The organism is Halomicrobium katesii DSM 19301, assembly GCF_000379085.1.
GTDB classification, from domain to species: Archaea; Halobacteriota; Halobacteria; order Halobacteriales; family Haloarculaceae; genus Halomicrobium; species Halomicrobium katesii.
Window position 1 is genome coordinate 173,015 of record NZ_KB905378.1, and the last position, 113,083, is coordinate 286,097.

Annotated in this window: 111 protein-coding genes and 1 tRNA gene (2 of these 112 cut by a window edge); 49 read left to right on the top strand and 63 right to left on the bottom strand. The window is 68.3% G+C overall.

Translation table 11 applies throughout. The annotated features are described in order from the left end of the window. Positions 1-1,169: the final stretch of an AAA family ATPase gene (locus tag HALKA_RS18890; RefSeq protein ID WP_049919908.1), read on the top strand. The gene continues 1,432 nt to the left of window position 1, outside the view; 1,169 of the gene's 2,601 nt are visible here — the last part of the coding sequence; the start codon falls outside the window, past its left edge; the stop codon is at positions 1,167-1,169. Positions 1,170-1,289: 120 nt separating this feature from the next. Beyond that, a complete protein-coding gene (locus tag HALKA_RS0100860) occupies positions 1,290-2,213 on the top strand; it encodes a sulfide-dependent adenosine diphosphate thiazole synthase (protein WP_018256218.1) in 924 nt (307 codons plus the stop codon). 158 nt (positions 2,214-2,371) lie between these two features. Here HALKA_RS0100860 and HALKA_RS0100865 read toward each other — a convergent pair whose 3' ends face one another. Further along, positions 2,372-2,839 (bottom strand): bifunctional nuclease family protein, encoded by a 468-nt coding sequence (locus HALKA_RS0100865; RefSeq protein ID WP_018256219.1) that lies wholly within the window; start codon positions 2,837-2,839, stop codon positions 2,372-2,374. Positions 2,840-2,927: 88 nt separating this feature from the next. Between HALKA_RS0100865 and HALKA_RS0100870 the strand changes: the two genes are divergently transcribed. The 3 genes from HALKA_RS0100870 (at position 2,928) to HALKA_RS0100880 (ending at position 4,103) form a co-directional block, all read left to right on the top strand. Further along, complete coding sequence (locus HALKA_RS0100870) at positions 2,928-3,221, top strand: DUF8081 domain-containing protein (protein WP_018256220.1); 294 nt, start codon at positions 2,928-2,930, stop codon at positions 3,219-3,221. Positions 3,222-3,339: 118 nt separating this feature from the next. Continuing rightward, positions 3,340-3,774 carry a hypothetical protein gene (locus HALKA_RS0100875; protein WP_018256221.1) on the top strand — a complete coding sequence of 145 codons (435 nt, stop codon included), beginning with the start codon at positions 3,340-3,342 and terminating at the stop codon, positions 3,772-3,774. Positions 3,775-3,845: 71 nt separating this feature from the next. Then, a complete protein-coding gene (locus HALKA_RS0100880) occupies positions 3,846-4,103 on the top strand; it encodes a DUF8142 family protein (protein WP_018256222.1) in 258 nt (85 codons plus the stop codon). A 4-nt stretch (positions 4,104-4,107) separates the two neighbouring features. Here HALKA_RS0100880 and HALKA_RS0100885 read toward each other — a convergent pair whose 3' ends face one another. From HALKA_RS0100885 to HALKA_RS0100920, 8 genes are all read right to left on the bottom strand, one after another. Next, the gene (locus HALKA_RS0100885; protein WP_012807551.1) at positions 4,108-4,371 is read right to left on the bottom strand and encodes a hypothetical protein; all 264 of its coding nucleotides are present in this window, start codon (positions 4,369-4,371) and stop codon (positions 4,108-4,110) included. Next, complete coding sequence (locus tag HALKA_RS0100890) at positions 4,372-4,764, bottom strand: prefoldin subunit beta (protein WP_018256223.1); 393 nt, start codon at positions 4,762-4,764, stop codon at positions 4,372-4,374. It abuts the gene before it with no gap. A 73-nt stretch (positions 4,765-4,837) separates the two neighbouring features. Then, entirely contained in the window at positions 4,838-5,602 is a 765-nt protein-coding gene (locus HALKA_RS0100895; RefSeq protein WP_018256224.1) for an aldo/keto reductase, read from the bottom strand. A 39-nt stretch (positions 5,603-5,641) separates the two neighbouring features. After that, the gene (locus HALKA_RS0100900; RefSeq protein ID WP_018256225.1) at positions 5,642-6,034 is read right to left on the bottom strand and encodes a DUF7344 domain-containing protein; all 393 of its coding nucleotides are present in this window, start codon (positions 6,032-6,034) and stop codon (positions 5,642-5,644) included. 106 nt (positions 6,035-6,140) lie between these two features. Then, positions 6,141-8,489: a bacterio-opsin activator domain-containing protein gene (locus HALKA_RS0100905; RefSeq protein WP_018256226.1), complete on the bottom strand. Its 2,349-nt coding sequence runs from the start codon at positions 8,487-8,489 to the stop codon at positions 6,141-6,143. Positions 8,490-8,610: 121 nt separating this feature from the next. After that, positions 8,611-8,856: a KEOPS complex subunit Pcc1 gene (locus tag HALKA_RS0100910; protein WP_018256227.1), complete on the bottom strand. Its 246-nt coding sequence runs from the start codon at positions 8,854-8,856 to the stop codon at positions 8,611-8,613. A gap of 1 nt (position 8,857) precedes the next feature. Beyond that, on the bottom strand, positions 8,858-8,992 hold the full coding sequence (locus HALKA_RS0100915; protein WP_012807557.1) for a DNA-directed RNA polymerase subunit P: 135 nt from the start codon (positions 8,990-8,992) through the stop codon (positions 8,858-8,860). Then, entirely contained in the window at positions 8,992-9,273 is a 282-nt protein-coding gene (locus HALKA_RS0100920) for a 50S ribosomal protein L37ae (protein ID WP_026190103.1), read from the bottom strand. The genes HALKA_RS0100915 and HALKA_RS0100920 overlap by 1 nt, the downstream gene beginning before the upstream one ends. Before the next feature lie 212 nt (positions 9,274-9,485). On the opposite strand from HALKA_RS0100920, the gene HALKA_RS0100925 reads away from it, so the two are divergent. Continuing rightward, positions 9,486-10,232 (top strand): TMEM165/GDT1 family protein, encoded by a 747-nt coding sequence (locus HALKA_RS0100925; RefSeq protein ID WP_018256229.1) that lies wholly within the window; start codon positions 9,486-9,488, stop codon positions 10,230-10,232. On the opposite strand, the gene HALKA_RS0100930 is transcribed toward HALKA_RS0100925, so the two are convergent. The 5 genes from HALKA_RS0100930 to pth2 form a co-directional block, all read right to left on the bottom strand. Further along, on the bottom strand, positions 10,229-10,951 hold the full coding sequence (locus HALKA_RS0100930; protein WP_018256230.1) for a DUF2103 domain-containing protein: 723 nt from the start codon (positions 10,949-10,951) through the stop codon (positions 10,229-10,231). The genes HALKA_RS0100925 and HALKA_RS0100930 overlap by 4 nt on opposite strands. 72 nt (positions 10,952-11,023) lie before the next feature. Beyond that, on the bottom strand, positions 11,024-12,373 hold the full coding sequence (gene truD, locus HALKA_RS0100935) for a tRNA pseudouridine(13) synthase TruD (RefSeq protein WP_018256231.1): 1,350 nt from the start codon (positions 12,371-12,373) through the stop codon (positions 11,024-11,026). A 115-nt stretch (positions 12,374-12,488) separates the two neighbouring features. After that, positions 12,489-13,208: an archaeal proteasome endopeptidase complex subunit beta gene (gene psmB, locus HALKA_RS0100940; protein ID WP_018256232.1), complete on the bottom strand. Its 720-nt coding sequence runs from the start codon at positions 13,206-13,208 to the stop codon at positions 12,489-12,491. After that, positions 13,201-13,944, bottom strand: a complete 744-nt coding sequence (gene psmA, locus HALKA_RS0100945; RefSeq protein WP_018256233.1) for an archaeal proteasome endopeptidase complex subunit alpha — start codon at positions 13,942-13,944, stop codon at positions 13,201-13,203. Before psmA ends, psmB begins: the two co-directional genes overlap by 8 nt. Positions 13,945-14,033: 89 nt before the next feature. Continuing rightward, positions 14,034-14,372 (bottom strand): peptidyl-tRNA hydrolase Pth2, encoded by a 339-nt coding sequence (gene pth2, locus HALKA_RS0100950; RefSeq protein ID WP_012807564.1) that lies wholly within the window; start codon positions 14,370-14,372, stop codon positions 14,034-14,036. Between the two features lie 147 nt (positions 14,373-14,519). Here pth2 and dcd point away from each other — a divergent pair, with 147 nt between their 5' ends. From dcd to HALKA_RS0100965, 3 genes are read left to right on the top strand one after another with little or no spacing between them, the layout of a single operon-like run. Beyond that, positions 14,520-15,110: a dCTP deaminase gene (dcd, locus tag HALKA_RS0100955; RefSeq protein ID WP_012807565.1), complete on the top strand. Its 591-nt coding sequence runs from the start codon at positions 14,520-14,522 to the stop codon at positions 15,108-15,110. Positions 15,111-15,147: 37 nt separating this feature from the next. Then, positions 15,148-16,044, top strand: a complete 897-nt coding sequence (locus HALKA_RS0100960) for a thiamine-phosphate synthase family protein (protein ID WP_018256234.1) — start codon at positions 15,148-15,150, stop codon at positions 16,042-16,044. After that, on the top strand, positions 16,044-16,676 hold the full coding sequence (locus HALKA_RS0100965) for a class I SAM-dependent methyltransferase (RefSeq protein ID WP_018256235.1): 633 nt from the start codon (positions 16,044-16,046) through the stop codon (positions 16,674-16,676). The genes HALKA_RS0100960 and HALKA_RS0100965 overlap by 1 nt, the downstream gene beginning before the upstream one ends. 34 nt (positions 16,677-16,710) lie before the next feature. On the opposite strand, the gene HALKA_RS0100970 is transcribed toward HALKA_RS0100965, so the two are convergent. From HALKA_RS0100970 to HALKA_RS0100980, 3 genes are all read right to left on the bottom strand, one after another. After that, the gene (locus HALKA_RS0100970) at positions 16,711-17,475 is read right to left on the bottom strand and encodes a DUF7001 family protein (RefSeq protein ID WP_018256236.1); all 765 of its coding nucleotides are present in this window, start codon (positions 17,473-17,475) and stop codon (positions 16,711-16,713) included. Between the two features lie 385 nt (positions 17,476-17,860). Continuing rightward, a complete protein-coding gene (locus HALKA_RS0100975) occupies positions 17,861-19,408 on the bottom strand; it encodes a (R)-citramalate synthase (protein ID WP_080505782.1) in 1,548 nt (515 codons plus the stop codon). Between the two features lie 153 nt (positions 19,409-19,561). Beyond that, on the bottom strand, positions 19,562-19,942 hold the full coding sequence (locus HALKA_RS0100980; RefSeq protein ID WP_018256238.1) for a DUF192 domain-containing protein: 381 nt from the start codon (positions 19,940-19,942) through the stop codon (positions 19,562-19,564). A 78-nt stretch (positions 19,943-20,020) separates the two neighbouring features. Between HALKA_RS0100980 and HALKA_RS0100985 the strand changes: the two genes are divergently transcribed. From HALKA_RS0100985 to HALKA_RS0101000, 4 genes are all read left to right on the top strand, one after another. After that, on the top strand, positions 20,021-20,593 hold the full coding sequence (locus tag HALKA_RS0100985; RefSeq protein ID WP_018256239.1) for a DUF7097 family protein: 573 nt from the start codon (positions 20,021-20,023) through the stop codon (positions 20,591-20,593). A gap of 76 nt (positions 20,594-20,669) precedes the next feature. Then, complete coding sequence (locus HALKA_RS18895) at positions 20,670-21,758, top strand: sensor histidine kinase (RefSeq protein WP_018256240.1); 1,089 nt, start codon at positions 20,670-20,672, stop codon at positions 21,756-21,758. A gap of 145 nt (positions 21,759-21,903) precedes the next feature. Further along, entirely contained in the window at positions 21,904-22,455 is a 552-nt protein-coding gene (locus tag HALKA_RS0100995) for a GMP synthase subunit A (RefSeq protein WP_018256241.1), read from the top strand. 83 nt (positions 22,456-22,538) lie between these two features. Next, positions 22,539-24,398, top strand: coding sequence for a DUF2070 family protein (locus HALKA_RS0101000; RefSeq protein ID WP_026190105.1), 1,860 nt, complete (start codon positions 22,539-22,541; stop codon positions 24,396-24,398). A 166-nt stretch (positions 24,399-24,564) separates the two neighbouring features. Here HALKA_RS0101000 and HALKA_RS21740 read toward each other — a convergent pair whose 3' ends face one another. Then, positions 24,565-25,470: a hypothetical protein gene (locus tag HALKA_RS21740; protein WP_245545304.1), complete on the bottom strand. Its 906-nt coding sequence runs from the start codon at positions 25,468-25,470 to the stop codon at positions 24,565-24,567. Between HALKA_RS21740 and HALKA_RS0101010 the strand changes: the two genes are divergently transcribed. After that, on the top strand, positions 25,373-26,263 hold the full coding sequence (locus HALKA_RS0101010; protein WP_245545412.1) for a M3 family metallopeptidase: 891 nt from the start codon (positions 25,373-25,375) through the stop codon (positions 26,261-26,263). The genes HALKA_RS21740 and HALKA_RS0101010 overlap by 98 nt on opposite strands. Positions 26,264-26,312: 49 nt before the next feature. Here HALKA_RS0101010 and HALKA_RS0101015 read toward each other — a convergent pair. After that, positions 26,313-26,398: transfer RNA gene (locus HALKA_RS0101015), tRNA-Ser, on the bottom strand. Positions 26,399-26,521: 123 nt separating this feature from the next. Between HALKA_RS0101015 and HALKA_RS0101020 the strand changes: the two genes are divergently transcribed. Next, positions 26,522-27,478, top strand: coding sequence for an AAA family ATPase (locus HALKA_RS0101020; protein WP_018256243.1), 957 nt, complete (start codon positions 26,522-26,524; stop codon positions 27,476-27,478). Between the two features lie 2 nt (positions 27,479-27,480). Here the strand turns inward: HALKA_RS0101020 and HALKA_RS0101025 are convergent, their stop codons facing one another. The 6 genes from HALKA_RS0101025 to HALKA_RS0101050 all read right to left on the bottom strand — a co-directional run bounded on the left by HALKA_RS0101025 (position 27,481) and on the right by HALKA_RS0101050 (position 34,529). After that, a complete protein-coding gene (locus HALKA_RS0101025; protein ID WP_018256244.1) occupies positions 27,481-28,002 on the bottom strand; it encodes a DUF7519 family protein in 522 nt (173 codons plus the stop codon). After that, a complete protein-coding gene (locus HALKA_RS0101030; protein WP_018256245.1) occupies positions 27,999-29,354 on the bottom strand; it encodes a DUF58 domain-containing protein in 1,356 nt (451 codons plus the stop codon). The genes HALKA_RS0101025 and HALKA_RS0101030 overlap by 4 nt, the downstream gene beginning before the upstream one ends. Beyond that, entirely contained in the window at positions 29,354-29,929 is a 576-nt protein-coding gene (locus tag HALKA_RS0101035) for a DUF7269 family protein (RefSeq protein WP_018256246.1), read from the bottom strand. Before HALKA_RS0101035 ends, HALKA_RS0101030 begins: the two co-directional genes overlap by 1 nt. Further along, on the bottom strand, positions 29,926-30,867 hold the full coding sequence (locus HALKA_RS0101040; RefSeq protein ID WP_018256247.1) for a DUF4129 domain-containing protein: 942 nt from the start codon (positions 30,865-30,867) through the stop codon (positions 29,926-29,928). The genes HALKA_RS0101035 and HALKA_RS0101040 overlap by 4 nt, the downstream gene beginning before the upstream one ends. A 93-nt stretch (positions 30,868-30,960) precedes the next feature. Beyond that, the gene (locus HALKA_RS0101045; protein ID WP_018256248.1) at positions 30,961-32,547 is read right to left on the bottom strand and encodes a hydantoinase B/oxoprolinase family protein; all 1,587 of its coding nucleotides are present in this window, start codon (positions 32,545-32,547) and stop codon (positions 30,961-30,963) included. Next, on the bottom strand, positions 32,544-34,529 hold the full coding sequence (locus HALKA_RS0101050; RefSeq protein ID WP_018256249.1) for a hydantoinase/oxoprolinase family protein: 1,986 nt from the start codon (positions 34,527-34,529) through the stop codon (positions 32,544-32,546). The genes HALKA_RS0101045 and HALKA_RS0101050 overlap by 4 nt, the downstream gene beginning before the upstream one ends. 114 nt (positions 34,530-34,643) lie before the next feature. Here HALKA_RS0101050 and HALKA_RS19880 point away from each other — a divergent pair, with 114 nt between their 5' ends. Beyond that, the gene (locus HALKA_RS19880; RefSeq protein ID WP_018256250.1) at positions 34,644-35,657 is read left to right on the top strand and encodes a BGTF surface domain-containing protein; all 1,014 of its coding nucleotides are present in this window, start codon (positions 34,644-34,646) and stop codon (positions 35,655-35,657) included. Positions 35,658-35,747: 90 nt separating this feature from the next. On the opposite strand, the gene HALKA_RS0101060 is transcribed toward HALKA_RS19880, so the two are convergent. Both HALKA_RS0101060 and HALKA_RS0101065 read right to left on the bottom strand, forming a co-directional pair. Continuing rightward, the gene (locus tag HALKA_RS0101060; protein ID WP_018256251.1) at positions 35,748-36,374 is read right to left on the bottom strand and encodes an ArsR/SmtB family transcription factor; all 627 of its coding nucleotides are present in this window, start codon (positions 36,372-36,374) and stop codon (positions 35,748-35,750) included. Positions 36,375-36,458: 84 nt separating this feature from the next. Continuing rightward, entirely contained in the window at positions 36,459-37,760 is a 1,302-nt protein-coding gene (locus HALKA_RS0101065) for a S8 family serine peptidase (RefSeq protein WP_018256252.1), read from the bottom strand. A gap of 307 nt (positions 37,761-38,067) precedes the next feature. On the opposite strand from HALKA_RS0101065, the gene HALKA_RS0101070 reads away from it, so the two are divergent. Further along, positions 38,068-39,069, top strand: coding sequence for a BGTF surface domain-containing protein (locus tag HALKA_RS0101070; protein WP_155119344.1), 1,002 nt, complete (start codon positions 38,068-38,070; stop codon positions 39,067-39,069). Between the two features lie 194 nt (positions 39,070-39,263). Beyond that, positions 39,264-39,842, top strand: coding sequence for a BGTF surface domain-containing protein (locus HALKA_RS0101075; protein ID WP_018256254.1), 579 nt, complete (start codon positions 39,264-39,266; stop codon positions 39,840-39,842). A 24-nt stretch (positions 39,843-39,866) separates the two neighbouring features. On the opposite strand, the gene HALKA_RS0101080 is transcribed toward HALKA_RS0101075, so the two are convergent. The 9 genes from HALKA_RS0101080 to HALKA_RS0101120 all read right to left on the bottom strand — a co-directional run bounded on the left by HALKA_RS0101080 (position 39,867) and on the right by HALKA_RS0101120 (position 49,903). After that, positions 39,867-41,225, bottom strand: a complete 1,359-nt coding sequence (locus HALKA_RS0101080) for an isochorismate synthase (protein WP_018256255.1) — start codon at positions 41,223-41,225, stop codon at positions 39,867-39,869. 202 nt (positions 41,226-41,427) lie between these two features. Then, entirely contained in the window at positions 41,428-42,495 is a 1,068-nt protein-coding gene (locus HALKA_RS0101085; protein ID WP_018256256.1) for a TrmB family transcriptional regulator, read from the bottom strand. Between the two features lie 141 nt (positions 42,496-42,636). Continuing rightward, positions 42,637-43,089, bottom strand: a complete 453-nt coding sequence (locus HALKA_RS0101090; RefSeq protein ID WP_018256257.1) for a universal stress protein — start codon at positions 43,087-43,089, stop codon at positions 42,637-42,639. A 278-nt stretch (positions 43,090-43,367) separates the two neighbouring features. Then, on the bottom strand, positions 43,368-43,568 hold the full coding sequence (locus tag HALKA_RS0101095) for a hypothetical protein (RefSeq protein ID WP_012807589.1): 201 nt from the start codon (positions 43,566-43,568) through the stop codon (positions 43,368-43,370). 82 nt (positions 43,569-43,650) lie between these two features. Then, positions 43,651-44,793 (bottom strand): ABC transporter ATP-binding protein, encoded by a 1,143-nt coding sequence (locus tag HALKA_RS0101100; protein ID WP_018256258.1) that lies wholly within the window; start codon positions 44,791-44,793, stop codon positions 43,651-43,653. Continuing rightward, positions 44,790-45,845, bottom strand: a complete 1,056-nt coding sequence (locus HALKA_RS0101105) for an ABC transporter ATP-binding protein (RefSeq protein WP_018256259.1) — start codon at positions 45,843-45,845, stop codon at positions 44,790-44,792. The genes HALKA_RS0101100 and HALKA_RS0101105 overlap by 4 nt, the downstream gene beginning before the upstream one ends. Next, entirely contained in the window at positions 45,846-47,012 is a 1,167-nt protein-coding gene (locus tag HALKA_RS0101110; RefSeq protein ID WP_018256260.1) for an ABC transporter permease, read from the bottom strand. It abuts the gene before it with no gap. After that, complete coding sequence (locus HALKA_RS0101115; RefSeq protein ID WP_018256261.1) at positions 46,999-48,009, bottom strand: ABC transporter permease; 1,011 nt, start codon at positions 48,007-48,009, stop codon at positions 46,999-47,001. The genes HALKA_RS0101110 and HALKA_RS0101115 overlap by 14 nt, the downstream gene beginning before the upstream one ends. A 7-nt stretch (positions 48,010-48,016) precedes the next feature. Continuing rightward, positions 48,017-49,903 (bottom strand): ABC transporter substrate-binding protein, encoded by a 1,887-nt coding sequence (locus tag HALKA_RS0101120; protein ID WP_018256262.1) that lies wholly within the window; start codon positions 49,901-49,903, stop codon positions 48,017-48,019. A gap of 381 nt (positions 49,904-50,284) precedes the next feature. Between HALKA_RS0101120 and HALKA_RS0101125 the strand changes: the two genes are divergently transcribed. The 3 genes from HALKA_RS0101125 (at position 50,285) to HALKA_RS0101135 (ending at position 54,909) form a co-directional block, all read left to right on the top strand. Continuing rightward, positions 50,285-52,057 carry a glycoside hydrolase family 13 protein gene (locus tag HALKA_RS0101125; RefSeq protein WP_018256263.1) on the top strand — a complete coding sequence of 591 codons (1,773 nt, stop codon included), beginning with the start codon at positions 50,285-50,287 and terminating at the stop codon, positions 52,055-52,057. Further along, a complete protein-coding gene (locus HALKA_RS0101130) occupies positions 52,054-53,787 on the top strand; it encodes a glycoside hydrolase family 13 protein (RefSeq protein ID WP_018256264.1) in 1,734 nt (577 codons plus the stop codon). The genes HALKA_RS0101125 and HALKA_RS0101130 overlap by 4 nt, the downstream gene beginning before the upstream one ends. A 348-nt stretch (positions 53,788-54,135) precedes the next feature. Beyond that, entirely contained in the window at positions 54,136-54,909 is a 774-nt protein-coding gene (locus HALKA_RS0101135) for a winged helix-turn-helix transcriptional regulator (RefSeq protein ID WP_018256265.1), read from the top strand. A 142-nt stretch (positions 54,910-55,051) separates the two neighbouring features. On the opposite strand, the gene HALKA_RS0101140 is transcribed toward HALKA_RS0101135, so the two are convergent. Together HALKA_RS0101140 and HALKA_RS20670 are read right to left on the bottom strand one after the other, a co-directional pair. Then, the gene (locus HALKA_RS0101140) at positions 55,052-56,071 is read right to left on the bottom strand and encodes a hypothetical protein (RefSeq protein ID WP_018256266.1); all 1,020 of its coding nucleotides are present in this window, start codon (positions 56,069-56,071) and stop codon (positions 55,052-55,054) included. Between the two features lie 118 nt (positions 56,072-56,189). Next, on the bottom strand, positions 56,190-57,092 hold the full coding sequence (locus HALKA_RS20670) for a choice-of-anchor D domain-containing protein (RefSeq protein WP_018256267.1): 903 nt from the start codon (positions 57,090-57,092) through the stop codon (positions 56,190-56,192). Between HALKA_RS20670 and HALKA_RS18910 the strand changes: the two genes are divergently transcribed. Genes HALKA_RS18910 through HALKA_RS0101160 form a run of 3 tightly spaced genes read left to right on the top strand, consistent with a single transcriptional unit; the run spans position 57,030 to position 59,420 of the window. Continuing rightward, positions 57,030-58,007, top strand: a complete 978-nt coding sequence (locus HALKA_RS18910) for a DUF58 domain-containing protein (protein WP_018256268.1) — start codon at positions 57,030-57,032, stop codon at positions 58,005-58,007. The two genes, HALKA_RS20670 and HALKA_RS18910, sit on opposite strands and share 63 nt — an antisense overlap. Beyond that, a complete protein-coding gene (locus tag HALKA_RS0101155) occupies positions 58,004-58,501 on the top strand; it encodes a DUF8163 family membrane protein (RefSeq protein WP_018256269.1) in 498 nt (165 codons plus the stop codon). The genes HALKA_RS18910 and HALKA_RS0101155 overlap by 4 nt, the downstream gene beginning before the upstream one ends. Next, positions 58,491-59,420 (top strand): DUF7982 domain-containing protein, encoded by a 930-nt coding sequence (locus HALKA_RS0101160; protein WP_018256270.1) that lies wholly within the window; start codon positions 58,491-58,493, stop codon positions 59,418-59,420. Before HALKA_RS0101155 ends, HALKA_RS0101160 begins: the two co-directional genes overlap by 11 nt. A 6-nt stretch (positions 59,421-59,426) precedes the next feature. Here HALKA_RS0101160 and HALKA_RS0101165 read toward each other — a convergent pair whose 3' ends face one another. Beyond that, a complete protein-coding gene (locus HALKA_RS0101165; protein ID WP_018256271.1) occupies positions 59,427-60,389 on the bottom strand; it encodes an AAA family ATPase in 963 nt (320 codons plus the stop codon). Positions 60,390-60,404: 15 nt separating this feature from the next. Between HALKA_RS0101165 and HALKA_RS18915 the strand changes: the two genes are divergently transcribed. The 4 genes from HALKA_RS18915 (at position 60,405) to HALKA_RS0101185 (ending at position 64,247) form a co-directional block, all read left to right on the top strand. Next, positions 60,405-60,668: a hypothetical protein gene (locus HALKA_RS18915; RefSeq protein ID WP_018256272.1), complete on the top strand. Its 264-nt coding sequence runs from the start codon at positions 60,405-60,407 to the stop codon at positions 60,666-60,668. A gap of 343 nt (positions 60,669-61,011) precedes the next feature. Continuing rightward, positions 61,012-62,232 carry an aminotransferase class V-fold PLP-dependent enzyme gene (locus HALKA_RS0101175; RefSeq protein WP_018256273.1) on the top strand — a complete coding sequence of 407 codons (1,221 nt, stop codon included), beginning with the start codon at positions 61,012-61,014 and terminating at the stop codon, positions 62,230-62,232. 78 nt (positions 62,233-62,310) lie between these two features. Next, positions 62,311-63,459 (top strand): galactonate dehydratase, encoded by a 1,149-nt coding sequence (gene dgoD / locus HALKA_RS0101180; protein ID WP_018256274.1) that lies wholly within the window; start codon positions 62,311-62,313, stop codon positions 63,457-63,459. Positions 63,460-63,497: 38 nt separating this feature from the next. Beyond that, the gene (locus HALKA_RS0101185) at positions 63,498-64,247 is read left to right on the top strand and encodes an IclR family transcriptional regulator (protein WP_018256275.1); all 750 of its coding nucleotides are present in this window, start codon (positions 63,498-63,500) and stop codon (positions 64,245-64,247) included. An 839-nt stretch (positions 64,248-65,086) separates the two neighbouring features. On the opposite strand, the gene HALKA_RS0101190 is transcribed toward HALKA_RS0101185, so the two are convergent. From HALKA_RS0101190 to HALKA_RS0101205, 4 genes are all read right to left on the bottom strand, one after another. Continuing rightward, positions 65,087-66,151 (bottom strand): aldose 1-epimerase, encoded by a 1,065-nt coding sequence (locus HALKA_RS0101190; RefSeq protein ID WP_018256276.1) that lies wholly within the window; start codon positions 66,149-66,151, stop codon positions 65,087-65,089. A gap of 455 nt (positions 66,152-66,606) precedes the next feature. Then, positions 66,607-67,332: a class I SAM-dependent methyltransferase gene (locus HALKA_RS0101195; protein WP_018256277.1), complete on the bottom strand. Its 726-nt coding sequence runs from the start codon at positions 67,330-67,332 to the stop codon at positions 66,607-66,609. Then, positions 67,333-68,217, bottom strand: a complete 885-nt coding sequence (locus HALKA_RS0101200) for an aldo/keto reductase (RefSeq protein WP_018256278.1) — start codon at positions 68,215-68,217, stop codon at positions 67,333-67,335. A gap of 41 nt (positions 68,218-68,258) precedes the next feature. Further along, the gene (locus tag HALKA_RS0101205; RefSeq protein WP_018256279.1) at positions 68,259-69,203 is read right to left on the bottom strand and encodes an ABC transporter permease; all 945 of its coding nucleotides are present in this window, start codon (positions 69,201-69,203) and stop codon (positions 68,259-68,261) included. A gap of 194 nt (positions 69,204-69,397) precedes the next feature. Between HALKA_RS0101205 and HALKA_RS0101210 the strand changes: the two genes are divergently transcribed. Genes HALKA_RS0101210 through HALKA_RS0101220 form a run of 3 tightly spaced genes read left to right on the top strand, consistent with a single transcriptional unit; the run spans position 69,398 to position 72,900 of the window. Continuing rightward, positions 69,398-70,582, top strand: a complete 1,185-nt coding sequence (locus HALKA_RS0101210; protein ID WP_018256280.1) for an ABC transporter permease — start codon at positions 69,398-69,400, stop codon at positions 70,580-70,582. A gap of 1 nt (position 70,583) precedes the next feature. Then, positions 70,584-71,642, top strand: a complete 1,059-nt coding sequence (locus tag HALKA_RS18920; RefSeq protein WP_018256281.1) for an ABC transporter ATP-binding protein — start codon at positions 70,584-70,586, stop codon at positions 71,640-71,642. Continuing rightward, positions 71,635-72,900: an oligopeptide/dipeptide ABC transporter ATP-binding protein gene (locus tag HALKA_RS0101220; RefSeq protein ID WP_018256282.1), complete on the top strand. Its 1,266-nt coding sequence runs from the start codon at positions 71,635-71,637 to the stop codon at positions 72,898-72,900. Before HALKA_RS18920 ends, HALKA_RS0101220 begins: the two co-directional genes overlap by 8 nt. 11 nt (positions 72,901-72,911) lie before the next feature. Here HALKA_RS0101220 and HALKA_RS0101225 read toward each other — a convergent pair whose 3' ends face one another. The 3 genes from HALKA_RS0101225 to HALKA_RS0101235 are packed head-to-tail and all read right to left on the bottom strand — an operon-like array spanning position 72,912 to position 76,218. Continuing rightward, the gene (locus tag HALKA_RS0101225; RefSeq protein ID WP_018256283.1) at positions 72,912-73,418 is read right to left on the bottom strand and encodes a DUF7519 family protein; all 507 of its coding nucleotides are present in this window, start codon (positions 73,416-73,418) and stop codon (positions 72,912-72,914) included. Further along, a complete protein-coding gene (locus HALKA_RS0101230) occupies positions 73,415-75,340 on the bottom strand; it encodes a DUF58 domain-containing protein (RefSeq protein WP_018256284.1) in 1,926 nt (641 codons plus the stop codon). Before HALKA_RS0101230 ends, HALKA_RS0101225 begins: the two co-directional genes overlap by 4 nt. After that, positions 75,337-76,218 (bottom strand): DUF4129 domain-containing protein, encoded by an 882-nt coding sequence (locus HALKA_RS0101235; protein WP_018256285.1) that lies wholly within the window; start codon positions 76,216-76,218, stop codon positions 75,337-75,339. Before HALKA_RS0101235 ends, HALKA_RS0101230 begins: the two co-directional genes overlap by 4 nt. A 194-nt stretch (positions 76,219-76,412) precedes the next feature. Here HALKA_RS0101235 and HALKA_RS0101240 point away from each other — a divergent pair, with 194 nt between their 5' ends. Further along, a complete protein-coding gene (locus tag HALKA_RS0101240) occupies positions 76,413-77,831 on the top strand; it encodes a sodium-dependent transporter (protein ID WP_018256286.1) in 1,419 nt (472 codons plus the stop codon). Between the two features lie 15 nt (positions 77,832-77,846). On the opposite strand, the gene HALKA_RS0101245 is transcribed toward HALKA_RS0101240, so the two are convergent. The 6 genes from HALKA_RS0101245 to HALKA_RS0101270 all read right to left on the bottom strand — a co-directional run bounded on the left by HALKA_RS0101245 (position 77,847) and on the right by HALKA_RS0101270 (position 85,629). Beyond that, complete coding sequence (locus tag HALKA_RS0101245) at positions 77,847-78,635, bottom strand: inositol monophosphatase family protein (protein WP_018256287.1); 789 nt, start codon at positions 78,633-78,635, stop codon at positions 77,847-77,849. Continuing rightward, entirely contained in the window at positions 78,632-80,146 is a 1,515-nt protein-coding gene (locus HALKA_RS0101250; RefSeq protein WP_018256288.1) for an ABC transporter ATP-binding protein, read from the bottom strand. The genes HALKA_RS0101245 and HALKA_RS0101250 overlap by 4 nt, the downstream gene beginning before the upstream one ends. After that, positions 80,143-81,129 (bottom strand): ABC transporter ATP-binding protein, encoded by a 987-nt coding sequence (locus HALKA_RS0101255; protein WP_018256289.1) that lies wholly within the window; start codon positions 81,127-81,129, stop codon positions 80,143-80,145. The genes HALKA_RS0101250 and HALKA_RS0101255 overlap by 4 nt, the downstream gene beginning before the upstream one ends. After that, positions 81,126-82,607, bottom strand: a complete 1,482-nt coding sequence (locus HALKA_RS0101260; RefSeq protein WP_018256290.1) for an ABC transporter permease — start codon at positions 82,605-82,607, stop codon at positions 81,126-81,128. Before HALKA_RS0101260 ends, HALKA_RS0101255 begins: the two co-directional genes overlap by 4 nt. Before the next feature lies 1 nt (position 82,608). After that, positions 82,609-83,628, bottom strand: a complete 1,020-nt coding sequence (locus tag HALKA_RS0101265) for an ABC transporter permease (protein ID WP_012807646.1) — start codon at positions 83,626-83,628, stop codon at positions 82,609-82,611. A 78-nt stretch (positions 83,629-83,706) separates the two neighbouring features. Next, entirely contained in the window at positions 83,707-85,629 is a 1,923-nt protein-coding gene (locus tag HALKA_RS0101270; protein ID WP_044956585.1) for an ABC transporter substrate-binding protein, read from the bottom strand. Between the two features lie 151 nt (positions 85,630-85,780). On the opposite strand from HALKA_RS0101270, the gene HALKA_RS0101275 reads away from it, so the two are divergent. Further along, positions 85,781-86,245 carry a DUF7529 family protein gene (locus HALKA_RS0101275; protein WP_044956586.1) on the top strand — a complete coding sequence of 155 codons (465 nt, stop codon included), beginning with the start codon at positions 85,781-85,783 and terminating at the stop codon, positions 86,243-86,245. Then, positions 86,242-87,180, top strand: a complete 939-nt coding sequence (locus tag HALKA_RS0101280) for a metallophosphoesterase family protein (protein WP_018256293.1) — start codon at positions 86,242-86,244, stop codon at positions 87,178-87,180. Before HALKA_RS0101275 ends, HALKA_RS0101280 begins: the two co-directional genes overlap by 4 nt. An 89-nt stretch (positions 87,181-87,269) precedes the next feature. Here the strand turns inward: HALKA_RS0101280 and rdfA are convergent, their stop codons facing one another. Beyond that, entirely contained in the window at positions 87,270-87,875 is a 606-nt protein-coding gene (gene rdfA / locus HALKA_RS0101285; RefSeq protein ID WP_012807650.1) for a rod-determining factor RdfA, read from the bottom strand. Between the two features lie 135 nt (positions 87,876-88,010). Here rdfA and dgoD (HALKA_RS0101290) point away from each other — a divergent pair, with 135 nt between their 5' ends. From dgoD (HALKA_RS0101290) to HALKA_RS0101345, 12 genes are all read left to right on the top strand, one after another. Next, entirely contained in the window at positions 88,011-89,144 is a 1,134-nt protein-coding gene (gene dgoD / locus HALKA_RS0101290) for a galactonate dehydratase (RefSeq protein WP_018256294.1), read from the top strand. 59 nt (positions 89,145-89,203) lie between these two features. Then, the gene (locus tag HALKA_RS0101295) at positions 89,204-89,899 is read left to right on the top strand and encodes an IclR family transcriptional regulator (RefSeq protein WP_018256295.1); all 696 of its coding nucleotides are present in this window, start codon (positions 89,204-89,206) and stop codon (positions 89,897-89,899) included. 724 nt (positions 89,900-90,623) lie between these two features. Beyond that, positions 90,624-91,778, top strand: coding sequence for a galactonate dehydratase (dgoD, locus tag HALKA_RS0101300; protein WP_026190111.1), 1,155 nt, complete (start codon positions 90,624-90,626; stop codon positions 91,776-91,778). A 160-nt stretch (positions 91,779-91,938) separates the two neighbouring features. Continuing rightward, complete coding sequence (locus HALKA_RS0101305; RefSeq protein WP_018256297.1) at positions 91,939-92,745, top strand: SDR family NAD(P)-dependent oxidoreductase; 807 nt, start codon at positions 91,939-91,941, stop codon at positions 92,743-92,745. 308 nt (positions 92,746-93,053) lie between these two features. Next, complete coding sequence (locus tag HALKA_RS0101310) at positions 93,054-94,028, top strand: DHH family phosphoesterase (RefSeq protein WP_018256298.1); 975 nt, start codon at positions 93,054-93,056, stop codon at positions 94,026-94,028. A 134-nt stretch (positions 94,029-94,162) separates the two neighbouring features. Beyond that, the gene (locus HALKA_RS0101315) at positions 94,163-95,818 is read left to right on the top strand and encodes a long-chain fatty acid--CoA ligase (RefSeq protein ID WP_018256299.1); all 1,656 of its coding nucleotides are present in this window, start codon (positions 94,163-94,165) and stop codon (positions 95,816-95,818) included. Positions 95,819-95,902: 84 nt separating this feature from the next. Next, positions 95,903-98,116 carry a type II/IV secretion system ATPase subunit gene (locus tag HALKA_RS0101320; RefSeq protein ID WP_018256300.1) on the top strand — a complete coding sequence of 738 codons (2,214 nt, stop codon included), beginning with the start codon at positions 95,903-95,905 and terminating at the stop codon, positions 98,114-98,116. Continuing rightward, entirely contained in the window at positions 98,106-99,998 is a 1,893-nt protein-coding gene (locus HALKA_RS0101325) for a type II secretion system F family protein (RefSeq protein WP_018256301.1), read from the top strand. Before HALKA_RS0101320 ends, HALKA_RS0101325 begins: the two co-directional genes overlap by 11 nt. Beyond that, entirely contained in the window at positions 99,995-100,702 is a 708-nt protein-coding gene (locus HALKA_RS0101330) for a DUF7289 family protein (protein WP_018256302.1), read from the top strand. Before HALKA_RS0101325 ends, HALKA_RS0101330 begins: the two co-directional genes overlap by 4 nt. Then, positions 100,699-101,148, top strand: a complete 450-nt coding sequence (locus HALKA_RS0101335; protein WP_018256303.1) for a DUF7266 family protein — start codon at positions 100,699-100,701, stop codon at positions 101,146-101,148. The genes HALKA_RS0101330 and HALKA_RS0101335 overlap by 4 nt, the downstream gene beginning before the upstream one ends. Then, positions 101,145-101,843 (top strand): DUF7263 family protein, encoded by a 699-nt coding sequence (locus HALKA_RS0101340; protein ID WP_018256304.1) that lies wholly within the window; start codon positions 101,145-101,147, stop codon positions 101,841-101,843. Before HALKA_RS0101335 ends, HALKA_RS0101340 begins: the two co-directional genes overlap by 4 nt. Beyond that, complete coding sequence (locus tag HALKA_RS0101345) at positions 101,836-102,240, top strand: DUF7262 family protein (protein WP_018256305.1); 405 nt, start codon at positions 101,836-101,838, stop codon at positions 102,238-102,240. Before HALKA_RS0101340 ends, HALKA_RS0101345 begins: the two co-directional genes overlap by 8 nt. A gap of 53 nt (positions 102,241-102,293) precedes the next feature. Here HALKA_RS0101345 and HALKA_RS0101350 read toward each other — a convergent pair whose 3' ends face one another. Then, positions 102,294-102,800, bottom strand: a complete 507-nt coding sequence (locus HALKA_RS0101350) for a DUF3592 domain-containing protein (RefSeq protein WP_018256306.1) — start codon at positions 102,798-102,800, stop codon at positions 102,294-102,296. A 159-nt stretch (positions 102,801-102,959) separates the two neighbouring features. Between HALKA_RS0101350 and HALKA_RS0101355 the strand changes: the two genes are divergently transcribed. The 3 genes from HALKA_RS0101355 (at position 102,960) to HALKA_RS0101365 (ending at position 104,842) form a co-directional block, all read left to right on the top strand. After that, the gene (locus tag HALKA_RS0101355; protein ID WP_018256307.1) at positions 102,960-103,508 is read left to right on the top strand and encodes a DUF7261 family protein; all 549 of its coding nucleotides are present in this window, start codon (positions 102,960-102,962) and stop codon (positions 103,506-103,508) included. Positions 103,509-103,572: 64 nt separating this feature from the next. Next, the gene (locus tag HALKA_RS0101360; protein ID WP_018256308.1) at positions 103,573-104,382 is read left to right on the top strand and encodes a helix-turn-helix transcriptional regulator; all 810 of its coding nucleotides are present in this window, start codon (positions 103,573-103,575) and stop codon (positions 104,380-104,382) included. A gap of 226 nt (positions 104,383-104,608) precedes the next feature. Further along, a complete protein-coding gene (locus HALKA_RS0101365) occupies positions 104,609-104,842 on the top strand; it encodes an HTH domain-containing protein (RefSeq protein WP_018256309.1) in 234 nt (77 codons plus the stop codon). Here the strand turns inward: HALKA_RS0101365 and HALKA_RS0101370 are convergent. The 9 genes from HALKA_RS0101370 to cbiB form a co-directional block, all read right to left on the bottom strand. After that, the gene (locus tag HALKA_RS0101370; protein ID WP_018256310.1) at positions 104,839-105,390 is read right to left on the bottom strand and encodes a DUF8054 family protein; all 552 of its coding nucleotides are present in this window, start codon (positions 105,388-105,390) and stop codon (positions 104,839-104,841) included. The two genes, HALKA_RS0101365 and HALKA_RS0101370, sit on opposite strands and share 4 nt — an antisense overlap. Beyond that, positions 105,387-106,154: a nucleotide-binding protein gene (locus tag HALKA_RS0101375; RefSeq protein ID WP_018256311.1), complete on the bottom strand. Its 768-nt coding sequence runs from the start codon at positions 106,152-106,154 to the stop codon at positions 105,387-105,389. Before HALKA_RS0101375 ends, HALKA_RS0101370 begins: the two co-directional genes overlap by 4 nt. 61 nt (positions 106,155-106,215) lie before the next feature. After that, complete coding sequence (locus tag HALKA_RS19890) at positions 106,216-108,573, bottom strand: integrin alpha (protein WP_049919911.1); 2,358 nt, start codon at positions 108,571-108,573, stop codon at positions 106,216-106,218. Between the two features lie 270 nt (positions 108,574-108,843). Beyond that, positions 108,844-109,497, bottom strand: a complete 654-nt coding sequence (locus tag HALKA_RS0101385) for a cob(I)yrinic acid a,c-diamide adenosyltransferase (protein WP_018256312.1) — start codon at positions 109,495-109,497, stop codon at positions 108,844-108,846. After that, entirely contained in the window at positions 109,490-110,215 is a 726-nt protein-coding gene (locus tag HALKA_RS0101390) for an adenosylcobinamide amidohydrolase (protein ID WP_018256313.1), read from the bottom strand. The genes HALKA_RS0101385 and HALKA_RS0101390 overlap by 8 nt, the downstream gene beginning before the upstream one ends. Further along, entirely contained in the window at positions 110,208-111,257 is a 1,050-nt protein-coding gene (locus HALKA_RS0101395) for a threonine-phosphate decarboxylase (RefSeq protein ID WP_018256314.1), read from the bottom strand. The genes HALKA_RS0101390 and HALKA_RS0101395 overlap by 8 nt, the downstream gene beginning before the upstream one ends. Positions 111,258-111,304: 47 nt before the next feature. Next, on the bottom strand, positions 111,305-111,850 hold the full coding sequence (locus HALKA_RS0101400; RefSeq protein ID WP_026190112.1) for an NTP transferase domain-containing protein: 546 nt from the start codon (positions 111,848-111,850) through the stop codon (positions 111,305-111,307). After that, complete coding sequence (cobS, locus tag HALKA_RS0101405) at positions 111,850-112,611, bottom strand: adenosylcobinamide-GDP ribazoletransferase (protein ID WP_018256316.1); 762 nt, start codon at positions 112,609-112,611, stop codon at positions 111,850-111,852. Before cobS ends, HALKA_RS0101400 begins: the two co-directional genes overlap by 1 nt. Continuing rightward, positions 112,608-113,083 carry the 3' portion of an adenosylcobinamide-phosphate synthase CbiB gene (gene cbiB / locus HALKA_RS0101410; RefSeq protein WP_044956468.1) on the bottom strand. The gene runs 466 nt beyond the window's last position, so only the last 476 of its 942 coding nucleotides appear in the window; the start codon falls outside the window, past its right edge; it ends in the stop codon at positions 112,608-112,610. The genes cobS and cbiB overlap by 4 nt, the downstream gene beginning before the upstream one ends.

Below are 113,083 nucleotides of genomic sequence, written 5' to 3' on the forward strand. Positions count from 1 at the left end.
TCGACGAGCGCATCGAGCTGCCGCCGCCCGACGCCGACGCCCGCCGGGAGATGCTCCGGGTCCACCTCGCCGGACGGCCCACGACCGACGACCTCGATCTGTCCGCGACCGTCTCCGCGACGGCGGGCTACGCCGCCAGCGACCTCGAACGCGTCGTCGACGAAGCGGCCCGCGCGGCGCTGGCAGCCGACAGTCCGGTCGGGACCGACCACCTCCGGGCGGCCGCCGAGCGGACCGAGACGAGCATCGACGAGTGGATCGGCCGCTACGAGTTCGTCGCCGAGGAAACCGACGGGACGGAGACGGTCGTCCAGCCGTCGAGTGTCGACCACCTTCAGGCCGACGCGATCGTCAGCGGCGACGTGACTCGGTCGTTCGAGGACGTGGGCGGGATGGGAGACCTCCAGACGACGCTCGAAGAGAAGGTACTGGAGCCACTGCGCCAGCCCGATCGGTTCGAACAGTACGGTCTCGAACCGACCAGCGGCGTCCTCCTGTACGGCCCGCCGGGCTGTGGGAAGACCTACATCACCGAGGCACTGGCGGGCGAACTCGACCACTTCTTCGTCGAGATCTCGCCGGCAGAGCTGGTCAGCAAGTGGATGGGCGAGCCAGCCCAGCGCGTCGCAGACCTGTTCGAGATCGCGCGAGCGAACCAGCCCTGCCTGGTCTTTCTCGACGAGATCGACGCGGTCGCGGGGAGTCGCGGCTCCAGCACGAACCAGAGCGGCCAACAGCTGGTCAATCAGCTGTTGACCGAGCTGGAGGCCATCTCCGACGAGAACGTGATCGTCGTCGGCGCGACCAACCTGATCGAGGACGTCGACGGTGCGATCCGGCGCTCTGGACGCTTCGACGAGCGCATCGAGGTGCCGCCGCCCGACGCCGACGCCCGCCGCGAGATCCTGCGGGTCCACCTCGCGGATCGCCCCGTCGCCGACGGCGTCGACTGGGATCGACTGGCGACCGCCACGGACGGGTACGCCGCCAGCGACCTCGAACTCGTCGCCGACGAGGCCGCCCACCGCGCGCTGCGGGCCGGCGACAGCGTCGACACGACGCACCTCCTGGACGCCGTCGAACGCACAGAGTCGAGCCTGCGCCAGTGGGACGACGGACAGCGCTACCAGCAGAGCGAGGACACGTCGGACCTCCGGTACTTCGGCTAGCGCGACGACGATTTTCGCTCGGGAGTGTCGCGGTACAGCCACGGCGTCGATAGCTGTCGAATCGCGTCGGCGAGTCCAGACCGGAACCACTATTGCAACGTAGTGGTACCACTAGGTTGTATGAGCGAATTCGAGCAGTTCAGCGACGTCGGTGAGGCGGAAGTCACACGCGCGATCGGGCAGGAGTGGACCGAGGAGTTCATGGACTTCTCGGACTCCGACGTGATCATCGTCGGCGGCGGCCCCTCCGGGCTGACCGCGGCCAAGGAACTGGCCGAGCGCGGCGTCCAGGTCATGGTCGTCGAGAAGAACAACTACCTCGGCGGGGGCTTCTGGCTCGGCGGCTTCCTGATGAACAAGGTCACCGTTCGGGATCCGGCCCAGAACGTGCTGGACGAACTCGACGTGGACTACAAGCAGTCCCAGGACAGCGACGGACTCTACGTCGCCAACGGTCCCGAGGCCTGTTCCGGCCTGATCAAGGCCGCCTGTGACGCCGGTGCGAAGATGCAGAACATGACGGAGTTCACGGACATCGTCATCCGCGAGGACCACCGCGTCGGCGGGATCGTCATGAACTGGACGCCGGTCCACGCGCTGCCCCGCGAGATCACCTGCGTCGATCCGATCGCCGTCGAGGCCGACCTCGTCATCGACGCGACGGGCCACGACGCGATGGCCGTCAAAAAGCTCGACGAGCGAGGCGTCCTCAACGCGCCCGGTCTCGAAGCGGAAGCCAGCGGCATGGATTCCACCGGCGACGACACCTACGGCGCACCGGGCCACGACTCGCCCGGCCACGACTCGATGTGGGTCGGCAAGAGCGAGGACGCCGTCGTCGAGCACACCGGCCTCGCCCACGACGGCCTCATCGTCACCGGGATGGCCACCGCGACCACCTACGGGCTGCCCCGCATGGGTCCGACCTTCGGTGCCATGCTGCTCTCGGGCAAGCGCGCCGCACAGGCCGCGCTGGACGAACTCGAAGTCGACGCCGAACCGGTCGACGTGACGGCGACGAACGCGACCCCCGCGGACGATTAGCGAGAGGGGCGCTGTGAGCGTAGCGAACAGCGGTCCTCGTCAGTGCGAGCGGGAGTGAGCGAAGCGACCGACACGCGAGCAGGGAGAGCCTGAGCGAAGCGACGGGTCTCCGACGCGACCGCGGAGCAAAGCGATGCGGGAGCAGCGAGAGGGGGTCGTTACAGCTCGAACTCGCTGTCGTCGTCCTCTTCGGGAGCCTCCTCGAAGGCCGCTGGCGGCTGGCCGGCCTCGTCGACGACCTCGTCGGAGACGATCAGCGGGCAGTCGACGCGCAGCGCGATCGCGATGCCGTCGGAGGGGCGAGCGTCGAACACCATCTCTTTTCGTCGGTCGTCGAGGTACTGCTCGGTGTCGATCTTGGCGTAGAAGGTGCCGTCGGCCAGATCGTCGATCCGGACGCGATCGATCGCCGCACCGAACTCCGCGACCATCTCGACCATGAGGTCGTGGGTCAACGGCCGCTCGAACGGTTCGCCGTCGAGTGCCAGCTGCATCGACTGGGCCTGGTCGGAGCTGACGAAGATGGGGATGACCTCTTCGCGCGCACGCAAGAGAACGACCGGCGCGCCGGGACCTTCCTCACCGACGCCGATGCCGACGCCTTCCACCGTGGCCTCGTGTTCCATGTCCGACGGTTCGGTACGGAGGTATGAAAAGCTGTGCAGTGGGCCACACCAGCGAGTGGTTTAGGGGCGTGGCGACGAAAGCCGAGTCGTGACCGACGAGTACCGAGTCGCGATCAAGCCCTCCGCCTGGCAGCGCTCGCGGGCGGTCGGCGAGTGGGTGAACCGCGACGGCGCTCGGCGGGGTTTCGCGTCGAAGGCGCTGGCCCGGGAGTGGGCCAGGGCGTGCTCGGGCCACGGCGTACACCTGTGGGTGCAGGACGCGCCGGACCGCGAGGATCGGCCGATCGACGGCTACCTCGTCGGCGGCGCGCGCGGGACCGACCGCGCTGCCGACGGGGGGAGACAGCAGTCACTCGCCGAGCGGACCGACAATCCCGGTTAATGCGGGTTGATTGGGAACGTAAAACCGGTTGAAGCGGCTTAATCCGGCGGGATTCGACAGTAACGCGTCCCCCCTTCAAGTCCCATCGGCGGCGTAGGTGAGCCCGGAGACAACGACGATGCAACTCAAGACAATCGCCACGCTGGTGCTGGCCGTCGCCCTCGTTACGGGCTCGGCGGCAGCACTGCCCGGCAACGCACCTGCACAGGCCGACGACCACGCCGATACCGACGCGGCGGACGCGAACGCCGATCGCGACGCGGACTCCGCCGAGAGTGACGACGCCGACGGTGCGGCGAACGAATCTGCCGACGCCGACCGCGGCCCGCCCGCCGACGTGCCCGGTGACGACCGACGCGGTCCGCCAGCGGACACGCCCGCACAGGTCCCCGACTTCGTCGGTGAGATCCACTCGCAGATCGGCCAGCACGTCGATGGGACGCTGGACGGCTCGCTGGGCGAGCGGCTCAGCGACGTGACGCCGGACGACGAGAGCGACGACGCGGACATCGACGACGCAGACAGCGACGAGCAGACCGACGCGGACGCCTAAGCCGACCGTCCCCGCTGATACGGACGCCGACCGAGCGCGACGTTTTTTACCACAGCGACCCACGGTCCAGTATGGCAGAGTCCTCCGACCGCATCGACACGAGCGATCTGCGTGACGGCCTCGAACTGAACCGCTGGCAAGCGATGAAGGCCGTCACTCCGTTCCTGTTGCTCGGACTGGCGGATCTCGTCCTGTTGCTCCAGTGGGGGCTCGACCCTCTCTGGGGGTTCATGATCCTGCCGCCGATCCTCTTTATCAGCGTGCTGGCCTGGATCGCCTTCCGGACGGGCTTCACCAAAGAACGGACACAGACGGCGGCAAAAGAGTAGCCCGCTACGACGAGAACAGGTCGTCGACGGCCGCCTGCGCTGCCAGTGCCGCGTCGTCGGCGACGCGTGACTCGTCGTGTCGACCGTCGGGTGCGTTCAGATACACGTCCACGTCGAGGACGCCGTCCTCGAACGAGACGGTCACGTCGAGATCCTCGACAGCGCCGGTGTCGTAGCGCGAGAAGACGACGTCTTCGGCAGCCGTCGCGGCGGTCTCGACGACCGCCTCGTCGGTGGGGTCGTCACTGTGCGACTGATCGGTCGACATTTACGCGCCGCCAGCGCCGCCCGGACCGGGTGCGCCGCCGGGACCGCCACCGCCCCCCAGCATCTGCTGGAGCTCGCTCTGGAGGTCCTCGAACTGCTCGCGGACGCGCTCTTCCTGCTTTTCGAGGGTCTCGGTTCGGATCTCCAGTTCGTCGACCTTCTCTTCGAGGTCCTCGACGGCCTCGGCGTAGTCGGTCTTGACGAGCAGTTCGCCGACCTCGCGGTACATCGTCGAGTCCTCGTCGATGTCGTCGAGTTCGTCGAGCGCCGTCTGGGACTCCTGAAGCTGTGTCTCGGCCTGCTGCTTCTGGGCTGCGACCTGCTGTGCGCTCTCCTGAAGGTCCTGTAGCTCTTCGAGTTTCTCCTGTGCTTCCGGCGGCAGATTACCCTGCATACCCACCACCTCGGGTGCCGCACTGAAAAACCATTGCTTTCGGTGCAGGCGTGTCGAATCCCGGGCCGGCTCGTTACTCGGGATACAGTTCGACGCGCTCGTCGATGCCCTCGATGCGGGCCACGTCGGCCTCGTCGAGCGTGAGGTCGGTCGCGGCGAGGTTCGCTCGCAGGTGGGCCGGCGAGGAGGCCTTGGGGATCGTCACGACGTTGTCGTGAGAACACAGCCACGCGATCGCGACGGTGGCTGGCGAGGAGTTGTACTTGTCCGCGATGTCTTCGAGGACCGGGTCGTCGAAGACCTTCCCGCCGGCCAGGGGCGAGTACGCGACGAGCGGGTAGTCGTGTTCCTGAGCGTCGGCCAGGAGCTCGTCCTGCCGGAAGTAGGGGTGGAACTCGACCTGGTGGGCCGCGATCGGTGCGTCGAGGTGCGTGCGTGCCGTCCGCAGCTGGTCGGGCTCGAAGTTCGAGAGCGCGACGGCCCGCATCAGGCCCGCGTCGGCGACCGCGTCGAGCGCCGACAGCGTGCTCGCCGGCTCGTAGTCGCCGCGCGGGCGGTGGACGTAGAGGAGATCGACGGCGTCCAGACCGAGCCGATCGAGACTCGCCTCGGTACCGGGACGGACGTCGTCGGCGGCGAGACGGTCGATCCACAGCTTCGTCGCGACCGTCAGCTCGTCCCGAGCGACCGGGCTGGCCGCGATGGCGTCCCCGACAGTGGCCTCGTTCTCGTAGATCTGTGCCGTATCGAGGTGGCGGTACCCCAGTTCGATGGCGCGGGCGATCGGCTCGGTCTCGTCGATACCCATCGTCCCGAGGCCGACGGCTGGCAGGTCCATACGGCCACTACCGAAGGGGACAACTAGTGTCTGGCGGTGCTATCGGAGCACTTCGTCGACGTGTTCGGCCCACTTCTCGACGGTCGGTTGGCCCCAGTAGCGGACCGATTCGCTCCGGCGGTCGAAGTCGAGCACGCCCTTCTCGTCGAGTCGCGGGAGGTGGACCTCCACCAGGTCCGTCCGGACGGCAGACATCGAGCCGACGTCGAGACAGTCACGACCCATGCCGCGCTGTGTGACCGCCGTGGCGAGGGCCTCGACCGTCGCCGACGACGCCTCGGTGTCGGCGAAGTGCAGGACGACCGCGCGTCGACGCCAGTCTGCGAGCAGTTCGAACACGTCGTCGATCATCGGCACGGTGAGACCGCGATCGCGGGGCGTCATCCCACGCCACTCGTCGCCGTCGGGTTCGCCAGTGGGCTGGTTGGTCATGGGTCAAGCACTCAGTTGTAACACTCTCGGGTGCCAATAACTAGCCGCCTAGGTGGCTAGGCTATCGGTCGGCCAACAGGAGCGCGCGTCGTCCGGTGGCGCGATATTACCGGTCGAGCACGCCAGCGAGGAGGTTCCGCTCTGCCCGGCGGAGGTGCTGGTGGAGTGTCGGCGAGGCGATGCCCAGCGAGTCCGCGAGCTCCTCGGCGGTCGTCTCGCGAGGCCAGTCGTAGTAACCCGAGAGGTACGCCGCCCGGAGGACCTCTCGCTGGCGGTCGGTCAGCGGCGACAGCGGCGACCGTTCACCGTCGCTCTCGGGCTGGGTCCGCTTGCGCTTGGAGACGAGCGTCACGTCCGGGAACCACCGTTCGACGACGGCCTGGACCGATCGGAGGTCGGCGTCGCCGGTCGTCTCGACGACGAGGCGAGCCCCGCCGGGATCGATCTCGGTCTCGACGAGACGGGCACCCACCTCTGCGAGCTCCGTCCCCGGCGACGACGGTCCGTGGAGTTCGACGAGGGAGTCCCCGTCGGTCCGGGTCACCGCCGCGTCGTCGACGATCTCGGACTCGCGGACCGCGTCGACCACCGTACTGGGGGCGGCCCCGTCGACCCGGATGTACTGCACCACGCCGTCGCTGGTCTCGACGACGCCGGCCGTTTCGAGCGTACAGTCACAGCCCCGCGCGATCCGGACGAGACAGGCGTCGTCGCTGTCGGAGCGAAACGCCAGCCTGAGCGGGGCCTCGTGCTGGAGCAGCCGCTTGTTCTGGATCGCCGTGAGAGCGAGCCCGATCGTCTCTCCGAGGACGGCGAAGCTGCATGCGATGCGCTCGCTGAACGCGTCCGGTTCGGTCGCGTACACGGCGAGGATGCCGTGGGTCGTCTCGCCGTGACGGAGCGGGGCGACGATCACCGCCTCGAAGCCGGCAGCCGGCGATCGCTCTCGCCGGGGCGAGAACGCCGCCAGCGATCGCGTGTCCGAGACGACCTGTACCTCGCCGGTGCGGTAGGCACGAGCGACCGGAGCGGCATCCGCCCCACCGTCGTCAGCCCGGAGCTCGACATCATCGAGGTGCTCGGTCCACGCACCGGCGCTGGTCAGCGGGACGACCACGTCGTCGCCACCGCGGCGCTCGCCAATCCAGGCCAGTCCGTAGCGACCCGACTCGACCAGCCGATCACAGACGGTCTGCCGGAGTTCGATAGTGCTGGCAGCGGTGCCCAGCGAGCCGATGATGTCCTGTACCAGTGCGTTCGTCCGGCTCAGCGTCGAGAGCTCGTCTCGCTGGGACTCGATCCGGCGGGTCCGCTCGCGGCGTTCGGTCACGTCGCGCGCGACCCCCATCAGACCGCCGTAGGTGTCCCCGCCGGTCGACAGGAGCGTGTAGTGGATCGACAGCTCGCGGTCCTCGCCGTCGCGGGTCCGGAAGGTCATGTCGACCTCCGCGCCGTCGGTGTCGGGGTCGTCGAGCAGCGCCTGGACGGTGCGCTGGCCGACCTCCAGTTCGCCGGGAGCGAGCATCTCGGACGCGTGCATCCCGATCAGCGCTCCGCGTTCGTAGCCCAGCATCGCCGCGAACGACTCGTTGCAGAAGTCGACGACGCCGTTGTGATCGAGCGTGTACAGGCCGTCGCGCGCCTGTTCGACCAGCAACGCGAGCAGTCGCCGCCGCGTCTCGCGACGGACGCGGTCCGTGATGTCCTCGAACTGCTCGATCGTGATTCCGTCTCCCACACTCTCGAGGCGATGTCGCTGGTGGACGTAGTAGCGGGTGCCGGTGGGAGTGGGAACGACCACCGAGTGGTTCTCGACCGCCCCATCCCGAGGGCCGATGTCACGGCGGCCACCGTCGTCGTGCTCCGCGGAGACGATCGCGTCCAGTCGCGCGTAGAAGTCCTCCGTCTCCGGGATCGAGCGCTCGATCCGATCGACGGGAAAGAGCCCTTCGAAGCTGTGGTTCGACCAGCGCACGCGGCCGTCGTCGCCGACGGCGAACAGCGCGTTGGCTTCGGTCACCTCCCGACAGATCGTCGAGAGAGCCCTCCCACGCGCGTCTTCGAAGGCGTCGGGGAACTGTCCGACGAGCGTCTCGATCTTCTCTGCGAGGAGAGACGGCGCGTCCGCGGTCTCGCGTTCGACGATCGTCTCGACCCGTCGTGTCGTCTCCGCTGGGATCGTCGCCGGGTCCGCGCTCGCGTACAGCACCGACGGACAGTCGACGGCATCGAGGAGCGCGCTGCGTCGGTCCGCCTCGATGCCGTCGGTCACGACGAGTCCGTCCCACGATTCGGACTCGGCGGCCGTGACCGCCTCGACGCCGGTCTCGTGGTGTAGGCGACAGGCAGCGAGACGAGCGGCGAGCCGGTCGGCGACGCTGTCGGTCGGCGTGTCGACGTAGAGCACCCGCTCTCTGTCGCTCGTCTCCGATCCAGACCCGGTTTCGCCGGTCATAGTTCCTACCCCGCTGTGATTATCTCAGTGAACACCTCCTTCTGAGGACACATAACTATTTCCACAAACGATCGACTGGCGAAGGCAACGGGCGGAGCGACACTCGCGGAGTCTGGCGGCGCTACGGGACGGTGCCGGCGGTTTGTTCGGCGACGGCGACGAGGGTCGCCCAGGTGTTACAGCCGGCACGGAGCGCCACGAGGTCGGCGGCGGTGATCCCGACGACGACCGTGGCCGCGTCCTGTCGGAGCGTGGCGGTCGTCCGCTGGCCGCCGATCTCGCCGATCTCCGGGCGGACGCTGCGTGCGACTCGGCGTGCCTGCTGGTCGTCGTCGTACTCGAAAGAGAGAACGGCTTCGTGATCCACGCTACTTGACGTCGACTTCCTTGACGTCGCGCGACCGCTCTTTCAGCAGCACCCGGTGACCGCAGTACGGACAGCGAACGCCGCCGTACTCGTCGAGCGTCACGTCACGCTTACAGCGGGAACACTTGTAGCTCATTACTCGTCCTCGTCTTCGGCGAGCGCGGCGCGGATCGAACGGGTGACGGTCTTCCCACCGGGGGTCTCCGGACGGTACGTGCCGCCAGTGTACTTGTATCCACAGTAGCTACACTGCCAGATACCGGTCCCCTTGCGGTCGACGCGGTCTTTGCCACATTCGGGACAGGCGTGGTCGTCTCGCATGTCGTCCTCGATCTCGGCGACGCGACGGCGGGCGACCCGGCCGTACCGTGCGCCGAAGCGACCGGCACTTCCGGTTCGTCCCTTGTCTTTGGCCATAGTATCGTACTGTCGGCCCAGGACTTTCATAAACCTGTTGAGTTTGGATCGGCCGCGGGGCCCGGACTCCCCACTGGCGACCGTCCCGATCGAGTCGTCGGCCGACGCCGCGTTCGACACGCCACGCTTATTTATTAGACTCGTCTAATACTACACGACTGACTCATGTTCGTCCACGCGGAGCTACCGAACGTCCACCGCGAGGTGAGACCGTGACCGGATTCGTCGAGATCGTCGCGGTCGCGATGATCGCGCAGTTGAGCGTGTTGCCCGGTGAGAAAGTCCAGTTCATCATCGCCGGCCTCTCGACGAAGTACAACCCACTGGTCGTCGTCGCGGCGGCCGGGAGCGCCTTCGCCGGCTGGACGGCCCTGGAGATCGTCTTCGGAGCGGCCATCCAGGCAGCACTGCCGGGCGTCTACCTCGATGCCTTCACCGCCGGAATGTTCCTCCTGTTTGCCGTCCTGCTCTACCGATCCGCTCCGGCGACGGGAGCCCAGCCGGAGCCGGCGACGATCGCCGACGGTGACGGGGCTGGGGCCGACCACCGTACCGACGGCGGGACCGCGACCGTCGACCTGCCCGACGTGGTCACGCTCGCGGGCCGTGAGTTCACCGTCCCCGACCGCTTCGGGAGTTTCCTCCCCATCTTCCTCCTGATGGCGGCCGGCGAGTTCGGCGACAAGACCCAGCTGATCACGATCACGCTCGCGGCCGAGTACGGTGCGACGGCGGCGATCTGGACCGGCGAGATGCTGGCGATCGTCCCGGTGAGCCTGCTGAACGCCTACTTCTTCTACACCTTCTCGCATCGGTTCGACCTGCGGAAGGCCCACCTCTTCGGAGCGATCCTGTTCGGCTTCTTCGGGCTAGATACGGTGCTTTCGATCCTGACCGGATTCTCGATCTGGGAGACGATCGTCGACGCGCTCACGACGGCGCTGCTGACCGTCGTCTAGTCCTGGAGGTCCGCCTCGGCCAGCGCGTCGTTGAGGTCTGCCCGGACGCGTTCGCCGAGTTCTCGGTCGCCGGCCGTCGTCACGATACGGTTCTCCTGCACGCTGGAGCCGTCCCGGATCAACAGTCTGACGTTGCCGTGTTCGTCCGCTCGGGTCGCCTTGGCGCGCACGCCGGTCCGCGATCCCGACCCACCGGCGTCGATCGGCCCCGGAATCACCTTCTTGACGTGAGGGTGGGCGGCGACCGTCTGGATGGCTCGCTTGCCGGCCCGGCCGCCCACGAGCGTCGAGTGTGAGCCGCCGAGTTTCTCCTCCGGGGCGGCGTCGACGACCTCCAGTGCCGGCTCGCCGCGTCGCTCCAAGACGTGATCGACCGGGTCGTCGCCGTCGACGCGATAGAACGGGTAGCGGAGCTGACTGCGGACGGCCCCCACCACGTCGCGGTCGCCGGTGACGTACACCTCTTCGGGCCGCTTACGGCGTACGTCGTCGGCGACGAGTCCCGCGAAGTTGCGCAGTTCGACGACGCCGGTCTCGCCGCCCGCTTCCGGCGTCGTCGTGATCGTCCGTGCGGCCACGACCGCCTCGTCGGCGAGTGCGGTGACCGTCGCCCGCTCGCGGTCGAGTTCGAGGACGACCACGTCCGTGTTCGCCGACCGACAGACCAGGCAGTAATCGCCCGGCCGGTCGAGTTCGGAGCCACAGTGCCGACACGACATACAGGCGTCTCGGGGATGCGAACGCAAAAGCGAGGCGGTTCGACCGGGCGACCCGAGCGGCGGGGAGTCCCGTTACAACTGGGCCGGATCGCGCTTCAGGTACTCACGGAGCAGGACCGTCGCGTAGCTGCCTTTCGGCAGCGAGAACGCGAACTCGACCGCGTCCCCGTCGCGTCGCCGGACGTCGATCTGGCTCCGGACCTGAACGGCGCGCCGGGTTCCCGACGAGTCGAACTCACCGGGGAGCGCGAAGTCGCTCGGTTCGAGGCCGGCGTCGTCGAGTACCGCGCGTTCGATCTCGCCGGGTTCGCCCTCTGCGAGTGCCGTCTCGGTCCCGAAGAGGGGCGCAGTGACGAACGCCCGGCCTCGCTCGCAGTGTCGCTCGACGGTGTCGACGCGCCCCTCGGTCACCCGTTGCGTGCGATCGGTGTCGGGGAGCGCGAGGCCGTCTGGCGCGTCGCTGTCGGCGAAACAGACCACGTCGCCAGCGACGGGGCGGTCGAAGGGAAGCCCGCGGTCGAGGCGTTCCGAGAGGACGCGGTTGAACAGGTACGACTGGGCGGCGTTGACGAACAGCGTCTGGAGGTTCGTCGGCAGCGTCTCCAGCGCGCTCCGGAACGCCGCTGGGGAGGCGTCGTCGGCGTCGGTCAGACTGTGACAGAGCGCCCGCTCGTACCCCAGCGCCCGCGGGAACCGCTCCAGTGCTCCCTCCCAGTCGTGGGTCTCTTCGACGTAGGCCCGTGCCGCCTGTGTCGCCTCGGGCTCGCGCTCGTTGGGGTTCCCGAGGTAGGCCATCACCGCGCCCTCCCAGTCGTTCCGGACGATCGCCAGCCCGACCTCGTGGGTGATCGGGCGCTTGCTGCCGAAGCGTTGCTGACCGAAGTAGTTCGGCACCGCGACCGTCGGCTCGTCGGCGGCGTCGGCGCTGCCGGCGAACTCGCGCAGTTGCTCGGTGACCCCGTCGACGCCGTCGGGGCGGTCCACGTCGCGGACGGTGATCTCGAAGGCGTTGCCGGCGAGGTCACCGAACAGCACCGGTCGTCCCGCCCGCCCGACGACGTCGATCTCCGCGCCGTCGATCTCGGGCACGTCGGCCGCGTCCGCGTCTGTGATCGAGAACAGCTGGGTCGTCACGGCGCGCTTGTCTTTCGTCCCCGCCCACGAGACGCGCTCCCGAGAGATGCCGAGCCGATCCGACAGCGCCGACGCGAAGTCGTTCGTGTCCCAGTTGTGCAGCGTCGCGCGCACGACGAGGTGAGCGTACGCGCCGCTGTCGGCGTCGGCGGGTTCGGCCTCGAACGCCTCCAGTTCCCGGACCGCGAAGTCCTCGGGCGAGGCACGGAGTCGGCCACCGATGCCGTCGCCGTCGCTGACGTAGTAGCGCATTCCGACGGCCTGCTCGATCGGCTGGGCTGGGCGCATGGTCTGCTGGGCTCTCGCCGCGGCGCGCACATAGGGCTAGCGGTGCGACTCCGGAGAGAGCCAGACGCGGATCTCACAGTGCAACGGGCGACGAAACAAAAGGGAGACGAACCGTCTACCGCGCGCCTTCGAAGTCGTCGTAGCCGGTGATGTCGACGCCGTCGCCGGTGACGGTGGCGACGTAGACGCCGTTGCCCGAGCCGGTGTCGCGCTCGGTCGCCGCGTACACGGCCTCGACGGCCAGTTCCTCTGCCTCCTCCATCGAGAGGTCGTCGTGGTAGCGGTCTTCGAGCTTCCCGTGGGCGACCTGCATCCCGCTGCCGGTGACGGTGTAGTCGTCTTCCATGACCCCGCCCGCCGGGTCGATGCTGTAGACGTGGCTGCCCTCCTCGTCGACGCCCCCGAGGATGGGGTTGATCGCGAAGAAGGGACCACCGCGGGCGAAGTTGCCCGCCAGCGTCGCCAGCGCGGAGATACTCATCGGCTCGCCGCGCCGTACCTCGTAGAGGTCGGACTCAGAGCGCAGCGTCCGAATGAACGACTGCGCGCCGCCGACGCTGCCCACGAGGGTGAGCGCGGCCGACGGGTGGATCTGCTCGACCTTCTGGACGGACTTGTTCGAGACGAAGCGACCGCCAAGCGAGGCTCGCATGTCCGTCGCGATGACGACGCCGTCGTCGGTCGTGATGCCGATTGTCGTCGTGCCGGTCTTCGCGACGGCGTCGCCGTCGCCGGCGTCGGCGTCGGCGTCCATGTCGTCGAACGATGCGAGTTCCGGTTCGTAGGGGTTCGCGTCGAGGTTCTTTATACCAGGGAGGTCGGGGAACTTACTCATCGTCGTCACCTTCGAGTTCCAGCTCGGTAACTCGTTCGGCGATCTCGTCCTCCGAGAGCGCCGTGAACTGCTCGGACTCGACGTCGATCGTGGCTACGTCGACGCCCGTCGCGTCGAGGCCGTCGTCGCTGACCGATCCCAGCGCTCGCAGCGCCAGCGAGAGCCCGGCTTCGAGGCCCATCTCCTCCTCGTACTCCTCTTCGAGGAACGTCTGGATCTCGTCGCGGTCGCCGCCGATCGCGACGGCCTGCCACTCGTAGGGGGTTCCCGACGGGTCGGTCTCGAAGAGGCGCGGTTCGCCGTCCTCGATACCGCCGACCAGCAGCGCGACGCCGAACGGGCGTGCGCCGCCGGTCTGGGTGTACTGCTGGATGTAGTCGGTGACTTCCTTGGTGAGCGATTCGACGCCGATCTCCTCGTCGTAGCGCAGGTGGTTGACCTGTGCCTGTCGGCGGGCGAGATCGATCAGCTGGCGGGCGTCGGCCACGTGGCCCGCGCTGGCGATGCCGACGTGGTCGTCGGCCTTGTGGATCTTCTCGATGCTGTCGCGTTCCAGCAGCGGGGAACGGGCGTGTCGGTCGGCGGCCAGCACGACGCCGTCCGCCGTGCGGACCCCGACACTCGCCGTGCCGCGCTTGACTGCTTCGCGTGCGTACTCGACCTGGTAGAGGCGTCCGTCCGGGGAGAAGATAGTGATCCCTCGGTCGTACGCCTGCTGTTGATTTTGTCCTTGCATTGGCTTCGTTCACCTTGGGTAAGGGGCTGCCAGCTATAACCCTTGTGTCACAGACGGCTATTGCCGACAGCAGTGTCGCTCGCTTGGAGTCAGTACAGGGAGAGGTCACCCGTGACCGCGTCGATCCGGTCGTCGGCCGCCGGCCCGACGGCCAGCGCCGTGACGGTGCCCGGATCGAGTTGCGTGTGACCGGCGTCCCTGACGATCGCATTCGGCAGGCCCTTCCGCTCGGCGTCGTCGGCCAGGCGGAACAGCGCATCCTCGCCCGCGGCCGCGAGGACGACCTTCTTCTGACCCTGCCCTTTCCACTCGGACGTGGCCTGTCGATCGGCGTCCTCGTAGGCCATGAGCGAGGCGTGGGCGACCTGGGCCGCCAGCTTGCCTTCACCCATCCCGACGTCGGTCCGGGCGACGATGGCCTGCTTCATGCCAGTGGGGTGGACCCGGGCAGGTATATGTCTGGTCCCCGCTACGCTTTTCGCCGCCATCTCCACCTGAAACTACCCCACGCGAGCCGAGAGAGCCCCGCGAGCACGGAACGGAACGTTTTCACCACCGCGCTCGCGAGTACGCGTATGATCCTCTCGGATACGGACATCCTGCGACGGCTCGAAGCCGGCGATCTGGTGATCGAGCCACTCGACGACATCGACCTGCAGGTCCAGCCGGCCAGCGTCGACCTCCGGCTGGGCCGGGAGTTCCTGGAGTTCCAGCACGCCAACATCCCCTGCATCCACCCCGACAGCGAGCAGGAGACCGAGGAGTACACCGAGCGCGTCACCGTCGACGGGGACGACGAGTACATCCTCCACCCCGGCGACTTCGTGCTCGGGACGACCCGCGAGCGCGTCGAGATCCCGGCCGACCTGCTCGCCCACGTCGAGGGCCGGTCGTCGCTGGGTCGGCTGGCGATCGTGGTGCACGCGACCGCCGGCCTGTGCGACCCGGGGTACCAGGGCCAGATCACTCTCGAACTGTCGAATCTGGGGACCGCGCCCGTCGCGCTGTCGCCTGGTATGCGGATCTCCCAGCTGACCTTCACCGAGCTAAAGACCGAGGCCGAACGCCCCTACGGCGAGGAACGCGGCTCGAAGTATCAGGGACAGGAAGGACCGCAGGCGTCGAAGATCGAGAGCGACCACGAATTCGGAGGCGACCAGAAGTGAACCGGACACCCGCACGGAGCAGGGGAGGGCGATCGGCGTGAGGTTCGTCGAGGAGATCGTCGTCGACGAGTTCCTGCCGACCTTCAGGTCGCTGCTCGCGGAGGCGTTGCGCGAGCGTGGCCTCACCCAGTCGGAGGTGGCCGAGCTGCTGGGGATCAGCCAGAGCGCCGTCTCGAAGTACGCCCACGGAGAGGTCGAGCGCAACGAGCGCCTGCTGGAGAACGACCGGCTGGCGGCGCTGACCGAGGAGCTGTCCGACGGGCTGGCAAGCGGCGAGATGACGCCCGTCCAGGCGTTGATCGAGACGGAAGTGGTCGTCCGCGAACTCGAACAAGGGGGCACACTCGCGGCGCTGCACGAGGACGCCGTTCCGGAACTCGCCGAGTACGGCGGCGACTTCGCGGTCCACGACCCCGACAGCAACCTCCGGGAGGCAGAACAGACCTTCTCGTCGGTACGGCGCGGGCTGCGGCTACTGGAGAACACCAGTGGCTTCGCCACGCTCATTCCGGCGGTCGGCTCCAACCTCGTCGAGGCCCTCAGCGACGCGACAGGCATCGAAGACGTAGCCGGCGTCCCCGGTCGGATCCTCGACGTGAAGGGGCGGGCGACGATCCCGGCCGAGCCGGAGTTCGGCGTCAGCGAACACGTCGCGGGCGTGTTGCTCGCGGCGCAGGCCGGCGGCGCGGACGCGAACGCGATGGTGAACGTCCGCTACGACGACGGCGTCGTCGACGACCTCGAAGCCGCGGGGTACACGACGGTCGCGTTCGACGCCGAGGCCGACACCGAGACCGCGATCGCGGCCGCACTCGACGAGTGCCCGGACGCCGACGTGCTCTATCAGACCGGCGGCATGGGAATCGAACCGATCAGCTACGTGGTCGGGCCTGACGCCAGCGCCGTCGCGGAGATCGTCCGCGAGATCGCGTGATGGGCGACGTGCGCTCGTTCTACGGCCGGTGGGCGCGCCTCTACGACCTGCTGGCGACGCTGCCCGGCGTCCGGTCGTGGCGGCGCGCGGCAGCGTCCGACCTCGATCTTGCAGCCGGCCAGACCGTCGTCGAGATGGGGTGTGGCACCGGTGCGAACCTCCCGCACCTGCGGTCGGCGGTCGGCTCCGAGGGGCGTGTCCTCGGGCTCGACGTGACACGGGCGATGCTCGACCGCGCGCGCGGTCGCGGCGACGCCGACCTGCTGCGAGGGGACGCGACCCAGCTGCCCCTGCAGAGTGGCGTCGACGGCTTGCTCGGGACGTTCGTCGTCGGCATGTTCGCCGATCCCCGCTCGGTCGTCGACGAGTGGTGTACCCTCGTCGGACCCGGCCACCGGGTCGCACTGTTGCACTTTACGAGGAGCCGGCGTGCGTGGGCGCGACCGATCGACGCCTGCTACCGGGCGTTCGTCTGGGCGTCCTCGACCGACAAGCGCCAGCGCGGCGTGGCCGACAGCCACGACAGGCGCGTCGAGGAGGCCTATCGACGGCTGGCCGAGCGCACGGCGGACTACCGCGAGCGACGGCTGGCCGGTGGCTACCTCCGGCTGGCGAGTGGCCGCGTCGAGTGACGGGACGGTCGGCGGCGGTGGTCCGGACGACGAATCAGGGGCGGTACCGCTCGGCGTGGACCGAACAGAACGCGGTTCCCTGAAGCTGTGCGGCGACGACGCCGGGCTGGCGGTGGGGGTTCGCCAGTCGGCAGCCAGACTCTTCGCAGAATCCCTCGCCCGTCTCCAGATAGTGGTACGCCTGCAGGACGTAGCCCTTGAGCGCCTCGGTCGTGCGCGGGTCGTCTTCGACGAGAAACTCTCCCTCGACCTCGCTCTCTAGGACCTCTCGTGGCGGGGAGTCGCCCGACACCATCGCGTGCTTCTGTTGTTCCTTGTAGTACTGTTCTGGCTTGGCGGGGGCCTCGTAGAGCCCCGGGACCGACACGAGCGCCGGCTGACCGAGGACGTTGACGCGCTTGTGCCAGCGGCCGTCGTGGTCGCCCCAGGTGCCGAGGACGCGATCGAGCACCGGGACGTGGAGGTGATCGAGCCCGCGCTCGTCGGCGGGCAGTCGTTCCCCGAGGCTCCGCTGGACCTGCAGGCCGTCGTAGATGACGCCGCCGGCCCGCTCGGGGTGGTCAAGCGCCCGCTGCTCGTAGCGAACGATCCCCAGCATCGCGTTGCCCGTCTCGCGCTCGTACGGCGAGAGCACCCGCGCGGCGGCGAACGCTTCGGCCAGCTCGTCGTCGGCGTACAGATCGAGGAAGCGATCCCGAACGTCGACGCCGGCCTCGATCCGCTCGGCCAGCCAGTCGGCGATGGCGTCCACGTCGGCGACCGTCGTCGGTGCCCGGTACAGTGTGACCCGTTCGACCATGTATGAGTGGGTGGTACCAGCCAGTGAAACAGTTACGGTCCGGGCCAACGGTAGAGAACAGATCGAGCATTCGCGCGAACGAGCGGTTCGAAGAACCCGGAAGTTCGCGCGATTCGCCGTCAGAGCAAGCTCTGACGAGCAGTGCGTTCGCGGTGCTCACGCACAACACCGCGAGCGCGCTGGTGGCGAGATTCCGAAGGAATCTCGAAAGACGAACGGCGAAGCCGTGAGTCAGGCGCGACTCGCGGCTTTTTCACCACCGGAAGACTCATTTCACTCGTCTTCCGAGCCTTTCCTCGCTTCGCTCGGCAAGACCACGTCTTTGCGAGGGGGTACCCACAGCGCCGCGAAGCGGCGCGAGGAAACCCCCGCAGTAAAAAGATGGTCAGTCGTCGGCGACGACCGGCTCGCCCTCGTCGGCGAGGAGTCGGTCGATGGCGTCGACCATCGCGTGGACGGAGGCCCGGGTGATGTCCGAGTCGCTGTTGGACACCGTCACCGTCCGGTCGCCCCGAGACATCTCGACCTCGACGGTGACGACGGCGTCGGTGTTGCCGGTGATGGCGTCGACGTGGTAGGAGTCGAGGTTCCAGTTGACAGAGCTACCGAGCGCTTCCTCGATGGCGGTCATCGCGGCGTCGACCGGGCCAGAGCCGGTGGCACTGGCGGGCTCGCGTTCCTCGCCGTCGACGGCGAGGCGGACGCTGGCCGTCGGAGTACCGCCACCGGCGATGGTCGTCAGATCGAGCAGTTCGACGCGGCGCTCGCGGTCGGTGCCTTTGACCTCCTCAGTGATGGTCAGCAGGTCGGCGTCGGTGACCCGTCGGCCGCGGTCGCCGATCTCCTTGACCCGCCCGACGATCGTCGCGAGCTCGTCGTCGCTCACGTCGATGTCGTGCTCGTCGAGCGCGGCGGCGACCCCCGCGCGCCCGGCGTGTTTGCCCAGCGCGAGGCGGCGCTCGCGACCCACCTTCTCGGGCCGGTAGGGCTCGTACATCGCGTCGTCTTTCAGCGTCCCGTCGGTGTGGATGCCCGACTCGTGGGTGAAGGCGTTCTGGCCGACGACGGCCTTGTTCGGGGCCAGCTGGATCCCCGTCGTGTTGGCGATCAGCTGTGCGAGGTCGTACACCTCGGTCAGGTCCATCGTCTCGACGCCGTAGCCGTGATCGAGCGCGATGGCGACCTCCTCTAAGGCGACGTTGCCGGCCCGCTCGCCGATGCCGTTGATGGTCCCGTGGACCATGTCGGCACCGGCGGCGACGGCCACCAGCGCGTTCATCACCGCGAGCCCGAGGTCGTCGTGGGTGTGGGCGCTGACCGGCCCCAGTTTCGAGAGCCGGGAGACGGCTTCGAGCGCGCCGTCCGGCGTCGCGTGACCGACGGTGTCGGCCCAGCAGATCCGGTCCGCACCGGCGTCGATGGCGGCACCGAGCAGTTCTTCGAGGTAGTCCAGGTCCGCCCGGGAGCCGTCCTCGCCGATGACCTCGACCCACAACCCCTGCGCTTTGGCGTACTCGACCAGCTCGACGGTCGAGGCGACGTTGTCCGCCCGAGAGGTCCCGACCTTGTCCTCGACGTGGCGGTCGCTGGCGGGGACGACGAGGTTGATCCCGTCGACGCCACACTCCAGCGCGAGGTCGATGTCGTCGCGAATGCCACGGCAGAAGCTCGTCACCGTCGCGTCGAGGTCGAGATCGGCCACGCGGGAGATAGTCTTTCGCTCGCCCGGCCCGGTACAGGCGCTGCCCGCCTCGATCACGTCGATCTCGGCCGCGTCGAGCTGGCGGGCGATGCGTGCCTTCTCGTCGGGCGAGAGCGAGATTCCGGGGGCCTGCTCCCCGTCTCGAAGCGTGGTGTCAAGGAACTGTACGCCGTCAGCATCAGAGAGGTCCCGCGTCAGCGGGTGACCCCCGAACAATGTCGTCTCTGTCACGGTTGTGTCCTGCGAGTTATCGTCGCTGGCGAATTTCGCGCCCAGCCGCCGTGAGGCGACTTCCTCTATCCTCGTTGTCGGAATCCGACATAGTACTCGATGGTCAAGCGGCCGCCGCTGATTAATCTGTTGGGATCGTTTCGCACGGTCGGGTCACGACTCGATCACCACGCGGTCGCCGGGCTCGACGCCGTCGGCCGCGCCCGCCGGTAGCTCGACGACGGTATCGGCGCGGGCCATCCCCAGCCCGGTCCAGGGCGACAGCGTCTTCACCTGTGCGACCGCCTCGTCCCGGAGCCAGACCACGTCGATGGGGAACCGAACGAACAGCATGTGAATCGACTGGTAGCCGTAGTCGCCGAGCAGTGCCGAGAGCGGCCAGGGTGGCCCGTGGAGTCGAAAGACCAGCGCGTAGTCGTCCGGGATCGACCCGCGAAACATCAGCCCCTTCGCCTGTTCGACGGTCGACGCGGCCACCTCGACGGTGTCGGCGAGCGTCCGCCGTTCGTCTCCATCCTCGTGGACGACGCGCATGGCCGTTGGTGGAGGCCGCGGGGCAAAACCCTTGCTGGCCCGAGACAGATTCAAGCGTCTCGATTCGTCAGTGGGCGTATGGAGAAGGCACCCGGCGGGACGAGCGTCGGCGTCGACGACCCCTACGCGCACGTCGACCGCTGTGATTGGATCACGGACGACGGAAAGTGCCGGTGGGCCGTCGAACACGGCCACCACGATCCAGAGTTCGCCGACGCACGCAGCGCCGAGGACTTTCAGTGTCCCGTCGTCGCCGGGGGAGACGACCACGACCCCAGCGTCTCCTCGACGGACGAGCAGGCGGGCCGGTGGGACTGGGGAGACTGCCCGCACTTCCGGCGACGCGAACGCGACCGGGCGTGTACTCGCTGCGGGCTCGAAGAGCGACGGATGGCCCACACCGACGAGCGGCCGCTGCTGGAAGAACACCACCTGTCCTATCGCGAGGGGAGCGGCGACGACCTGAACCACGAGATCACGATCTACCTCTGTCGGTGGTGTCACGCGAAAGTCCACCAGTCGTGGGCGCGGATCGACGACGACGCGAACCCGGACCCGGAGGCCGTCGCCGAGCGCGAGGGGCGACGCACGCGCGAGCGGTCCGAGCTCGGGTTCGAATCGGCGGCCGAGCGCTACCGCGACGACGAGTGAGTGTTCTGGGTATCATATATGATACTCACAAGATGCCGTTAAACCCCCCATGTGAAAACTGAACACAAGCACTGCCATGAATCTCACCAAGCAGTCGCTGGGGCAGTCGTACGTCGTCGCGGCGGGCGTCGTCTTGAGTCTGGCGCTGCTGGGCCACGCCGTCGTCGCGTCCGAGCACGGCTGGCTAACTGCCGTCCTGATCGTCGGTGGACTGGTGCCGGCGCTGACGCTCGCTTGCGCGCAGTACTGGCTCCCGGCCAGTGGTATCGAGGGCGAGCAGGTGTGGCGCGTCGCCGAGTGGAGCAGTCTCGGAATCGGTATATTGACACTAGTCAACGTCTCGGTCCTCGCGTTCGGCCGTCCACTGAGCGATCTCGGACCGGTGGTGCTGGCGACGAGCGTCGCCATCGGCGGCATAGCCGGTGTCCTCGTGGGGACGATGCTCGAACTGCGAAACACCAACGCACGGCTCCAGCGGAGTAACGACGTTCTCAACCGGGTGCTCCGGCACAACCTCCGCAACGACCTGACCGTCGTCCTCGGCCATCTGAGCGAACTCGAAGCCAACGTCTCGGGCCAGCAGGCCGACCGCGTCCGGCGAGTCGAGAGGAAGGTCGACGAGATCGTCGCGACGACGGAGAAAGCTCGCGAGATCGACGTGGCACTCACCGCCGAACACCGAACGCAGCACCCTCTCGACGTGGTGTCCCACGTCAGGGAACGCGCCGAAGCGGTCGAGACAGCCTACCCGGACGCGACGGTCGAGACCGACCTGCCAGAGTCGGCATGGGTGTACGGGGACTGGCTCGTCGGGACCGTCCTCGACAACGTCGTCGAGAACGTGATCGTCCACGCCGAGGGCGACCCGTATCTCCGGATCGACTGCGAACGAGACGGCAGCGGTGTCACGGTTCGGATCGCCGACGACTGTCCGCGGATTCCCGACCACGAGCGCCCGATGTTCGATCACGGTGTCGAGACGCCGCTGAACCACTCGACCGGGGTCGGCCTCTGGCTCGTCCAGTCGGTCATGGAGAGCTACGGCGGCGACGTGACGCTGGCAGCCAGCGAGGCGGGCGGGAACCGGGTCGACCTGACGTTTCCGGCGGCACCGAGCGGGGACGAGGAACGGCTCTCCGATCGTCTGCGCCGATCAGAGCACTGATACGGACGGTTGTAGGCGTTTACCCAGTCGACCGCACGACGGCGTGCGGTCGATCTGGTAAAGACCTACAACTTTCCGTATGACCCGTCAGGTGCGTTCGGTCGTTTCAAGAGATATATACGGCCCGATAGCGTCCCCTGTAGTAATGACCGAAATCGCCGTCATCGACAATCACGGCCAGTTCACGCACCTCGAACAGCGTGCGCTGCGCGACATCGGCGTCGACGTGGAACTCGTCGACAACGACACGCCGCCCGGCGAGATCGAGGCCGACGGCCTCGTCCTCTCGGGCGGACCAGACATGGACCGCATCGGCAACTGCCCGGCGTACCTCGACATGGACGTGCCGATTCTGGGCATCTGTCTGGGGATGCAGCTGATGGCCGACCGGCTCGGTGGCCGCGTCGGTGCCGGCGAGTACGGCGGCTACGCCGACGTGACCGTCCAGATCGACGACGACGAGGACCCGCTGGTCGGATCGCTGGCCCCGGAGACGCGCGTCTGGGCCAGCCACGCCGACGAGGTCAAGGAAGTGCCCGACGGGTTCGAGCGCACCGCACAGTCCGACGTGTGCAACGTCGAGGCCATGAGCAACGGGACCGATCGCTTCGGCGTCCAGTGGCACCCGGAAGTCGCCCACACCGAAGAGGGCAAAGCGGTGTTCGAGAACTTCCTCGCCGTCTGTAACGGAGAGTGAGCCGTCGATACCGCAGGTAACCGACCCACCGCGGGAGGGCGCAGACGGGTACATTTAACCGGATCGATGGGGTGGCCTACAGTATGACAGCGACGCAAGGGAACCTCGCGGGGCTCTCGCGCTTTATTTTTCGGGCCCCGCGCTGGTACGCGAGCGTGACGTTTGCGCTGGTGCTGGCGGCTGTCACGGGTATCGCCGCCTTCGACTCGCGGTTCATCTTGGACGACGCCTGGCAGGGCGTGTTCTTCGTGGGGATTCCGACCGTCCTCGCGAGTGTCGCCACGGCCTACGTCGACAACGCCCTGGGCGGGCAGCTGACGCCCAACCGCGCGTCGCTACTGGCGCTGTTTTGCGAGCTGATCGTCATCGCCTTCGTCGTCGGTGCCGGCGTCGTCTCGGTGCTGACGGCCTTCGACCAGGAGTTCGTCCTCGATTCGCTGCTGGTGAGTCTCGCCGCGATCTTCGCGTTCCGTCTGCTGGTCGTGATCGCCGTCTCACGGAGTTCGCTCCCGGTCGCAGCGATCGCTGCGAGCATCCAGCCGGCCGCGGCGGCCGCGCTGCTCGCGGTGTACACGGGTGCGACTTCGGCGCTGCTGGACGATCCGACGCTCCGGCGATTCCTCTCGCGGGCGGATCAGGCCCCGCCAGAGCTACAGTTCCTCCAGCCGGTCGATTTCGGGCTGCTCGCGGTCATGTGCGTGCTGTACGCCAGTGCGGTGTGGCTCTTTTTGGTGTTGCTGGATCGCCCGTGGCGCTCCAGTCTCGGCGTCTCGGTGCTGGATTTCATCCAGGGCTTCATCGGGCACATCGCCGAGGGGAGCCGCGAACTGGAGGACTTCTTCGAAGAGCTCGGCGAGGAGGCGCTCGTCCCGGTGACGGTGCTGTCGGTTCGCCGCCCGGACGGCGAGGAGAAGGCCCGCTTCGTCCTCCCGATGATCCACCCGGGTCCGATGGGCGAGATCGGTGGCGGAAACCTCCCCAAACGAGTCGCTACCGAGGCCGACGGGCTCGCCTTCCCGCCCCACGCCACGGCTGGCCACGACTTCAACCTCGTCACCGAACGCGAGGTCGACTCGATCCTCTCGGCGGCGCGGTCGGCCTATCGGGAGCTCGAATTCACCGACCGGGCGACGGCGAGCAGCCGGGTGGAGGAGGGTGACGCGTCGCTGCTGGGCCAGGCCGTCGGCGACGACGCCGTGATCGTCTCGACGTTCGCGCCGGGGTTCGCCGACGACGTGGAGTACGCCGTCGGCCTCTCGGCGGCCGCCGAAGCCCGTGCGGGCTCGCTGGACGAGATCCTGCTGGTCGACGCCCACAACAGCAACGACGGTCTGGAAGGCGAGGACCTGGGCCACGTCGTCCCCGGCAGCGAGCGCTCCTTCGACATGATCGACGGGGCCGGGAAGCTCGGCGCGGAACTGGCCGCCGCCGACCGTGGCCGGCTCCACTGTGGAGTCGCCTGGGACGAGACGCCCTGGGAACCCCAGGAGGGGATCGGCCCGCTGGGGATCCGCGTCGCCGTGTTCGAGGTCGAGGGAACCAGAACCGCCTACGTCCTGATCGACGGCAACAACATGGAACCGGGGCTGCGAGGCGACATTCTCGCCGCGCTCGACGGCGTCGACGACGCCGAGGTGATGACGACCGACACCCACATCGTCAACACCGTCGAGGCGGAGAACCAGGTCGGCAGCTCGATCCCCGACGACGAGCTGATCGCGCTGATCGCCGAGCTGACCGAGCGGGCGATCGACGACATCGAACCCGTCGAGGCGGGGATGGCCAGCGAGAAAGCGACCGTCACCGTCTTCGGGAACGACCGGACCGAGACGCTCGCCTCGACGGCCAACGCCGTCGTCTCGCTGGGCGGCGCGCTCGCGGTGACGTTCATCCTCACCGTCTTGACGGTCAGTATCGGGATCTTCCTCGTGACCGGCGGGTAGGAACTATTATAACTGCGTCGCGTGTTAGGTGATAGATACGGTCGAAGGATGACCCGGTAACGCTCTTCTCGGGCCGGCGTGCCCGCCACGGTCAGCGTCTCGATACGTCGCCAGCCCCGGCTACGGCGACAGCGACACCGCGATACACGACCAGCCATCGATGTCACTACCCGACCACGCAGACAGAGACGAACAGTACACCTGGGAGACCGGTCAGATCTTCGCGACGCCCGCAGAATGGGATCGGTACCGAGCGGAGCTGCAGGCCGACCTCGACGCGGCCGATCCACCCGCCGCCCCGATCGAATCGACGGCCGCGGCGCGCGAGCTCGTCGACACGGTCGCCGACTGGTACCAACGCATCCAGCGACTCGAACTGTACGCGACGCTCCGAGACTGCATCACGGACAACCCGGCGGCGAGCGATCGAGCCGGGACCGCACGCAGCCTCTCGACGCGAGTCGAGGCGGCCGTCGGCGAGCACCTCGACCGGCTGCACAGCACAGACGCCGAGACGCTCGATCGGATCGAAGAGGCACTCGGAGAGCGACGGCGCTACTTCGCGTCGCTCCGTGCGCGGGCCGCCCGCCGTCGATCGCCGGCGGTCGAGGCCGTCGTCGAGCAGTTCGCCGAACAGTGTTCCAGCGCCGACCGGATCGTCCGGGCCGTCAAGAACGACGACTTCGACGCCCCGACAGTCGAGACGCCCGACGGCGACGAGCGAAGCGTCACGCTGGGCCGGTACGCGACCGAACTCGCCGCTCCCGACCGCGACTATCGGCGGCGAGTGTACGAGTCCTCGCTGGATGCGCTCGCCACGTTCGAGGGGACGCTGGCGACGGCCTACGACGAGAAGCTCACGGCCGCCAGCATGTCCGCCGACGCCGTCGGCGTCGACTCGATCCGGGAGCGACAGTTGACGAATCGCTCGTACCCGGAGGGCGGTATCGAGTTCCAGTTCCCGACGGCTGGGGATCGACGCCGTTCGACCGTGGGACACCCAGGTCTCGGTCGCCGACGCCCCCGAACCCGAGATCGAGTACGAGGCCGCCGTCGGACACGTCGTCGACACCGTCGCACCCCTCGGCGAGGCGTACCAGGAGCGCGCCCGCCGGTTCTTCGCGCAACGGCGCGTCGACGTGTACGAGTGTGCGGACAAACGCAGCGACATCCCCGCGTTCTGCCCCTCCTCGGCCGAAGACGGTGCCTTCGTGCTCCTGAACTTCCAGCGGGACGTGCGAGCGACGTTTCACCTCTGTCACGAACTCGGCCACGCGCTCCACGTCGAGCACCACCGTGAGGGGCCCGCGATGTACGCCACCGGCCCGTGCCCGATCTCGGAGGTGCCGAGCGTCCTCCACGAGGTGTTGCTGACCGAGCACCTCGCCCAGCAGAACGGGCCGCTGGCCGCCCACGCCCGCGAGCGACTGCTGCAGTCACTCGAAATGCTGCTGTACGAGCAGGCCGCGAACGCGGCGTTCAAGCGTCGCCTCGCCGCGACCGTCGACGGCGGGGAGCGCCTCACCGCCGACCGGATCGCCGACGCCTACCGCGAGACGCTGGCGCGGTTCGACCCCGCGCTCGAACCGTGTGACCGGACACGGTTCGAGTGGCTCACCGGGGCGCTGTTCCGCGACGCCTTCCACCACTACCAGTACGTTCTGGGTGCCGTCGGCGCGCTCCGCGTCCGCGAGTCGCTCCGAGACGGACGCCTCGATCCCGCGACCTACCGGGAGTTCCTCCGCTCGACGGGACGAGACGACCCCGTGTCGCTGTTCGAACGACTGGGCGTGGATCTGACGACGAGTGCGCCCTACGAGCGGGCGGCGCGGGCGTTCGAGGGATATCTGGATCGCTGGACGTAGGCCGACGACTCCCACAGCGCTCGCTGGAAGAGCTCTGTTCGCAGAGAAACGCCGAGGGAGAGATTTGAACTCTCGTGTCCTGAACGGACAGTTGCTCTCGAAGCAACCGCCTTGGCCGGGCTAGGCTACCTCGGCTCACTTCATCGTAGCGCGATGTGCTCTTTATCGGTTTCGGTTCGGGCCGGGAGTGACAACCGTTGGACAGCGCCATCCCGATGCCTCCGACAGTGATATTGCGTGTGGCTGACAGGGGAGGGCATGGACGTACCAGAAGCCAGCGACGTGTGTTCACGGGTGCTTGAGGAGGTCGAATCGGCGGTGATCGGCGAGCGAGCGTTCTTCGAGACCGTCCTGCTGGGGGTCGTCGGCCGCGGTCACGTCCTGCTGGAGGACGTGCCCGGAACCGGCAAGACGCTGACGGCACAGACGATGGCCCAGACGCTTGGCCTCTCCTTCTCGCGGATCCAGTTCACGCCCGACCTGCTGCCGGCAGACATCACCGGGACCCATGTCTTCGACGAGCGCGAGCGGAGCTTCGAGTTCAACGAGGGGCCGGTCTTCGCCAACGTCGTCCTGGCCGACGAGATCAACCGCGCGCCGCCAAAGACCCAGTCGGCGCTGCTGGAGGCCATGGAGGAGGGGCAGGTCACCGTCGACGGCGACACCTACGAGCTGCCACGGCCCTTCTTCGTCATCGCGACCCAGAACCCGGTCGAGATGGAGGGCACCTTCGAGCTGCCCGAGGCGCAGGTCGATCGCTTCCTGGCGAAGACCTCGATCGGCTATCCCGACGGGGACGGCGAGTTCGAGTTGCTCCAGCGTCGGGCCGGCCGCGTCGAGCAGAGCCCCTCCGTCGAGACGGTGCTGTCGCCCGAGGAGGTCGACGAACTGCGAGCGCTGCCCGAGTCGATCACCGTCGAGGACGACGTGTTGCGCTACGTCTCGAACGTCGCACGGGCGACGCGAGAGCATCGCCACGTGGACGTGGGCGTCTCGCCCCGTGGCACCCAGCGACTCTTCGAGGCGGTCCGCGCCCGAGCGCTGATCCGCGGTCGGGAGTTCGTGACGCCCGACGACGTGAAGGCCGTCGCACAGCCGGTGCTGGCCCATCGAGTCGTGCTGACGCCGGAGGCCCGCGTCGAGAACGTCGCCGAGGCGGCCGTCGTCGAGAGCGTGCTGGACGACGTGCCCGTCCCGACCGTGGCTCGCCAGTAGCGTCACCGGTCGAGCGCGTAGGTAAACAGCAGTGCCGCGCCGAGCAACAGGGCGATCGCGGTCGTGGGCTGTCCGGTGCTCGCGGCGTCGTAGACGACGTAGCCCACGACCGCGACCACGGAGGCGACCGCGACCGTCACACCCACGTGTGCGAGCTGGGCCCGCGTCGAGACCGCCGCGTGTCCGAGTTGCCGACCGAGGCCGATACCGTGCTCACCCGCGTCCCACGCGACGACCGCCGCCCCCGCAGCGACCAGCATCGGGACGGCCGAACGCCCCGCGACGCCGGCCAGCAGGACGGCCCCGAACAGCCCCGCGGAGCCGATCCGGTGGAGCAGTCGCGAGCCCCGACGCACGCCGATCGGGACGACGACGAGGCCGCACAGCCCGACGGCACCGGCGAGGGGCGTCGTCGCGCTGACCAGCACGGTCACGAGCGCGGCGGCGACCGCGACCGCGACCGAGGCCGTACCGGGTCGCGCGTCGATGGACTCCGCGTCGGCGTCGGTGGTGCGCGTGCTCATCGCGACCCCCCGTCCCAGCGGGCGAGCACGTGCGGGAACGGTTCCGTCCCGTCCCAGTCGACGACCGGGATGTCGCGCTGCCGGAGGTCGGCGATGCGCAGCGACCGCCTGACTCCGGCCAGTCGGTGACCGACGGAGTCGTCGGCCGTCGGGTCCGGCGAGATCACCGTCGTCCGGTGGCCGTTGGCGTCGAGTCGGATCGCAGAGCCGGCCACGCGATCGTCGGTCAGCGGCGAGAACACGACGATCTGGGCGTCCGTCGGCGCGCGACGCCTGATCCGCTGGACCGCGGCGTAGAGGTTGGTCTCCGCGCCGGGCCCGGACGGAGAGAGCGCCGGCTCCGTCGAGAGGAACTCGCGTGCTCGAACGCGGTGTTCGTCCCCGTTGCCCGGCGAGAGCCAACACTCCGTCGGCGACAGCGCTGTCAGCCCCACGTCGTGGCCCGCGTCGGTCAGCGAGACGTAGGCGTGACCCGCCGCGTCGACGGCCGCGTCGAGCGCCGTCCGGGCCTGTGGCGCTGGGGCGGCGTACGCTGGCTGTCGGGCGTCGACCACCAGCACGACCGAGACGCTGCGTTCGACCCGGTACTGGACGGTGGTGAGGTCACCGGTTCGGGCGGTGCGGTTCCAGTCGACCCGGTTCAGCGGGTCGCCCGGCCGGTACTCGCGGGTCGCGTAGAACTCCACGCCGGGCCCGCCGGTGTCTGCCGGGAACCGTCCCGTGTGACGGGTGGTCTGTGACCGCAGCGGAAAGGCGACGCTCTGGCTCGGCAGCGACGCCTCGCAGTCGACGGTGTCTGGCGCGTCGACCGTGCCGCGTCGCTCCGTGGCTCCGGACGCGTCCCGAGTGAGGATCGTCGTCGGCTCGAACTCGTGGCGACCCCGCCGAGCCCGCAGCGAGTAGGCGAACGTCGTCTCCTCGCCCGGTCGGAGCGCGGTCGCCAGGCAGGGCGACCCCTCGGCGACGGTCATCTTCGGCGGGACGCCGTCGACGAGCCGCAGGTCCGGCATCGTCCGGTCGCTCTCGTTGCGCACCGCCACGGTCACCGCGACGGTGTCGTCGGTGTCGGGAGCGTCGTCGCTGATCGAGCGCTCGACGCTCACCTCGACCGGCGGCGGCGAGGTGACCTGCCCGTAGCCCGCGAAGGCGATCCCGAAGGCACTGGTCAGCAGGAGGCCTGACTCGCGGGTCAGGACCCCCGCTCCGAGCGCCAGGAGCGCGAAGACGGTGACGGCGTACCACCGCCTCGTCCGGCGGTCGACGACCGTGCCCGGCTCGATCTCGAACTCGGCCGCTTCGTCGGTCACGTCGGCAGAGCGCGTGGCCGCCGCCGGAATCGAGCTGAACGACATCAGGCCTCACCACCGTCCTCGACGATGCGGTCGAGCTCCGCGGCCACGCGACCGGCGCGTCGCGGGAACGGCCCCGACCCCCAGAACGTGCCGGTGACGGACTCGCGCAGCGACGAACCGGCACCGCTGGCGGACGCGAAGAACTCCGCGGCCAGCTCGTCGTCGGTCCAGGTGCCCGCTTCGAGGCGGCGGCGCGCTTCCGTCTCGGAGAGCCCACGGTACTGTGTCAGCACCGACAGCGCCGCGTCTTCGAGGTCGCTCCGGACCGCGAGCGCCCGCTGGTCTCCACCGGAGACGCCGAACGAGGGGGCCTGCGAGAGCACGGCGTCGAACTCGTCGCCCGGCACGGCGGCCGGCCGGCCACGCTCCGGCTCGGGGAGCGAGCCGGCATCTGGGTCCCGCCCGAACCACTGGGAGGCGCGGTACAGGCCCGCGAGGACCGCGAGGCCAGCGAGCACCGTCGGGAGCAACGGCGGCAGCGAAACGACGGCGACGGCGTCGGGAGCGAACGCGAGCACGAGGCCGACGACGGCGGCACCCGCCGCACCTGCCAACAGGAGCCTGCGGCGGTTCATCGGTCGCCCTCCGAGCGCAGCCGATCCAGCGCGGACCGCGCGCTCGTCTCGCGCTCGCTGGTCGGCGGGCGCTGGCCGTACCGGACCTCGCGGAAGCGGTCGGTCAGCGTCGCCACGGCGTCTCGGTCGAAGCCCGCCGCCCGCGCACGAGCGGCGATCTCCGCGGGCGTCTGGGTCCGGCGGTCGGCGTCCTCGACCTCGCTCGCAAGCTCCCGCCAGGCCCGATAGACCGCGTTGGTCGCCTCGGCGTCGGCGTCTTCGAACCGGCCGCTCGCGCGTAAGTCCGCCACGGTGTCCGGCTCGCGGGACGACCCGGGAGCGTCGGCGACAGTTCCCGTCGACGCGTCGCCGTCTGGCGTCAGCCGCGACGCGAGCACGACGAGACCGGCCACGAGGACGACCGCGCCGATCACGAGCGCGACCAGCGGGAGCGCGTCGGACACCGCGTCTGTGGCGACGGCGCTGGCGGAGCCGCCACCTTCGAGGTGCTCTGGCGATCCCGAGGTCGAGCGCTCGGTGTCGGGCTCGCCCCAGGAGAGCGTGAACAGCTGGGAGCCAAACAGCACGAACCAGGCGACACCGGCGGGGACGACGGTGGTGACGGCGTGTTTGAGCAGTTCGGGCACCGCGCTGGCACCCTCTCGCCACAGTCGATACCCGACCCACGCCAGGTACGCGGCGGTGCCACCGACGAGCAGGAGTTGCAACGCGGGGCCGACCCAGTTGCCGAACGGAGACGAGGCGTTCGGGGCGGCCGTATCGGCCATCGGCTCGGCGGTGTAGCCGGTACCGTCCGACGAACCCGCTCCCGCGCCCTCACTCTCGCCAGTCCCGACCGCCGTGGCGGTCTCTGGGCTGTCGAGCCCCGCCGCGGCGGCGGAGATCGCGAGGACCCCCAACACGACGACGAGCGCCGGTCCGATGCGGTCGATAGTCATCGACGGCACGTTCGAGACACGCACACGTAAAATTACAGTATCAAAGCGCCGATGGATAGCCGGAGCGCGTCGGTCGAAGGCGGTCCGCGGCGATCACGCGCCGTCGGGATCGCCGTAGCCGCCACCGCCCGGCGTCTCGACTCTGACAGTGGTGCCGGCCTCGACCGCGCGGGTGAGCTTCGAGGCCACGGCCTCGCCGTCGACGAAGTTCTCGCCGACGGTCCCGTCTGTGCCGCCGGCTCGTCCCGCTGGCGGCGTCTGGCGGCGATCGGTCAGGAGCGAGACGGTGGCGTCGGTCTCGACGACGAGCTCGCGGACGAGTCCGTCACCGCCGCGATGGCGGCCGGAGCCTCCCGTGTCGGAGCGCAGCGAGTACTCGGCGACCCGCAGCGGGTACGCCGCCTCCAGCGCCTCGACCGGCGTGTTTCGCGTGTTCGTCATCCCCACCTGGACGCCGGAGGCACCGTCCCGGTTCGGCGTCGCGCCCGCGCCGCCGCCGATGGTCTCGTAGTAGGTGAAGTCCGGTCCCCCGACGACGAGATTGTTCATCGTCCCCTGGCTCTCGGCCGGGACGCGGTCGGGTGCGGCCGCCGCGAGCGCGTCGAAGACGACCTCGGTCACCCGCTGACTCGTCTCGACGTTGCCGCCGACGACCGCTGCGGGCGGCGTCGGATTCAGCAGCGATCCCTCGGGAGCCTCGACCGTGACGGGATCGTAACAGCCCTGGTTCGGTGGGATCTCCGGATCTGTAATACATCGTATGACGTAGTAGACGGCGCTCTCGGCGACGGCGAGCGGCGCGTTCACGTTGCCCGCGACCTGCGGGGCGGTCCCCTCGAAGTCGACCGTCACCGCGCCGTCCGCGACGGTCACGGTCGCCTCGATCGGTACCGCCGTGTCGGTCACGCCGTCGCCCTCGATCGTCCCGGCGGCCTCGTAGGTGCCCGGTTCGAGGGCCGACAGCTCTCGCTTCATCCGCGCTCGCGAGTAGTCGACGACGGCGTCGAAGGCCGCGAGCAGCCTCTCGCCGTGGTCGTCGAGCAGCTCTCCGATCCGGCGGGCACCGCGCTCGTTGGCGGCCAGTTGGGCCTGCACGTCGGCCCGGCGCTGGGCCGGGTTACGGACGTTCGCCAGCACCAGCTCCAACACGTCGTCGACCACCGTCCCGTCGGCGACGATCCGGACCGGCGGCACGCGCAGCCCCTCCTGCTGGATCTCGCGTGCCCCGGCGGGCATGCTGCCGGGAGCCATCCCGCCCACGTCGGCGTGATGTGCCCGCGAGACGGCGTACGCCACGATCTCGTCGTCTCCGGTGGGTCGGTCGCCGGACCGGGACCGACCACCAGCTCCCGCCCCGATCGGCGAGACGAAGGTCACGTCCGGGAGGTGGGTGCCGCCGGCGAAGGGGTCGTTCAGCGCGAACACGTCGCCGGGTCGTGGCTCCCGGTCTCGGATCGCGTCGACGGCACGGGGCATCGCCCCGAGGTGGACCGGGATGTGTTCGGCCTGTGCGACCAGCCGCCCGTCGGCGTCGAACAGCGCGGTCGAGCAGTCCCGACGCTCGGTGATGTTGGGCGAGTAGGCACCCCGGATCAGCACCTCGCCCATCTCCTCTGCGACGCTCTCCAGTTGGTTCCGGAGGATCTCCAGTTCGACCGCGTCGACGGCGTCGTCGGTCACGCCGATCCCTCCAGGCGGATCGTCCCCTCGTCGTCGGCGACGAGCGTCCACCTCGGCGGGCAGACGACGGTGCTCTCGCCGCCCTCGACGATCGCGGGGCCGTCGATCGACCGTTCCGGTACCAGCGCCGGCCAGTCGTAGATCGGCGTCTCACGACGCCCGTCTCCGAAGACCGCCTCGCGGGTCCCGATCCGCGGCTCGCCGTCCCCTTCGAAGGATCGCTCCGGAGCCGTCCCCTCGATCGTCGCCGTGACGCGGCAGTTGACCAGCTCGACGGGTTCGTCGTCGAGCCGGTAGTCCCGCGCGCGCTCGTGTGCCGCGTGGAACCGCTCTCGCAGGTCGGCGGGACGGAACGGCTCGCTCACGTCGACGGTGAGCTCGTGGCTCTGGCCGACGTAGCGGAGGTCCGCCTGCCGGCGATACGTCGCCGCGTCGGGGTCGCTCACGTCCGCACGGACGCGGCCGCGGAGGTCCTCGTATACGTCCTCGATCGTCGCCCGCGTGGCGTCGCCCAGCGTCGTCCGGTGGGTTCTGACCGCGTCGTGGTGCTCGGCCGCCGCCAGCAGCCCGAACGCCGAGAGGACGCCGCTGGCTCGCGGGACCACCACCCGATCGACGCCGAGTCGATCGGCCAGCGGGGCGGCGTGCATCGGCCCGGCCCCGCCGAAGGCGGCCAGCGCGAACCGCCGAGGATCGTGTCCGCGCTCGGTCGTCACGCCGCGGATCGCTCGCGTCATCGTCGCGTTGGCGACCCGGAAGACCCCCCGCGCCGCGTCGACCGGGCCGTCGAGGTCCGCCGCCGTCGCGAGATCGTCCAGCGCGGCCACGGCAGCGTCGGCGTCGAGACCGAGGTCGGCACCGAGCGTCGTGTCGGGGCCGAGATACCCCAGCACGAGCGCGGCGTCGGTCACCGTCGGTTCGGTCCCGCCCCGGCCGTAACAGGCCGGACCGGGGGCGGCACCGGCCGACGCCGGGCCGACGCAGAGCGCACCCCCGGCGTCGACGCCGGCGATCGATCCCCCGCCCGCGCCGACGGTCTCGACGTCGACCATCGGGATCCGGATCGGGTGGCCGCCGACGGCCGCCTCGGTCGTCCGCTCGACCGAGCCGTCCCGGACCAGCGACACGTCGCTTGAGGTCCCGCCCATGTCGAACGTGATCACGCCGTCGGCGTCGTCGGGCTCGAAGGCGGCGGCACCGACGACGCCCGCAGCGGGTCCGGACATGACGGTCGTCACCGCTCGCTCGCGGACCGTGGCCGGATCGGCGATGCCGCCGTTCGCCTGCATGACCCGTGGTGCCGGGAGCCCGCGGTCGGCCGCCCGCTCCGCGAGCCGATCGAGGTAGTCGTCGACGACCGGCGTGAGGACGGCGTCGGCGACGGTCGTGGCCGTGCGTTCGTACTCGCGGAACTCGGACAGCACCTCGTGGCTGGCCGAGACGGGCACGTCGAGTTCGGACCGGAGGATCGCCGCCACACGCCGCTCGTTGTCCGGGTGAGCGTACGCGTGGAGGAAGGCGACCGCGACCGCGTCGGCGTCGATCTCCGCGGCCAGCGCCCGCACCTCGTCGGGATCGACCGGCCGCTCGACGCCGTCGGTCGTCGCACGTTCGTCGAGTTCGTAGCGCCGCGCTGCGGGGACGAGCGGCGTCGGTCCTCGCGCGTCCAGATCGTAGAGACTGGGACGGTCCTGTCGGCCGATCGCGAGCACGTCGGCGAAGCCCTCGGTCGTGACCAGTGCCGTCGTCGCTCCCGACCGTTCGAGCATGGCGTTGACCGCGACGGTCGTGGCGTGGCGAAAGCGGTCGACAGCGGTCATCTCGACGCCGGCCCGGTCGCAGGCGCGTTCGACGCCGTCGAGTACGCCCTCGCTCTGATCTGCCGTCGTGGGTACTTTCGCCGTCGTCAGCCGTCCGTCGGCGACGACAACCACGTCCGTGAAGGTGCCGCCCACGTCGACCCCCAGCAGCGTCTCGTCCATACCGGTCGCTGGGTCGGCTGGAGATAAACTGTTGTGACTCGGCCACAGGGGCGCGGTTCAAATCAGGTTTAAGCTACCGGGATCGCTTAGGGACACGCACGATCACGACGACCCATGAGACAGCAAACGGTCCCCGCGATCGTCGCGCTCCTCCTTCTCGTCCCGTGTGCCGCGATCGTCGCGCTCCTCCTTCTCGTCCCGTGTGCCGCGATCGGAGCACAGACGACGCCGACCGCGACGATCGACTCCGAGGGCGAGGAACTGACGGTCGAAGCCGCTCCGGGCGAGCAGCTCAGCGGCGAGACGACGCTCCCACCCGGAACGCGTCTGACCGTCCGGATCGAGTCGACGACCAGCGCCGCCCCGTTCCTCAAGCGTCTGGAGGCGACGGTCGCCGACGACGGTACGTTCACGGCGACCGGCGACCTCAGCGATCTTCCCCCGGACACCGCGTTCGAGGCGACCGTGGTGTACAACGCGACGGTGATCGGCAGGCAGAGCGGGCAGATCGTCCCCTGTACGAGCGACTGTACGGCCACGCCGAGACACAGCGACACGGCGACGGCGTTTCCCACCGACGAACCGGCTCTGCCACGGCCCGTCGTGCAGGTCCGAGAGGGCGGGACGGTCGAAATTCCGATCGCCGTCGGCGACCGCGAGCACGTGCGGCTGTCGATCGGCAGCGACCGGACCAACTACCGGCTCAACGCGACGGTGACAGACGGCGACGGTGACGGTCGTGCGGTCGTCTCGTTCGACACGGCCAGTGCGGGTCGCGACGCGCCGACGCTGTCACCGGTCGACGACGACCGAGTGACCACGGACAGCGAAACGGCGCTGTCGGACGGGCTCGACCCCACGGAGTACGACCTCACGCTGCTCGGTGCCAGCGGAAACGGGACGAAACTCTCGATCGGAACCCTGGTCGTCTTCGATCAGAGCGAGACCAGAGACGCGCCAGAGCCACCCGAGGCGACCACGTCGACGCCGCCGCTGAACGAGACGACGCCCGCGACCGATCGCGGCGTCGATCTGGGCGGGATCGGCGCGCTCACCGTCGGGGGACTGCTGGGAATCGTCGGGATCGCACTCCTGCTCGGAGTCGCCAGAGGCGGGCGTGGAGAGTGACTTCCGTCTCATACGGTTTATTGTAGTTGCTTACCGGTGATCGTCTACTCCGTGGCGACGATCACCGGTAAATCGCTACAATAATCCGTATCAGTCGGCCGGTGAGCGGCGAACGGCCAGGAGCGCGACCGTCGCGACGAGCAGCGCCCCGAAGAAAAAGAGGACGCCGGGTTCGACGACCTCGAAGACGACCCAGGCGATCGAACCGTCCGGCGGTGCGACGGTCGTGTCCGGGCTCGCGGGCCCGACGGCACTCGGGGGGCGGACGCTCCGTCGCATCAGTCGCTCGGCACCCCACTGGACGAACAGCGACGCCGCGGCGAGCACCCCGATCCCGCCGACCACGTCGGCCACCGACTGCCTGACTGCCGGCGTTCGGGCGTCGTCACCGACGAACACCAGCGGGTCGCTGGCCGGGCCGTACACCGTCATCTCGTTGCCCTTCTCCGAATAGATCGTGTCGACCGGTTCGACCAGCTCTGCGTCTTCGAGATTCGAGAGGTGGTAGTGGACGTTCTGGACCGACGTGTCGACTCGGTCGGCGATCTCCGAGGGCGTCCGGGGTTCCTCGAACAGTGCCTGAAACGTCGCTCGCCCGGTATCGGACGCCAGCGCGTCGAGTACCTCGTCGGCGTCGCCCTCGGTCATTTCGAGGACGCGAGCCCGCTGGCTGGTCGTCGTCGCCCGGTCCTGAATGCGGTCGATGAGTCCCGACATGGCCGTCGTACTCGACGATAGAGACGCGACCTACTAAGCAGTACGCGAAGGTTAAAACGAGATTGAACGCGCGGACCACCGGCGTCACCCGGTGTCGTTGGCCACGGCCCGCACCGTCGGGGCCGGGCGGACCAGTCCGTGGCCGGTCCGAGTGTCGACGCCGTCACGACCCGCGTCGCGTGCGTGTCGTTCGAGGGAGCGTTCGACGGCTGTCGGCGATCGGTCCGGGTCCACGTCGAGAAGCAGGGCAGCCAGTCCGCCGACGTACGGAGCGCCGGCAGAAGAGCCGACGAAGCCGTCGGGCCGCTGTGCAGCCCGCAGGCGGTCGGGCGCGACCACGTCGACGCCGGTCCGACCGTCCGCGGTGGGACCCCGAGAGGAGAACGGCTCGGGTCGGTCCCGACGCAGGTCGTACGCGCCGACCGCGAGCACGTCGTCGGCGGTCGCCGGTGCCGTGATGCTCCCCGCGGGCTCGTCGTACTGGAACCGATGGGTCGGCGAGACGAGTTCGAGGTGTGCACCGGTCGCGTCGGACGGTCCGCGGACGACGACGAAGTAGTCGCCGCCTTCGAGCCGGACGGAGAGGCGCTGGTTGGGGACGCCGTCACGGTCGTAGGGCCGAGAGCGGGCGATCAGCTGCGTCCGGTTCCCGTCGGTCCAGTACAGCGACGCCCGGTACGTCTCCTCGGCGTGAGCCCGGTCCCACGAGAGCCACAGCGTCAGCTCCGTGGCTCCGTCGCTTCGCAGGTAGTTGCGGGTACCGCCGCTGAAGCGGAGCTTCCCGTCGCTGGGGTCGCCGTACTCGCCGTCCCAGTGGCCACGCGCGAGATTGCCGGTCGGCGCGACGAACGTCGCGTTCTCGGCCCGAGCGCGTTCGGCGACCCGTGCGACCCGTGCGGAGCCGTCGCCGGGCGTCCCGTAGAACGAGACCGGTGCGACGATCACGTCCGCGTCCCGGTCGAGCAGCCACCGGACGGCGCGGTGATACCCTCGCGGAGTGTCGAACGTCGCGAGCGCCAGCTCCGCGTCCGGTGCCACGCGGGCGACCAGCGACGCCGCCGCAGTCCCGTGGTCGTGGCGACCGGCGTTGCGGACCGACTGGTCGCGGCCGAACGAGCGAGTGGCGACGACCCGATCCGCGATCGACTCGTGGCCCGGATCGAACCCGGTGACGTCGACGACGCCGACGCGAACGCCGTCCCCGGTGATCCCGGAGTCGTGGATCGCGTCGAGGTCCTCGCCCGAGACGACCGGCGTCGTCGATCCCGTGCCCGCTGTGGCCGTCTCGACGGTCGGCGCAGTCACGGCGAGGACGGCGATCAGCGCCGTCACGGCGAGCACACCGATACCGACCCCCGCCAGTACGGACCGCGGTCGTCTGCCCATCACCCGGCACGTCGACCCACCGGAGTAAAACGCTACTGGACCGTTCGAACGGCGTCGACGCTATAGTAGCCATTGAAAGTTAATGCACACTCGATCGCACGATAATAGTGCGATTGGTGTGTAAATTATTTCAATCGTTACTATAGACGGCGAGCTCTCGAAATCGCCCGCAGATGGCGTAAAATCTCGTCGAAGCATTCGGCGGGGATACTTGTGTGCCGGGGGTAGCCGTCACCGGCATGTACGAACGATGCCGCCCAGAAACGACAGTCCCGCCAGCAAAGCAGCCCGAACGGGAGGTGAGAGGATGAGACGCCTCACAGCCCTCCTCGCAGCCCTCCTCGTGGGAAGTGCGATCGCGGCGACGCCGGTCGCGGCGGCCGCCGAAACCGCGACCGCAACGGACGGTACGACCGCCCCCTTCGACTACGAGGGCGACAATCTGACGCTGTCGGCCGGATACGCACAGCAGGTCACCGGCCAGCTCGATCGACCGGCCGGAACGGAGGTCTCCGTCGCGCTCCGGTCCGAAGAGAGCGACCAGCCGTTCCTCCGAAAGGACTGGGCGACCGTCCAGGAGGACGGCAGCTTCGCCGTGCAGTTCGACCTGGCCGCCATCGAACCCGACAGCGACGCCGTCGCGATCCTCTACGCCGACGGCGAGCGCATCGCCAACCGGTCGGTCCACATCGAGAGCTGTGGCGACGCCTGCTCGGAACAGAGCCGGGCCGCGAGCGACGAGTCGGCGTCGTCGGCCGGCGTGAGCGGCGACGGAGTCCGGCTCGCCGAGACCCACGTGTCGGTTCGAAACGGCGAGACGGCCGCGTTCGACGTCCAGTTCGGTGACGCAGACACCGCGACGCTCTCGCTCTCGACCGAGGGTACCGACGGCGAACCGACCTGGGAGGTCGTCGCCACGGTGCGCGACACCGACGGCGACGGCACCGCGACCGTCCAGTTCGACACCGCCGCGGCGGGCAGCGACGCGCCGACGCTGACCGCAGACGACGGGCTGACCGTCACCCGCGAGAGCACCCTCTCGGACGACGCACTCGATCCCGCCAGCTATGCCCTGGCTGTCGACGACGGCACCGAGATCGACGACCCCGAGAGCATCGGGACGGTCGCCGTCACGGCCGACAGGCAAGACGGCGACGCGTCGGAGCGCGACGAGACGAGCAGCGACGAAGGGGCACCCGCCGAGCCACAGGACAACGTGAAAAACGCGAGTATCGTCGGCGGCGGTGTCCTCGCCCTGCTCGCGGTGCTCGGGGTCGGGTTGCGCCTTCGCGACGATAGTAACAATTGAAACGGTTTACACACCGATCGCACTGCTGTCGTGCGATCGGGTGGGCATCGACGTTCAACGGCTACTATAGACGACCGCCCCGCCAGTCGGCGTCGAGGCCGAGACAGATAGACGACGCCAGCACGGGCGTAGCAATCGAACGACAATTTTTATCACCGCCATAGCTGCAGTTAGTTTTGGAATAAGAGACAACGATGTCACGCTATCGCCCACCAACACCCGTCCTCGTCGCCGTCCTCGTCAGCGCGGCACTGACCGGCGGCGTCGCCGCACAGACAGACACCGCCGAGACACCGACCGCGTCGTTCACCCACGAGGAAACTCTGACCGTCGAATCCGGACCGAACCAACAGCTCCACGGCACGACGTCACTGGAAGCGGGCGCGGAAGTGACGGTCAGGATCCGGTCGGCGAACGCCAGCGATCCGTTCATGGCGCGGCCGACCGCGACCGTCGACGAGAACGGCGCGTTCACCGTCACGGCGAACCTGAGCGACATGTCGCCGGGGACGACGTTTACCGCGGTGATCCGCATCAACGGGCACGCTCACGCGGAAACGACCGGGCAGGTCGTCGAGTGCGCGACGGAGTGTGGTTCGACGACCGGAACAGCACGGGCGACAGAGACCGCCGCGTCCGACACGGCGTCACCGACGGCCGACACGGTCACAGAGACGACGCCGACAGCGAGCGACGGCCCCGGCTTCGGCGTCCTCGGCGCGCTCGCCGGGCTGGCGATCACACTCCGAGGTCTCGTGTCGATTCGCGACTGACGGCCGGACACGCAGAGGGCCAGCCTACGGCAACTCGACTTCGAGCGCGTCCAGAATCGGCTCGAACCGCGACCGTACCTCGCCGTACTCCGTCGCCGGGTCGCTGCCGGTGACGATGCCCGCGCCGCCGTACAGCGCGAGCCGTTCGTCCCACGTCAGCCCCGCACGGATCCCGACGACGAAGGTGCCGTCGCCGTCGCCGTCGACCCAGCCGACCGGCGAGGCGTACCAGCCCCGGTCGAACGGCTCGACGTCGCGGATCACGTCGCTGGCCGCGCGTCGGGGCGACCCGCCGACTGCCGGCGTCGGGTGGAGACGCTCGGCCAGCGAGAGCACGCTCGTCTCGCTCGGGACCGTGGCCGTGATCGGGCGGTGGAGGTGCTGGAGATTCGTGATGCGCTTGATCGACGGTTCGGCGACGGTCACGTCGTCGGCGACCGGGCGTAACGCGTCGGCGATCGTGTCGGCGACGATGCGGTTCTCGACCTGGTACTTCTCGTCGCCCAGCATCGCGTCGGCCAGATCGGTGTCCTCGGCGGCGGTCTCGCCCCGGTCGGTCGTCCCCGCCAGCGCCTCCGTCTGGACCCGGCCGTCAGCCAGCGCGACCAGCGTCTCGGGGGTCGCACCGAAGAACGTCCGTCCCGGCGTCGGGGAGAAACAGAACGTCGTACAGTTCGGGTACGTCTCGCGCAGGCGCGAGAGCACCGGGGCGACCGGAACGGGAGCGTCGAGGTCGACCGTGAGCTCCTGTGCGAGGACGACCTTGTCGAGTCCGTCGCTCTCGATGCGGCCGATCACGTCGTCGACGGTCCGTTCCCACTCCTCGCGGGACAGCGACCAGTGGAACGCCGTCGCCTCGGGCTCGGTACCGTCGTGGGTGCCAGCGTCGGACAGTCGATCGGCCCACGCGTCGAGCTCGCTCGACAGTTCGGAGCGTTCCTCTTCCGGAAGCGTGACCGTCAGCCAGGTGGCGTCGTCTCCGGCGACGATCTGTGCCCGCGGCAGGACGAACGTACCGTCGTCGAAGTCGCGCCAGTGGCTCTGTGTGTCGGCGGGCACGGTGTTGCCGTCGAAGAAGGCGAACCCACCGACCGCGCGAGGGGCGGCGATCTCGGGGGCGTCCGGTCCGTCGACGGCTCCGAAAAGCTCCGTCAGGCGGTCGTCTGCGGTCTCGAATCGATCGGGGCTGTCGACGGTCACGGCGGCTGTCGCGCCGACGGCGAGCAGGTCCGGCTCCTCGGGATGGAGCCAGCAGAATCGCCGCCGGTCGGGGACGGCACCGGCGGCAGCGAGCGGGGACACGTCGATTCGTCGGGACGCGGAGACGTACGTTTCGGCACCGACCGACGCCGGCTCGGTCTCGGCCGCATCCTGTCTACTCATCAACCAAGATTAGGAGTGGGAACTTATATTTCGCTCGTTCCACTGAAAATCGGCGGAGACGAAAGTCGAGTCGGAGCCTGCAATATGAGCCTCGATTCGCGCTCTGAGTTCGTCGCTGAGTTCGATCGTGTGGCTCATCCCCGGAGCACCGCCACCACACACGTCGGGGCCGACGATCAAATAACCCACAGTCGGTCCGGACCTACTCGGCGGCGTCCAGCCGGCGGAGCCTGACGGAGCGCGACTGGTAGTCTTCGATGAACGACCCCTTGCCGCCGACGCTGACGATCCCGTCGCCGGTGTCGATGAAGAAGCTGTTTTCGAGCGTGAAGTCGTTGGTCGTCGGTTCGATGAACGCCTGCCTGATCTCCGTGACCGGCCCGGACACCGTCGTCCCAGACTCCGTCTCGACCTCGGCGTGGAGATCGACGCCGGCCTGCTCGTGTACGGTCGCGTGCAGCGTCGCCTGCCGGAACCAGTCGTAGCTCCTGGGCAGCGGGTCCGGATCGGTGACGTACAGCTCCGTCGCGGCGGGCCAGTAGGCGCTGAAGTACATCCCGAGAATCGAGCCGGACAGCTGGGGTTCCGAGACCGTCACGGCGACGTCGTCCGTGTGTGTGCCCGAGACGATCGTGGAGTCGCCGATCATCGCCGACGCGTCGTCGACCGTGTAGACCAGCGGGAGGCTCTCCTCCCAGTACCGGACCACGTCTGCGATCCCGGCGAACTCGCTGCCGTCGCCGTCGACCTCGTCCATCCCGCCGATGAGGAGGAAGACGACCACGTCGCTGTCGACGGCGGTGCGCAGCTCCGATTCGATCTCCGGGAAGACGTGTTCCGGAACCGCCAACAGCAGCTCCTGTCTCGCCGCCGAGATCGCGCTCTCGATGCGTTTGAGCGCCGTCTCGCGGGACTTGATCATCTGTATCTCCGGGGTCTCCGGCGTCGTCTCGTTGAAGCGCGCTTCGAGCGACGGCCTGATCGAGTCGAGGCGGTCCGAGAGGTTCTCGATCGCCTCTGCGGGCGGAAGCGCCCGAATCGTCGTCGGAGAGGCGTGGTCGTTGACCCGCACGAGCCCCCTGCCTTCGAGTCGCTCGGCGATGTTGTACACCGCTCGCTGGGTCACGTCCGTCGTCTCGGAGACCGTACTCGTCGAGGCCTCCCCACATGCGAGCAACGCGAGATACGTATCGATTTCCGTATCGGAGAGTCCGAAGACGCGCAGCTCCTCTCGGAGCTGTTCGTCGTCGTGTTCGTCTGAAGTCCCCATTACCAGTGCAGTAGAACGGCTCCGGCAATGTACGTGTTCATCTCGGAACCACCGCGGGCTCCGGTGAGTCCGCCGGCCCCGGGTCCGGACGGCGGCCGCGAACCTCTCGGGGCTCTCGGGGAGCAGGGACGATCGGCAGCGTTAGTCCATCGCGACGGTGACGTAGCCCCCGAAGTCGAGGATGACCCGCTGCGTTCGGTCACCGAAGACGGCCTTGCCGGTCGGCGAGCGACGCTGCCCCGGCAGGAAGATGTGATCGCAGTCCGCATCGTCTGCGAGCGTGATGATCCGGTCTGCCTGGTTCTCGTCGGCGACCTCGACGCGAACGTCGTAGGAGATGTTCTCGCCCAGAACGTCCGCAGCGAGGTCCGAAACGTCGCTCGCGAGCCCGTCGAGGATCGTGCCCTCGTCGTAGGTGGTGTGTTCGACCTGCCCGATGGCGTCGAGCGTCTCGGCGACTTCCTCGTACTCGTCGGTCGTCACGAGCGAGAGGACGACGAGGTCGCTGTCCGAGCCGGCGGCGAACGAACGCGCGCGATCGAGCAGTTGGCGATCACGATCGATGTCTTCGACGACGACGAGCGCATCTGACATTGTACTGGCTGTCACGTCAGCGTAGAACATTAAAACAGTGTCGCAGTGAGAGCGATGCGGCGTCGCACAGAACCGCCACGACGCCGCCCAGAACCACCGATCGTTTACTATGACGAATTACTGCTGGCGAACACCACACCGTGACGAGCGATCGCCACCGCGTGACGAGATGCGTCCGAGAGGAGCGGGCGACAGTTACTGCCGGCTGTAACTGTTTCAAGATATTCGCGACCACGGGGTCACAAAATTCTGTACAGACGTACAGCCGGCAGTAAGTATCAGCCGAGCAGTTCCTCGAAGGGGTCCCAGTCGGCGTAGATACACGCCGCCGACCCGAGGAAGACGGCCCCGAGCATCGCGCCGCTGAGCACCGAGATCACGAACGTCCCCGTTCCGGGTTCGATCGTCGGCGTCGCCAGTCCGAGCAAGGCGAGCAACACCGCACTCGACACGAAAAAGCCGCGCAGGACGATCGTCATCGGTGGGGACGCTCCGAGAGGGCCGCGTCGGTAATCGGACTTTCGCTCGTCGCGTCGGTGTCGCGTGTGGTCGCACCCATGCTCAGTCGTTCAGTGTCGGCGACTCGGCGGCTTCGACGCCGTCGAGGGGTTCGCTCTCCCAGTACTCGTGGTCGGGATCGGTGCGGTGGCAGGCGGCACAGCGTTCGCTCGCCGTCGCCGCCTCCTCGCCAAGTTCCGGAGCCGTGGTGGTACAGGCCTCCCGAGCCTCCGGACAGCGGGTGTGGAACCGACAGCCCGACGGCGGATTCACCGGGTCCGGGATGTCGATCGAGCGGACCGGCGGATCGGTCATCTCCTGGGCGGTCGGATCCAGATCGGCGGTCGCCCAGCGCAGCACCTTCGTGTAGGGGTGCTGGGGGTCGTTCAGGACCTCGTCTGGCGGGCCGATCTCGACGATCTCCCCGAGGTACATGATGCCGATGCGTCCGCCCGCCTCCTGTGCCAGATAGCGGGCGTTCGAGAGGTTGTGACTGATGAACACGAACGAGGTGTTGAACTGCTCTTGCAGCTCCAGGAGGAGGTTCATCGTCTCGACGCGCAGCGACACGTCCAGCGCCGAGACGGCCTCGTCGGCGAGGATCACGTCCGGATTCATCAGCAGGGCCCGGACCAGCGCGATCCGCTGCTGTTCGCCCCCAGAGAGCTGGTGGGGGAACCGGTGCGCGTAGTCTTCGGGCGGCTCCATGCCCACCCGGTCCAGCAGCGCGAAGATGCGGGCCCGACGGTCCTCGGTGGACATCTCGGGGTCCCACTTCTTCAGGGGCGCTTCCAGCGTCGTCAGGACCTTCCGGTTGGGGTTGAGCGCCGCGCCGGGGTCCTGGTGGATCATCTGGAGGGAGCGCCGGATGTCGTCGAAGGGGACGGTCACGTCGCCGCGGCCGTCCTTGGCGTCCCACACGTCCTGTCCCCGGTAGGCGACGGTCCCCTCGGTGGGGCGCTGGACGCCGATGATCGTCTTGCCGAGCGTCGTCTTCCCGCAGCCAGACTCCCCGACGAGTGCGAGCACGTCGTTCTCGGGGATGTCGATCGACACGTCGCTGACCGCCTGGACGGTCTCTGGCTCGTCGAACAGCGACTCGACGACGCCCTGTTCTTTCTCGAAGTCGACCGAGACGTTCTCCAGCGACATCACGATATCGTCGTCGTCCCGGGTGGTGCCCGTCGTCGTGGCGCGGTCGCTCACGCGTCGGACACCTCCGAGAGGTCGAACGGAACGGCGTCCTCGGCCTCGTCGGAGTGGAAGCAGGCCGAGCGGTGGTCGTCCTCGACGTCGACCCACGGCGGCGTCTCCTCGTGACACTCCCTGGTCGCGAGCGGACACCGCGGCGCGTAGTGACAGCCGTCGGGGACGTGGGCCGGGTTCGGCGCGGTCCCCTCGATCGGTCGCATCGAGTCGGTCGGCGCGTCGAGGTTCGGCACGGCCTGCAACAGCGCCCGCGTGTAGGGGTGTTTCGAGTCGTGGGCGATCTGCGTCGCGGTGCCGACCTCCGCGAGCTCGAAGGCATAGAGGATCGCCAGTCGGTCGGCCAGCCCCGCGACCAGCGGGAGGTCGTGGGTGATAAAGAGGATCGTCAGGTCGTACTTGGCCTTGATGTCGGCCAGCAAGGAGAGGATCGAGCGCTGCATCAGCAGGTCCAGCGCGGCCGTCGGCTCGTCCATCAAGAGGACCTGCGGTTCGAGGACCAGACTGAGTGCGATCAGCGCCCGCTGGCTCATCCCGCCAGAGAGTTCGTGGGCGTACGAGTCCAGAACGCGGTCGGGATCGAGATAGAGGTCGCCGAGGAGCTGTCTGGCCCGTTCCATCCCCGCCTCCACGTCGTAGTCGTGGGCCGCCAGCGTCTCCTCGAAGTGCCCGCGGATCGACATGGTGGGGTTGAACGACGACAGCGCGCCCTGGAACACCATCGACACTTCCTCCCAGCGGAACTCCTTGAGCTCCTCGGTCGGGAGGTCGAGAACGTCGACCGGTTCGCCGCCGTCTTCGGGGTAGTAGGTCACCTCACCGGTCGTGATACCGGGTTCCTCGACGGCGTCCATCATGGCGTTTGCCAGCATCGACTTGCCGCTGCCGGACTCGCCGACGACACCGAGAATCTCGCCCCGGCGGAGGTCGATCGACACGTCGTCCAGTACCATCGCGTCTCGGTGCTCCAAGTCGTAGGTGACACAGACGTTGCGGGCCTCGATGATCGGGTCCGCGCTGTCGGGGCCACCCTGCGTGCGGTGTTCTTGCATTCAGATCTCCCCCGTGGTGGCGTCGTCGTCCCCGTCGCTCGCGACGGTCTCGGCGTGGCGGGCACGGACCCGCGGATTGAAGATCCGGTCGGCCCCCTGGGCCAGCAGCGTCAGGCCCAGCGCGAGGATGATGATCGTCACCATCGGCACCAGCAGCCAGTGGAAGGCCGCGGGTGAGGACGTGGCACCGGCGCGGTTGACGGCGGCGTTCATCATCACGCCCCAGTTGACGCTGGTGTAGGGCAGGACGCCGAGGAAGTACAGGCCGACGGAACCGAAGATGACGGCGCGGGCCTGCTGGACGAAGTTCATCGTGATGTAGGGCATCAGGTTCGGAATGATGTCCCCGGAGATGATCGTCGAGGTCTCCATCCCCATGATGCGCGACGCTTCGACGTACTCGGCGTCGCGCAGGGTCAGCACCTGCGATCGGATGGCGCGTGCCAGCCCCGCCCAGGCGTTGATCGTGATCAGGATCCCGATGATCACCGGGTTCCCGTCGATCTGGAGCGCCGAGGCCAGCACGATCGTCAGGGGCAGCCCCGGAATGGTCATCATGATGTCCGTGACGATCATCAGCACTCTATCGACGGTGCCGCCCTTGTAGCCCGCGATGGTGCCGAAGGCCGTCCCGAGACAGACCGTGAAGACGGCACCCGACGCGATCATCGTCAGCATCGACGGCGTCGCGTAGACGGTCTGGGAGAGCAGACTGACGCCGGACGCGGTCGTCCCCAGCGGGTACTCCAGCGTCCGGAAGGCCCCGACCAGGTAGCCGCCCTGGTTGGGCGACGGTTCGGTGACGATCGCGAGGCCGACCGTCGCCATCAGTACGTAGGAGACGACCACGAGCACGCCCGTGCGTGCGCGCCAGTCGCTCCAGACGATCCGGGCCGGCGCGAGGAGCTTCTCGTCGATCCACTGTCGCCGCCGTTCGGCGTCGGTCATCGACACGTCGGCCATCTGCTGGAACTCCGAGACCGACGAGGAGCCCCCGTCTGCCGCGACGCGGCCGTTGCGGGCGTGGCCCGAGATCGGAGCAGGACCGGGGTCGCGGCCCTCGTCGGTGAACTGCTCGGGAGTGCCGAGCGCGTCGCCGACGGCCTCGAAGTCGGCCTCCGACCCGGGTGTCTCGCCGGAATCGCCGTCGCGATCAGTACGACTCACGGGAGCCACCTCCCTTGGCCCGCGGATCGAGCACGCCGTAGGTCAGGTCCGCGACGGTGATGCCGACGACCATCGCGATCGTGATGATGATGAACCCGCCCATCATCAGCGGGTAGTCCCGCGCGTTGATCCCCTGGATGAGGTAGAACCCGACGCCGGGGTACGCGAAGATGTTCTCGATGATGACCGCGCCGCCGAAGACGGTGCCGATAGCGATCATCAGCCCGGTGTACATCGGGAGGATGGCGTTGCGGGCGACGTAGCGCATCGCGATCCGCCGGGTCGAGAGCCCGCGCAGGCGCGCGACCCGGAGGTAGTCCTCCCCGAGCACGCGGATCGAGTTGCCCCGCATCGACAGCGCCCAGCCGCCGAACCCGACCAGCGCCATCGAGGCGATCGGCAGGGCCCCGTGATAGAGCACGCTGCCAAGGAACGAGGCGTTGAAGCCGACGGTCAGCTCCGAGGCGTACCGCCCACCCGTCGGGAACAGCTCCATCCGGTAACCCAGATATGAGATGAACAACAGGGCGAGGACGTAGCCCGGCGTCGAGTTCAGCACGAGCCCGACGCCCGTACTGGCCACGTCGAAGCTCGACCCCTCCTTGTAGGCCATGAACGCGCCCAGCGAGACGCCGACGGTAAAGGCCAGAAACAGCGCCGTCGCCGTCAGGAACACCGTCCACGGGATGGCCGGCCCGATGATCGACATCACGGGGTCGCCGTAGCGCGTCGAGACGCCGAAGTCGCCCTGCAACATCGCGGCCATGTAGTCGGCGTACTGGACGTAGATGGGCTCGTTCACGGCGATGTTGGTCTGGGCCGCGATGCGAGCGTTGATCTCGGACATCGAGAGGTCGCTCCCGCCCTGCTGGACGGCCTGGGCCCGCAGGTAATCGAGCGGTCCGCCCGGCAGCAGTCGGACCAGTCCGAAGCTGGCCGAGATCACCACGTAGACGGTGAGCACCGATTGCGCGATGCGTTTCAGTACGTAGCTCATGGCTCTCCTACTGGTTGGCCGTCGACAGCTCGTCGACGATGTCGACGGGTGTGACGGTCTCGCCGTCGCGTTCCTCCTCGTGGAGGATCGGCGATTCGAACTCGCTGGGGAGGTTCCAGGCGTTCTTGGCGTCCCAGCTGTTGAAGATCCAGTCGAAGTGGAAGTACGGGTACGAGTGGTCGTAGGAGGCCCACCCTTGGAGTCCGACGACGAAGTCGCCGTTGGAGTAGTCACTCCCCCAGTACGTGGAGTTGTCGAGCATGACTGACTCGGCCTCGATGCCGAAGTCCGTGAGGTTCGAGACGATCGTCTCGACGCCGGTCACCCAGTCCGAGAAGCCCGACGGCCCCTTGATCGGGAGTTCGAGAGGCTCGCCGTCCTTCTGCCAGGTGCCGTTCTGTTTCTCGTAGCCGGCGTCGCGAAGCAGCGACGCGGCCGCTTCGGTCTGGGACTCGCCCGGGCCGTAGGTCTCGAACTCGTCGACGACGCCGTCGAGCCAGCCGCCCTCGATCTGGTCGTTGAACTCGCCGGTCAGTCCGCTGGGGTAGGTGACTGGGAGTTTGGACTCGGTCCCGGCCCCGGAGTTGAGCGCCGCGTTCTCGCGGTTGACGACGTGGGCGATCGCTTTGCGGACCCGAACGTCGTCGACGGGCGCTTCCTCGAAGTTGAACATCAGCCCCATCCCCCAGTGACGCGGGATGAGACTGACCTGCATCGAGTCTGGCAGCTGGTTGAGTCGGTTCTGGGGCATGAACAGCGTCGCGGACCCGTCGGTCTCGTTGTTGATCAGCGAGTTCCAGCGCCCCTGGTTCTGTGGCTTGTAGAGGTACTCGGCCTCGGGGACGTTGATGTTGTCCGCGTCCGGGTGGTCCTCGTACTTGCTCAGCAGCGTGCGCTGGCTGTCGGCGTCCTCGAACTGGAAGGGGCCACAGCCGACCGGTTCGGGGGTCGTGTCGTTGGTGAGATCGCTGAGCGCCGACGCGCGCTCGTCCTCGTCGGCCGCCTCGTCGAGTGCGGTGACGAACTCTCCGTAGGAGTCGTCGTGGGCGGTGAGCCGCTTTGGCTGGAGGTACGCCAGCAGGATCGTCTCGCTGGCGGGTTCGACCAGCGTGATCTCGACAGTCGACTCGTCGACTGCCGTGACCCGATCCGACACCGCGCCCACGTCCTCGGGCGCGACGAAGTTACCCAGCGAACCGCCGTTGTAGATGTCGAGTTTGACCTGGTTGGCCACGTCCGTCGCGGTGACGGCGTCGCCGTTGTGCCAGGTCAGCCCCTCGCGGACGGTGAGCGAGACCGTCTCCTCGCCGACCTCCCAGTCCTGAATGGCGTAGCCGGTGTACTCCTGGGTCGCGAGGTTGTACTTCATGAACCGATCGAACATCAGCCGACGGGCTTCGCCGTAGTTTTGCCCGTTCCAGGGGTTGTACTGCGAGTCCTGGGGAACAGCCCACTGTGCGAAAGTCAGACGGTCGTCGTCGGAGCCGTCTGTGGCTGTCCACTGGCCCTCCCGCGGGAGCCACTCTGTGGGCCAGTACGTCTGGACCGCGTCGCTGTCGGTCCCGGGCACGTTCCAGTCGTCGGTCGACTGGAACGACTGGGCGAGTTTCTCCATGACCGGCAACACCGGGAGCGTCTGGTTCGTGATGTAGGCCAGCTCCTGAATCTTGCGCTGGGCCTCGCTGGTGGCCTGGACCTCCGTTTCGGTCTCGGTGTCGGTATCGCTCGCGTCGGTCTCGTCGCCGCCGTCGCCGGACGCCTCGGTCGCCGTCTGTTCGGCCTGCTGTCCGCCACAGCCTGCGAGGCCGGCGATGCCGGCCAGGCTGACGCCGCTGACGAAACGGCGGCGAGATAGTATCGACTGGTGCTCGTGATCGGTATGATTATTCGCCATGTTCGTCTACTGCTGTGGGACACCCCCACAATAAAAATTCCGGTAGAATGGCTTCTTCGAGATTCTCGCAGAACTTAAGTGGGAGTCTCGCTTCGTCGTTCGTGAACGAAAGCAGGCGAGCCGCCTGCACGTCGTCGAACACTGACCCACGATGACACAGCACAGCACGCACCGGCCGAGAACGGCCACGAGATCGCCCGAGGCGGCGACGGCACCGACTCGACCGGTTCAGCGACGAGGCACGACCGACCGACCAACTGGACGGGGCCACACGGACGAACCCCGCGTTCGTCCCCCCGTCGAGGCTGTCGAACGAACGCTTCGTTCGAGACGCACAGACAGCCACGACCTACTGACTGGCCGCCGCGCCGGTGAGTGGCGGTGAGCGAGACAGTCGAGCAGATGCGAGCCGACCGCCAGTGGTGGGAAGAGGCCGTCGTCTACCAGATCTACCCGAAGAGCTTCTTCGACAGCGACGGCGACGGGATCGGTGATCTCGCGGGCGTCACCGAGAAGGTCGACTACCTCGACGCGCTCGGGGTCGACGCGGTCTGGCTCTGTCCCGTCTACGACTCGCCACAGGCCGACAACGGCTACGACATCCGCGACTACCGGTCGATCTTCGACACGTACGGCGACATGGCCGACTGGGAGCGCCTGCTGGCCGAACTCCACGACAGGGATATCAGGCTGGTCATGGACCTCGTCGTCAACCATACATCGGCCGAACACGAGTGGTTCCAGCGCTCGCGCCGTGGCGAGAGCGAGTACGCCGACTACTACCACTGGCGCGACGGCCGCCCAGCCGCCGACGCCGACTACGACACCGACGACGGTCCCGCCGACGAGGTCGCCCCCAACAACTGGGAGTCGATCTTCGGCGGCCCCGCGTGGGCCTACGACGAGGGGCGCGGACAGTGGTACCTCCACCTCTTCGACGAGAGCCAGCCGGACCTCAACTGGGAGAACGAGGCCGTCCGCGAGGACGTGTACGAGATGATGCGCTGGTGGCTCGACCGCGGGATCGACGGCTTCCGCATGGACGTGATCAACCTCGTCTCGAAGACGCCGGGACTCCCCGACGGCGACCCGGAGAGTGGGCTCGTCGGTGCAGAGCACTTCATGAACGGCCCCAAGGTCCACGACTACCTCTCGGAGCTGGTCGCGCAAGCCATCCCGGACGACGAGATCCTCACCGTCGGCGAGACGCCGGGGGCGAGCGTCGAGGACGCCCAGCGGTTCGTCGGCGAGGACGGCCTCTCGATGGTGTTCCAGTTCGAGCACGTCAACGTCGGCCACGAGGGCGACAAGTGGTCGCTGGAGGACTACTCGCTCGTCGAACTCAAAGAGAGTCTCGCACGCTGGCAGAACGGTCTGGCCGACGAGGGGTGGAACAGCCTCTACCTGAGCAACCACGACCAGCCACGGACCGTCTCTCGGTTCGGCGACGACGGGCGGTACCGTCGCCGCTCCGCGAAGCTGTTCGGGACGCTGCTGTACACGCTCCAGGGAACGCCGTTCGTCTACCAGGGCCAGGAGATCGGCATGACCAACGCCCCCTTCGAGTCGAAGTCAGAGCTGCGGGACGTGGAGTCGATCAACTTCGTCGAGGAGGCCATCGAGAGCGGCGCGGCCGAGAGCTACGAGGACGTACGCGACGCCGTCGAGACCGTCGGCCGCGACAACGCCCGGACGCCGATGCAGTGGTCCGACGACGAGAACGCCGGCTTCACCGACGGCGAGCCCTGGCTCAAGGTCAACCCCAACTACGACGCGATCAACGTCGAGCGGGCACGCGCCGACCCCGATTCGGTGTGGCACTACTACCGCGAACTCGGCGATCTTCGGGGGAATCGGGACCTGCTGGTCTACGGCGACTTCGAGCTGCTCGCGCCCGAGGACGAGCAGGTGTTCGCCTACACCCGGACGCTGGGCGACGAACGGGGGCTCGTCGTCCTCAACGTCTCCACCGAGCCCGCGACGTTCGCGGTGCCCGACGACGCTGGCGACGACCTCGAACTCGCCATTGGGAATCTGAACGCCCCCGAAACGCCCGGCAGCACCGTCGAACTCGACCCCTACGAGGCGCGCGTCTATCTGACGCCCGCGACCGACGCTGACCGACCGACGACCACGAACTCCGATTCGACATGAGCACGAACACACTCACGACGCTGGAAAACGTCGACCGCGAATGGTGGAAAGAGGCCGTCGTCTACCAGATCTATCCGCGAAGCTTCAACGACACCGACGGGGACGGCGTGGGCGACTTACAGGGAATCATCGACAGGGTCGACTACATCGACTCGCTGGGCGTCGACCTCGTCTGGCTGTGTCCGGTCTATGGCTCGCCCAACGAGGACAACGGCTACGACATCAGCGACTACCACGCGATCATGGACGAGTTCGGCGACATGGCCGACTGGGAGCGCCTGCTGGCCGAACTCCACGACCGAGATATCCGGCTGATCATGGACCTCGTGCTGAACCATACCTCGGGCGAACACGAGTGGTTCCAGCGCTCGCGCCGAGGCGAGGGGGAGTACGCCGACTACTACTACTGGCGCGACGGCCGCCCAGCCGCCGACGCCGACTACGACACCGACGACGGTCCCGCCGACGAGGTCGCCCCCAACAACTGGGAGTCGATCTTCGGCGGCCCCGCCTGGAGCTACGTCGAGGAGCGCGAGCAGTGGTACCTCCACCTCTTCGACGAGAATCAGCCGGACCTCAACTGGCGGAATCCGACCGTCCGACAGGCGATGAAAGACGTGGTCTCGTGGTGGCTCGACCGCGGGATCGACGGCTTCCGCATGGACGCGGTGTCCCACATGTCCAAGACCGACGGCCTCCCGGACGGCGATCCCGAGGGCACGCCCACCGGGATCGAACACTTCAGTCACGGCCCGCGGCTGGAGGAGTACCTGACCGAGCTGTCGGCGGACGCCCTCTCGAACCACGACATCACGACCGTCGCGGAGATGGGCCACACCTCGATCGAACAGGCCGCCGACTACCTCGACGACGAGGCCATCGGGCTGGACATGATATTCCAGTTCAGCCACATGGGCGTCGACGGCGGCTGGGACCCCGAGACCGTCGGCGAGTGGGACCTCCCCGAGTTCAAACGGATCATATCCGAGCGCCAGGACGCGCTCGCGGACCGTGGCTGGGACGCCCTCTTCCTGGGTAACCACGACCAGCCCCGGATCGTCTCTCGCTTTGGGGACGAGGCCTACCACCGCGAGTCGGCCTCGCTGATCGGGACCTTCCTGTTGACGATGCGAGGGACCCCCTACGTCTACCAGGGCGAGGAGATCGGCATGACCAACGCGGACTTCGAGAGCCTCGACGAGATCGACGACCCACAGACGGTCGGTCGCGTCGAACAGTACATCGCCGACGGCGTCGCAGACTCCTACGAGGAGCTTCGCGAGGTCGTCAACGCCCAGAGTCGCGATCACGCCCGGACGCCGATGCAGTGGTCCGACGAGCCAGGTGCCGGCTTCACCGACGGCGAGCCCTGGCTCAAGTGCAACGCCGACTACACCGGGATCAACGTCGCCGCCCAGCGAGACGATCCGGCGTCGGTACTGGTTCAGTACCGACGACTGATCGACCTCCGCCAGTCGACGGACGTGCTTGTCTACGGCAACTACGAACTGCTCGCGCCCGAGGACGACCAGCTGTATGCCTACACGCGCACCCTCGACGACGAACGGGCACTCGTGGTGCTGAACTGGTCGAGCGAGCCGGCGACGTTCGAGGGCAGCGAGATCGAGGTCGACGATCCGACAGTACTGTACGGGAACTACGACGACGCGCCGACCGAGCCCACCAGTGTGTCGCTTCGGCCGTGGGAAGCCGTCGTCTACCGGCTATAGGGCTCTTCCTCTCGTCGCTCCGTCACGCTGCCTTCTCGGGCTGTCACCGGTCAGGCGGTTCGAACGCTCCCGTGAACGGCGAGCGGCCAGTTCACACGATCGTTACTAGGCGGCGTGTGGACGATGCCGACCAAGATTTCACAGAGACGTGTCCCCCCGTGAGCGCCGGGCACACCGACAGCACCGACCGAACGGAGCAAGTGCGTTCGATCTATGAAAACATCTGGTAAGTTTGGTACAGCTACACACCATAAGTACACGAGTGCCACCAAACAGCACCCAATTCCACAGCTGGTTCTGTGGAATGATCGGAACAGCTTAAGTGATGGCTGTCGTACAGATTCACCGATGGACGCTGATGGCACGACAGACACCGTAGTTGCCGACCCGGACGGAAGCAAGCCGTCGCAGCCGCGAGCACTGATTCACAAAAAGATACTCGACACCGCACAGTCGAATCCGACGGCGGCCACGGCAGAGATCGCCACAGCGGTCAGCGGTGCCTCGGTCGAACTCGTCGAACAGGTCCTCCAGGAGTACGGCGATCCGGCAGCGGAAGACGACCAGCCCGTCGAGAGCGACGATCAGGACACCGTCGACGACGAGACACCCGAACCGGAAGACGGCGAGGCCGAACCACGTATCTCGGCCGAAACAGGCTCAGGCGAGAAAGGAGAGGGCGTCGACCTCGCGGCACTGGACGAAAAGCAGCGCGAAACGCTGCGAGCGATCCACAGGCAACCGGCAGCGACACAGGCAGAGATCGCCGACACACTCGACGTGAGTCGTGCGACGATCCCCAAGCGCGTCAACGACATTCCGGGGTTCGACTGGCCGTCGAGACAGGCGTTCGTCGAAGCGCTGTTCGAAACGGACGCCGAGAGCGATGACGATCTCGCAGCGTTCGAGGAGTCGCTGACCGAATCCCTAGAGGAACTGACGGCGCGAATCGAGACGATCGAGACGGAGCTCCAGACGACGACACCCACAGCGAACGCCGTTCACGTCGAACCGGGGTTGCTCTACAAGGTCGTCCACGCCTGTATGGACGCCGACTACATCTCTCGGGACGAGGAACTACAACTGCTGCGCCGACTGCTACCGGACGCGGCAGACGACTGATACGGACGGTTGTAGGCATTTACCCAGTCGACCGCACGACAGCGTGCGGTCGATCTGGTAAAGACCTACAACCGTCCGTATGAAACGATACTCAGCGTCCCGAAGACCACCACCGGGGCGGCGAATTCTCACCCCGATCGTATCAGGACCGGCGTCGCATCGTCAGGCTACCGACGACACCGACGAGCAGCGCTGCGAAGACGAGCTTCGAGAAGCTCCCGCCCTCTCCGGTCGTCGGACTCGGAGTGACAGCATCCGATGCAGTCGGCTCCGCCGTCGCGGTTTCCGACGGCGTGGTCGCCGTGTCCGGCGTCCGGGTCGAGCGCTCCGTCGTCGATACCGGCGTCGCCGTCCGGTTCGACGACGGCGTCGCCGTCGCCGTCGGCGAGGAAATGGAGTTCGTCCGCGTCGCCGTCGGCGTCGCCGTCTCAGTCGCGGTCGAGACCTGACCACCGCCACCACCAGCACCGGACTCCGTCGTCGTCGGCGACTCGGTCACCGAGATGGTCGTCGTCTCACTGATCCCGACCAGTTCGTTGTGGTCGAACGCCGTGGCACCCGTTTCGGCACGGCTGACGACCCGATACGTGCCCTCGTCGAGCGTTCCAGCGGGGATCGTCGCGGTGTATCGCTGGCCGTCCGCTCTGCTCGCGGTGACGTCGTGTTCCTCCGAGCCGTCCCAGAGCGTCAGGACGATCTGCTCGAACTCGGCGTCCTCGTGGATAGCGTCGGCCGTGATCGAGACCGCCGTCTCCGTACCGGCCGTCGTTTCGTCGGGAACGTCCTGTGAGAGATCGTAGCCTCGAACGACCAGCGGCATGGCCGCGACGGTGCTGTCCCGTTTGATCGTGACCGCGTACGTCCCCGGATCGAGCGTGCCGAGATCGAGCGGCACTTCGCCGGTGCCCGAGCCCCGGTTCGACTGCCGAATGCTCTCCCCTTTGTCGACGACGTAGACCACGTAGTCCGCGTCCTCGGGCGCACTCGCAGTGGCGATAAAGGTCGTTTCTGGGTCTGCGACGCCGGTCTGTGAGATCTCGAACGTATCGCCGTCGTAAGAGACCTCCTGTGTCGGGATGTCGACACTGGCGTCTGCAGAGAGCGAGTAGTCAGCGGTCGATTGCGCACCGAGTACACCGGCACCGAGGAGGGCACCGAGCACTACGCTGGAAAGTAATAACCAACGACGCACTGGTTGGTAGTAACGACCGTCGATGAAATAGATACTGGATCTCGGGCGGATCAAACAGGAAGAGCGGACGAATCGAAGCGGGAGCGAGTCAGGCTCGCCGTCTGAGGATGGCCAGCGTCGCGACCAGTGCAATCAGCACCATCACGGGCGTGAAGCCGGGACCGTCTCCCGTGGTCGTGTCGTCGTCGTCATCGTCATCGCCGTCGTCCGGCGCGTCGGTGTCCGTCGGCGTGTCCGGTTCGTCCGTCGGCGTGTCCGGCTCGTCCGTCGGCGTATCTGGTTCGTCCGTCGGCGTATCCGGTTCGTCCGTCGGCGTGTCCGTCGGCGTGTCCGTCGGATCGTCGTCGTTGTCGCTATCGTCGTCATCGTCGTCATCGTCACCGTCGTCGCTGCGCCTCGTGACGGTGGCTTCGATGGTGATCGTCTTCGTCGTTCCGTGGGCCGTCTCGATGGTCAACTCACCGTCGTCGAAGCTCCGGGCGTTGTCGAAGGTGAGGTGGACCGTCTTCGAGTTGCCGGCTCCGATCTTGTGGAAGGTCTCTCCCACAGTGAACGACTCGCTGTAACTTCCACTCGTGGTGATGTCGGTAACCGTCAGCTCGGCGGTCCCGGTGTTTTCGATCGTGAACTCCTTGGTGCGGTCGTTCCCGCGTGTGACCGTGCCGAAGTCGATCGTATCGCTCGGCGAGACCTTTATTTTTGGTTCACCGACCTGTCGCTTGATCGTGGTCGTCGAGGAGCGCGTCTCCCCGTCGATCGTCGCGACGTGGACGAGCGTGTACGTGTCCGGCGGGGTTCCCTCCGGAACGGTGATCGTCACCTCGTCTTCGGCGTCGCCGACAGTCGATCCGACGGCTGCGTAGAGGGTCTCGCCACCGTCGACGACGTGTCGCTGTCGATCTCCGACGCGGACGGGCTCTTCACCCAGGTGGTCGAACTCGACGCCGGCCGCGAAGTCGCGGTCAGCCCGCGGGCACCCGACGACCTCCACGTCGGGGAGGGCGGCAATCCGATTGCGACGGGCTTCGGCGAGCAGACGTCGAGCCAGATCGGTACCGGCATCGAGCCCGCGGAGATCCGGGAGTACGTGCCCGGCGACGCCGTCCGACAGATCGACTGGAAGGCGACGGCGCGGCTCGACCAGCCACACGTCATGGAGTTCGAAGGCGGCGCGGACCGGCAGACGATCCTGGTGTTCGACCACCGCGCGTCGATGGGCGACGGACGCGCCGGGACGACCAAACTCGACTACGCGAGACAGCTCGCGGTCGCGATCGTCGACCGAGCACGCACCGACGACGACGGGCTCGGCTACTACGCCGTCGGCGACGACGGCGTGACGACGGCGATCAGCCCGCTGGTCAGAACCGACGCCTGGGCCACGGTCCGAACGAAGCTGCTCGCGGCCGCGACGACCGACGGTCGGTCCGGCGGCGTCGGACCCGGACGGTCGCCGAACACACGGCTCGCCAGCCGAGTCGCGAGCGACGATTCGGCGTTTGGACGGACAGTCGAACCGTTTCTGTCGGAGGGTGGGGCGTACCAGCAGCGCTTCGACGCGCAGCCGCTGGCGGGCGCGATCAGGACGGCCGAGTACCCCAGTGACACCGTCGTCCGGACGGTCATCGTGACCGACGACAGCCGCCCGGACGAACTGCGAGCGGCGGTCCGGCGTGCCAGCCGGAACGGCAGCACCGTCGCGGTCTTCATGACGCCGACGGCGCTGTTCGAGTCGAGCGAACTCACCGATCTCGCTGGGGCCTACAGCGACTACGTCGCCTTCGAGGAGTTCCGGCGCGAGCTCGCCGGCATGGAGGACGTCGACGCCTACGAGATCGGCCCCGGTGACCGACTCTCGGCGGTGCTGTCGGCGGGCCGAACGCGGCGACGGAGGGAGTCGGCGTGAGCGTCGAGGACGGCCCCGAGGGCCTGGGCGGTGCCCTCGCCGCGGATTCGAGAACGGCCCCGGCCGTCGTGGGGGCGGGTGCGTTGCTGAGCGTCCTCACGGGCTGGCTCGTCGCCGGACTCGGCGGTGCACTGGCTGGCGTGGTCGTCGTGGCCGCTTGGCTCGTCGTCTCTCCGATCGTCGTCCTCGCGCTGGGGTACGTGCTGCTGGCTGCGGTCCTGCCGGAGAACGCGCCGCTCGCGACCCTCGGGCTCGCCCAGGTCCCCATGGTCGTCGTGTTCGCCGGCAGCGTCCTCGACGCCGACAGGCCGATTCGAACGCTCTGTCAGGGCGTCGTCGCGCTGACGGCGCTGTCGCTCGTCGTCGCGGGTAGTATCGCAACGTTCGGGACGCGCTGGCAGGTGGCCGCGGTCCTCGTCGCCGTGGTCGCCGTCGCCGGCTACGGACTGCACCGCTACACTGTCGCGACACTGGAGGTCACCGATGAGTACTGATCACGCGACCGAACACCAGCAGACGACGGACGAATCGACACCCGACGACGAGCTGTCGCCGGAGTTAGCGGCACGACTGGAGACGCTGCGAGCCGAGAACGAACGACTCCGGTCGTCGTACGCTCGTGCCCGCCAGAGCCAGTACCGACAGACCGCGATCGGCTTCGCCGCCGTCGGCCTCGTCGCGACGATCGGGGGCGTCGTCTTTCCCTCGACCCAGACGATACTGCTCGCACTGGGCGGGACCGGCGTGTTCGCCGCCGTCCTGACGTGGTTCGTCACGCCCGAGCGGTTCGTCTCGGCCTCGGTCGGCGACGCCGTCTACGAGGCGCTGGCCCGCAATCACGAACGGCTCTGTCGGGAGCTCGGTCTCACCGACAGGCGGATATACGTCCCGACCGCCGATCCGGCGACCGGCGTCCGCCTGTTCGTTCCACAGCAGACGCCGTTCGAGATTCCAGATGCAGACGACCTGTCGGCGCTGTTCGTCGTCACGGACGAGGCGGCGACGCGCGGTGTGGCGCTGCGCCCGACCGGCGAGACGCTGTTCGGGGAGTTCGAGTCGGCGCTGAGCGGATCGTTAGCGGACACGCCCGACGAGATCGCGACGCAGGTTCGCGCGGCGATCGTCGAGCAGTTCGAGATCGCCGACGCCGTCGAGCTGGACCTCGACCGAGCGGACGGCAGACTCACGGTGTCGGTCGACGACAGCGTCTACGGCGACCTCGGTCGATTCGATCACCCGATCGTCTCGATCGCGGCCGTCGCCCTCGCACGCGGACTCGAACGGCCGATTCGAGCCGAGCTTGCCGGCGAGGAGAACGTGGCGACACTGCGCTGGGAGCCCGCTCAAGCGGGCGACGACGAGACTGCTGTCGACGAGACGAGGGACAGCGAGATCGACGACGACGGCGAGTAAGCGGACCTATTCCACGCTGCCGCCGTCCGTGGCGCTCTCTTCGACATCTGCCATCTCCGTGGCGGCGGCCAGCTCTGTCTCGGAGTCGCCGCCGGGCGGTGTCACGTCCGCCAGGACGTCATCGATCACCGACGCCGGAGACACGTCGCTCAGCTCCGCGTCGGCCGTCAGAACGAGCCGGTGAAGCAAGACCGCGCGGGCGAGCGCCTTCACGTCGTCCGGAATGACGTACTCGCGGCCGTGGATCGCCGCGCGAGCCTTCGCGACGTTGAGCAGTCCGAGCGACGCGCGCATCGATCCCCCGTGTTCGACATCGGGATGGTCTCGGGTCGCCGCGACCAGATCGAGCACGTATTCGCGAACGCTGTCGGCGACGTGAACGTCGCTCACGACCTCGCGTGCGGCGGTCAGAGTCTCGGTGTCGACGACCTGTTCGACGCTCTCGGCGTCCAGCTCTGGAGCGTCGTTGAAGCGATCGAGGACGCGTCGCTCCTCGTCTCGATCGGGGATGTCGACGGTGAGCTTCAGCAGGAAGCGGTCGCGCTGGGCCTCCGGCAACTCGAAGGTCCCCTCCATCTCGATGGGGTTCTGCGTGGCGATAACCACGAACGGATCGGGGAGCGCGAGCGTCTCGCCCTCGATGGTGACGTGGCCCTCCTCCATGGCCTCCAGGAGCGCCGACTGGGTTTTCGGCGTCGCGCGGTTGATTTCGTCGGCGACGACGAGGTTGGCGAAGATCGGCCCCTTCTGGAGCTGGAACTCGCCGGTCTGGCTGCGGTAGACGCTGGTTCCTGTGATGTCGGCCGGCAGCAGGTCCGGCGTCATCTGGACGCGCGTGTACGCGAGCCCGCTCGCGCGAGCGAACGACTGTGCGAGCGTCGTCTTCGCGACACCGGGGACGCCTTCGAGGAGTCCCGACCGCTCGGGGCCGACAGTGACACCACCGCGATCCGTCCGACTGCGGTCCACCTCGCTGGCGCGTTCGTGCTGGGCTACGGCACACACCTCCTGAGCGACGGACTCCATGCGATCGTCGACGGCGATTTCGCCATGCTGGCCTATCTGGCGTGGCCGCTGGTCCCGGCGATCGAGTACGGCGGTCCGAAGAGCTTCGTCGGACACGTCGCGTCCCTGGAGCTGACGCCGTTTCTCGCACTGGAGTTCCTGCTGGTCGGCGTGTCGCTCCTCGTCTGGAACGCCGACGGCAGACCGGGTCTGAGACGGGTTGTACAAGCAATCAGACGGTAGCCGTCGACGGGTACACGCATAGATGCGCACGTTAGCTCATGAATAGGGCCGTCAAAGTGTCGACAGGATGCCTATCGAGAGATCTGACAGCTATTGGTCCAGTAATGTGAGAGAGATGCTCCTGTACCTGAGGATATCTGTCCAAACACCCATATCAACAGCCACCTTCGAAAATACCAACCCCATAAGTGGCTATCGGGAGACAGAATAGCGTTTTTGGCCACGGTCGTCGACACCGACTATCTACCCGTGCTCGACGGAAAAAACCACCGCCTTCGAGACGTGATCGATGGAAGACCGAAACCGTCACCTATTCAACTTCCCGTGTTGTTACCCGACTACTATGGGTCTGTCACCAGACGGGAGAGTCGAACAGACGGATATCTATCGCGAACTCGGGGTCCGGGAGGTCGTCAACGCCGCCGGGACGAAGACACGGATCGGGGGCAGCCTGATTCGGGAAGAAGCACTCGAAGCGATGAACAGCGCGGCCGAGGGGTTCGTCGAGCTCGGCGACCTGCAGGCGCGGGCCAGCGAACTGATCCGCGACGTCACCGGGGCCGAAGCGGGATACGTCACCTCGGGGGCCGACGCCGGTCTCCTGCTGGGCGCGGCCGCCGCCATCGCCGGCTCGGACGTACAGGCGATGGATCGGCTGCCCGACACCGACGGGCTGGCCGACGAGATCGTCATGCCCCGCACCCACCGGACGGGCTACGATCACGCGCTGCGGGCCGCGGGCGCGACGATCGTCGACGTGGGGACCAACGACTTCCACCTCGGGACGGGCGCGACCAACGTCGAGCCCTGGGAGATCGAGCGCGCCATCGGCGAAGAGACCGCCGCCGTCGGCTACGTCGAGAAGAGCTACACCCAGCCGGACCTCGAGACGGTCGTCGAGATCGCCCACGACCACGACGTGCCGGTGATCGTCGACGCCGCCGCGGAGGTCCCGCCGATCGACAACCTCGAACGGTTCGTCGAGACCGGTGCGGACCTCGTCGTGTTCAGCGGCGGGAAAGCCATCCGCGGCCCCCAGACGACCGGGATCGTCGCGGGCCGCAAGGATCTGATCCAGTCGATCGCGCTCCAGCACCTCGATATGCACGTCGCCCGCGAGGCCTGGGACCCGCCGCGCGAACTGATCGACCCGGACAGCGTCGACGGCGTCCCGCGCCAGGGAATCGGCCGACCGATGAAAGTCGGCAAGGAGGAGCTGGCCGGACTGATCCGCGCACTGGAGGTGTTCGTCGATCTCGACTACGACGCGCTCAGTGCCGAGTGGCAGCGCCAGGCCGAGCGCGCGGCCGACGCGCTGAACGCGGAAGACCACCTGACCGCCACCGTCAGCGGCGGCGAGGGCGAGAACGTCTCGCCGGTCACCGAGGTCACCCTCGACGAGACGCTGTCGGCCGTCGAACTCGTCAAAGCCCTCCGCGACGAGGACCCCCGCGTCTACGTCGGCGCGGACGGGATGGGCGACAACGAGATCGCGATCAATCCGATGTGTCTCGACGACGAGGAACTGGACTACGTCGTCGAACGCATCCGCGACAACCTCTAGGCGGCCATCGTCACGCCTGTGGTTGACCAGAGCAATCGATCACCCGCACTTATTGTCGAGCCACACGAGTGGTCCCACATGGAAATCACGGACTACGAGCTGTACGGGGTGCCGCCGCGGTGGCTGTTCCTGCGTCTGGAAACTGACGAGGGGGTCACCGGGTGGGGCGAGCCGGTCGTCGAGGGGCGAGCCGAGACCGTCAGGGCGGCCGTCGAAGAGATCATGGACTCGTACCTGCTGGGGAAAGATCCACGCCGGATCGAGGACCACTGGCAGGCGATGTATCGCGGCAGCTTCTACCGGGGCGGCCCGATCCTGATGAGCGCCATCGCCGGCATCGATCAGGCCCTGTGGGACATCAAGGGCAAGCAGTACGGGCTGCCGGTCCACGAACTGCCCGGCGGGCGCAGCCGAGACAAGATCAGAGTGTACCAGTGGGTCGGCGGCAACCGACCCGAAGAGCTGGCCGACGAGGCAGACCAGCTAGTCGACGCCGGCTACACGGCGCTGAAGATGGACGCGACCCACCAGATGCGCCACATCGAGTCCCGGGAGACGATCGAGGAGATCGTCGATCGCGTCGAGCACGTCCGCGAGGCGGTCGGCGATCACATCGACATCGGCGTCGACTTCCGCGGGCGCGTCTCGAAGTCGATGGCGAAGACGCTGACCCACCGCCTCAGCGATCTCGGCCTGATGTTCATCGAGGAGCCGGTGTTGCCCGAGAACGTCGAGCACCTGCCGGCGATCGCCGCCCAGACCCGCGCCCCGATCGCCGCGGGCGAACGGCTCTACTCCCGGTGGGACTTCAAGCGGCTGTTCGACACCGGAGCGATCGACGTGATCCAGCCGGACGTGTCCCACGCGGGCGGGATCTCCGAGATGGTCAAGATCGCAAACACCGCCGAGACCCACGACGTGGCCGTCGCGCCCAACTGCCCGCTGGGCCCGATCGCGCTGGCGGCCTCGCTGCAGGTCGACACCTACGTCCCGAACTTCTTCGTGCAGGATCACGGCTTCGACATCCACCTCCCCGCGTCCGACCGGACCCACCAGTACGTCACGGACGATCCGTTCGTGTTCGACGACGGCTACGTCGAGGTGTTGGACGATCCTGGACTGGGGGTCAACATCGATCGATCGCTCGTCGAGGAGCGTGCCGAGGCCAACGTCGACTGGCACAATCCGATCTGGCGACACGAGGACGGGAGTATCGCCGACTGGTAACGTGAACACTTATCACGCTTAGGGAGTAATGGGTCCGTATGGCTACGGGGGACACCGGAGGGACACTGACCGCGCTAGGCAAGACGTTCAGGATTGTCGAATACATGACCGAGACGGACGGGAGCGTCCGCATCACCGAACTGGCGACGGAACTGGACATCTCGAAGAGTACGGTCTACAAACACTTGAACACGCTCAGGTCGGAGGGGTACGTCGACAAAGACGACGTGGCCTACCGGCTGAGCCCGCGCTTTATCGACGTTGGGGAGCACGTCAAAGACTCGTTCGAGCCCTACGCCCAGGCGAAGCCGGCGATCGACAGCCTCGCCGAAACCACCGACGAGACGGCGGGACTCGTCCTCGAACACGACCGGCAGGCCGTCGATATCTACTCGACGGTCGGCTCTCACCCGGAGGCGTGCTCGATGACGACGACGCGCCATCTCCACTGCAGCGCCCCCGGGAAGGCGATCCTCTCGACGCTGTCGGACGAGAGCGTCGACGAGATCCTCGAGGAACCGCTCGCGGCGCTGACGCCCGACACGATCACCGACACCGGTCGCCTCCAGAGCGAACTGCGACGGATCGGCGAGCGCGGAATCGCCTTCGCTCGGGGGGAACAGCGCGCCGACGTCAACAGCGTCGCGGTGCCCATCGAGTTCGCGGACTACCAGGGTGCCGTCTACGTCGCCGGCACGGCGAGCCGGCTGTCGAGCAAGCGACTCGAAGAGGACGTACCGGGGATGGTGCTGAGTACGGTGCGAGAGATCGAAGCCACGATCGAGTGATACGGTTTATTGTAGTTGCTTACCGGTGATCGTCTACTCCGTGGCGACGATCCGGTAAATCGCTACAATAATCCGTATGAGACGAACGTCATCGCTCACCGACACGTCGCGCGACTGTCGAGACGAGTCCGCACGCACTGCCGATCCGTCCCGGCAGAGCCCTCCGAGACAGCACGACAATCTGTCCAGCCGACCGCACAGCCGACGGCGTCGGCGAGGAGAGTCGGTGCCGACGGTGATCTCCGCCCGACACGTTCGTTTCACAATGAGGAATAGACGGCAATCTAATGTGAGAGCGGTCGATCGACAGCCTGCCCCAGCGAGTGTGAGGGTAACTGTCGGTAGCCGCTTCCGGGGAGTACTCGTACGAACGGCACTGGACCGTCCACGTGCGCGCCGTCGGGGTCCGTTCGTCGTCCCCACCCACGGGGCAACACTCCAGGACAGGTGTCACCGCAGTACGACCCGCCGGCCCCCCAATCGGTTTCACATTATAGAACGGCGACCTCCTCCGCCGTGGACCAGTGGCGTGTGGGAGTCGTCGACCGAAGCCGACACCGAGAGCAGACGCTGCCAGCCCGCTCGGACTGTCCGTCCGTCTGTAGCGTGTCTCATCGCTCTGGCTGGCGAGGCACCGAAACGGCGACAGCCGGCAGTAACGGCCGTCTGGCACCGCGACAGACGACGTGTGACGGCGGGTCGAGCGCAAGTAGTAACGACAGTACTATCGTTACTATCAGAAGCGGCGTCGAGACTGTTATGCACTATAATGAAACAACTGGCGATACATAACGCTTACCGTGATGACTGTTGACAGTGGCGAGAACGGCGGCGTCGCGCTACTCGACGACGCCGTTCTCGACGCCAGTGACTCGCTCGCGCCCGCCGTACGTACTCGCCGTGAGCTCGACGGAGACGGTTTCGCCCGGTTCGAGGGTCTTCATGGTCCCGTTGTCGCGCTGTGCCTCCGGGTACGAGTGGCCGGGGTAGGCCGTCGTCGGTTCGAGCCCCGCGGTGTAGTTACGGCCCCAGAACGGGGACTCGTCCATGCCGCCGAAGGCCTGCCAGTACCACAGCGACTCGAAGTGCTCGGCCGGGTACGACAGCGCGAAGCCGACGTCGAGCTCGCTGTTGGTGACGGCGTACCACCCTTCGTCGACGCCCAGCAGGTACGCCTGGTCGTGGATCTCGCTGTCGGTCGGCGGAAATTCGGTGAGATCGACGTCCTCGCCGTCGACGGCCTCGGCGGTCGGCCACTCGAAGTGCTGGTCGCCCGCCAGGCGGTTGGTCTCGTGGCCCTCCGGGTAGTCGTCGATGTAGCTCTCGCCCGCGGGCACGTCGAGGCGCGCGTCGGGACCGATCAGCGGCCGGCCGAGCGCGACGTGGTGCTGCCAGGCGTATTCGAGTTCGTACTCGCCCTCGTTGGTCACCGACTCGGCCACCAACAGGCTCGACTCGTCGGCCGGCAGCGTCAGCTCTCTGGTCACCGCGAAGGGGTACCGCCGGAGACGCGTCGAGAGTTCGAGAGTGACGGCGTCGTCGTCGTCCCGCGTCACCGTCGCGTCCCACGGAATGAGCGCACTCTCACCGTGGTGGTCGTAGTGGTTGCCCGGAATCGACAGCGGGCCGCCAGCGACCGGCAGGTTCAGCTGCCAGCCGCCGGGGTAGTGCTCGTTCCACGTCATCTCCGTCGAGGGAATGACGCGGTCGCCGGGCGGGTCCCACTGGTAGTCGGCGTGGTACAGCACGTCCACGTCGGTGCGCTTGTCGCGGAACTCCAGGATGTCGCCACCCTTGCCGGGGAGCACGAGCACGCGGAGGTGCTCGTTTTCCAGAATCGCGGCGTCCATCCCGCGATACGTGAAGTCCGTCGAGACGGACGGCCGGTCGTCGAAGTATCCCATATCCATCGCTGTCGCTCGGGGGGTATAAAAATATCCCCGCATCGCGGATCGGGTCGACGGAAGTGTTATCAGATAATCTTTTATTTTGGTGTCCTATCGGAATTCTTGTAGTCAGCTATCGATCGATGCGGTCCGGCGACGGCGAACGCTACGCCGTCACTGCCGTCGTGGCGGATACAGTTTCGACAGGGGGTTTCGGGCCGTATACCTCCGTCCTGTCCCACCACCAGCCGTCGTCGAGCCGCGGAGCGTCCGCAGTGACGAGCGCCGTACCATAACGCGCACTGACCCCCCGGAGAGACGATCTCATGGCCGATTTCGCGCTGTCAAGTCGCCAGACGGAGGCGGAGTACCACGACGGGGCTCGAATGGCTGGCATCCGTTCTGAGTGTCGTCCTGTCCAGAACAGTTCTTTTTCGTAGTAGTATTTACTTTTGATATATTGGGGCCGTGCGTCACGCCGACAACCGAAACGCGAGGCTGTACATCCGACCGGCCGACTCTGAGCCGATCGCCGTCGCGAGTCGGTCGGCACGCGTTGCCAGCCGGTCGCCGAGATCACCCGGACAGCCCGCCGCGTGATCGCGGGCCGCCGCAGCGTGGGCCGACAGGTGATCCGCGGTCCAGGGGACCGGGTCAAGCAGCGTCCGCTCGCGGTCGAAGGACCACCCACCACCGACGAAGCAGCGTCTGATCGCGTCGGGCGGGTAGAACGTCAGCGCCGGCCCGCCGGTCGCAAGCTCCGCGGCGGCGTTCTCGACGGCGAACAGCTCTCTAACCGAGGCTGTCGCGGGCAACGGAGCGTAGTCGTCGATCACGAGGTGACAGCCCGGCGCTGCGACGCGGCGAAAGGTCGCCGCGACCGCCGACAGCGCGGCGGGATCGAGGACGTTACAGAGTCCGTGGGCCGTGATCAGCTCGATCGAGTCGTCGGACAGCGCCAGCGTTCGCAGGTCCGATTCGAGGACGGCCAGTCGGTCCGAGCGCGTGTCGTCGTCGGCCACCCGTTCGCGGGTCGTCCGGGCGTGTGCCCGGTCGTTCGTGACGGCGTAGACCCGCTCGGCACCGGCATCGAGGAGGCCAGCGGTCGCGTTGCCGACGCCGGCACCGGCCTCCAGACAGCGTCGGCCCTCCACCGGGCGGTCCGCGAGGGCGGTAGTGACCGTGCTGGGGACAGCCATTCAGTGGTGGAGCTGTTCGGGGACCGGGCTGTCGTCGTGGCGGACCCGCTCGATCAGCGAGCGCTGGGCGGCCTCGTCCATCTCCTCGTAGTCGGCGGCGGCTTCGAGGATCATCGTCACGAGCTTGGGGTCGCCCACACTGACAACGCTGGTGAGCCCCTGTGAGGCCGCGAAGTCGAACCGTCGCCGGATCTCGTCGGGAGCCGTGACCGGTCGGTACCAGTTCGCGAACGGGCGATCTGCTTCGGGAAGGTCGTCGGTGTCGGGCCAGGAGCCGGCGGCGAAGGCCTTGATGCCGAGCGTCCCGATGTCGGCCGCGTGGGCCCGATCGAGCACCGCCTCGTAGTCGTGGTCGCCGTCGTCTTTCGCGGCGACGACCGGGTTCAGCGGGAACATCAGCGAGTCGAGATCGTCGATGCGATCGATCGCGTCGAGGACGAGCGCCGGCTCGCTGTGACTGGTCAGCCCGATGTGGTCGATCAGGCCCTCCGCTCGGGCCTCGCGGAAGGCCCGCAGCGCGCCGTCGTCGCCGGTGATCTCGTCGAGTTCGTCGTCGTACTCCAGCCCGTGGACCTGGTAGAGGTCGATGGAGTCGACGCCGAGGCGGTCCAGCGACCGTTCGAGCATCCCCCAGGCACCCTCGTAGTCGCGTTGCTGGGTCTTGCACCCGAGGAAGATCTCCTCGCGGTGCTGGCGGAGCTTCGGGCCGAGCTTCAGCTCCGCGTCGCCGTAGGTCGGTGCCACGTCGAAGTGATTGACGCCGTAGTCGAGCACGTGTTCGACCAGCTGATCCGCGCCCTCCTGTTCGAGCCAGTTGAGCGCGATCGTCCCGAAGGTCACGACGGTGCTGTCCTGACCGGTGTCACCGAGCGGGCGTGTCTCCATACCCGAACGTGGGGCTGGGAGATGCATAAGCGTTGCAGCGCTCACCGCCCCGAATCGTCGATCCGGGGATCGAGCACGCCGTAGGAGAGGTCTTGCACGACGTTGCCGACGACGCCGACCGCGATGATGACGAGCGTCCCGCCCAGCAACACCGGGAGATCGCGCTGGTCGACGGACCGGAAGAGCAGGGAACCGAAGCCGTCGATCCCGAAGAGTACCTCGACGACGAACACGGCGAGCACGAGCAGCGCCAGCGCCTCGGTGAACACGAGCGAGAAGATCGGCACCGCCGCGTTCCGGAGGACGTGGGTCGCGACGCGACGGGAGCCGGCACCTTTGGCCCGCAGGAGGCGGACGAAGTCGGCCGAGGCGTACTCGGCGGCGTGAGCGCGGGCGTAGCTGACGACACCGCCCAGCAGCGTCGTCGCGGTGAGGACGATCGGCAGCAGATGCTCGAAGACGATCGGTGGCCGCGAGATCACGCCGGCCCGCGCCATCGACACCAGCAGTCCCCCGAGCCAGAAGTTCGGGACCGCGAAGGCGAGGTAGATCGTCCCGAGCCCGGCGCTCCCGAGGCGGCTGTCGGGGCGCAACGCGACGTAGAGCCCGACGGCGACACCGACGGCCACGGCGAGTCCGAGGGCCGGGAGCACGTACATCGCCGTCCGTCCCGCCGCCGCGAGGACGGTCCCGAAGACGGGATCGCCCGTGACGAACGAGCGCCCCCAGTCGAGTGTCACCATGTTGCCCAGCCAGTCGAGATACTGGACGACGAGCGGGCGATCCAGCCCGCGGGTCCCGAGGTACTGATCGCGGACGGCCGCGATGGCGTCCTCCTCCTCGCCGGCCCACCGGAGCGCGCCGACCTGGCGCTGTAACACCCAGTCTTCGGTGAGCGTAAACAGTCCGAACACCGCCGTCAGGACCGCCCAGGCCGCCACCCCACCGAGAGCGACACGCCAGGCGACGACGCGGAGGAACTTCATGGCGACTCCAGGTGCGTCCGCGGGTCGGTTCGACGCCGGGAGCGAGCGCGATCGGCCGTCCGAGGGGCGTTTGTGGAGGGCATCGAGAGGCCGTTTTGGCGTCAGGTGTAAAAAAACCACTCACGGAGAGGGTGTGCCCTCGAAGGAACGGATAGATTTATCAGAGTGGCTGGTACGCGTTGACACAACCCTCCATGGCAGCGCCCTCCGATCGTCACCGGTTCGAGCGCGTCGACTGGTCAGCGGTCGACGCCACAGGACGTACCGTCACCCCAGAGCGAACGATCCTCGCCGTCGGGCTCCTGGTCGTCGCAGCCCTCTGGCTGTACGACCGGTACGTGGCCCACGTCTACCTCGTCGCCGACTGGGCCGTGACGCCGGTCGACTGGGCCGTGATGGCCGGCCTGGTCGTACTGACCGCCTACGGCGTCGTCCCCGCGGTGGGGAACCGCGAGGCGACCCTGCGCGTCGCCAGCGCGATACGAGATCGGCCGGTGCTGGTCGCGGCGCTTTGCTTCCTCGGCGGTCTCTTCGTCGTCGGCACCGTCCTGCCGCTCGTACTGGGCCGACCGGACCTCAACTTCGGATACGCCTACCAGCCGCCGCTGGGCTTTGCAGCCGACGCCGGCTGGAGCCCGAACTGTGCCGGCGAGATCCGACAGGGAGCGGGGATCCAGCGGTACTGCGAGGGGTCGCTCCAGGCACCGCTGGGGACCAACGGTCGCGGCCAGCTCGTCGGATCCCTGCTGGTGTCGGGCGCACGCGTCGCCACCTACGTCGTCGTGTTCGCCCTGGCGTTCGTCGTCCCGCTGGCGACCGCGGTCGGGGTCACGGCGGGTTTCCGTGGCGGCCGCCTCGACGACGTGTTACGGACCTACGTCGACGTACAGCTTTGCATCCCGGCGATCTTCCTCTACTTCGTCGGCTACATGTACGTCGGCGCGTCGCTCGCGCTCCTGCTGGCGACGTTCGGGCTGTTGAGCTGGGGGCCGGTCGCGCGGCTGGTGCGCAGCGAAGTGCTCCAGCGCCGCGAGGACGGCTACGTCGTCGTCGCGCGCAGCCTCGGCGCGTCCGACTGGTACGTCGCCCGGCGGCACGTCCTCCCGAACGTCACGAACACGCTCGTGCCCGCCGTCGTCCACCTCGTCGCGCTACTCATCGTCGCAGAGGCCGGGGTCGCCTTCCTCGGCTTCTCCGACGTGGAGCTGTACTCCTGGGGCTCGACCATCGCCGAGGGGCTGAGTCCGGACCGCGGGACGGCCCACCAGGTGTGGTGGGTCTCGACGGTCCCCGCGGTCGCGCTGGCCGCGACCGTCGTCTCCCTGAAGCTCGTCGGCGACGGGCTCCGCGACGTGCTGGATCCGCGAGGTGAGCACTGAGATGTCGGGCGACCACTCCGATCCACCGACGGAGCCGCTGCTCGCGGTCGAGGACCTCCGAACGCACATCCACGCCGATCACGGGACCGTCCGTGCCGTCGACGGCGTGAGCTTCGCCGTCGACCGCGGCGAGGCGGTCTGTCTCGTCGGCGAGTCCGGCAGCGGCAAGAGCGTCACCTGCGAGTCCCTGACCGGCATCGTCCCACGGCCCCCCGCAGAGATCGTCGACGGCTCTGTTACCTTCGACGGAATCGACCTCCGGGCCGACGACACCGATCAGTCGTCGATTCGGGGCGCGCGGATCGGCCACGTCTTCCAGAACCCCCAGCACGCCCTCGACCCCGTCTACTCGGTCGGCGACCAGCTCGTCGAGGCGATCACGATCCATCGAGCGTTCGAGGAGGCGACGGCACGAGAGCGGGCGATCGACCTCCTGGGGCGCGTCGGCATCCCTCGGGCGGCCCAGCGCGTCGACGACTACCCCCACGAGTTCTCCGGCGGGATGGCCCAGCGCGTCGCCGTCGCGATCGCGCTGGCCGCGGAGCCGGACCTGCTGATCGCCGACGAGCCGACGACGGCGGTCGACGTGACCGTGCAAGCCCGCCTGATCGACCTGCTTCGGGGGCTGCTTGACGACGGGATGGCGCTGCTGTTGATCACCCACGATCTGCGCGTCGTCGCCGCGCTGGCCGATCGCGTGCTCGTGATGTTCGGCGGGACGATCGTCGAGCGCGGCCCCGTCGAAGCGGTGTTCGACCGGCCGGCCCACCCGTACACGCAGGCGCTGTTCGACAGCTACGACGGGACGACGCGACTCGCCGAACGGCCGTCGCGAGACGAGTTGCCCGCCGACGGCTGTCGCTTCCGCGCGGAGTGTCCCCACGCCGTCCAGTCGTGTGCCGGCGGTGAACAGCCCGGATTCCACGCGGTGAGCGACGGCGCGAGCAGCGACGACCACGCCGCTTCGTGTGTCTACTACGGCGACGGCTACGACGCCGAGCAGATCCGATCCGCGGGCCGTGCCGTCCAGCAGAGCGCGACGGGGGACGACGATGACTGAGCGACCCGACACCGGGGACGAGCCGCTGCTCGCGGTCGAGGAACTGGAACGCCACTACCCGATCACCGAGGGGTGGCTCCGCCGCGAGGTCGGACGCGTCAGGGCCGTCGACGGCGTGAGCTTCGAGATCCGCGAGGGCGAGGCGTTCGGGCTGGTCGGCGAGTCCGGCAGCGGCAAGACGACGCTCGCTCACACCCTGCTGGGGCTCGAAGAGCGGACCGACGGCACCGTCCGCTTCGACGGCGACCCGATTAGCGAGCTCTCCGATGCGGAACGGCGGTCGTTCCGCCGCCGCGTCCAGCTCGTCGTACAGGACCCCAACGAGGCGTTCAACCCACGCATCCGGGTCGGGGAGGCGGTCGCGGAGCCGCTCGCGCTCAACGGCATGGACGACGGCGACCGGCGACGGGCGATCGTCGAGGACCTGCTGGAGCGAGTCGGCCTCGACGCCGCGGACACCGACCGCTACCCCCACGAGTTCTCGGACGGGGAGAAACAGCGCCTCGCGATCGCCCGCGCGCTGGTCGTCGACCCGGACCTGGTCGTGGCCGACGAGCCCACCAGCGCGCTGGACGCGCGGGTCAAGTCGGACATCCTCGCGCTGCTCGAAGCGGTCCGCCGAGAGTTCGACGTGTCGCTACTCTTTGTCAGCCACGACATCGACGTCGTCCGACGGTTCTGTGATCGCGTCGCGGTGATGTACCTCGGCGAGATCGTCGAGCGAGGACCTACCGACGAAGTGCTCGACTCGCCCGCTCATCCCTACACGGAGGTCCTGCTGGGCTCCGAGCCCAGCCTCGATCCGTCGGATCGCTCGCTCGTCCGTCCGCTCACGGACACGATTCCCGATCCCGCTGACCCGCCGAGTGGCTGTCGCTTCCACACGCGCTGTCCCGCCGTCATCGGCCCAGACGCGCTCTCGGCGGCGACGTGGGAGCGGCTGGCGAGCTTCCGCTTTACCGTCCAGACGGGCGAGCTTCCGGCGGCGATCGACCTCGCCGACCCGCCCGACCGGGCGACGATTCGGTCGGTCTTCGACCTACCGGGGGCGATCGACGACGAGGCGATCGCCGAGGGGGTCGACGACGCCGTGGCCGCGCTCGCGGACGGCGACCTCGACCGGGCGGCCGAGCGACTGGCGGCCGTCCTCCCCAGCGTCTGCGAGCAGCAGGTCCCGGAGACGGTCACCGTCGCCGGGCGGCCGGTCCAGTGTCACCGGCACGATCCGTCGATCGACGCCGAACCGCGGTCGGAGTAGACCGGACCCACTCACCCGCCCCGCGCCGCCAGCGCACCCGCCAGACACAGCGCCGCGACGAGCAGGAAGACGGGGACCGTCAGGGGTTGGCTTCCGAGACCGAGCTGGTAGATCGACCAGCCGATGGCCGCGGCGAGGCCGCCGACCAGCGCCGTCCCACCGGCGTGGACGAGTTCGATCCGGGCCGTCGTGGCCGACCGACCGAGCTGTGCCCCCAGGTCGATCGCCGTCCCGGCGCTGTCCCAGGCCAGGACCGTCGCGACGGCACCGACGAGCAGCGCCGTCACCGGTGCGCCCTGGACGCCGGCCGCGAGGACGCCGACGAACAGCGCCGCGGCCCCGGTCGAGACGGCGTCGTGTCGTGCGAGGGCGACGCCCGCGAGGACCAGTCCGACGCCGACGCCACCCACGGCGAGCGCGATCCACGAGACGGCCCCGGCGGCCGCGAGCGCGACGAGGGCGGCGAGCACCGCGAGCGCGCTGCCGGTCCGGGTCGGCGATCGGTCGATCCCGGTCATTGCGACCACCTCGTCCGGGCCAGGGCCACCGGCAGCGACTGCGCCCACGGCCAGTCGACGACGGGGATCCCGGCGGCCCGGAGGTCGGCGATCCGGAAGCGCCGCGCCACCGTCGCGAGCTGGCCGGCCCCGGAGGCCGTCGTCGTCGGGTCCGGGCTGACGACGGTCACGAGGTGGCCCCCGGCGTCGAGCTGGCGGGCGACGGTGGCGACGGCGGGCGAGCACAGCGGCGAGAACAGGACGACCTGCGCGTCGCCGGGCAGTTGGCTCCGCAGGGCGGCGAGCCAGCCGAACGGCAAGACGCTCTCGGGCGTCTCGCCGGGAGCGAGCGCGGGATGGGTCGCGAGCAGCTCCCGGCCCCGAACGCGGTGAGCGTCGCCCGCACCCGGCGCGAGCCAGCAGTCGCGAGCCCCGAGCGCGGCGATGCCGACGCGGTTGCCGTCGTCGAGCAGCGTCGCGAACAGTCGGCTCGCGGCGTCGACGGAGCGCTGGACGGCGGTCTGGCCCCGCTGTGAGGGACCGACCGCGGCCGCCTCGTCGCGGTCGATCACCAGCACCACCGTCGCGGATCGCTCCTCGCGAAACTCCAGGGTCGCCAGCTCACCGGTTCTGGCGTGACGGTTCCAGTCGATCCGCGACAGCGGGTCCCCCGAGCGGTACGCGCGCGTTGCGAAGAACTCGACGCCCTCGCCGCCGGTGGCGGTCTCGACGCGCCCGGTGTGGCGAGTGGGCTGGCGGCGCAGCGGCACCGGTTCGTCGATCGGCCGGAGCGGCGGGACGCAGGTGATTTCCGTCGTCGTCGCGGGCTCGACGGCCTGTTCGCGTTCGACGCTGCCCGACAGCGTTCGGACGAGGACCTGCGAGGGACCGAACTCGTGGCGACCGCGCTCGGCCGCCACCTCGTAGGTGACCGTCGCACTGGCCCCCGGCCACAGCGCCGTCCCGAGCCGCGGGGACCCCTCGACCACGGAGAGGGCGGGCGGAACGCCGTCGACGAGGCGCAGATCCCACACCGGGCGCTTGCCCTCGTTGGTGACGGTCAGCGTCACCGTGACGGGCTCGTCGGGCTCCGGATCCGCCGGCTCGACGGTGCGCTCGACCGAGAGCGTCGGCGCGGAGAGCGTCCGCTGGCGGGCGGCGGCCGCGTAGGCGATCCCGACGACGGCGACGAGGACGACGCCCGCTCGCTCGGCGAGCACGCCGACGCCGAGCGCCGCCAGCGCGGCCGCGCTGATCCCTCGCCAGTGTCCCGTCGAGCGCGTCGTCGGTGTCGGATCCGCGACGGCGCTGGCCCGGTCGAGCCCCGCGTCCCGGCCGTCGAGCGATCCGACGACCCTGTCCAGTCCCGGCAGGGGGGAGCCGTCGCGGTCGTCGGTGTCGACGCCGGCCGTCTCGGCGATCGCGCGGGCGGTGCGCTCGATGCCCTGCCAGTAGGCCGACTGCCCGCCCAGGCGCGTGCGGAGTCGGTCGGTGAGCGGGAGCCGCGAGCGCTCGTCTGCGAGGAACTCGGCGGCGACTGGATCGTCGGTCCAGGTGCCCCGCTCGATCGCCTCGCGGGCCGTCGCTTCATTGTCGCCCCGGTAGCGCGTCAGCACTTCAGTGGCCACGCGCCGGAGTTGCTTCCGGCGGCGGTCGGCCGTCCCGTAGTGCGTGGGGTCGAACGCCGCCAGCACGGCGTCCAGCTCTTCGCCCGGCGACGCGACAGCGGGCGGTTCCTCGGGCGTCGCCGTCTCGGCGCGCCGTCTGGGGCTGTGGCGGCGTCCCTGCACGACGCGAATCGCCGCGGCGGCCGCCAGCAGACCGATCGCGACGACGGCGTAGCGCTGGACGCCGAGCCCGAACAGCCCCGGCGCGGCGAGCGCTCCGACGCCGACCGCGAAGGCCACGAGCCCGACGGCCGCGAGGAGACGCCCGCGGCTCACGGCTCGCCCTCCGCGTACCGGGACTCGATCCGGCGCAGCAGTTCGACCGCCCGCCGTTCGTCGTCCCCGTCGATCTCCCCGTCGTCGTACCGGGCCCGCTCGAAGAGGTCGGTCAGGGCCGCCACGTCGTCGGCGCTCAGCCCCGACTCGACGGCGACGCGCTCGAACTCGCGGGCCGTCGTCGTCTCCGGGTCGGCCACGTCGAGCCGGGCCGTCATCTCGCGGAAGGCGCGGTAGACCTCGTTGTCCACCGCGGTCGTCTCCTCGATGCGGTCCGCCGCTCGACCGGCGGCCCGCCCGACCGCGACGGCCGCCCTCGTCTCGTCGTCGTCCGGGTCGGTCCGGTCGTCGCGGTCGGCCGGTCGTCGGTTCGCGGCGACGGCGATCCCGACCACCGCGACAGCGATCACCGCCACGAGTGCGATCGACAGCACCGACGGCTCCGTCTCCGTGGAGCCGCCGCCGCCCGCACCCACGCTGACGTTGTCGGTGCCGGGGACGCCGCTGCTGGACGGCTTCGGGAGGGGATCGAAGGGGACGCCCTGTAGCAGGACAGCCAGTACCAGCGAGAGAACGAGGACCGGGACGGCGACCCGGAAGAGCGATCGCCAGTGCCGGTACAGCCCCCAGAGAGCGACCAGTGCGAACAGGACGGCGAGGAGCGCGATCAGCTCCGCGAGCAGGGGCACGTCGAGCAACTGGGGAAGCGGCTCGGTCGAGCGTGCGGGAATGCCGCCGCCCTCGCCGATCCCCGCTCCGCCCGCCCCGTCGCCGCCGGGCTCTCGCTGGCGGGCCGTGGGGAGGGTCCGAGCGGTCAGTGCGACTGCGACGACCGCGAGCAGTCCCAGGGCGGCGTCTCGGAGTCGGTCGCGTGACACAGTGGGTGAAAGTGCGCAGAGTGGTATAAAACATCACGGCGACCGCTCCACGGCGTCGCCGCCGGGGATGTCAGATCGAGCGTCTGTTCGCTCGGTCCGGATATCACGGGTACGTCACCTGGCGACAGTCTCTGGGCCGGGCACGCGCCGAACCAACACCGCTTTACTTCCCCGATAGACAGATCTGTACACGAATGGCTACACGTGACTCGTGGGTATCGAACGTCGGATTCGTGCTCGCCTCCGTCGGCAGTGCGGCCGGGCTGGGGAACCTCTGGCGGTTCCCGTGGCTGACGGCCGGCAACGGCGGGAGCGCGTTCCTCCTCGTCTACCTGCTCATCGTCGTCGGCGTCGGCGTGCCGGGACTGCTCGCGGAGTTCGTCCTCGGCCGACTGGGTCGACAGACCCCCGTCGGCGCGCTCCGGTCGCTGACCGGCTCGCGCTGGGGGTCCGTACTCGGTGGGTTCAACGTCCTCACGACGCTCGTGATCCTCTCGTTCTACTCGGTGGTCGGCGGGTGGATCCTCCGCTATCTCCTGGTGTCGCCGACGGGGGCGTACTTCGACCAGCCCCAGCAGTACTTCGGGGCGGTCAACTACGGCCTCGAAGCCGTCGGGTTCCACCTGCTCTTTCTGGGGATCGTCGCCGGGATCGTCTTCTTCGGCGTGAGCGGCGGCATCGAGCGCGTCTCGAAGGTGATGCTCCCCGGCGTCGTCCTGTTGCTCGTCGGCCTCGCGGCGTGGACGGCGACACAGCCCGGCACCGCCGACGGCTACGCCTTCTACCTCGGGTTCGACGCCGACTACCTGGCGGCGAACTTCCTTCGCGTGCTCGGACCGGCGGCCGGACAGGCGCTGTTTACCCTCTCGCTGGGTGCGGGCGTCATGTTGACCTACGCCTCGTATCTGGACGAGGACGCGTCGCTCCCGCGTGACACGCTCGTCATCGCGATCTCGAACACGGTCATCGGCGTCCTCGCGGGACTGGTCGTCATCCCGCTGCTGTTCTCGCAGGGGATCGATCCCGGACAGGGCGGTCCGGGTGCGCTGTTCGTCGCGCTCGCGCGAGCGTTCGCGTCGCTGCCCGGTGGCACACTCGTCGCGACGGCCTTCTTCGCGGCCGTGCTGATGGCCGCCGTGACGAGCGCAATCAGCCTGCTGGAGACGCCGGTCGCGACCCTCGTCGACACCGTCGGCGTCCCGCGACGCCGGGCGACAGCCCTGATCACGGCACTGCTGGCGGCCACCGGCAGCGGGCTGGCGCTGGCCAGCTCGATCTTCGAGTTCGTCTCCGGAACGCTCGCGGATCTGCTGTTGACCGTGGGCCTGTTCGCCTTTCTCGCGATCGTCGCCTGGCTCCTGCGTGGCGAGGCGCTCGCGGAGTTTCGCGCCGGAGCCGGTCGGTTCGACGCGCTCGCGGTGCCGTGGCTGCTGACGGTCAGCTGGGTGTTGCCCGTCGTCGTCCTCTTCTCGCTGACGAACACGCTCGCGACGCTGGCGGGCGTGTCGCTCGGATTCGGCGGGCGAGCGGTCGTCGCCGTCCTCGGCACCGTCGGCTGTCGGCTGGCGCTCGGACTGCGAACCACCGATAGAACGAGTGCCGTCGAGGGGTAGGTCCGCGACGAGGCGCTACGCCCCGTCGATCGCCCGTGCGGCGTCGAGCACCGCGTCGTGGAGCGGGCCGTTCGACGCGACCACTCCGCGCGCGTCGTGGGTCCAGCGGTCGCCGCCGAGGTCGGTGACGCGCCCGCCGGCCTCGCGGACGAGGTGGACCCCGGCGATCGTGTCCCAGGGGTTCGTCTCGACGTTCGTGATCACGCCGTCGAGCTCGCCGGCCGCGACCCGCCCGAGCGCGGCCTGTGCCGAGCCCGGGCGCTTCAGGTCGCCGAACCGCTCGACGATGGCTCGCGTCGCGCGGGCGTACTCCTCGCGGCGGTCCATCGGCCACCAGATCGTCGGGCAGACGATCGCCCGCTCGGGGTCGGTCCGGTCGCTCGTCGCGACCCGAGTCCCGTTCAGTGCGACGCCGCCGTCGACGGTCCGGTAGGTGTCGTCCATCGCCGGGAGGACGTTGGCCGCGGCGACTGGTTCGCCGTCCGCGACGAGAGAGACGCTCGTCGTGAAACAGCGCCCGCCCCGGACGTAGTTGTGGGTCCCGTCGATCGGATCGACGACCCACGCGCGGCCGGTCTCGGGGACGGACTTCGCCGCCCCCGACTCTTCGCCGACGAGCGTCGCGTCGGCGTCCGCCTCGTCGACGACCGCCGCGACGGCCGCCTGTGCCTCGCGGTCGGCGCGAGTCACCACGTCGGTCTTGCCCGACTTCGTCTCGACGGCGAGGTCGCGGCGAAAGAGGTCGTGTGCGCGCTCGGCACCCGCCCGAGCGGCCCGGAGCGCGAGGGCGTCCGGATCGCTCACGGCTCGTCCTCCTGGCGGGCGCGGATCGTCTCGGCGACGCCGTCGTACTCCGCCTCCTGGCGGAGACACTGGCTCGTTCGATCCTCGCCGCCGTCGTAGGGCTCGGGGTGTTCGCGGTCACACCGCGACCCGAAGGCTTCTCGGAGCTGTTCGGCCGCCGCGTCGTCGTCGCCGCCGGCAGCCAGCTCCACCGCCGCGTCGACGGTCGACTGGGCCGCCGGTGGGAGGTCGTGGTCCGCCAGCAGATCGGAGACGGTCTCTCGGAGGTCCTGACCGGCCACGTCGAGCCCGATCAGTCGCTTGATCGTCTCGGCCGCGGACGCCTCGGCGCGGGCTCGCGTCCGGAAGACGACGCGGAGTTCGTCCAGGGCGCGCCAGGTCCGCTCGGGCAGGTCGTAGTCGTCGGGCCGGATCTTCGCCGGACACCGCGTCGCGAACGGACAGCCGGCGGGCGGATCCCGGGGGTTCGGCGGCGAGCCGCGCAGCGTGATTCGCTCGCCGGTCCACGGGGAACCACTCCCCGGAATGGCCGACAGCAAGGAGACGGTGTAGGGGTGGTGGGGATCGGCGTAGACCGACTCCGTGGGCCCCAGTTCGACGACGTTGCCGAGGTACATCACGGCGACGCGGTCGGCGATGTGGCGCACGATCGAGAGGTCGTGGGCGATAAAGAGGTAGGTCAGCCCCATCTCGTCTTGCAGGTCTTCGAGGAGGTTGATGATCCGGGCCTGGACTGACACGTCCAGTGCCGACACCGGTTCGTCGAGGACGACGAACTCCGGTTCGAGCGCGAGCGCGCGGGCGATGCCGATGCGCTGGCGCTGCCCCCCGGAGAACTGGTGGGGGTACCGGTAGAAGTGCTGCTCGGAGAGCCCGACCCGGTCGAGGAGGTCGAAGGCGCGATCGCGCCGGATCTCCGCTCGTGACTTCTCGACGGTGACGTCGACCGTCGGCGCGTCGCCGCTCCGGTCGACGGCGGCGGTGACCGCATCGGCCGACAGCGGTAGTTCGTCCCGAACCGTCACGTCGCCGTCGAGGCCGACCGTGAGATCGACCGTCTCGTCCGGCTCGGCCGGTCTGACACCACTGCCCCGGACCGTCGCATCGCCCTCGACGGCGACAGTCAGGACCGGCCAGTCGTGTGCCTTCAGGGGTTCCTGGACGATCTCGCCGATCGTCATTCGGTCGTTGAGACTCTCCTCGGGATCCTGAAACACCATACCGACGCGGCGCTGCCAGTCGCGAGCCTGTTCGGCGTCGAACTCGGTCACGTCCTGTCCGTCGGCCTCGACGACGCCGTCGGTCGCGTCCGCGAGCCCGATGATCGTCCGCCCGAGCGTCGTCTTCCCGCTGCCGGACTCGCCGACGAGACCGACCGTCTCGCCTTCGCGGATGTCGAGGTCGACGCCGTCGACAGCTCTCACCGGGGGTTTCGCGCCGACGATGCTGTCGTCGTGGTAGTAGGTCTTCAGCGACTGGACCGAGACGACGGGGTCTTCGCGGGCCGTCACTGTCGCTCACCCCCGTCGCTGCGGGCCGGATCGTGGAGGAGACACGCTGCCGACCGATCCCCGTCGAGCGAGACGTGCTCGGGGGCCACGGAGCGACAGTCCTCGAAGGCCTCGGGACACCGGGGCGCGAACCGGCAGTCGGTCGCCGGTCCCGTCGGCGTCGGTACCTCTCCCTCGATGGTGGGGAGGCGCTCGTCCGGGTCCGTCCGCCCCGGAATGCTCTCCAGGAGCGCCCGCGTGTAGGGGTGGGCCGGGTGGTCGAACAGCGCCTCGGTGGGCGCACGCTCGACGACCTCGCCCGCGTAGATGACGTTGACCCAGTCGGTCGCGTCCTCGATGACGCCCATGTCGTGGGTGATAAAGAGGATCGCGAGGTCCTGCTCTGCCTGTAGCTCCGCGAGCAGGTCGAGGATCTGGGCCTGGATCGTCACGTCCAGTGCCGTCGTCGGCTCGTCGCAGACGAGCAGGTCCGGGTCACAGGCCAGCGCCATCGCGATGACGGCCCGCTGGGCCATCCCGCCCGAGAGCTGGTGGGGGTACTCGTCGACGCGTCGCGGTGCGTCAGGAATCCCCACGTCCTCCAGCAACTCGATGGCGCGGTCGGTCGCTGCCCGGCCGCGCAGGTCCTGGTGGATGCGCAGGGCCTCCTCGATCTGGTTGCCGATCGTGTAGACGGGGTTCAGCGAGTTTGTCGGGTCCTGGAAGACGATCGCGATGTCGCCGCGGTGGTCCGCCCAGTTGTCCTCGGTGAGGTCCTCGCCGCGGTACAGGATCTCGCCGCCCTCGATCCGGCCGGGTTCGTCGACGAGTCCGAGGATCGACCGGGCGGTGACGGACTTGCCCGACCCCGACTCGCCGACGAGGCCGACCGTCTGACCCTCGCGGATCTCGAAGGTCACGCCGTCGACGGCGTGGATCCGCTCGCGCTCGGTGTGGAACACGACTTCGAGGTCCCGCACCGACAGCAGTGGCTCGTCGCTCACGCGCCGCCACCTCGACCGGCGGCGGCCCCGTCGTCGGCGTCCGATCCGGCGGCGTCCGAACGGGGGTCGATGGCGTCACGGATCCCGTCGCCCAGCGCGTTGAAGCCCGTGACCACCAGCGTGATGAGCAGCCCCGGAATCAGCGAGATGTGCCACGAGCCGGTGTCGACGTACTCCTGGCCGAGGTTGACCGCGCGACCCCACTCCGGGGTCGGCGGGGAGACGCCGAGTCCCAGGAAGGAGAGCCCGGCGATGGCGATGATCGCCCCGCCAAGCGTCATCGACCCGTAGATCAGCAGGTAGCCCGTGATGTAGGGCAACATGTGCTGGCGCATGATCGTGCGGGGGCGCTGCCCGAAGCTCTTTGCCGCGTCGATCCACTGTCGTTCCGAGACCTGTAGTGCGGGTCCGCGCAGCGAGCGCCACATGTACGTCCAGCCCGTGAACGCGAAGATCAGCGCCAGTAAGAAGGCACCGCTGTACAGCCCCGCCACCCAGGTGTCTTTGAGCACCGTCGTGAGCATGATCAACAACAGCAACTGCGGCATCGCCATCACCCCGTCGGAGACGAGCACCATCCCGAGGTCGACACGGCCCTTGTAGTACGCGCCGATCAGCGCCAGCGACGTGGCGACGCCGACGCTGAGCCCGACCGACAGCAGGCCGATCACCAGCGAGATGCGCGACCCGACGGCGATAAACGTAAAGAGGTCTCGCCCGGTCGGGAGCGTCCCGAACGGGTGGAAGCGCCCGAAGTCGTCGTACTCCATCGGTCCGACGCGTTCCTCGCCGTCGCCCCGAGACTGGGACGCGAGGTTGGCCTCGCCGACGAGGATCGTCTCGACGGAGTCGGTCTCGGCGTCCCAGTAGGTGAGTTCGTTGTCGTAGGAGTTGCGCATGTTCTTGTCGACGGTCGTCGGTCCGAGCGCGGGGGCGAACACCGCCATGACGACGAACATGAACACGACCGCCAGTCCGAACAGCCCCCAGCCGTGGTTGCGGAACCGATCGATCACGTCGTCTCGGGGCGTCCAGTCGGCCGCCCGGTACTCGCGGCGGTAGAGCCGGTAGCCGAGCACCGCCCAGCCCGCGACCGCGAGCGCGTAGAGGTAGACCAGGGCGACGCGAATCCCCCAGGCGACCTCCGGCCGGAGCCCGAGGAACGTCCCGACCCACCGCTGGCCGTTCCAGTACCCCTCGTTGGGGACGGTCTCGCGGGACAGCAGCGTCGGGAGCTGGCGGGCCGCGGCCTCGATCCCCTCGACGAAGCCGACGCCGGGGAGGGACGCGGCCGCCAGTGTGTCACTCAGGATTGCCACGAGGAACGTCGCGAGCGCACCGACTTCGAACGCGAGCAGTCCAGCGCCCAGACCGACCCAGACGAGCGTCGGCGACTCGGTCGGCAGGATCGTCGACGCCGTCTCCGGCGTGACCTCGTCGTCGGCGGCGTCCGAAGACGGCCCGTGTGCGCCCGCCATCTCAGGCCCCCTCCAGTCCGACCCGCGGATCGATCACCGTGTACAGCACGTCCTGCAGGAGGTTGACGCCGACGATCAACAGGATGAACACGTACATCAGCGTCCCGACCAGCGGGAGGTCTCCCTGTGTCGCGGCGTTGAAAAAGAGGAGCCCGATCCCGTTGATGCTGAAGACGGTCTCGACGAGGACGCTGCCGCCGATCAACAGGAACGCCTCGCTGGTGATGATCGGGACCAGCGGAATCAGGGCGTTCCGGAAGATGTGCTTCCAGACCAGCGCCCGTTCGGAGACGCCCTTGGCTCTCGCGAGATCGACGTAGTCCTCGTTGCGCACCTCGAGGACGGCCGTGCGGCCGATCCGCATCTCGTTGCCCATCGAGGCCGAGCCGAGGACGATCGCCGCCGGGAGCACCTTCTTCGTCGCCGCGAGGAAGCCCTCGACGGTGTGGAGCCGCGAGAGGTCGGGACTGCCGGTCAGAGCGTCGAGTTCGATCCACAGCGACTGCCAGTCGAAGCCGAAGATCGCCTGTGAACTGCCGAGCACGGCCAGCAGCATGATCCCGAGCCAGAAGTTCGGCATGGCGCGCCAGACGATCCCGCCCATCGATGCGACGTAGTCAGACGCCGTGTTCGAGCGCATCCCCGCGTAGAAGCCGAGCGGAACGCCGATACACACTGCGATCAGGACCGACCAGAACCCGAGCCACAGCGTCCGAGGCAGGAAATCGAGAATCAGGGCGTTCACGTCCGAGCCCTGGTACAACAGCCACGTCTGCCCCAGATCGAACGTCAGCAGACTCCCCATCCAGTCGAAGTAGTGCTGGAGCGGGGGCTGATCGAGCCCGAGCTGGGTCCGTGCGGCCTCGTAGGCCGCCGGGTTCTGTGTCTGGCCCTCACTGAGCAGTCGCGTCGCCGGATCGATCGGCCCCAGATAGATGATCGCCCACGTCATCGTCGTCCCGAGCCAGACGACCGGGACGGACAGCGCCACCCGTTTGGCGATGTATCGGAGTCGGCTCACGGTCGTTCACCCCGGCCGCGGTACCCCATCGCCCGAACGAAACCATATCCTCGAAGATACATGTATGAGAGCAGTCGGTTACTCGCCTTTCGTGACCTGATCGAACGTCTGGTTGCCCATGACGCCGTGCATCTCGACGTCGACGTACTCCTGCCAGAACCGCTGTGCGACGGGGTTGACCGTCGGGAGTTCCTGGACGGAGGCCCAGTTCATCTCCTCGACGGTCTGGAAGGCCTCGTTGCGAGACTGCTGGGTCGAGTCGTCGGGCTGGTACTTGTTCTCCCAGGCGTCCATCGCGGTCTGGCGGTACTCCTCGGTGTAGAAGCTGCCCTCGGCTCCCCAGCGGGTGAACTGCGAGCCGGGGTTGTTCCCCCAGAGGAATCGCAGGAAGTTCTGTGGGCCGGGGTACTCCATCCCGTCGCCGAGGCCGAACACTTCCATGTCGCCGTTGATCGCGCGGCTGATGATCGTCCCGAACTGGGACTCCTCGATGCTCATGTCGATGTAGGCCGACCGGAGCTTCGACTGGAGGCGGGTGAACACGGAGCCGTAGGCGCTGTCGCCCGCGATCGTCGTCGCGGTGATCTCGTAGCGGTCGTTCTCGCCGTAGCCCGCCTGCTCCATCACCGACCGGGCCTCGTCCAGTAGCGTCTCGCCGTAGCCGTACGGGTAGCCGTCGGCCCCGAACTCGGTGACCGACTGATAGCCGTTCTCGGCGTGGCGGTCGTACGTCTCGGCGCTGCCGACGCCGTCCTCGAAGGTCGGGTACGCCGCCGGCGGCGTCATGTGGTAGGCCGGCTGTCCGGTGCCCTTGTAGACGTTCTTCGCGATCTCGTCCTGGTTCATCGCGTAGGCGAACGCGCGCCGGACCGGGAGCGGGACCTCCAGACAGTTGAACACGATGTACTCGGTTCGGAGCGCCGGAATCTCGCCGTAGTTGACCGTCGTGCCGTCGTCGAAGGTGTAGGTCCCGACCGATCGGCTCCCGCTGGTCTCCTCGATGGAGACGCTGTCGGGGTTGAACGCGGCGGTCGAGATGTCCTCTTGCATGAGGTCGGCGTTCCCGTTCTGGAAGCGGCTAAAGCGCGTGTTGGCGCTCTCGACGACGGTGATCGTGACGCCGTCGAGTTCCGGACCCTCGCCGTAGTAGTCGTCGAAGGCCGTCAGGCGGAGCGCGTCGCCCTTGTTCCACTCGTCGACTTCGAACGGACCGAGGCCGGCGTAGGCGGGGCCGTCGCCCGCCGTACTGAAGAACTCGTTGTACTCGTACTCCCCGTCGTACCCGTCGACGTCGCCGACCGAGCCGGCGGGGAGGATCGCGAACGTGCCTCCGGCGATCTGTGAGAGGGTGTACTGGAACGGCGAGGCGAGGGTGAACTCGAACGTGTAGTCGTCGACGGCGTCGACCGCGAGCGAGCCGGGGACGTAGTCGGTCAGGGTCTCCTCGTCCGCGGGCTCGGTCCGGGACGCGTCCTTCTCGTGGTCGATCGTCATCGTCTCGCCGATGATGTCGTCGCGGTTCCGAGAGTTCTCGGAGCCGGCGAGACGACGGAACGAGTAGGCCACGTCCTCGGCGGTGAGTTCGGTCCCGTCGTGGAAGGAGACGCCCTGTTTGAGCTGGAAGGTGTATGTCAGCCCGTCGTCGGACATCGAGTAGTCCTCGATGACCGCACCTTCCGGCGGGTACTCCCCGTTCGGGAAGTCGAGCAGGGAGCTGCCGTACTGGTTGAACCCGACGCCCGACCCCTTGGCGTTGATCGGGTCGAGCGTCTGAACTGGCCCCGGAGACATCATCTGGAGCGTGTTGCTCACCGACGACGTGCTGTCGTCGGAAGCGTCGGAGGGCTCGGCGGACTCGTCGCCGCCGTCGTCCGTGCTGTCGGTCGGTTCGTCCGTCGCGGTGGACTCTTCGGACGGGCCACTGGAACAACCTGCGAGCGCTGTGGCTGCACCGGCACCAGCAACCGTCAGAAAGCCTCGCCGCGTCGTATCCTCAGGCATCACGTCCATCTGTCTAACCCGTAGGTAATTGTGTTGCTATTATCAACCTATATTTCCTTATAGATTTCCATTGATAGCCAGATTCTATATAGAGTTACCAAAGTAGCCGGTAGTGGAAACGTACTTGTACAGCCACGGGAAACGAGAACCGATGTCGGAGAACGCCAACGAGTGGGGTCGAACCCTGGAGACCGCCACGGAGATGGCCGACGAGCTCCGGTCCGAGGGGTGGTCCGTCGAGACTGTCCGCGCGGCCCACGTCGCACCGGAGCCGCCGTCACACGGTGAGACCGATCGGTTCGGGTTCGTCTACCTGGCCCAGGGCGAGGTCGCCGACGACGTTCGCTCGGCCGTCGCCGAGGGCGAGTTCGACGGCTACGAACTGTTCACGCACCGGGACGGCTCGGACCTGTACGCGGTGACGCGACTGACCGATCGGGACCGCGATCTGGCGGTGTTGCTGGTCGGCGCGATCGACCTCGCGACGGCCGGTGAGCTGGCCGCCGTGGCGCGGGACCGCGGCGAGATGTACTCCCACGTCCAGCTGGTCGACGGTACCCACTTGGCGACGTTCCGCCACGACGACGCCGACCACTTCTTTCCGGAGGACGTATGACCGAGTTCGACGACGCCGGGCCGGTCGTGGCCCGACTGGACGAGCCGCGCGGGGACCACACGCGCTTCGCGGTCCTGGCCGACCCACACGTCTCGACGCGCGAAGCGGGCACGTCGAAGCTGTTCGAACACACGCTCGACCACCTGGAAGCGGCCGTCGCGGACATCGGCCGCCGCGCCGTCGACGCCGTCCTCTCGCCGGGCGACCTGACGAAAGACGGCGAGCCCTGGAACTACGACGCCGTCGACCGGGCACTGTCCGAGCTGGACGCGCCCTTCTATGCCGTCCCCGGCAATCACGACGTACCGAAGACCAGAGACGAACACGACCCTCTCTCCGTCGAGGCGTTCGCCGACCGCTACGGCCCCGGCGAACTCCCGTACTACGTCGAGGTCGGCGGTCTGGACGTGATCGGCCTCAACACTGCCGGCACGGCGGACCGGCTGTACGAGAGCCACGAGGGACGGGTCACCGAGGCGACGCTGGACTGGCTCGCCGAGACCCTGGCCGAGGCGGAGACGCCCGTGGTCCTCCTCCACCACAACCTCCCGTCGGTGAGCGACCAGATCGACGCCCACCGGGAGATCGAGCCCGAGATGGTCGAGATCCCGGCGATGGCCGACGCGGACCCGCTGGCCGAGACACTCGCCGAGGGCGGGGCACAGCTCCTCCTCACCGGCCACTATCACCTGCCCGCGACCGGCGAGTACCGCGGACTGCGAGAGATCGCCGCGCCGACGACCTGCTCGTTCCCGCAGTCATATCTCCTCTGTGAGACGACGCCGGAGGGGACGACGATCCGGCTCGTCCCGATCGCCGACGAGGTCGGACTGGAGACCGCACACGCCCGCCGGAGCGGCGACTCAGCGACCGCGAAGGGCCTGACCGCGATCGCCGCCGCTCGGCTGGCCTCGTTCCCGCTGGTCAGCGAGTGACTGGCGGCGCATACTGCCGGCTGTACATCTGTCACGGATTTCGCCACCCAGGGGTGGCGAATATCTGAACGAAGTCACAGCCGGCAGTATCAGGTCTCGGGCTCGTCCTGACAGTCACAGCCGCCGTTCGTGAGCAGTTCGTCGGCGCTGTACTGGGTCCCACAGTCCTGGCAGAACACCTGTACGTCGACGAAGACGCTGAAGTTCCCGATGGTGATGCGGTCGGTGTTGTGGAGGCTTTCGAGGTTGTTGCGGACGACGGCCTGGGTCCGGCTGACGAGTCGCCTGATCGACTCCGCGGTCTTCTCGATCTGGGAGCTGTCGGACCGCTCCTCGCTGGGCTTGGAGACGCCCCGCTCGTCGGTGAGGTAGGTGTAGATGCTCTGGTGGGAGACGAACGACGCGCGGAGCGATTCGAGATCGATACCGCGCTGTTCGAGGCGCGTCTCGACCTCCGCTCGCGTCCCGGTCCCCACGTCGTCGTCGGTGAGGAGTTCGTAGGTGTTCTCGATCTCCCCGTCGACGTAGGCTTCGTCGGCCCGGTCGTGGGCGGCCGCCAGCAGCCGCTGGTTGAACCAGTCCGCCAGCTCCCGGAGGCTGTACTGTTCGTCACCGGTCCCCAGCCAGTACTCTTCGAGTTGCTGGCCGACGCCGTCGAGTTCCCACTCGTCGATCAGCCTGGCGACTTTGCTCACCGCGTCTCCCTCCGAACTGTGACAGCGTTCATACGCGCATCTACCGAGAGAGTGCCACATGAACGTTCGCTTCCGCGGAGTCGACGCGTCCCGTCCGTCGACAACCCTTAACACCGCCGGCCGTCGATGAGGGACATGACCCGGATCGTCGACTACGAACTGTTCGAGGTGCCGCCGCGCTGGCTGTTCCTGAAGCTCGAAACGGCCGACGGGACGGCGGGCTGGGGCGAACCCATCCTCGAAGGGCGTGCCGCGACCGTCCGCACCGCCGTCGAGGAGCTACTGGAGGGGTACCTGCTGGGCGAGGCGGCGGGCCGGATCGAGGACCACTGGCAGACGATGTATCGCGGCGGCTTCTACCGCGGCGGCCCCGTGCTCATGTCGGCGATCGCCGGGATCGACCAGGCGCTGTGGGACATCGAGGGCAAGCGGACGGATCGGTCGGTCGCCGACCTGCTGGGCGGTTCCACGCGCGAGCACGTCCCGGTCTACAAGAAGCTCGTCCCGGAGCGCGTCGACAGGATCCCCGAGCTGGCGACCGACGCCGTCGAGGCGGGCTACGAGACGCTCAAGCTACTGACGACCTACCAGACCGCACCGCTGGAGTCGGGGGCCGACGTCGACGCGATCTGTGAGCACCTGTCGCTCGCTCGCGACGCGGTCGGACGGGCGGTCGACATCGGGATCGACCTCCACGGCCACGTCTCGGCGAGCATGGCCCCGCGGGTGTGCGCCCGGCTCGCGGCGGACGACCCCGCGTTCGTCGAGGAGCCCGTCCGGCCCGAGCACCTGCGGACGCTGGATCGGTCGGCCACCCACGACGTTCCGGTGGCGTTCGGCGAGCGGCTCTACTCGCGCTGGGAGTTCCGTCCGCACCTCGAAGCGGGGCGGGTCGACATCGTCCAGCCCGACATCAGTCACGCGGGCGGGATCACCGAGATCGCGAAGATCGCGTCGATGGCCGAGACCTACGGGGCGCGGGTGATGCCGAGTTGCTCGGTCGGGCCGATCGCCCACGCGGCCAGCACGCAGCTCAGCCACCACCTCTCGAACGCCGTCACGCAGCCCGACCTGGGCGAGCACTACGTCGACGCCTACGTCGACAACGCCGACGAACTGCGCAGCGAGAACGGGCGGGTCACCCTCCCCGATCGGCCCGGCCTCGGCGTCGACGTGAACGAGGCGGGCGTCCGGGACCACGCCGGCACGGGAAGCGACTGGCGACCGCCGGTCCGGCGGTACGACGACGGGAGTTTCGTCGAGTGGTGAGAGCGCTCGCGGCAGACACTGACAGTGGACTTATCCTCGCGCCAGCCCAGCGAGACCGTATGACAGATGGCGACCGCATCGCGGCGACGAAGACGGCCTTCGAACTGCTGGACGTGGTCTACCGGTCCGGCGGCGCTTCGGCCGCGGAGCTGATGGACGCGACCGGGCTCTCTCGGGGCGGCGTCTACAAACACCTGCGCACGCTCGTCGAGGTCGGCGCGCTGGCGAATCGCGACGGCGTCTACGAGCTGGGGCCGACGGTCGCCGAGTACGGAGTGGCGGCGACCGCTTCCCACGCGGTCCTCGACCAGACCGACGCGGTCGATCGGCTGGCACGCGGGATCGACGCCCCGGCGAACCTCTGGGTGAGCGACGGCGAAGAGTGTCACTGTCGATACACGACGAGCGCGGACCGCGCTGCGTATCCCAGAGCCGTGGGCAACAGCGAGCGACTCGTCGAGAGCCCGCCCGGGAAAGTGATGCTTGCTCGGCTCCCGACGCGGCGGCGCACGGAGCTGGTCGGCACCCACAACGAGACGCTACTCTCACAGCTGGAGACGGCCAGAGAGCGTCAGTTCCTGGAGGAACGACTCCTCTCGGCACCCGACTGGGTCTCGATCGCGGCCCCGGTACTCGCGCCGGGCGGGGACGCCGCGGCGGCGATCGAGGCCGTCGTCCCGTCCGACCGGGCAGATCAGCTGGACGCGACGACGGTCGGTGAGCGGCTCGTGGAGACGACAGCGGAGATGCAGTAGCAGCCCCGACAAAGTATCCTCGATACTCTCGCTATTCTGTCAGTATCGTCGAACACAACTATATATGAGACGTTTCGGATCACGGCGAGGCAGTGGCACGGAGAGCGTCGGCAGCTGTCGTCGATCCGCCCGGCGGCGAGGCACCGCTTCGACCGATCTAGCTCCAGTTTACTGCTCTCGTTTCCGCGTATCAATCGAGCGGAGAGGACGACGAGCGACAGCGACGCGCCGTCGGCCGGACGAGGATCGAATCTCCGGTGAAGGAGCGTCAGATGCTGTTACGTGGACGGTAGTACACTCCTCCGTGGCCGATCTCGACGAGGACCAGACGGGGCGTCGAGCGCCGACGATCCGCCCGATATCGGCAGATGTAATTTGAGTCGAACATAGAACGTTCGCTGATCTATCTTTCATCGTATTTTTTCGCCCTCGAATACTATCTCTGTAGGAAGTCGCCGTTCGGGCCGAGCAGCGACGAGCACACGACGGTCGCCGATCGGACGGTCGAGAACGAGGGTCACGGCGGACAGCGTTGTACACATTTGGTGTACTACAGTCGCCGTCTATTACAGAACTATGGCTGTAAAGCAGAGCGGAGAGTCCACAGTGAGTGTATCGGATGGCGACGCCGGTCCGAGAGTCGCCCCCGGAAACACGCGTCTCCCGGATCGGCCAGTCCCCGAAACGACTAAACGAGCCGAAACCACACGTCAGAGCGAACACGATGAGCGAGATCACCGACTACGAGCTGTTCGAAGTCCCGCCGCGGTGGCTGTTCCTCCGGATCGAGACCAGCGACGGCCTCGTCGGCTGGGGCGAACCCGTCGTCGAAGGCCGGGCGAAGACCGTCCGCACCGCCGTCGAGGAACTGATGGACAACTACCTGCTGGGCGAGGACCCGTCACGGATCGAGGACCACTGGCAGACGATGTACCGCGGCGGCTTCTACCGCGGCGGCCCCGTGCTCATGTCGGCGATCGCCGGGATCGACCAGGCGCTGTGGGACATCAAGGGCAAGCGCTTCGACGCCCCGGTCCACGAGCTGCTGGGCGGCAAGGCCCGCGACCGCATCCGCGTCTACCAGTGGATCGGCGGGGACCGTCCCTCCGACGTGGCCGAGCAGGCCCGCGAGCAGGTCGAAGCGGGCTTCACGGCGCTGAAGATGAACGCCACCGAGGAGATCGAGCGCGTCGACGACCCCGCCACCATCCAGGCCGCCGTCGACCGGCTCCGGCAGGTCAGAGAAGCGGTCGGCGACGAGGTCGACATCGGCGTCGACTTCCACGGCCGCGTCACGAAACCGATGGCCAAGCGCCTGGTCGAGGAGCTGGCTCCCTACGAACCGATGTTCGTCGAGGAGCCCGTGTTGCCCGAACACAACGACGCACTCCCCGAGATCTCCCAGCACACGACGACGCCCATCGCCACGGGCGAGCGGATGTTCTCGCGGTGGGACTACAAGTCGCTGTTCGAGAACGGCACCGTCGACGTGATCCAGCCCGACCTCTCTCACGCGGGCGGTATCACCGAGGTCAAGAAGATCGCGGCGATGGCCGAGGCCTACGACGTGGCGATGGCCCCGCACTGCCCGCTGGGACCGATCGCGCTGGCGTCGTGTCTCCAGGTCGACGCCACCGCCGCCAACGCCGTCATCCAGGAACAGAGCCTCGACATCCACTACAACGAGACCAGCGACGTGCTCGACTACCTCGCCGATCCCGCGGTCTTCGACTACGACGACGGCTACGTCGAGATCCCAGACGACCCCGGTCTGGGCGTCGAGATCGACGAGGAGTACGTCCGCGAGCAGGCCGAGCTCGACCACGACTGGCACAACCCCGTCTGGCGACACGACGACGGCAGCGTCGCCGAGTGGTAGCGAGGGGCGCGACCGAAGAGAGCGGCCCTCGTCCAGCGCGAGCGGGAGTGAACACAGCGAACGACACGTGAGCAGCGAGGGGCGCGACCGAAGAGAGCGGCCCTCGTCCAGCGCGAGCGGAACGGAGAATACTTACCGAGCGGGCCGACACGTCTACTCGATGCCAGCAGACCCGACAGCCAACGCCGTCCCGAACAGACACGCAGACAGCGTCGCCGTCGTCACCGGTTCGACCCGCGGCATCGGCGCTGGCGTCGCCCGCCGCTTCGCCGCCGAAGGGGCCTCTGTCGTCGTCACCGGTCGCTCCGTCGAGCCCGGCGAGCGCGTCGTCGCCGAAATCGAAGACGCGGGCGGCGAGGCGACCTTCCTGCAGGCGGACATGCGCGATCCCGCCGAGATCCAGGCGCTGATCGAACACACCGTCGAGGAGTACGGCCGCGTCGACACGCTGGTCAACAACGCGGGCGTCCAGACCGAGACCACCGCCAGCGAGGCGACGCTGGACGACTGGGCGTTCGTCGTCGAGACCGACTTCCGGTCGTTCTGGCTCTGTACCAAACACGCGGTCGAGCATATGCCAGAGGGCGGCACCGTCCTCAACATGTCCTCGAACCACGCCCGCCTGACGATGCCCGGCCTCTTCCCGTACAACGCCGTCAAGGCCGGCATCGACGGGATGACCCGCGCGATGGCGCTGGAACTCGGCCCAGAAGGGATCACGGTCAACACGATCAACCCCGGCTGGATCGAGATCGAGCGGACCAGCGAGGAGCTGGGTGAGGACTACGAGTACACCGAGGAGATCCATCCCGTCGGTCGACTCGGGACGCCGGCCGACGTGGCCGGTCTCGCCGCCTTCCTCGCCAGCGACGACGCGACGTTCGTCACCGGCGAGAGCATCCTTGTCGACGGCGGGCGCTCACAGGTGATGCAAGACGACGTGTACCTCGACTACCGTCGAGAGTGATTGATCGACCATAGTCGCCGATAGGAGTGGTTGTCTGTCGGCGTAGTACGACCATCTAATTCCTGTATCGAGCTAGGTAGCCCAAGTTTTGGAATTTTTGATTTTATAATACCCATATATGGCCCCATATGTTCCAGCATACATCGACAGAAGTTATTGATGGCTCAGATACCCTATTTGAGTTGCTAAATCCACAATCTATCGTAGAAAACGCCTATTCTGGTCAAAACCTCCAGCGGACGGGGGCGCATGTGGTCGATCGACACACCGCCCAAGCGCATTTGTGTCGCGATCGAGACAGCGACGGTATGGCAGATCACACAGCCGTCGCCGGCACACTCGAAGGGCGCGATTCGTGTCTGCTGGTGGTCCACGCCCAGGCGGACCTCGACGCGGTCGGTGCCGCCGTCGGACTCGCCCGCACGCTCGACAGCGACGCACGGATCGTCGCGCCGGACGGCCTCAAGCGGCGGGCCCGGCAGCTGATCGAGGGGCTCGACGAGACCGTTCACTCACCCGACGGGGTGGCGCTTGGCGACGCCGACTGTCTGGTCGCCCTCGACGCACCGTCGAGCGACCGCATCGAGCCGGTGTGGGGTGCAGTGACGCCGGAACCCCTCGTCGTGATCGACCACCACGAGCCCGGCGACCTCGTCGAGGCGTCGACGGTCGCCGCCGTCGACACGACCGCCGGTGCGACGGCCGCGCTGGTCGCCGACGTGATCGACGCACTGGATGGGACAGCGGACTCGAAGGCACGGATCGCGCTGGCGGCGGGGCTGTTCGACGACACGGGCGGGCTCGCGGGTGCCTCGCCCGAGGAGATCAGTCGCTTCGGCGACCTGCTGGCCGACAACGACCACGTCGACGTGCTCTCGGCGCTGCTCGAACACGAGCGGTCGTTCGGCCAGCGAGTCGCCGCGAGCAAGGCGGTCGTTCGGGCGACGGGCTACCGCGCCGACCGGACGCTGGTCCTGACGACGACGATCTCCAGCCAGCAGAGTGTCGCTGCACAGGCGCTCCGAGCGACCGGAGCCGAGATCGCGCTCGTGTTCTCCGAGCGCGACGACCAGTGCTGGATCGTCGGCCGCGCCGAGTCCGAGAGTATCAACCTTCCCGAGGACCTGTTCGAGCCGCTGGCCGAGACCTTCGACGGCGACGGCGGCGGCCACGCGGGTGCCGGCGTGGCGAAACTCGACACGACGGCACTGGAGGCCGTCCGCGAGGAGACGCTCGCTCAGCTGGAAGCGACGCTCGGGACGGCACTCTCGGCGCTGTCGTAGGCTGGCGAAGGCGTGACCGTCGATTTGGAGAAGACCGTTGACAGCCTTCCGCCGCCCCAGACCGTGCCTCGAACGACACCAGTAGTGGTGCGAACGGGCACACATTTATCATTATTTACCACCACGGTAGTCGTATGCCAGGCGGCAGCGATATGACCCTGCATCAGTTCCTGTGGCGCGCGGAAAACGTCTTCGGCGACCAGGAGATCGTCTCTCGGACCCACGAGGGAATCCACCGCTACACGTTCGCGGAGTATGGGGACCGCGTGCGAAAGCTCGCGAGCGTCCTCGACCGGCGTGGCTACGGCGAGGGCGACCGGATCGCCACCTTCGCGTGGAACAACCACTGGCACCACGAGCTGTACTTCGGCGTGCCCTGCCAGGGCGCACAGCTACACATGATCAACATCCTCCTGCCGGACGCACACGTCCAGCACCTCGTCGACGACGCCGAGGACGCGGTGCTGGTCGTCGACCCGACGATGCTCGACGCCCTCGAAGCGGCCTACGACGAGGCGGCCTTCGACAGCGTCGAGCTGTTCGTCGTCATGGGCGACACCGTCCCCGAGACCGACCTGGAGCCGGTCACCGACTACGAGTCGTTCATCGCCGACGGCGACCCCGACTACGAGTTCCCCGACGTGAGCGAGGACCAGCCGGCCGGGATGTGCTACACCTCCGGGACGACGGGGATGCCCAAGGGCGTCGAGTACACCCACAAGATGTACTGGGGGCACACGATGGGGCTGCTCACCGGCGAGCTGGGCCTCACAGCTCGCGACACTGCGATGACGGTCGTCCCGATGTTCCACGTCTCGGGGTGGGGTCGCCCGTTCGCGACGCTGGCCTCCGGTGCCAAGCAGGTCCTCCCGGGACCGAACCCCGAGCCCGAAGACCTCGCCCGGCTCGTCGAATCCGAGGGCGTGACCCAGAGCGCGGCGGTCCCGACCGTGTGGCGCGGGCTGCTCCAGTACGCTTCCGAGGCCGATCCGGACCTCGATTCCCTGGAGTACGTCCTCTCGGGTGGGTCGGCGACGCCCAAGGGCCTCATCGAACGCTACCGCGAGGAGCTGGGCATCGAGCTGGTCTCGGGCTACGGGATGACCGAGACGACGCCGATCACGCATCTCGCCGAGACGATACCCGGAAACGTCGACGCCGGGGGCGACGAGCGGACGGCGACGCGTGCCCACGCGGGGCTACCGCTGCCCGGCGTCCAGCTGAAAGTCGTCGACGAGGACGGCGCGGAGGTCCCGTGGGACGGCGAGTCGCTGGGCGAACTCCTGATGAAGGGGCCGTGGGTCACCACCGAGTACTTCAACGCCCCCGACAAGACCGAGCGGTCGATCACCGAGGACGGGTGGCTCAAGACCGGCGACATCGCACGGGTCACCGAGAACGGATACACCGACGTGGTCGATCGCCTCGACGACCTCGTCAAGAGCGGCGGAGAGTGGATCTCCAGCGTCGAGCTGGAGAACCGTCTGATGGGCCACGAAGCGGTCGCGGAGGCGGCAGTGCTCCCCGTCGAGCATCCCACCTGGGACGAGCGCCCCGCCGCCTTCGTCGTCGTCGAGGACGACGCCACGGCCGACGACGACCTGCGCGAGACGCTTCGCTCGTTCGTCGCCGAGGAGTATCCCTCGTGGTGGATACCGGACACCATCGAGTTCATTCCGGCGGTCCCGAAAGGCGCGACGGGGAAGTTCTCGAAGATCGACCTGGAGGACCAGTACGTCGACGACGAACTCAGAGCACGGGTCCGCGAGCAAGCCCCCGGACAGCGGTAGCTGCATCGCCGCCACGACTGGCCAACGGTATAATTCCATCCCGTATCTACAAATTTAAGTACTATCTCGTCCCGAGCAACGCCCATGCTCACAGAGGGGGAGGGAGAGACGAGCGCCCCGACGGTCCCGGCACCCGTCACGCCGGACGACCCGAACGCGTGGTACGCACCCGACGTTCGCGATCAGGACGAGATCCACCCCGGCGTCGTCGTCACCGTCACCGAGACGGCGGCCGGATTCGAGTACGACCTTCGGGACCCGCTGCTGTCGGTCGACGACGCCGACGCGCTCGCGACCGTCGAGGAGTACTTCGCCGACGCGCACGTAGATCGGCCGCGCACGCGCGAGGGAGCGATCGAACGCGTCGAGTCGGGGCTCGACGAGAAACACCAGCGGGTGATCGATCGTCTCGTCGACTGCTCGCCCGCGTCCAGACGACGACTCGACTACCACGCGCTGTGCTCGCTGGCCTGCCTGGGTGAGTTGACGCCCTACGCGCTGGACGACCGCATCGACGTGGCCGATCTGGGTTCGGGGTCCGTGCGCGTCCACACCGACGATTTCGCCCCCGCAGAGACCGATCTCGATCCGGACACGGAGTTTCTGGACCGCTTTGCCAGCGAGCGGCTCGAACAACACACTGTCACCTTCCACGAGTTCGAGATCCCCGTGATCGTCTACCGGGAGAACGTCCTGGGCGACGATCCGTTCACCACGAAGTACGCGGTCCGCGAACCGGACCAGCTGCCGGGCGACGAAGAGCTCATCGAGGCCTGCAAGACGCGCGTCTGGGAGGCCAGTATCGACGGGGTGCTCGAAGACGAGGTCGCGTTCGTCCGCGACCGGGCTCGGACGCTCCTCTCGCGACAGCTGACCATCCGCAACACGCGGGCCTGGTTCGACGCGGCGCGGTACCGGCTCCGGACGGCGCTGGCGGAGTACGACCTGACGGTGCCGCCGGTCGACCGTCGCTTCGCCGACGACCGGCTGGAGGACCTGCTGTACTACGTGCTGCGTGACCTCGTGGGGTACGGGAAGCTGACGGTCCCGGTCCGAGACCCGACGCTGGAGGACATCGAGGCCAACAGGGTCGACGAGCGGATCAAGGTCGTCCCGCGGCTGGACGTGGGCCACAACGAACGCGTCCCGACGAACCTCTGCTTCGAGAGCGAACGGGCGTTCGTCAACGTCGTGACCAAGCTCGCGGCCGACGACGGCACCGAACTCAACGCCTCGACGCCGAGCGCGAAGGTGAACCTCAGCCCCGACGGCGTCGAGGAGACGATCCGGTGTGCCGTTGCACTCCCGACGATCAGCGAGGACGGCCCACATATCTCCATCCGGAAGCAGTCGCCGGACCCGATGACACCGGTCGACCTGATCGAACGGGGCGCGCTCCCGACGGAACTGGTCGCACTGCTGTGGCTGTTGTACGAGCACCACGGCGTCGTGCTGTTCTGTGGGCCGACCGGCGTCGGCAAGACGACGCTGATGAACGCCCACATGCCGTTCATCCCCTATCGTGATCGCCCGATCTCGATCGACGAGGGGTCCCGAGAGGTGTTCATCCCACACGAGACCGGCGTCTCGCTGACGACCAGAGACCACGAACGGGACCACCGCCGCGTGACGATGGCCGACCTGATGACCGAGTGTAACTACCTGAACCCGGACGTGGAGGTCATCGCCGAGGTCAACACGCCCGAGAGCTTCGAGACGTTCGCCGAGACGCTGAACACGGGTCACGGGCTGCTCGGGACGACTCACGCCGAGGACGTGGAGACGCTGGTCAACCGCGTCGTCGAACAGGGCCTGCCCCCCTACCTCCTCCAGGAGATCGATCTCCTCGTGTTCCCGAAGCGAGTGGGCGAAGACCGCTTCGTGGGAGAGGTCGTGGAGATCGTCGACGAGACCACCTACCGAGCGCTCGACCGGGACGCCGACCGCTGTGGCGTCGTCCGGAAGGCCGACGCCACGGTGTACTGGAACACCGTCTGCACACGCGGTCGAAACGGCGAGTTCGAACTCGCGGGGCTGGTCGGCGACGGGAGCGATCCGATCCACGCCTTCGAGCGGCTGGCCGACCAGACCGACCAGACGGTCGACGGCGTCGAAGCCATGTTCGAACGCCGACACCGCTACGTCCAGTATCTCGTACAGGAGGGGATCACCGACGCCGACGAGCTGTTCGCGCTGCTTGCGGACCTCGAGACCGACGAGGCGGCGACGGTCGAGCGGCTACACCGCCAACGGGCCGACGAACCGACGGTCCGCGGGGAGGAGATCGATGGCGACTGAGACGCCACGGCAGCTGAACCCGCTCGATCGGGGCCTGTACGCCCTGTTCGCACAGCACGCAGACAGCGGCCGCCACGACGGTGACAGAGTTCGGTACCGGGCCGCAGATCTGGACGCGAGCTTCGAGCTGTATCTGGCCCGAACGTACGGACTGGCCTGGGTGGCCGGACTCGCCGGGTGTCTCTTCGTGCTGGTCGTCACCGCGGTCGTCCCGCCGGCCGTCCTGGCCGAGGTCGTCGCGTTCTTCCGGAACGGCGTGCCCATCGTCAATCAGGTCCACTGGCCGGTCGTCCCGCGACCCGTCGTCGCCGTCGGGGCCGGGCTGGTCGGCGGTGGAACGCTGCGATTGCTCGTCTTGCGGGTCGGTAGTACGTACCTGCGGTGGGTGGGCGAGGCACGGCGCAGCGACATCGAAGCGACCCTCCCCGGTGCCGTTCGCTACCTCCGCGTGCTCGCGTCGGGAGAACACGATCAGCGGGCGATGCTCGGCCGCGTCGCCGACCAGGACGCCTACGGAGAGACAGCCGTCGCCTTCCAGCGGATCCTCAACCGGGCTGCGCTGACCGGCAGTCTCGACGAGGGGCTGGAACACGTCGCAAGCGAGACGCCCTCGCGGGATCTGCTGGCACCGTTCCTGCTGAAGTTCCGCGAGCACGCCAACCAGAGCGCCGACGCGCTGGAGGGGTACCTCCAGATGGAGGGGCGGCTCCTCTCACACGAACAGTCGCGTCGCCACGAGCGCGCGACGGGGTTCCTCGAACTCCTGGCCGAGCTGTTCGTCGTGTTGCTCGTCTTGCCGGCGCTGCTGGTGTTGATCGTGACGATCATGGGCGTGCTCTCGCCGGGGCTGTCAGAGCGGGTCGCCACGCCCGCGGGACCGATGACCGTCCGGAGCGTGCTCGTCTACGGTAGTGCCGGCTTCGTCCTCGCGGCGGGCGCGTCGGCGTCGCTGCTGGTCGCTGCGATTCGGCCACACAGCGCCAGCGCACCGTCCTACACCGCTCCGGCGTCGCTCCGCTCGATCGTCGAGACGGCGAGTCGGAACCCCGCAAGCGCTGCGCGCGTGCTGGCCCCGACGGTACCCGTCGTCGTCGCCGTCCTCGCGGGACTCGGGTATCGGCCGATCAACGTCGCCCTGCTCGCCTACGTCGCGTACGGACTCCCGGTCGGGGCCGTCGCAGTTCGACGCGCCAAAGTCGACGACGCGAAAGACCGCGAGATTCAGGACTTCGTCCACGCCGTGTCGGGCCACGTCAGTCTGGGTCGGCCGTTCAGCGAGGCCGTCGAGCGGGTGGCCGAGGAGGTCGATCTGGGCGCGCTCCAGTCGGACGTGGACCGGCTCGCGTTCACGCTCGGCCTGACCGCCAGTCCGGACGACGACGCCACCGACGGCCGGGCCGCGGCACTCGATCGGTTCGTCGAGCGGGTCGGGACGCCGATGGCAGAGCAGACGATCGGGCTCGTCGTCGGCGCTCTCGACGCCGGCAGCGACGCCGAAGACGTGTTCGAGACCCTCCAGACGGAGATCGGGAAGCTCTACCACGAGCGCAAAGCGCTCCGCTCGTCGCTGCTCGTCTACGTCGCCGTCGGCTGGACGACGGCGCTGCTCGTGGTCGGGATCGTCGTCGCGGTCAACGCCTACGTGCTGGACGGGTTCGCACAGCTCTCGACGGTGTCGAGTGGCCCCGGAATCACGATCGATCCGACCGCCGTCGATCCGCCCCGAGACCGCTATCGGTTCTACGTCGTCACGCAGGCGACGATGCTTGGCTGTGGGTGGTTCGCCGGCACCGCGAGCCGCGGGCGCTACGAGGCGCTGTTACACTCGGGCGCGCTCGTCGCCGTGGCCTACGTCGTCTTCACCGGGGCTGGGATGGTATGACCGAGCGCGCACAGTCTCACGTCGTCGGCGTGGTCCTGTTGCTCGGACTGACAGCCATCGCGATGGGCGGGCTGACCGCGACGATCGGGACGATCGTCGACGACCAGACCGCGAGTGCGGACGCGACCCGCGTCGCAGACGACCTCGACGCCGCGTTGCGGCCGGTCGAGACGACGGGGCATCGCTCGGCGACGGTCAGCTTCGCCGACGGGACCCTCGGCGTCGAAGACCGGGAGCTCCGCGTCCTCGACAGCAGTGGCGTCGTGGCGACTGTCGAGACGGACGCCGTGGTCTTCGAGAGCGAGCAGCGCCGCGTCGGGGCCGTCGCCGGTGCGATCACCCGCGGTCGGGGAGACAACACGTGGCTCAGAGCGACGCCACCGATCACGAGCGGGCCAGGGGTTCTCGTCGTCGGCGCACAGCGGCTCAACGGCACCGGCAGCGTCGGCGGCACGGGCGGCGTGACGACGACGCTCCGGACCAACGTCACACACGACCGGCAGGCACTCGGGAGCGGCGAGTACCGGGTCGCGATCGAGACGGCGACCCCCGACGCGTTCGAGCGATTCGCACGGGAGCGCGGTCTGGACGCGACGGTCCGGGACCTCGACGGCGACGGTGTCCCCAGCGTCGTGATCGAGTTCGAGGGGACGCGGACGGCGTATCTGGTCGTCCACGACATGCGACTGGAGGTGGGGACGTGAACGACCGCGCGGTCACGCCGGTCGTCGAGAAGACGATCACGATCGGACTGGTCGCGCTCTTTCTGGCCGGCATGACCACTGCGCTGTTCGGCGGAGCGGTCCCGGCGGCCCGCGACGCCGCCGGTGGGTCGATCGGCGATCGGACGCTGGCGACGGCGACCGAGCGCGTCGAGCAAGCGATCCCGCCAAACGTCGCGAACGTGACCGTCCGCGAGCGCGTCAGGTTGCCGGCGACGATCCGGGGCAGCGGCTACGCGGTCGAAGCCGACGGTCGATCGCTCGTCCTCGATCATCCCGAACCGGCAGTCGGTGGTCGCAGTCGGCTGGTGGTGCCACCGAGCGTACAGCGAGTGAGCGGCTCGTGGGAGAGCGGGAGTGAACTGGTCGTCGTCGTCCGGACGGTCGAGGACGATCTGGTGGTCACACTCCGGGAGGGACGCCCGTGAGTCGGCAGTCGCGGACATCGTGCGGGCGCGCCCAGACCGGACTACCGGCACTCGCGATCGCGCTCCTCGTCCTGACGATGGTGACCGGCATCAGTCTCGCACTGGCCGACGGCGCGATCGGAGCGGCCGACCGCGAGCCCGGTGAGCGACGCGTCGCCGTCTCGCTGGCGGCCGGCCTCGTCGCGCCCGAGTCGCCGCTGACGGAACGCGCGAACGTGCTCGACGAGGAGCGGCTGTCGAACGTCGACCAGCGCCAGTTGCGAACGGCGTTCCCGGTCACCGACGAGACGGCAGTCAGGGTCGAACTCGACGGTGATCCGCTCGTGACGACCGGCACGCCGCGAACGGGGACGACGATCCGCCGCCTCGTGGTCGTCGAGGAGCGAACGACGGAACGGGTCGAGCCGTCGCTGGGCTGGCAGCGGCGCGTGACGCTGCCACAGCGGGGCGCTGGCGCACGCGTCACGCTCGTCCCGCCGGCCGGCACGAACGTGACCACGGTCCGAGCGAACGATCGCGTCGTCCTCCACGACGAGGACGGGCTCGCCGGCACCTACGAGATCGACCTCTCCAGGTTCGAGACCACGACGTTACAGTTCTCGGCGAGCGGCCCGCTACCCGACGGCAGCGTCGAAGTGGAGTACGACGCGATCCGGACGCGCAAGGCGACGCTGGCGGTGACTGCCGATGGATAGGGCACAGCTACCGGTCTCGCTGCTGGAAGCAGCTCTCGGCGTCGTCGTGATCCTCGCGGTCGCGCTGGGGTTCGTCGTCGGCGTGCCCGCGCCCGACACCCGAGAGCCACAGTTGACCGCCTACGCGAACGACGCGGCGACGATCCTGGTGAACGAACCGCCGGAACACCGCGATGCGACCCGGCTGGCCGAGGTTCTCGCCGACGAGCAGTCCTTCCAGCGAGAACGGGGCGAACTACGGGACCGGACCGGTGCGATCCTGCCCGACAACGTCATGTTCAGGCTCGAAACACCACACGGAGCCGTCGGGTATCCCGTCCCCGGGGGCGTCACCACCGGCGAGGCCACCGTGACGACCGTCGAGGGAGCGCTGACGATCCGGGTGTGGTACGCGTAGCCGGCGACACGACGAGTCGGCCGGAGCGACGCGCGGGCGAAAATGGTGGACGGTCACTCGTGGGCGGCGTCACCGCCAGATCGAAGCGTAGAGGCGGCACCGACGAGCGCGGTCACGCCGCCGACGACGACGAACTTCACGGGTCCGTCGGAGGGCTCGTTTTCGAGGAACGCCTGCCCCGGCGAAGCGGGGTTGACGTACGCCGTCACCGTCTCGCCGACCTCGTACTCCGAGAGGGCGTCCTCGGCCGCCGAGCGGGTGTCGTAGTCCGTCGCGATGCTCGACGGGCGAATATCGTTGCCGGTGTAGGTCGTGCCGTCGTACTGGTACTCGAAGGCGACCGTCGGCTCGTAGTCCGTGCGGCCACGCCGCTGGGGAATCGTCTCGACGCCGGTGTCGGTGATCGTCGCCTCGATCGTCGTCGTATCCGACAGCGTTTGGGTCTGTTGCTGGTATTCGTACGCGCCGTAGCCGGCGATGGCGACACCGACCACGAGGATGAAGACACTGCCCTGGAGGAGATCGAGTTGTTTGCCTGCGAGTGAGAGTTTCGGGGACACGCCGACAGCTGAGATCCCGAAACGACTTAAAACCCGGACGCTTGCGACGGGACCGACGACGGCCTCGTACTGTCGAGAGGGCTTCGCGTAGAGTTACGGCAGGTCGCCCGCTCCGAGAGGCGACACTTTATGTTCTATCGAGTAAGAGCGAATCATACTGTGCTTTCGAGACGCCCGGACGCCCGGCGTGGGCAACTCGTCCTCGTCGCGGCAGTCGTCGTCGCCGTCGCGCTGATCCCGATCGTGGTGGCGTATCTACAGCTGGGCTATCACGCCGACGTGCGCGCTGGCGGAGACTACGACGATCCGACGGCCGACGCGACGCGAACGCTGACGCGGGCGCTGGCGACGGCAAGCGCAGACGTACCCGCAGAGCACGGGTGGACCGACCGCGACGACGCGGCGACGACCGTCCGTGATCGGCTCGAACCCCGCATCGAACACGTCGAGCGGGCACGCCTCGACGCCGGCACGGCGCGATCGCTGAGCTACAACGCGACGGACGCCCAGCGGTGGGCGGCGTCGTCGTGTCCGAGTGGCGACGGACGGTCGTTTGGTCGCTGTGTCGCGATCGACGGCGTCGTCGTACAGGAGCGGGCCGATCGGACACACGTCCTGGGCGTCGCCGTCGACCTCACCGTGACGAGCGAGCGCGGACGGACGGTCGCGACGGTACGGGTGCCGACGGTGGCGGGCCGTGAGAGCTGACGAAGACGAACCGCTGCGAGCGTCAGGTATTTGTTTTCGAGAGAACAACTCCGGGAGAGTACCGATGACAGACCGAGAGGTGATGAGCGATCTCCAGTTCCTGACTGGATCGCGTCACCGGGCGACGATGCTCGCCGCACTCAGCGAGGAGCCGCTGCGCCCGACGGAGCTCTGTGACCGCGTCGAGGCGACGAGGACCACGGTCCAGCGAATCCTCGCCGGTTTTCGAGAGCGGACCTGGGCCGAGAAGATCGACGGGCGGTATCGAGCGACGCTGACGGGGCGACGAATACACGAGCGATATCGCACCCTCTGGGAGACCGTCGAGCGAGCCGACAGGCTCGCACCACTGGCGACGCATCTGGATCCGTTCGACGGGCCGCTCCCGGTCGAAGCGTTCGATCGTGGAACGATCACGGAGGCGACCGAGCAAGAGCCCCTGGCAGCCGTCGACCGCATCGTCGAGTGGCTGAGAGACAGCCGGGGCGACCACATCGAGACGACGACACCCATCGTCGCCAACACGTTCAACGAGACCGTCTCGGGACTGTTGGAGACGGATCTCAGCGTCGAGATGGTGATCGACGAGAACGTGTTGGAACGATCGATGACCGACTTCGAGACCGCACTCGAACGCGGGCAGACACACGGGTGTGTCGACGTGTGGGTCGCGCCGGAACCGTTGACCGACGGACTGATGGTCCGCTCGGACCGCGCCGCCGTCGTCGCCTACGACGAGACGAACAACGTCCGTGCGGTGCTCGAATCGGACGACGAGACCGTCGTCGAGTGGGGACGCCGGCAGTTCGAGACGACGAAGGACCGGGCACGACCACTGGCAGACGTACTCTCCGAGAGTAGCGGTGAGGAGTAGCGCGAATCGTCAGCGGGGTGGTGCTCGACGCCGCCGGACGGCGGGTCGAACCACGGGCTCGGCTACGGGGCAGTCCGAGGTGGCGACGCCACCACGTATCGATGGCAGTTCTTACGGCATCTATAGTTACCTGCCGGAAGGTGTTACAGGGTCTGTAACATCATCGAACGCACAGAGCGGGCGGTTCTGCACATCGTATATATACTCGCCGACCGAACTGTCGGACATGTCACCGCCCGGACGTGAAGTCGAGTACACAGAATCCGACGTGATCGAGGTGTTCAAAGACCGCGACGACTACGCCGAGCCGTTGACGGCCTCCGAAGTCGCGGAGTTGCTTGGCTGTTCCCGACGGACCGCCCTGAACAAACTGCACGACCTCCAGGAGGGGACGGATCTGACGAGCAAGAAGGTCGGCGGCCGGAGCCGCGTCTGGTGGATCCCGGTTCGGATGGACTAGTCGAAGCCCCACTCTTCGGCCCGTCGCTTGGCTTCCGCTCGGGCCTGTTGTTTGATCGCGTCGATCTTCGCTTCGTCGTCGAGAAACGCCTCGACTGCACCGGCGTCAGAGCGGTCGGGACCGTCGTCGTCTGCCGGCGTTTCCGTCTCCCGGTCGGCCGGAGCGGCGCGCCTGGTGCTGGCTGCGAGGGCGGGATCGCCAGCGAGACGCTCGGCGGGCATCCCGGGTGGCACTGCGAGTTCGGCGTGATCGCCGATCTGGTCCAGTGCCGCGTCGTCGAGCGCGACGAGCTCGACGTGGTAAGGCCCCGGCATCCCCAGATCGGCCAGCGCACTGGGGCCGCCACGATCCGTCCCGGTGTAGTAGGCCTGTTCGGGCACGCCGTCGCGAAACGTGACGATTCCGTGGCCGCCAGCGTCCAGCAACAGCGTCTCCTGAGGTTCGAAGACGGCGTAGCCGGTCAGGGACCGATCGAGCGCGGCCGCCAGCGGATCGCGCGGCTCGGCGACGACCCGCGAGTGGACCAGCCTGCCCTCGGGAACGTTCATGGCGAGTCGGGGATCACGGCACTCCGGAACCGATCTGCGACCGCCTCGGAGCCGCGATCGCGAACGTCGATTCGCGTCGCCGCCCGCCTGAACGACGTTGCCGGCGGCGAGGACGGCGCGTGAGCCAGCAGTGGCCGGCCGGCCCGCCGAGCCTCACGAGCCGCCTCGCTGGCCGGCACCGTCGCCAGCGTCGGCCCGTCGAAGTACTGCTCCGTTTTGGCTGCGATCTCGTCGATCGCGTCGTCGTCGTGAACCTTGTTGAAGAGGAGTCCGGCCACGTCGGTGCCGTAGGAGGTCGCGTACTCCTGTACTTTGAGCGCGTCAGACAGCGCCGGAATCGTCGGCTGCAAGACGACGATGACGCGGTCGGCCAGTACGATCGGCAACACGGCCGAGCGACTGTCGAGGGCCGCGGCCGAGTCCAACAGCAGGATATCGGTCTCCGCGGCGAGATCGGCCACGACGGCACGCAGACGGGTCGGGTCGGCGTCGCGAAAGTCGTCCAGGCTCGTTCCACAGGGGACGACCGTCATGCCGAACCGCTCGTAGGTCGCCGCTTCGACCGATGCGTCGGCCGCGAGCACGTCGTGAAGCGTCGTCTCCACATCTGCAAGTCCCGCGTGAAACAGCATGTTCGCCATCCCCGTGTCGGCGTCGACGACCGTCACGTCGTACTCCTCGGCCAGAGCCATCCCCAGCGCAAGCGTGCTGGTCGTCTTGCCGGTCCCACCTTTGCCGCTCGCCACCGCGAAGGCCTCGACCATCGTACGATCGGCTGTTTCGCCTTGTTTTAAACAGTTGTGGATGCGGATCGAACGCGGTAGGTCAGTCGCGCCGCCCGACAGCCACCAGCGAGGTCGCTGCCACTCCGGCGATGAAGATCGGCGGCAGTGGCCCCGGACCACTGCCACCGGGTCCGGACTGGGAACTCTGGCCCGGCGGCGGTCCGCAGGATTCCGCGGTGCCCGAACTCCCACCGGGGTAGTTACACTCGTCGGTCGCGGACTTGACGACGACCGTCGAGATCGACTGTCCGGCGCTCCACTGGACGGCGACGACTTCCGACTGATCGTTGTCCTTGAACTCGGATGGGGTCACCGTCACGCCCATCGCGTCACCGCCCTCCGGCGCGAAGGACCCGTCGCCCTGGTCCTCGAATTTGACCAGGAGGCGCTCGCCTGCGGGACACGGATCGTTGCCCGGTCCCTGTTCGCCCGGGACACAGAACGCGACGAAGCTGATCGCCGCGAGATTCTGTGGCGTATCGGTCGGCGTGTCGGTTGGCGTATCCGTGGGGGTATCGGTCGGCGTGTCGGTCGGAGTATCCGTCGGAGTGTCGGTCGGCGTATCCGTCGGCGTGTCGGTCGGCGTATCCGTCGGCGTGTCGGTCGGGGTGTCAGTCGGAGTATCAGTTGGCGTATCGGTCGGTGTGTCGGTCAGGGTGTCGGTCGGCGTGTCCGTCGGCGTGTCAGTTGGCGTATCGGTTGGCGTGTCCGTCGGCGTGTCAGTTGGCGTATCGGTTGGCGTATCCGTCGGAGTGTCGGTCGGCGTATCTGTCGGCGTGTCGGTTGGCGTATCCGTCGGAGTGTCGGTCGGAGTGTCAGTCGGAGTGTCGGTCGGAGTGTCCGTCGGCGTTTCGAGCACTGCGCAGTCGCTGTTCAGCACGTAGGCCGCTCCGGCGTCAGTTGCGGTACTGTCGTTCCGTGGCGCACCGACCGCGATGTCGTCGAAGCTGTCGTCGTCGAGATCACCAACGTCGTCGACCGCACGGCCCGCTCGATCGCCGGCCGCTTCGCCGCGGAAGATCGCGTCGGCGTCACTCAGCGAGATGTTACCCGAGAACGATTCGCTGCCGGCGACGACGTAGGCCGCTCCGGAGGCGTTCCCGTTCGCGTCGTTCTGCGGCGCGCCGACGAGCACGTCGTCGACACCGTCACAGGTCACGTCACCGGAGCCAGCCGACGAGACCGCAACGCCCGCCCGGTCGCGGTCGCCTTCGCCGGTCAGACGCACGTCCGCGTCGGCCAGCGACACGTCGCCAGACCAGTCTGGCTCGCCGTAGACGACGTACGCCGATCCCGCCGCGACCGTTCCGTTGGGATCGGTAAACGGTGCGCCGACGATCACGTCGGCAGTGCTGTCGTTGTTCACGTCACCCGCGTACGAGACCGACCAGCCCGCGCGGTCCGCACCGTCGACGCCACGGAGTCGCAGGTCGGCGTCACCGAGATCCCGCTCGCCGCCGATCGCGCCGTAGACGACGTATGCAGCCCCGCTCCCGGCCGATCCGTCGGCGGCCGTGTAGTTGTTCGCACCGACGATCACGTCGGCCGTGCCGTCGGCGTTCACGTCTCCAGCGTGCGAGATCGACCAGCCGGCCTGGTCGCCCGGCGACTCGCCGGTCAGCGTCGCGGTCGGCTCCGCCCCGAGGTCGACGGTGCCAAACAGCTGCTCGCCGGAGACGAGGTAGGCCCCACCGGCGCTGTCGTTGGCGAAGGGTGCGCCGACGGCGACTCCGTCGGGACCGTCGAGTCCGCTGGCGTTCGAGACCGACCACCCGGCACGGTCGCCCCGCGAGTCGCCGGTCAGCGTCACGTCCGCGTCGGCGAGACTTATCCGGTCGGCCATCGTGTCGCCGCCGTAGACGACGTAGGCCGCGCCAGCGTTGCTGGCCGTGCTGTCGTTGCCCGGTGCGCCCACGATCACGTCTGCGTAGCCGTCGTCGTTCACGTCACCCGCGTACGACACGTCGTAGCCGGCGCGGTCGGAGGCCGCCGCGCCGACGAGGGTCACGTCGGCGTCGGCCAGCGAGACTGTGCCAGGATCGGCCGGGCCGAAGAAGACGTAGGCCGCTCCGGCGTTGGTCCCGCCGGTGTCGTTCTCCGGTGCGCCGACGACGAGATCGTCGATTCCGTCACCGTTCACGTCGCCCGCGTTCGCGACCGACCAGCCAGCGGTATCGTTTTCGGCAGTGCCGACGTACTTCGTTTCGGCGTCCGAGAGGTTCGTCTCGCCGGAGAACCCACTGAGCGCTGACTGCTGGGCGACGATATCGTCCGTTCGCTGTGAGACGCTCGCGTCGTCACCGAGTGCTGTCACGCTCGCGACGATGGGAGTCGTCGCGACGACGGCGACGATCAGGACGACGACCGTCGCCCGTCTGATCTGGGAAGTGTCACTCATTACAGTAGACGAGCGCTGTGACGCACTTCGTTATGTAGACGGAACTAGCGGAAATCCGAGCCAACTGCGTCGAAATCAGCGGCTATCGTGGCAACTGATACGGACGGTTGTAGCGATATCCCGGTGAGTGTCTATCCGTCCGAGCGCTCGCCGGTACGCAACGACAACTGTCCGTACGAAGCAGTCGACACAGCGATAGTCGACCACGATACCGGAGAACGGCGATAGGTCCAGATTACCGGAGTCGGCCGGCGACACTCGATCCCGAACTCAGAACTCCGTGCCCTTGCGCGCACCCTGGCCGTCGTCCAGCGGGTGGCGTTCCTTCGCGACGTTCGTGACGAGATCGGCGTACTCGGTCAGGAACGCCGGGCGCTCGTGGCCGCCGGTCAACACCAGTTCGAGACCCTCGGGTGCCGACTCGATCAACTCGATCACGTCCGCGGGCGCGAGCAGGTCGCGGTTGGCGGCGTAGAGGATCTCGTCGAGGACGAGCATGTGGAGGCCGTCTTCGGGCGGGCCGTCGAGTGCCAGCGGTGCCGAGAGGTCGGCGGCGGTGGCGGCCTCGATCAGTTCCTCCGCGCGAGCCAGCGCGCCCCGCGCACGAGCGGCGTGTTCGTCGTCGTCGCTGCCGTCGAGGAAGCCGTGCCAGCCGTAGTGGCCGGCGTTCTCGTAGGAAAAGCCCGGCAGTGCCGCGATCGCGTTGTACTCGCCTCGGACGTCTTCGACGCTGCTGGTCCCCCCTTTCATGAACTGCAACAGGTGGACCCGATAGCCGTGGCCGGCCGCCCGCATCGCCATCCCGAGCGCGGCGGTCGTCTTCCCCTTGCCGTCGCCCCACCAGGCCTGTACGAGGCCGAAGTCGTCGGGCGCGCTGGCTGTGATCGGTTCGGCCCGCGGACCGCCGTCCGTGTCCTCACTCATACTCGCAGTTCCGGGGGGCGAACACATCGGCCTGACGATCGGTCGTGACACCGTAGCGTGCGTCCGCGACCGAGCCCGGCGGCTCGTCGTCGGCGTACCGCGCCCGGAAACTGGCCCGGACCGCGTCGCGGACGCAGGCCCGCCCGGCGGACCCGACCGTCGTCGCACTGCCGGCGAAGTCGGCCGGATCGCCGTCGGTGGCGGTTCCGACGAGGACGGCGTCGCTCGTCGTCCCCGGAACCCCGACCAGCCGGGACAGCGTCGCGGCCTTGGCTTCGACGCAGGTCGCCAGCAGTTCCGCCAGCGTGCCGTCGTCGAGGGCCCGGTCGGTGCCGACGACGAGGTTGACCGTGCCGGGACGCCAGGTGTCGTCGGTGTCGCCCGCTCTGTTTCCTTCGTGAGAATCTGGTTCGAGGGGCAGCGCAGCCGGGTTCGAGAGCCCGACCGTCGCCAGGACCGTGACCGGTCCCACAGTGGCACAGCGGGCGTGAGTCACGTCGACGCCCGTGAGCAGACCGGGGCCGTCGATCTCGAATCCCGCGCGTCGGCGGCGTTCGGCGACGTAGCTCGACAGGTCCGTGCGGTCGAACCCCTCCGGAACGGTGACGTTGTAGACGGCGTCGGCGCGTCGATACCCCCCTGTCGGACCGGTCCCCAGCCAGCGGCTGCCGTCGCTGCGACACTGACAGACGCCGTCCCGAATCCGGGCCTCAAGCATCGAGGACGCCCAGCAGCTGCTGGTTCTCGTCGGGCATCCGCACGGCGATCCGGACGTGTGCGTCCAGCCCGCGGAACGTGCGGGCGTCCCTGATCGCCACGTCGTGTTCCCGGACCGTCGCGAGCAGCTCCTCGACCGTGTCGCGCCCGTCGAGTTCCAGCAAGAGGAAGGGCGCGTCGGAGGGAGACACCCGGAAGCGACCGGCGAGCTGTGTCCGCATTCGCTCGCGCTCGGCGCTGACTCGCTCTCGGGTCGCCGCGACGAACTCCGTGTCACGCAGGCAGTGGGTCCCGACGGCGGCCGCCGGCCCGCTCAGCGACCACGCGATCCGGGCGGTGTCCAGTCGGTCGCGGTGTCTCCCGGTGGCGACGGCGTAGCCGGCCCGCAGCCCCGGCAGCCCGTAGAGCTTCGTCAGCGCGCGGGCGACGACGACCCCCGGCGTGCCGGCCAGCGAGGGCTCGTCGGTGAACCCCAGGAACGCCTCGTCGACCAGCAGGGTCGTGTCCGCGTCGCGACAGCGCTCGGCGAAGGCCCGCAGTCGCTCGGCGTCGTAGCACTCGCCGGTCGGATTGTTCGGGTTGCAGACGATAGCGAGGTCGTGGCCGGCCGGGTCGGCGTCGAGGATCGCGTCGTGATCGACGAAGGCGGGGGTAGCCCCCTGCAGGCGGACCTCGCGGGCGTACTCGCCGAAGCTCGGTGCCGGGACGAGGACGGAGCCGCCCGGTTCGACGCTCGTCTGAAGCGTGAGCCGGATCGCCGCCAGCCCGCCCGCGGTCGGAATGACCTCGCGGGCCTCGCAGTCGACGACCGTCGAGGCGGCGGCACGAAAGGCACAGTAGTCGTCGGGCGGATACCGCCGGGCCGACGCGAGCGACGACTCGTACACGCGGGCGGCCCCGTCGGGCGAGCGCGGATTGGTGTTCGCGCTGAAATCGAGGACCCAGGGGTCGTCGGCGCTCCCGTGTGGCACTCGCCCCTGCTCGTCGACGGCCTCGTTCTGGCCACCGGACTCTCGTAGCTCGTCGACGGCGTCGGGAAGCATACACATCATACCGGCCGTAACGCGGATAATTCTTTCGCGCGTGTCGATCAGGAACGGAGCCACTCGCGGGCGACGGCCGCGTCGCCCGGACGGTTGACGTTGACAGCCAGCCGGGGCTCGTCGACCACGAGCGTGCGGGACGGCTCGCCGCCGACGACGTTGACGCCGGTCGGTGCCACGGTCCGACCGTCGTGGTCGAACGTCGTGTCGACGCTGACCCCCAGCTCGTGTTTGCGGGCGGCCGGCACGGCGACGGTGAGCGACCCCGACTCGTGGGCGCGACGGAGCCGGTCCAGCACAGCGCCGGTCAACAGGGGGAGATCCGCCGCCACGGTGAGCGTCGGGCGGGCCAGTCTGTCGTCGGCCAGCGCCGCGTCGAGGTCGGCGACGTATCCCTCGCCCGGCGTCTCGACGGTCGGGACGGAGACGTGGGCCGCCGTCTCGGGCGTCGACGGCGAGGTCGCGACGGCGACCGACGCGACGCCGCTCGCGTCGAGCGCGTCGAGCACGTAGTCGATCAGCGGACGGCCGGAGACCGGGGACAGCGGTTTCTCGCCGTCAGTGTCGAGGCGGGTGCCTCGGCCGCCGGCCATCACCAGAGCGTCCACGCGATCACCCCCAGGTGGAGCGCGGCCAGTCGCGCCAGGTCGTTGGTCGCTCCGAGCACGTCACCGCCGACGCCGCCCAGCGTGACGGCGGTCCACCGCTCGACGGCCAGTGCGACGGCGACGGCTCCGATGAGTGCCGATCCGGTCGCGACCAGTCCGCTGCCGCCAGCGAGCCGGCCCAGCGCCACCGCGGGGAGCGCGACGACGACGGGGAGCCACAGGTCCCGCCCGTCGGCCTCGTTCAGAAACGAGGAGCCAAAGCCCTCGTGGCTCGGCGTCCCCCGACAGATCAGCGTCGCCATGGCGAGCTTCGCGCCGACCTCGCTCGCGAGGACCACGACGACGGCCCCGGCGACCGGCAGCGCGGCGAGGGCCAGACCGGCGAGTGCGATCCCCACGAGGTCGACGCCGAGGGCCAACAGCGCCCCGACCCCGACGGTCGTGTCGGCCATCACCTCCCGCCGTCGCTCGGCGTCGCCGTGGACGACCGCGGCGTCGCCCAGATCGGCCAGCCCGTCGGCGTGGTTGACGCCGGTGACCAGCACGACGCCGACGACGAGCGAGAATGCGACCGTCGGCGCGGGCACGGGGAGCACGACGGCCGGTGCGAGCAGGAGTCCGACGAGGTAGCCGGCGAGCGGGAAGGCCGCCGGCGTCGCCCGAAACGCGTCGAACGCCCTCTCACCGTGGCCGACCGGGAGCCGGGTGAGAAAGCCGAGCGCGCCACGGAACGCGGCACCGATCACGGTAGTCCCCCCACCGCGGCCGTCGTGACGACCGCGAGCGCGTACGCGAGTCCGCCCGCAACGGCGACGGTTCGGACCGATCGCAGTGAAATTTCCGTCGAGGGTAACTGCTCGCCGCCGTCGAGTGCGTACACGCCGGGCTTTTCGAGACGAACGCCGTGGGCGGCCGCGAGCACCCCCATCGGCCAGCCGGAGTTGGGCGAGGGTACCCCATCCAGCCACGGTCGTGCGCGCCGGAGCGCCGCCGGGTCGCGTGCCGCCGCGGCGATCAGGAGCGCGCCGATCCGGGCCGGGAGCCACATCACCGCGTCGTCGAGGCGCGCGGGAGCCCACCCGACCGGTTTCGAACGATAGCCGAGCATCGAATCCAGCGTGTTGACGGCCTTGACCCACGCCGCCCCGCCAGCGCCGAGCGCGAGCGCCGGGACCGGCGAGAGCACCGCCGCCTGACCCACGACGACGCCCGCGACGA

Excerpts from the sequence above, each read along its gene's own strand:
- HALKA_RS0100860 (WP_018256218.1), top strand. The coding sequence starts at position 1,290 with ATGAGCGAATTCGAGCAGTTCAGCGACGTCGGTGAGGCGGAAGTCACA.
- HALKA_RS0100865 (WP_018256219.1), bottom strand. The coding sequence starts at position 2,839 with ATGGAACACGAGGCCACGGTGGAAGGCGTCGGCATCGGCGTCGGTGAG.
- HALKA_RS0100875 (WP_018256221.1), top strand. The coding sequence starts at position 3,340 with ATGCAACTCAAGACAATCGCCACGCTGGTGCTGGCCGTCGCCCTCGTT.
- HALKA_RS0100880 (WP_018256222.1), top strand. The coding sequence starts at position 3,846 with ATGGCAGAGTCCTCCGACCGCATCGACACGAGCGATCTGCGTGACGGC.
- HALKA_RS0100885 (WP_012807551.1), bottom strand. The coding sequence starts at position 4,371 with ATGTCGACCGATCAGTCGCACAGTGACGACCCCACCGACGAGGCGGTC.
- HALKA_RS0100890 (WP_018256223.1), bottom strand. The coding sequence starts at position 4,764 with ATGCAGGGTAATCTGCCGCCGGAAGCACAGGAGAAACTCGAAGAGCTA.
- HALKA_RS0100895 (WP_018256224.1), bottom strand. The coding sequence starts at position 5,602 with ATGGACCTGCCAGCCGTCGGCCTCGGGACGATGGGTATCGACGAGACC.
- HALKA_RS0100900 (WP_018256225.1), bottom strand. The coding sequence starts at position 6,034 with ATGACCAACCAGCCCACTGGCGAACCCGACGGCGACGAGTGGCGTGGG.
- HALKA_RS0100905 (WP_018256226.1), bottom strand. The coding sequence starts at position 8,489 with ATGACCGGCGAAACCGGGTCTGGATCGGAGACGAGCGACAGAGAGCGG.
- HALKA_RS0100915 (WP_012807557.1), bottom strand. The coding sequence starts at position 8,992 with ATGAGCTACAAGTGTTCCCGCTGTAAGCGTGACGTGACGCTCGACGAG.
- HALKA_RS0100920 (WP_026190103.1), bottom strand. The coding sequence starts at position 9,273 with ATGGCCAAAGACAAGGGACGAACCGGAAGTGCCGGTCGCTTCGGCGCA.
- HALKA_RS0100930 (WP_018256230.1), bottom strand. The coding sequence starts at position 10,951 with ATGTCGTGTCGGCACTGTGGCTCCGAACTCGACCGGCCGGGCGATTAC.
- truD (WP_018256231.1), bottom strand. The coding sequence starts at position 12,373 with ATGCGCCCAGCCCAGCCGATCGAGCAGGCCGTCGGAATGCGCTACTAC.
- psmB (WP_018256232.1), bottom strand. The coding sequence starts at position 13,208 with ATGAGTAAGTTCCCCGACCTCCCTGGTATAAAGAACCTCGACGCGAAC.
- psmA (WP_018256233.1), bottom strand. The coding sequence starts at position 13,944 with ATGCAAGGACAAAATCAACAGCAGGCGTACGACCGAGGGATCACTATC.
- pth2 (WP_012807564.1), bottom strand. The coding sequence starts at position 14,372 with ATGAAGCAGGCCATCGTCGCCCGGACCGACGTCGGGATGGGTGAAGGC.
- dcd (WP_012807565.1), top strand. The coding sequence starts at position 14,520 with ATGATCCTCTCGGATACGGACATCCTGCGACGGCTCGAAGCCGGCGAT.
- HALKA_RS0100965 (WP_018256235.1), top strand. The coding sequence starts at position 16,044 with ATGGGCGACGTGCGCTCGTTCTACGGCCGGTGGGCGCGCCTCTACGAC.
- HALKA_RS0100970 (WP_018256236.1), bottom strand. The coding sequence starts at position 17,475 with ATGGTCGAACGGGTCACACTGTACCGGGCACCGACGACGGTCGCCGAC.
- HALKA_RS0100980 (WP_018256238.1), bottom strand. The coding sequence starts at position 19,942 with ATGCGCGTCGTCCACGAGGATGGAGACGAACGGCGGACGCTCGCCGAC.
- HALKA_RS0100985 (WP_018256239.1), top strand. The coding sequence starts at position 20,021 with ATGGAGAAGGCACCCGGCGGGACGAGCGTCGGCGTCGACGACCCCTAC.
- HALKA_RS18895 (WP_018256240.1), top strand. The coding sequence starts at position 20,670 with ATGAATCTCACCAAGCAGTCGCTGGGGCAGTCGTACGTCGTCGCGGCG.
- HALKA_RS0100995 (WP_018256241.1), top strand. The coding sequence starts at position 21,904 with ATGACCGAAATCGCCGTCATCGACAATCACGGCCAGTTCACGCACCTC.
- HALKA_RS0101000 (WP_026190105.1), top strand. The coding sequence starts at position 22,539 with ATGACAGCGACGCAAGGGAACCTCGCGGGGCTCTCGCGCTTTATTTTT.
- HALKA_RS0101020 (WP_018256243.1), top strand. The coding sequence starts at position 26,522 with ATGGACGTACCAGAAGCCAGCGACGTGTGTTCACGGGTGCTTGAGGAG.
- HALKA_RS0101025 (WP_018256244.1), bottom strand. The coding sequence starts at position 28,002 with ATGAGCACGCGCACCACCGACGCCGACGCGGAGTCCATCGACGCGCGA.
- HALKA_RS0101030 (WP_018256245.1), bottom strand. The coding sequence starts at position 29,354 with ATGTCGTTCAGCTCGATTCCGGCGGCGGCCACGCGCTCTGCCGACGTG.
- HALKA_RS0101035 (WP_018256246.1), bottom strand. The coding sequence starts at position 29,929 with ATGAACCGCCGCAGGCTCCTGTTGGCAGGTGCGGCGGGTGCCGCCGTC.
- HALKA_RS0101040 (WP_018256247.1), bottom strand. The coding sequence starts at position 30,867 with ATGACTATCGACCGCATCGGACCGGCGCTCGTCGTCGTGTTGGGGGTC.
- HALKA_RS0101050 (WP_018256249.1), bottom strand. The coding sequence starts at position 34,529 with ATGGACGAGACGCTGCTGGGGGTCGACGTGGGCGGCACCTTCACGGAC.
- HALKA_RS19880 (WP_018256250.1), top strand. The coding sequence starts at position 34,644 with ATGAGACAGCAAACGGTCCCCGCGATCGTCGCGCTCCTCCTTCTCGTC.
- HALKA_RS0101060 (WP_018256251.1), bottom strand. The coding sequence starts at position 36,374 with ATGTCGGGACTCATCGACCGCATTCAGGACCGGGCGACGACGACCAGC.
- HALKA_RS0101065 (WP_018256252.1), bottom strand. The coding sequence starts at position 37,760 with ATGGGCAGACGACCGCGGTCCGTACTGGCGGGGGTCGGTATCGGTGTG.
- HALKA_RS0101070 (WP_155119344.1), top strand. The coding sequence starts at position 38,068 with ATGAGACGCCTCACAGCCCTCCTCGCAGCCCTCCTCGTGGGAAGTGCG.
- HALKA_RS0101075 (WP_018256254.1), top strand. The coding sequence starts at position 39,264 with ATGTCACGCTATCGCCCACCAACACCCGTCCTCGTCGCCGTCCTCGTC.
- HALKA_RS0101080 (WP_018256255.1), bottom strand. The coding sequence starts at position 41,225 with ATGAGTAGACAGGATGCGGCCGAGACCGAGCCGGCGTCGGTCGGTGCC.
- HALKA_RS0101085 (WP_018256256.1), bottom strand. The coding sequence starts at position 42,495 with ATGGGGACTTCAGACGAACACGACGACGAACAGCTCCGAGAGGAGCTG.
- HALKA_RS0101090 (WP_018256257.1), bottom strand. The coding sequence starts at position 43,089 with ATGTCAGATGCGCTCGTCGTCGTCGAAGACATCGATCGTGATCGCCAA.
- HALKA_RS0101095 (WP_012807589.1), bottom strand. The coding sequence starts at position 43,568 with ATGACGATCGTCCTGCGCGGCTTTTTCGTGTCGAGTGCGGTGTTGCTC.
- HALKA_RS0101105 (WP_018256259.1), bottom strand. The coding sequence starts at position 45,845 with ATGCAAGAACACCGCACGCAGGGTGGCCCCGACAGCGCGGACCCGATC.
- HALKA_RS0101115 (WP_018256261.1), bottom strand. The coding sequence starts at position 48,009 with ATGAGCTACGTACTGAAACGCATCGCGCAATCGGTGCTCACCGTCTAC.
- HALKA_RS0101120 (WP_018256262.1), bottom strand. The coding sequence starts at position 49,903 with ATGGCGAATAATCATACCGATCACGAGCACCAGTCGATACTATCTCGC.
- HALKA_RS0101130 (WP_018256264.1), top strand. The coding sequence starts at position 52,054 with ATGAGCACGAACACACTCACGACGCTGGAAAACGTCGACCGCGAATGG.
- HALKA_RS0101135 (WP_018256265.1), top strand. The coding sequence starts at position 54,136 with ATGGACGCTGATGGCACGACAGACACCGTAGTTGCCGACCCGGACGGA.
- HALKA_RS0101160 (WP_018256270.1), top strand. The coding sequence starts at position 58,491 with ATGAGTACTGATCACGCGACCGAACACCAGCAGACGACGGACGAATCG.
- HALKA_RS0101175 (WP_018256273.1), top strand. The coding sequence starts at position 61,012 with ATGGGTCTGTCACCAGACGGGAGAGTCGAACAGACGGATATCTATCGC.
- dgoD (WP_018256274.1), top strand. The coding sequence starts at position 62,311 with ATGGAAATCACGGACTACGAGCTGTACGGGGTGCCGCCGCGGTGGCTG.
- HALKA_RS0101185 (WP_018256275.1), top strand. The coding sequence starts at position 63,498 with ATGGCTACGGGGGACACCGGAGGGACACTGACCGCGCTAGGCAAGACG.
- HALKA_RS0101190 (WP_018256276.1), bottom strand. The coding sequence starts at position 66,151 with ATGGGATACTTCGACGACCGGCCGTCCGTCTCGACGGACTTCACGTAT.
- HALKA_RS0101195 (WP_018256277.1), bottom strand. The coding sequence starts at position 67,332 with ATGGCTGTCCCCAGCACGGTCACTACCGCCCTCGCGGACCGCCCGGTG.
- HALKA_RS0101200 (WP_018256278.1), bottom strand. The coding sequence starts at position 68,217 with ATGGAGACACGCCCGCTCGGTGACACCGGTCAGGACAGCACCGTCGTG.
- HALKA_RS0101205 (WP_018256279.1), bottom strand. The coding sequence starts at position 69,203 with ATGAAGTTCCTCCGCGTCGTCGCCTGGCGTGTCGCTCTCGGTGGGGTG.
- HALKA_RS0101210 (WP_018256280.1), top strand. The coding sequence starts at position 69,398 with ATGGCAGCGCCCTCCGATCGTCACCGGTTCGAGCGCGTCGACTGGTCA.
- HALKA_RS18920 (WP_018256281.1), top strand. The coding sequence starts at position 70,584 with ATGTCGGGCGACCACTCCGATCCACCGACGGAGCCGCTGCTCGCGGTC.
- HALKA_RS0101220 (WP_018256282.1), top strand. The coding sequence starts at position 71,635 with ATGACTGAGCGACCCGACACCGGGGACGAGCCGCTGCTCGCGGTCGAG.
- HALKA_RS0101225 (WP_018256283.1), bottom strand. The coding sequence starts at position 73,418 with ATGACCGGGATCGACCGATCGCCGACCCGGACCGGCAGCGCGCTCGCG.
- HALKA_RS0101240 (WP_018256286.1), top strand. The coding sequence starts at position 76,413 with ATGGCTACACGTGACTCGTGGGTATCGAACGTCGGATTCGTGCTCGCC.
- HALKA_RS0101260 (WP_018256290.1), bottom strand. The coding sequence starts at position 82,607 with ATGGCGGGCGCACACGGGCCGTCTTCGGACGCCGCCGACGACGAGGTC.
- HALKA_RS0101270 (WP_044956585.1), bottom strand. The coding sequence starts at position 85,629 with ATGCCTGAGGATACGACGCGGCGAGGCTTTCTGACGGTTGCTGGTGCC.
- HALKA_RS0101275 (WP_044956586.1), top strand. The coding sequence starts at position 85,781 with ATGTCGGAGAACGCCAACGAGTGGGGTCGAACCCTGGAGACCGCCACG.
- HALKA_RS0101280 (WP_018256293.1), top strand. The coding sequence starts at position 86,242 with ATGACCGAGTTCGACGACGCCGGGCCGGTCGTGGCCCGACTGGACGAG.
- dgoD (WP_018256294.1), top strand. The coding sequence starts at position 88,011 with ATGACCCGGATCGTCGACTACGAACTGTTCGAGGTGCCGCCGCGCTGG.
- HALKA_RS0101295 (WP_018256295.1), top strand. The coding sequence starts at position 89,204 with ATGACAGATGGCGACCGCATCGCGGCGACGAAGACGGCCTTCGAACTG.
- dgoD (WP_026190111.1), top strand. The coding sequence starts at position 90,624 with ATGAGCGAGATCACCGACTACGAGCTGTTCGAAGTCCCGCCGCGGTGG.
- HALKA_RS0101305 (WP_018256297.1), top strand. The coding sequence starts at position 91,939 with ATGCCAGCAGACCCGACAGCCAACGCCGTCCCGAACAGACACGCAGAC.
- HALKA_RS0101310 (WP_018256298.1), top strand. The coding sequence starts at position 93,054 with ATGGCAGATCACACAGCCGTCGCCGGCACACTCGAAGGGCGCGATTCG.
- HALKA_RS0101315 (WP_018256299.1), top strand. The coding sequence starts at position 94,163 with ATGCCAGGCGGCAGCGATATGACCCTGCATCAGTTCCTGTGGCGCGCG.
- HALKA_RS0101320 (WP_018256300.1), top strand. The coding sequence starts at position 95,903 with ATGCTCACAGAGGGGGAGGGAGAGACGAGCGCCCCGACGGTCCCGGCA.
- HALKA_RS0101325 (WP_018256301.1), top strand. The coding sequence starts at position 98,106 with ATGGCGACTGAGACGCCACGGCAGCTGAACCCGCTCGATCGGGGCCTG.
- HALKA_RS0101330 (WP_018256302.1), top strand. The coding sequence starts at position 99,995 with ATGACCGAGCGCGCACAGTCTCACGTCGTCGGCGTGGTCCTGTTGCTC.
- HALKA_RS0101345 (WP_018256305.1), top strand. The coding sequence starts at position 101,836 with ATGGATAGGGCACAGCTACCGGTCTCGCTGCTGGAAGCAGCTCTCGGC.
- HALKA_RS0101360 (WP_018256308.1), top strand. The coding sequence starts at position 103,573 with ATGACAGACCGAGAGGTGATGAGCGATCTCCAGTTCCTGACTGGATCG.
- HALKA_RS0101365 (WP_018256309.1), top strand. The coding sequence starts at position 104,609 with ATGTCACCGCCCGGACGTGAAGTCGAGTACACAGAATCCGACGTGATC.
- HALKA_RS0101370 (WP_018256310.1), bottom strand. The coding sequence starts at position 105,390 with ATGAACGTTCCCGAGGGCAGGCTGGTCCACTCGCGGGTCGTCGCCGAG.
- HALKA_RS0101375 (WP_018256311.1), bottom strand. The coding sequence starts at position 106,154 with ATGGTCGAGGCCTTCGCGGTGGCGAGCGGCAAAGGTGGGACCGGCAAG.
- HALKA_RS19890 (WP_049919911.1), bottom strand. The coding sequence starts at position 108,573 with ATGAGTGACACTTCCCAGATCAGACGGGCGACGGTCGTCGTCCTGATC.
- HALKA_RS0101385 (WP_018256312.1), bottom strand. The coding sequence starts at position 109,497 with ATGAGTGAGGACACGGACGGCGGTCCGCGGGCCGAACCGATCACAGCC.
- HALKA_RS0101390 (WP_018256313.1), bottom strand. The coding sequence starts at position 110,215 with ATGCTTGAGGCCCGGATTCGGGACGGCGTCTGTCAGTGTCGCAGCGAC.
- HALKA_RS0101395 (WP_018256314.1), bottom strand. The coding sequence starts at position 111,257 with ATGCTTCCCGACGCCGTCGACGAGCTACGAGAGTCCGGTGGCCAGAAC.
- HALKA_RS0101400 (WP_026190112.1), bottom strand. The coding sequence starts at position 111,850 with ATGGCCGGCGGCCGAGGCACCCGCCTCGACACTGACGGCGAGAAACCG.